We start from the raw sequence: 114165 nt of genomic DNA, 5'->3' as shown, positions 1-114165 counted from the left end.
ATCCCAAGCGCGAGATGTCGCTGATGTACTACGCCGACCGCACCGGCCTCGAGGACCGCGTCTTCCGCCTGCGCACCGGCAAGTCCGCGGCCTCGACCCCGCTGCCGCGGACCCTGCACCTGATCGACAACGTGCGCTGCGAGGAACAGGGCGACGGCATCGTCCAGGTGCGGGTCAACTGGGTGACCCACTTCCATCGCTTCGGCGAGAGCAACCACTTCTTCGGCACCGCCGACTACACCCTGCGTGGCGAGGGCGACGGCTGGAAGATCCTGCGCAAGCACACCGTGCTGCTCAACGACAGGATCGATTCCGTGCTGGATTTCTACCACGTCTGAGTTTCGCTGGAGGGCGAGTCATGCATAACACAGCCGCCATCGTCTTTCGGGACGGCACCACGCGCTTCGTCAAGGTCGACGACAACGAGCTGCTGATGGACGCCGCCCAGCGCCACGGGGTCAACCTGCCGGTGGACTGCCGGGAAGGGGTCTGCGGGACCTGCCGCTGCCTGCGCGAGGCCGGCGAGGTCGACGTCGAATACATCGACGAGGAAGCGCTGACCGAGGAGGAGATCGCCGAGGGCCATGTGCTGGCCTGCCAGACTCGCCTGCTCTCCAACCACGGCTCCTTCTACTTCGACGTGGACTCCAGCGTGTGCAGCGTGGCCACCGAGGTGCACGACGCCACCGTGAGCGACGTGATGCAGGTGTCCGATGCGGCCGCCATCCTCGAGATCACCCTCGACGACCCCGCCCAGGCGCTGCAGTACCTGCCCGGGCAGTACGCGCGCCTCGAGGTGCCGGGCACCGACGAATGGCGGGCCTACTCCTTCGCCACCTCCGCGGTGAAGGAGGGCAAGCTGCGCTTCCTGATCCGCCTGCTGCCCAGCGGGGTGATGAGCGACTACCTGCGCGAGCGTGCCGTCGTCGGCGATGCGATCTCCCTGGAGGCCCCGCTGGGCGCCTTCTACCTGCGCGAGGTGCACAACCCCCTGCTGATGGTGGCGGGCGGCACCGGGCTCTCGGCCTTCCTCGGCATGCTCGAGCAACTCGAGGAGGCGGGCGACTGCGCCCAGCCGATCCGCCTGTGTTACGGCGTGACCCAGGAGACCGACCTCAGCGAGCTCGATCGCCTGGATCGCTTCACCGACACGCTGCCGGACTTCGCCTACGAGACCGTGGTGATGAACCCCACGGAGGCCTGGCAGGGCAAGAAGGGCGTGGTCTGCGACCTCTTCGATCTCGACTTCCTGGCGCGCCCCTTCGACGCCTACCTGTGCGGCCCGCCGCCGATGATCGAGGCCTCGAAGCACTGGCTCGAGGCGCGCGAGGTCGGCGAGCACCGGCTGTTCTTCGAGAAATTCGTCTCGAGCTGACCGCCGGTGGCCGGCGCGCCCGGCCCCCCAGCGACTTTCATAACACGCGTGAGCGGCGCCCCGAGGCGAGCCGCCTGGAGACTCCGATGTCCGACATCCTGATTCACGAGGTCGAGACGCTGCTGGTCGACCTGCCGACCATCCGTCCGCACAAGTTGTCGATGACCACCATGGCCTGCCAGACGATGGTCATCATCCGCCTGCGGTTGTCCGACGGCACCGAGGGCCTGGGCGAGGCCACCACCATCGGTGGCCTGAGCTACGGTCCGGAGAGCCCCGAGGGCATCAAGCAGACCATCGACACCTACCTGGCGCCGTTGCTGGTCGGCCAGCCGTCCCACAACCTCAATGCCCTGCGGGCGCGCATGAACCGCCACGCACGCGGCAACAGCTTCGCCAAGTCGGGGCTCGAGACCGCGTTGCTCGACGCCGAGGGCAAGCGCCGCGGCCTGTCGGTGGCGGAACTGCTGGGCGGGGCCCAGTGCGATCACCTGCCGGTGCTGTGGACGCTCGCCAGCGGCGACACCCGGAAGGACATCGACGAGGCCTTCCAGCGCCTCGAGGAGCGCCGTCACTGCGACTTCAAGCTCAAGATCGGCGCCAACCCGGTGGATCAGGACGTGCGTCACGTCGGCGCCATCAAGGCGGCGCTGGGTGACCGGGCGAGTGTGCGGGTCGACGTCAACCAGGCCTGGGACGAGGCCACCGCGGCCCGCGGTATCGACGCCCTGGAGGCCGCCGGCATCGACCTCATCGAGCAGCCGATCCCGGCCCGGGAGTTCGCCGGTTTGGCGAGGCTGGCAAGCCGCTTCGTGGTGCCGATGCTGGCCGACGAGGCGGTCCATGACGCCCGTGACGGCTTCACCCTGGCCGCCTGCGGCTTCGGCGATGCCTTCGCCCTGAAGATCGCCAAGGCCGGCGGGCCGCTTAGCGTACTGGAGCTGGCCCACGTGGCCCAGGCGGCCGGCGTCAGCCTCTATGGCGGCACCATGCTCGAGGGCACCATCGGCACCGCCGCCTCCCTGCATGCCTGGTCGACCCTCGGCGAGCTGACCTGGGGCACCGAGATGTTCGGCCCGCTGCTGCTCAAGGACGACATCGTAGCCCGGCCCCTGCACTACCACGAGTTCGGCGTCGACCTGCCGGCCGGTCCCGGGCTCGGCATCAGCCTCGACGAGGACAAGCTCAACCACTACCGGCGCCGCGACTGAGCCGCGCCCTGCATCCCAAGGAGACGCCCATGCTCTTCCAGGTGGAAATGACCGTGAAGCTGCCGCCGGACATGCCGGCCGAGCAGGCCGCCGAGATCAAGGCGACCGAGAAGGCCTACGCCCAGGACCTGCAGCGCGCCGGCAAGTGGCGGCACCTGTGGCGGGTCGCCGGCAGCTATTCGAACGTCAGCATCTTCGACGTCGAGGACAACGCCGAACTGCAGGAGCTGATCGGCAACCTGCCGCTGTTCCCCTACATGGAGATCCGCGTCAAGCCGCTGTGCCGTCACCCGTCCTCGATCCGCGAGGACGATTCCTGAATCACGGAGGACGCCGGCCACCGTCGCCGGCCGTCGAACAGACGACAACAACCGAGGAAACGACCATGACCGTGAAGATCTTCGATACCCCCGACGTGCTGGACTTCCTGAAGACCGTCAGTGGCTTCGACCAGGACGGCGGCAGCGAGCGCGCCAAGCGGATCCTGCATCGCCTGCTGTCCGATCTCTACCGCCTGATCGACGATTTCGACGTCAGCCCCGAGGAGTTCTGGGGCGCCGTCAGCCAGCTCAATGCCTTGGGCAAGGAAACCCAGTTCGGCCTGCTGGCCCCGGGGCTCGGCTTCGACCACTACCTGGACATGCGTATGGACGCCGCCGATGAGCAGGCCGGCCTGACCGGCGGCACCCCGCGCACCATCGAGGGCCCGCTCTACGTGGCCGGCGCCCCCGAGGCCGAGGGCTTCGCGCGGATGGACGATGGCAGCGACACCGAAGCCGAGGTGATGTGGCTGACCGGCCAGGTCCGCGAGGTGAACGGCAACCCCGTTCCTGGCGCCAAGGTCGAGATCTGGCACGCCGACACCAAGGGCAACTACTCCTTCTTCGATCCCACCCAGTCCGAGTACAACCTGCGCCGCAGCATCATCACCGATGCCGAGGGCCGCTACACCGCGCGCAGCATCATCCCCTCCGGCTACGGCTGCCCGCCGGACAGCCCGACCCAGCAGGTGCTCGACCTGCTCGGCCGTCACGGCCAGCGTCCGGCGCACATCCACTTCTTCATCTCGGCGCCGGGTCACAAGCACCTGACCACCCAGATCAACCTGGCCGGCGACCCCTACACCTACGACGACTTCGCCTTCGCCACCCGCGAGGAACTGGTGATCGACGCCAACCGCATCGAGGACGCCGCCGAGACCGAGAAGCGTGGCCTGGAAGGGCCCTTCACCGAGGTGGTGTTCGACGTCGAGCTGGCCAGGACCGAGGACGCCGAGCTGCAGAGCCGTCACAAGCGCCCGCGCGCCCTGGAAGACGCCTGAGGCCAAGGTCCGAAGCGTTAACGGCCGGTCCCTCGGGGCCGGCTACATCAGGCAAGACTACAACAACAGAGGCAATCCGATGAACAAGCTCAAGACCCTGATGACGGCCGCCGTGGCGGCGTCGCTTTCCGTCACCGCCTTCACCGCCCAGGCCCGGGACTTCCGGCTCGGCCTGATCACCCCCCAGCCGCATATCTGGACCCAGGAGGCCGAGGGTTTCGCCGAGACCCTGGCCGAGCGCTCCGGCGGCGAGCATAGCGTCAGCATCTTCCCCGCCCAGCAGCTGGGCAACGAGGCGCAGATGGTCCAGCAGCTCCAGGCCGGTTCCCTGGACATGGCCTTCCTGACCCTCGCCGAGATCTCCAACCGTATTCCCGACTTCGGCGCCCTCTATGCGCCCTTCCTGGTGGAAGATATCGATCAAGCCGCCGCCCTGCTGCGCTCCGAGGCGGCCACCGACCTGCTGGAGGCGATGCCGGCCCAAGCTGGCCTGGTGGGTGTGGGCTACGGCATGGCCGGCATGCGCCAGATCCTCAGCCGCGCGCCCATCGAAACCGCCGAGGACCTGAGCGGCCTCAAGGTGCGTATCACCCCTTTCGATCCGATCCGCGACTTCTATGTGGCCACCGGCGCCGCTCCCACGCCGCTGCCGCTGCCCGCGGTCTATGACGCCCTGGCCAATGGTCAGGTGGACGCCATCGACATGGATTACGACTCCATCCGGCTGATCAAATTCTACGAGCAGGCCGACAACCTGGTGATCGCCAACCACATGATGTTCCCGATGGTGGCGGTGGTGTCCGGGCGCGTCTGGGCGCAGCTCGACGGCGAGGATCGCGAACTGATCCGCAGCGCCATGGCCGAGCATGCCGACAACGTCATGACCCACTTCCAGGAGCACCATGAGGCCTGGGGCGCGGAGCTGCGCCAGCAGGACATTACCGTCACCGAGATCGGGCCCGACTTCTTCGCCGATGCCATCGCGGACTGGGAGGCGATCTGGGCTCCCAAGGCCCCGTCGCTGACGCGCCTGCGCGAGACGGCCGCCGAGCTGGCCGACTAAGAGCTTCTTTCACGACCTTGCAGATGGGATGGGCTTTCCCGGCGCCCATCACCGCTTGGTGCCTGGTAAAGGAGCTCCAAGGCTCCACGGCTCCTCGTCACTGCTCATCATCCCGGCCTGTGGCCGGGTCCCCGGAGGATGTCATGCTCAAACGACTCTCGGACGGTCTCGTCCGCTGTGAGGGGGCGATCGCGGCGGGGCTGGCCGCGCTGATCAGCCTGCTGATCCTGCTCAACATCGCCACCCGCGCCCTGGGCCATGCCCTCTACTGGACCGACGAACTGGCCATCCATGCCATGATCTGGATGACCTTCTTCACCACCTCGGTGGTGCTCAAGCGTCGCGAGGGCGTCGCCGTGACCCTGCTGGTCGATGCCCTGCCGAACGGCATGCGGCAAGGGCTGCATCTGTTCGTCGACGCCATGGTGCTGTTCTTCGCGCTCTTCCTGGCCGTGCTGTGCTGGCGCTGGTACGACCCGGCGACCCTGTGGGCTACCGGTTTCGATATCCAGGCCTTCCAGGGGGAGACCTTCAATTTCATGTATTCCGAAACCTCGCGCACGCTGGGCATTCCCAAGTTCTGGGTCTGGCTGTGCCTGCCGATCTTCGCCGTCTCGCTGAGCCTGCATGCTGTCGTCAACCTGATCGACGGCCTGAAGGGCCTGGTGAGCGCGGAAAGGAGGCTCGCATGACTCTCGTCGTCTTCGCCGTGCTGCTGCTGGGCGCGGTGCCCATCGCCCTGGTGCTGGCGCTCACCGCCGCCTGGTACATCGCCGATTCGGGCAACACCCTGCTGTTTGCCTCCTATCCCCAGCAGCTCTACGGCGCCATCGAGAACTATGGCCTGCTGGCCATCCCCCTGTTCATGCTCGCCGGCGAGCTGATGAACGAGGGCGGCCTGACCCGGCGGCTGATCGACCTGGCGCGTATCCTGGTCGGCGGCTTCCGCGGCGGGCTGGTCTATATCAACCTGGTGGCCAATATGATGATGGCGGCCATCGTCGGCTCGGCGGCCTCGCAGATCGCCATCATGTCCCGGGCCATGGTCCCGGCCATGGAGAAGGACGGCTACGACAAGTCCTTCGCCGCGGCCATCACCGCCGCCGGCGGCCTGCTGTCGCCGATCATCCCACCGTCGATGCTCTTCGTGCTCTATGGCGTCATGGCCCAGGTGCCCATCGCCGACATGTTTATCGCCGGCATCATCCCGGGGCTGATGATGGGCGGACTGTTCTTCCTGGCCATCGCCGCGGTGGGCCTGGTCCAGCAGTATCCCGAGGGCCAGTGGCCGACCCGCGCGCAGGCCAAGCGCTTCCTGCTGATGGGCCTGCCGGCCATGACCATCCCGCTGATCATCATCGGCGGCATCCTGGCCGGCCTGGCCACGCCCACCGAGTCGGCGGCCCTGGCGTCCCTGGCGGCGCTGCTGATCGGCCGCTATGTCTACCGCGACCTGACCTTCGCCCGACTGCCGGAGATCCTCAGGCGCACCGCCTTCAATGCCGGCCTGGTGATCATGCTGATCGGTGCCGCCGGGGTGTTCGGCTGGGTGGTGGTCTACGAGCAGCTGCCACAGATGGCCGCGGCCTGGATCGCCGAGGTGACCGAGAGCCCCTTCGCCTTCCTGATGCTGGTGGTGGGCATCCTGCTGCTGGTGGGGATGATCGTCGACGGCATCGCCGCCCTGATCCTGGTGGTGCCGATCCTGCTGCCCATTGCCCAGAACCAGTTCGATATCACCGCCTTCCAGTTCGGCGTGGTGGTTTGCCTGACCCTGGTGCTGGGGCTGCTGACGCCGCCGGTGGGGGCGGGGCTTTTCATCAGCTCGTCCATGACCGGGGTGCCGCCGATGCGCATCTTCCGGGCGCTGCTGCCCTTCCTTCTGATGAGCCTGCTGGCCCTGGTGCTGCTGGCCTGGCAGCCCTGGCTGACCCTGGCGCTGCTGTGACGCGGACGGCTCGTGATGTCCGGGTGGCGAACTAGCGCCCCGCGCTGTGCGGCAGCTCTGCGCGACCGAGAGTGCGTTGAGCCGAGGACCATGGCATGACGACCGGGCTTCGCGCACCATGGAGGTGACTCGGAAGCCGGGGAGGGCAAGCGATGGCCAAGCAGGACGAGAAGAGGAGGGCTGGGACGACGGTGGACCTGGACGGCGAGAATGTCCATTGGGATCAGGAGATGAGCTACGGCCAGTACCTGAACCTGGAGCCGCTGCTGGCCTGTCAGCGGCCCCAGTCCGATGAGCATGACGAGATGCTGTTCATCGTCATACACCAGGTCTCCGAGCTATGGCTCAAGCAGTGCCTCCACGAGGCCCATGCCGCCGCCGCGCATATCGCCGAGGACCGGCTCCGGCCCGCCTTCAAGATGCTCTCGCGGGTGGCCCGCATCCAGGAGCAGATGATCAAGGCCTGGGAGGTGCTGATCACCATGACCCCGGCGGACTATGTCAGCTTCCGCGACAGCCTGGGGCAGAGCTCCGGCTTCCAGTCCTACCAGTATCGTGAGCTGGAGTTCCTGCTCGGCAACAAGAATGCCGCCATGGTCGAGGTGCACCGCGGTCATCCACGGCACTACGAGCGGCTGACCGAGGTACTTCAGGCCCCGAGCATCTACGACATCAGCCTGCAGCTGCTGGCCCGGCACGGCTTCGCGATTCCCGCCACCACCCTGCAACGCGACTGGTCGCTGCCTTATCGGGCCAGCAGCGAGGTAGAGCAGGCCTGGGCCCATATCTATCGCCATACCGACGAGCACTGGGAGCTCTATGAGCTGGCGGAAAAGCTGGTCGACCTGGAGTACAACTTCCACAAGTGGCGCTTCATCCACATGAAGACCGTGGAGCGGATCATCGGCCACAAGCGCGGCACCGGCGGTACGGCGGGGGTCTCCTACCTGGCCAGGGCGCTGGAGCTGCAGTTCTTCCCCGAGCTCTGGTCGGTCAGAACGGCGATGTAGCCCGATCCCTCGACCCGGGCCTTCAGGGGACCACCTTCAGCGGGCCATTGACCTTGAGGGTATCCATGGCCACCTGGGTGGCGATATCGCGGATGCCCGCCATGGGGCTGATGGTGGTGGAGAGGAAGCGGGAGAGCTCGGCGAGATCCGCCACCACCACCCGCAGGATGAAGTCGTGGCTGCCGGTGACGGTATGGCAGTCGATCACCTCGTCCCGGGCCAGCAGCTCGGCGACCGCCTCCCGGGGCGCGGCCATGCGCCCCTTGTCCACCGAGAGAAAGATGAAGGCGGTGACCTTGAGCCCCAGGGCCTCGGGGTTCAGGCGCAGGGCATGGCCCTCGATGATGCCCTCCTTCTCGAGCCGGGCGATGCGCCGGGAGCACTGGCTGGGGGAGAGGCTGACGGCCTCCGCCAGGGCACCCAGGGTCAGGCGCCCGTCCCGCTGCAGGGCCTGCAGGATCCTGCTGTCGAAGCGGTCGATGTTGATCATTTGCACGAATCCTGGTGATTTCGCAATTATCTTGCACCATTGGCCGGAATCCTGCCAGACAACGCAACCCCATCCCGCGCCGGGCCTCCTAGAATCATGGTCATGCAGTCGCTGCCCATCTTCTCCGGAGGTACTCCATGCCCGTGACCCTCGACACCGCGCGTGAACTCGATCGCCGTGATCCCCTGGCGCCGTTCAAGGCCCGCTTCGCCCTGCCCGAGGGCCTGCTCTACCTGGACGGCAACTCCCTCGGGGCCCAGCCCCTGGCCGCCCGGGAGGCGCTGGCCACCACCCGCGACCAGTGGCGGGACGAGCTGATCAAGGGCTGGAACCAGGGCTGGTTCGATGCCCCCGAGCGCCTGGGCAACCTGATGGCGCCACTGATCGGGGCGGGACAGGGGGAGGTGATCGTCACCGACAACATCACCCTCAATCTCTTCAAGCTGCTGGGCTATATCACCGAGTCCCGGGGCCGGGGGCGCCCGGTGATCCTCAGCGAGGGCGGCAACTTCCCCACCGATGGCTATATCGCCCAGGGCTTCTGCCGGTTCGGTGACTACGAGCATCGCTTCCTGCCCGAGGGGGCCGACCTGGCCGAGCACCTGGACGGCGTGGCCGTGGTAGTGCTCAGCGAGGTCCACTACCGCACCGGCCGTCGCCGCGACATGGCCGCCACCACCCGCCTGGTGCACGAGCATGGCGCCGAGGTCATCTGGGACCTGGCCCACTCCGCCGGCGCCCTGCCGGTGGACCTGCATGGCAGTGGTGCCCGCTATGCGGTGGGCTGCACCTACAAGTACCTCAACGGCGGCCCCGGGGCCCCGGCCTTCCTGTACGTCCATCGTGACCACCAGGGGGGCGGCTGGCAGCCGCTCTCCGGCTGGCACGGCCATGCCGCGCCCTTCGCCTTCGATGCCGACTATACCCCGGCGCCGGACATCACCCGCTTCCGCACCGGCACCCACTCGGCGCTGATCTATGCCCCCCTGGAGGCCTCCCTCGAACTGTGGCAGGAGGTGGACATGGCGGCGCTGCGCGACAAGAGCCTGGCGCTGAGCGAGCTGTTCCGCGACTGCCTGGCCGATGTGGTCGAGGCTCACGGCATCGATGACATCACCCCGGCGGTGGAGGAGCGCGGCAGCCAGGTGGCGCTGATCGAGCGCGAGCACGGCTATGCCATCGTCCAGGCGCTGATCGCCCGCGGCGTGATCGGCGACTACCGGGAGCCGGGCCTGATGCGCTTCGGCTTCACGCCGCTCTACCTGAGCTACGAGGACGTCTGGCAGGCGGCCCGCCACTTCCGCGAGGTGGTAGAAAACCGCGAGTACCTGGAGGCTCGCTTCCAGGTGCGTTCGGAGGTCACCTGATGGGGCCCTTCGGGGATCGGGCCGAACGCGAGCACGCCTTTTCGCCGAGCCGCTGGGCCCGGGACTTCGAGGCCAGCCTGGCCCGCCAGGCCGAGCTGGGGCGGCGACTGAGAGAACGCCTTCCGCCGCGACGCCTTGGCTATGGGCCGGGCGAGCGGGAGGGCGTGAACCTCTTCCTGCCCGAGAGCCCCGGCCCCTGGCCGCTGATGGCCTTCCTGCACGGCGGCTACTGGCAGCAGCTGGATGCCGCGGCCACCGATTTCCTGGCCGCTCCCTGGCTCGAGCGGGGCTGGGCCTTCGCCTCCCTGGACTACCCCTTGGCGCCGGGGGCTTCCATCGAGGCCATGGTGGCGGCCTGTCGGCGCGGGGTCACGACGCTGCGGGCAGCGGCCGCGAGCCTGTGCCTGGAGGGCCGGATCCGCCTGGGCGGCCATAGCGCCGGGGCCCAGCTGGCGCTGATGGCCTGCCTCGGCGAGGAGCGCCTGGCCGGCATCGAGGCGCTCTGGCTGATCAGCGGCATCTACGACCTGCGCCCCCTGGTGGGCACCTATATCGATGCGCCCCTGGGGCTGGATAACGAGCGGGCCGAGCGGCTCAGCCCCCTGTGCCAGTCCTTGAGGGGCCTGCCACCGCTGACCCTGGTGCATGGCGAGTTCGACCCACCGGCCTTCCGGGAACAGGGCGAGGCGCTGCACGCCCGGGCCCGGCTGGCCGGGGTCTCGGCCGACCTCCGGTCGCTTCCCGATTGCGACCACTTCGACATTCTCGAACGACTCGGCGAGCCGACCGGCTGAGTCCTCCATCCACAGCACGACCTGGTGAGTACACTCCAATGACAATATCGCAAGCCAAGAGCGCCTCAGGCGAGGCAATCCCTGCGGGCAAGGCGCCGGGACGCGCCCAGTTCTCCAGCCGTTTCGGCTTCCTGATGGCCGCCGCCGGAGCGGCGGTGGGCCTGGGCAATGTGTGGAGCTTTCCCTCCATGGCCGCCAACAACGGCGGCGGGGCCTTCCTGCTGGTCTATGTGGTGATGGCCTTTATCCTCGCCTATCCGGCGCTCATGGCGGAGCTGACCCTGGGGCGTTATGCCCAGAGCGGCATCATCAATGCCATGGGGCAGGTGGGCGGGCGTGGCCTGCCGCGGTGCCTCGGCCAGGGCGTGGGGGGCGTGGCGCTCGCGGCCGCCTGCCTGGGACAGGCCTTCTACGCCATCGTCACCGGCTGGCTGGTGGGCTATGCCCTGTTGGCCCTGGCCCGGCTGCTGGGCCTCGATGGGGCCGCAGCCTGGCTCGCCGAGGGGAGCTTCTGGCGCGACTGGAGCCTGACCCTGGTGGCCATGGTGATCACCGCGGCGGTGGTGCTGGCCGGGGTGAACCAGGGCATCGAGCGCTGGACCAAGCGGCTGATGCCGCTGCTGCTGGTGATGATGCTGGTGCTGATCGCGGTGATGCTGAGCTTCCCCGGCGCCGGCGAGGGGGTGAAGACCTACCTGGTACCCGACCTGTCGCGGATCGATGGGCAGCTGGTGCTGGACGCCATGGGCCAGGCCTTCTTCTCGCTCTCCATCGGCGTCGGCGCCATGGTGGTCTACGGCTCCTACCTGAGCCGCGAGGCCAACCTGCCCAGGGCCGGCGCCCAGGTGATGCTGATCGATATGGGCGTGGCCTTCGTCGCCGGCCTGCTGATCATTCCGGCCATGTTCGTGGCCCATGGCCTGGGGGTGGAGGTATTCAACGAGGCCGGCGAGCTGCAGAGCTCGGCGACCCTGCTGTTCATGGTGATGCCCGCCCTGTTCGAGGCCATGGGGTCGCTGGGGCTGGGCCTGGAGCTGATCTTCTTCGTGCTGCTGGCCATCGCCGCCCTGACCTCCATGTTCCCGGTGCTGGAGGTGCCCGTCTCCACCCTGGAGGAGACCGGCATGATCCGCCGGCGCCCGGCCACCTGGCTGATGGCGGGGGTGACCTTCGCCATCGCCAGCCTGATCCTGGCCTACTTCGAGCCGCTGTTCGACTGGGCCATCACCCTGACCATCAGCTACAGCATGCCGCTGGTGGGGGCCCTGGTCTGCCTCTATGTGGGCTGGCTGCTGTCCCGCAACGCCAAGCTCCGGGAGCTGCGCCGGGGGGCGCCGGAGATCGAGCACACCCTGTTCTGGAAGATCTGGCCCTGGTATATCCGCGTGGTCTGCCCGCTGCTGGTCCTGGTGGTGATGCTGCGCGCCTGAGCCGACAAGAAAGCCGCGCCCGAAGGGGCGCGGCTTTATTTCCAGGGGGAGGGCGCCGTGGCATCCGACTGACCTTAGGCCAGATCGAAGCGGTCGGCGTTCATCACCTTGGTCCAGGCCGCCACGAAGTCCTTGACGAACTTCTCCTTGGCATCGTCCTGGGCATAAACCTCGGCCAGGGCGCGCAGCTGGGAGTTGGCCCCGAAGACCAGGTCCACCCGGGTACCGGTCCACTTCACCTCACCGGTCTTGCTGTCGCGGCCCTCGAACAGGTCCTCATCGGCCGCGGTCGGCGTCCACTCGGTGTTCATGTCGACCAGATTGACGAAGAAGTCATTGGTGAGGGTGCCGGGCTTGTCGGTGAACACGCCGTGCTGCGACTGGCCGTGGTTGGCGTCCAGCGCACGCATGCCGCCGACGAGCACCGTCATCTCGGGCGCACTCAGCTTGAGAAGCTGTGCCCGATCCAGCAGCAGTTCCTCGGCCGAGACGGTGTAGCGCTGCTTGAGGTAGTTGCGGAAGCCATCGGCGAGCGGCTCGAGGTACTCGAAGGATTCCGCATCGGTCTGCTCTTCCGTGGCGTCGGTGCGGCCCGGATGGAAGGGCACCTCGATGTCGTGTCCGGCCTGCTTCGCGGCCTGTTCGATGGCGGCATTGCCACCGAGCACGATCAGGTCCGCGAGTGACACCCGCTTGTTGCCGGACTGGGCATCGTTGAAGGCCTGGTGGATCTTCTCCAGGGTGTCGAGCACCTTCTTCAGCTGGCCCGGCTCGTTCGCTTCCCAGTCCTTCTGCGGGGCCAGGCGGATGCGCGCGCCATTGGCGCCGCCGCGCTTGTCCGAGTCGCGGAAGATGGAGGCGGAGCCCCAGGCGGTCTTGACCAGCTCCGAGGTAGACAGGCCGGAGTCCAGGATCTGCTGCTTGAGCGCGGCGATGTCCTTGTCGTCGATCAGCTCATGATCGACAGGCGGAACCGGGTCCTGCCAGATAAGGTCTTCCTCCGGCACCTCGGGGCCGAGGTAACGGGCCTTGGGTCCCATGTCGCGATGCAGCAGCTTGAACCAGGCGCGGGCAAAGGCGTCCGCGAACTCCTCCGGGTTCTTGTGGAAGTGCTCGGTGATCTTGCGGTAGTCCGGGTCCAGCTTCAGGGAGAGGTCCGTGGTGAGCATCATCGGCTCGACCTTCTTCGACGGGTCATGCGCCATGGGCACCTTGTCTTCTTCCCTGACGTCCCTGGGCCGCCACTGGTTCTTGCCGCCCGGGCCCTTGGTGAGCTCCCAGTCATAGCGGAACAGGAGGTCCAGATAGCCCATGTCCCACCGCGTGGGGTTGGGGGTCCAGGCGCCTTCCAGGCCACTGGTGCTGGCGTCGTCGCCCATGCCGGTGCCGTGGGTGCCCTTCCACCCCAGGCCCATCCGTTCGAGCGGCGCGGCCTCGGGCTCCGGGCCGAGGGTGCTGTCGGGAGCGGCGCCGTGGGTCTTGCCGAAGGTGTGGCCGCCGGCGATCAGCGCCACCGTCTCGTAGTCGCTCATCGCCATGCGCGAAAAGGTCGCGCGTATGTCCTTGACGGCCTTGATCGGGTCGGGCTCGCCATCCGGGCCTTCCGGGTTCACGTAGATGAGGCCCATCTGGACGTTGGCGAAGGGCTGGTCGAGCTCGCGGTCCCCGTGATAGCGCTCACTCGCCAGCCACTCCTTCTCGGCGCCCCAGTAGATGTCCTCTTCGGGTTCCCAGATGTCCTCGCGGCCGCCGCCGAAGCCGAAGGTCTTGAAGCCCATGGACTCCATGGCGACGTTGCCGGCCAGGATGATCAGGTCGGCCCAGGACAGCTTGTTGCCGTACTTCTGCTTGATCGGCCACAGCAGGCGACGGGCCTTGTCCAGGTTGGCGTTGTCCGGCCAGCTGTTGATCGGGGCGAAGCGCTGGTTGCCGGTGCCGCCACCGCCACGGCCGTCGGCGGCCCGGTAGGTGCCGGCGGCGTGCCAGGTCATGCGGATGAAGAGCCCGCCGTAGTGGCCGTAGTCCGCCGGCCACCACTCCTGGGAGTCGGTCATCAGGTCGGTCAGGTCCTTCTTGACCGCCGCCAGGTCGAGTTTCTTGAACGCTTCGGCGTAGTCGAAATCGGCCCCCATGGGGTCAGCCTTGGGGCTGTGCTGGTGAAGAATGCTAAGGTTCAGCTGATTGGGCCACCAGTCCTTGTTCATGGGGCCATGGCCACCCATTCTGGTATTGGACCCGTGCATCACCGGGCACTTGCCTGCAGTGTTGCTGTGTTGCTCGCCCATATCACTCTCCAATCGTTGCTGCGTTGCTGGATCTGCTCCATAGGAATAGACGAAAGATGCCCTCCTGAACAATGCGGGTCTTCAACCCTGGCCGACGGCAGGTGGGCAGAAACAGCGGGGCTCCTTCTCTATCTACTACCTACAACGTAGCGTGCCCTGCCTCATGGGCTCCAAGTGCCTTTTCTGACCATGTCGATAGTTATTTCTCATCGTGCATGCCTGCTGCGCCGCGCCCGGGGCTGAGCCTCAGGCCTCGATAGCCGGCACCATCAGCTCCCTGGCCTCGCCCATCAGGAAGGTGCGGTTGGCCTCCAGCGCCTCGCGCAGGAAATCCCACAGCAGCCGCACCCGGGCCAGGCGGCGCTGCTCCTGGCGGGCGGTGATCCAGAACTGGCGCATCACCTCGACCTCGTCGTCCAGCACCTTGACCAGCGACTCGCTGGTCTCCGCCATGAAGCAGGGCAGCACGGCCAGCCCTGCCCCATGCAGGGCGGCGGCGTGCTGGGTGGTCACGCTGGTGCTGCGCATGGCGAAGTGGGGTCCCGGGTGGCCGACCACCGCCGGGTCGAGCAGCGGTTCCAGGTAGCTGAGCTGCTCGCTGAAGATCAGGTCGTCGACATAGCCGATCAAGCGGTGCCGACCCAGTTCGGGCAGATGCTGCGGGGTGCCGTGGCGGGCCAGGTAGTCGCGGCTGCCGTAGAGCCGCAGGCGGTAGTCGCAGAGCCGCGAGATCACCAGCCCCGGGCTCACCGGGCGCTCCACGGTGATCGCCAGGTCCGCCTCGTGGCGGCTGAGGTTGACCACCCGGGGCAGGGCGAGCAGGTCGAGGGTCACCCCGGGGTGGCGCGCGCAGAAAGCCGAGAGCAGCGGGGCGATCACCCAGGTACCGAAGCCCTCGGTCACCCCCAGGCGGATCTGCCCGCCGATCTGGTGGTTCTTGTCGGTGAGGCTCTCGCCGGCCTCGATGGCGTGGCGGGCCATCTCCTCGGCGTGGGCGAGCAGCTGCTGACCGGCCTCGGTCAGGTAGTAGCCGTGGGTGCTGCGCTCGAAGAGCTGGGTATTGAGCTTCTGCTCGAAGCGGCGGGTGCGCCGCGACAGCGTGGAGTGGTCCAGCCCCAGGCGCCGGGCGGCGTCGGTGAGGCGCTGGCTGCGCGCCACCTCCAGGAAGATCTGGATATCCTGCCAGTCCAGCATCGGTGCCTCCCTGATCGGCCTGCTTGTGCATGGATGCACAAGAAATGTGCCCGAGTGCTCGTTGTCATGCCATCGAGCGTCTGGATAGACTCGATGACATCACATTCCGTGCTGATATGCACATAAAGTCGAATGTCGACTTCCAGTGTCGAACAACAAGACAACGAGAGAGGAGCACGCCACCATGTCCATTCGCGAGATCCCCATGTACATCGACGGCCAGGCCGTCCCGTCCCAGAGCCAGGAGTGGCGCGACGTGGTCAACCCGGCCACCCAGGAGGTGGTCGCGCGGGTGCCGTTCTGCAGCGCCGAGGAAGTCGACCGCGCCGTGGCCAGCGCCAAGGAGGCCTTCAAGACCTGGCGCAAGGTGCCGCTGGGCAAGCGCATGCGCATCATGCTCAAGCTCCAGGCGCTGATCCGCGAGCACACCGGTGAGCTCGCCGCGCTGATCACCGAGGAGCACGGCAAGACCCTGCCCGACGCCGAGGGCGAGGTGGGCCGCGGCCTGGAAGTGGTCGAGCACGCCTGCTCGATCACCTCGCTGCAGCTGGGCGAACTGGCCGAGAACGCCGCCAACGAGGTCGACGTCTACACCCTGAACCAGCCGCTGGGCGTGGGCGCCGGCATCACCGCCTTCAACTTCCCGGTCATGCTGCCCTGCTTCATGTTCCCGCTGGCCATCGCCACCGGCAACACCTTCGTGCTCAAGCCCTCCGAGCAGGACCCCAGCTCCACCCTGCGGCTGGTCGAGCTGGCCCACGAGGCCGGCGTGCCGGCGGGCGTGCTCAACGTGGTGCACGGCGGCCCGGACGTGGCCAACCAGATCGCCGACCACCCGGACATCAAGGCGCTCTCCTTCATCGGCTCGACCCATGTCGGCACGCAGCTCTACCGTCGTGCCAGCGAGGCCGGCAAGCGCATGCAGTCGATGATGGGCGCCAAGAACCACTGCGTGGTGATGCCCGACGCCAACCGCAGCCAGGCCATCAACAACCTGCTGGGCTCCGCCTTCGGTGCCGCCGGCCAGCGCTGCATGGCCAACTCCGTGGTGGTGCTGGTGGGCGAGGCCCAGGCGTGGCTCGAGGACATCGTCGAAGGCGCGCGGGCCATGAAGGTCGGCCCGGGCACCCAGCGCGATGCCGACCTCGGCCCGCTGGTCTCTTCGGCCGCCCGCGATCGCGTGGTACGCCTGATCGGCGCTGGCGAGCAGGAGGGCGCCAAGCTGCTGGTCGACGGCCGCGGCTGCCAGGTGGAGGGCTATCCGGACGGCAACTTCGTCGGCCCTACCGTCTTCGCCGACGTCAAGGCCGACATGACCATCTACCGCGAGGAGGTCTTCGGCCCCGTGCTGTGCGTGGTCAGCGTCGACACCCTGGATGAGGCGATCGAGTTCATCAACGCCAACCCCAACGGCAATGGCACCTCGATCTTCACCAACTCCGGCTGGGTGGCGCGGCGCTTCGAGACCGAGATCGACGTCGGCCAGGTGGGCATCAACGTGCCGATCCCGGTGCCGGTAGCCTACTTCAGCTTCACCGGCTCGCGCGGCTCCAAGCTGGGTGACCTGGGCCCCAACGGCAAGCAGGCGATCCAGTTCTGGACCCAGACCAAGACCGTCACCGCGCGCTGGTTCGAGCCCGAGAACGTCTCCAGCGGCATCAACAGCACCATCTCGCTGCACTGATACCGGCAAGGGCGTGAAACGCGGCCCCGTCTCGTGAGAGGCGGGGCCGTTTTTTATCTCAAGGGATGGCGCTAAGGGAAGCTTTCCCTAACGCTCGGGCACCCCGAGGGTGGCGAACAGCTCCGCGAGTTCCGGGGCCTCTCGTCTGGCCCGCAGGATGGTGGGGTCCACCACCGAGAAGCGGCCTGCCGAGGCTTGCAGGTACACCTTTCCGGTCGCCTCATCGACAAAGCGGACCTCCGGCACCTTGGCGATGCATTGCTTGAGGAAGGCACAGTTCCTGCCGATCGCCAGGGTGTCATCGTCGGGATAGACCTCCGCCGGGCATGTCGCGAGGGTGTTGATCTTCTTGTAGCGGTCGATGTTGACCATGCCCAGGGGAGCCAGGATGTGGAGCTCTTCGCGGGTGCCATGGGCGATGGTCGTCGGCGGGGTGTGCTTGGGAACGCTGTTGTCCAGGAAGACGTACTGGAGCCGGGGATGCCGGCTGTCCAGCCACTTGAAGAGCAGCCTGGGCATACCGTCATAGGCCTCCACGCAGTGCCCCAGAAAGTCCTCCACCGCCTTGTAACGCCCCCGCGTCAGCCCACGCTCCCAGCCGCGTTCCACCGTCGCCTCCGGCGGGGTGACGATGAAATAGAAGTACATGGTGGCGACATGTTTCGCATAGGTGGCATCCAGGAGTCGCGGTACCCTTTCCTGGGAGAAGCTGTCGAAGCGAAACCGGTCGATCAGCAGGTTCGGGATGGAGCGGTCGCGCTGGGCCTTGTCGCGGATGTAGCGGTCCAGCTTGGCATCAATGAGCTTGACCTCCTTGCCGGCCAGGCGGCCGGCATACTTGTAGGCTTCGCCCAGTGCGTCATAGTCGAGCAGGAGGCGGCGCCAGATGTCGGGGGAAATGGTGCCGTACTGGTCCGGTCGGATGCCCAGGTCCCGCAGGGTGTCCTTCAGGAAGGGGCGCAGGGAGCTCTTGCCTGCCGCCGAGGCCCCCTTGAGGCTGATCAGGATCGGCTCTCTGGCACAGGGGAGCCGGCCGTAGCCCTCGACGTTCATGGCCCGCGCGACATGGGGCGCGATCTGCTCACCGAGGTGGCGGCTGCCGAAGTCGTTACACACATGCTGGGTGATCAACCTCGCCAGCAGCTCCCGGTCCACCCCGATATGGCCCTGGGTGCCGCCGATCGAAGTCAGGACACGATAAGTGCTCTTGTAGATGGCCCTCTCCAGTTCGCCCCGGGCCGCCAGACCCTTGTCCTTGATGCCCTGGATCACGTCATGATGCCGTTCCTCGATGGACCGATGGTCCGTCTGCTGTGGCGGGGTACGGCGTTTGCCAAACCATCTGGACAGGAAGGAGTCTGGCTCGGGATCGACCTCCGTCGGTTCGGGAGCGAAGGCCGTGGCGAGGATGTTGCCCACCCTGCCGTGTATCTCGTCATACAGTCGGTCATAGACCTGGTGGAACGCCGGCAGATGGGGAGTCAGGTAGTCGGACAAGATCTTGAGCGTGATGCGGCGAAAGTGCTGCCCCAGCAGCTCCTCCTCTTCACCTTCGAGGACCACGACATCGGCCGTCACCTGCGCGATCAGCTCGTGCAGCACCAGGCGCTCTGCCCGGAACGCGACCAACTCCTCTTCCGGGAGCCCGGTGAGGGCCCTCAACTCAGGGATGTCGGACAGGCGAGAATAGACGTTGGCCGGTCGATGAATCGTCTCCAGGGGCTTGTAGCGCCTGGGCAGGTCGGCCTCGAGGCCGGGATTCCACGCCGAAAACTCGGCACCATCTCGATCAGCCATACCGGGAGTCCATGCATGCTGCGTCGTGTCGGGGCTTGACGAGGGCCTCGTCGGGCACCGCTTCGTGAGCCTTGCGACCTACAGGGATGTGGGAAGTGCGCCAGGCACGTCAGGAACGGGCCTCGCCGACCCTCCCGGCCGGGAAGGATGGCCGGCCCCCATGGAGCGATAGTGGCCGACCTCGCATCGTGGGGCAATCCCCGCGGGAGCTTGGTCGCCGGGGAAAGGAGGCGGGCCGCTTCATATGCGACTGGACAAGGTGGTTGACGTTGACGTTAGCTGTAGCTCTCGCCTGATCACAAGACCCACAACCCCAGGAGCGCCCCATGACCCAGCCCATCAGCCGATTTCCCGTTCCCGAGTCGATCCACGACCTGCCCGACGACATCCGCGACGCCATGCTGGCGGTGCAGGAGAAGGCCGGCTTCGTGCCCAATGTCTTCCTGATGCTGGCCCATCGCCCGGCCGAGTTCCGCGCCTTCTTCGCCTATCACGATGCCCTGATGGAGCGCGAGTCGGACACCCTGACCCAGGCCGAGAAGGAGATGATCGTGGTGGCCACCAGTGGGCGCAACCGCTGTCTCTACTGCGTGGTGGCCCACGGCGCCCTGGTGCGCATCTACAGCCAGGACCCGCTGCTCGCCGACCAGGTGGCCGTCAACCACCGCGTCGCCGACCTGAGCGAGCGCCACCGGGTGATGCTCGACTTCGCCTTCCACACGGGCCTGGAGGTGGGCGAACTCACCGACGCGTGGCAGACCCGCCTGCTCGAGGCCGGCTTCACCCTGGACGACATCTGGGACATCGGCGCCATCGCCGCCTTCTTCGGCATGTCCAACCGCCTGGTCACCCTCGCCGGTACCCCGCCCAACGAGGAGTTCTACCTGATGGGGCGGGTGCCGCGGCAGAAGTAGGTCTCGTTTACGTGGCCGGCTGAATACAAACCCCGTGCAGTCAGCAGTGGGAGATAGTCTGACACTCCTCCAGCAGTTGCAGCACCGGCATGAGCTGGCTCTCGTGCAAGCGTCACGAGGCCGGACGCCGGTCATGACGCCTCAAGGGAGGCTGGCCCTTCGGTAGCCGATGCCATCGAGGAAGATGTCGATCGCCTCGTCGGACAGCGCCCGCAGTTTCTCCTTGTCCGGCTCATCGACGAGGCCCAACAGGCATCGCAGCTGGATATCCCCGGTGAGGGAGTCGAGGAACAGCCGCGCACGGTTGTAGGGACTGCCTGGCTTGATCAGGCCCTCGTTCTCGGCCCAGGCGAAGTAGTCCGAGAGGCAGCGGTACGAGATGGAGGGGGCGGCGGAGAAGAAGGCCCGGCCCGCGTCCGGGAAATGCGGGCTCTCGGCCACCACCAGTCGATGGAGCTCCAGGGTGTTCGGGGCCAGCAGCACGTCGAAGAAGGCGTCGGCCATCTTGCGCAGTGCCCGATCCGGCGCCAACCCGATGAGATCGAGCGACACCATGGGGGTGACGATCTTCTGACACAGGTGGGAAATCAGCGCCGAGAAGAGCCCATCCTTGTCGCCGAAATAGGCATAGATGGTGCGCTTCGATCCTCCCACCTTGGCGACGATGGCGTCGACGCTGACGCGTGAGTAACCGCTTTCCAGGAAGAGCTCGGTTGCGGCATCGAGAATGGCTTCACGCTTCTTCGCTTGTGATGGGCGTGCCATGCGCTCCCTCGGCGATACGGAAAAGATACCTGAAAGTACCATACTACCCGGGGCCGTCGGATAGCAAACCGACGGCCCAGCCGCGTCGGTCGATGACGGGTCAGGGGCTTGAGGTAGGCAGCATGGCTCGAGCACGGGCTCGAGGCCCCGCCCGGCGCGTCCCGCCGATGTGGCCGCCCTGCAGGTGCCGCCTTCGACGAAGGTAGGGCATCCCGATCGAGAAATCGTTTGACAGCGAGGAGTCCGTGGGCGATCTTTGATCCAGATTGGTACGGTACAGTACCGTACCGAAGTTAAAACAAATCCAGCCAGCAGGAGGAAGACATGCGATTCGTGACCTTCGAACAGGATGGGCATCAGGGCCTGGCGATCGAGGAGCAGGAGGGGCTGCGAGGGCTGACAGTGAACGACGCCGGCTATCCAGGGGACCTTGCGCAGTTGCTGAAAGAGGGCGAAGCGACGCTGCAGAAGGCGCATCGACGGCTCGGTGGGGGCCGCTCCCTCGAGGGCGAGTCGATCCGTTTTCTGCCCCCTTTGCCGCGACCCGCGAAGATCATCTGCGTGGGACTTAACTATGCCGATCATACCAAGGAGAGCCCCTATGACCAGCCCGACTACCCGACGGTCTTCACGCGCTTCGCGTCCAGCTTGATCGGCCACAATGCGCCGATCATCCGTCCTGCAGGCTCAGAGCAGCTCGACTACGAAGGCGAGATGGCCGTCATCATCGGCACCGGTGGGCGCAACATATCGCGGGGCCGAGCGCTGGATCATGTCGCCGGCTATTCGATCTTCAACGATGCCTCGGTGCGGGATTACCAGTTCAAGTCACCCCAATGGACCATGGGCAAGAACTTCGATGCCACGGGCGCCTTCGGTCCCGCCTTCGTCACCGCCGAGGAGTTGCCACTGGGTGGGAAGGGTCTGCAGCTCAGGACCCTGCTCAACGGGGAGGTCGTCCAGCAGGCCAATACCGATGACCTGATCTTCGATGTGGCAGACTTGATCTCCATCATCAGTGAAGTGCTGACCCTGGAGCCCGGCGACGTGCTGGTCACTGGCACGCCCGCCGGCGTCGGTTTCGCCAGGACCCCGCCGCTCTACATGCAGGAAGGTGATGTCTGCAGCGTCGAAGTCGAGGGGCTGGGGACCCTGATAAACCCGGTGTCCAGATAATCCTCTGACCGCGCACCAGCGATCTCGAAGCCGTGGAGGGAAGGGAGAGCGGAATCCAGGGAGATAGATCAGGACATGGGCCGAAGGGGAGTCGCTCCTCCTCGGCGGGAAGCAAGACAAGAATCCGTGTTTCCTTGGCTGTACCTCCTAGCGGTGAATAACGACAACAGCGAAGAAATGGAGCGAATATGCTTAGGGTCAAAGATATCCATCATGTGGTGTATCGCCACGCCGACCTGGAAGCGCTCGAAGCCTTCCTCGGCGACTTCGGCATGGTGGTGGCGTCCAGGGACGACGATCGGGTGTTCTTCCGGGGCGCCTGCTCGGCCCCCTACATCTATATCGCCGAGCGTGCCGAGACGCCATCCTTCGGCAGCATTGCCTTCGAGGTCGAGAGTCGCGACGACCTGCTGAAAGCCGCCGCCCTGGAGGGCGCCTCCGAGGTGCAGGCGCTCGACAGGCCAGGCGGCGGGGAGCGGGTGATACTCCACGACCCTGCCGGCCGTCAGGTCGATATCGTCCATGGCATCTCGACAGTGGAGCCGCTGCCGATGCGACCCGCCCTGACCTACAACACCGCCGACAGCAAGCAGCGGTTCGGTGATACGCAACGACCAGAACCGGGCCCCGCCCAGATCCTCCGGCTCGGGCATATCGCCTTGGGCGTCCAGGATCTCCACGCGAACCTCCAGTGGTATACGACCGTCCTGGGCATGTTGCCGTCCGACATGGTGGTCGAAGAACAGCGGGATAACCCCCATGCCGTCTTCCTGCGGATCGACCGCGGCGATGACTGGACGGACCATCACACCGTCGCCCTCTTCGGTGCCCCCAGAGATCACGTCCATCACTCCTCGTTCGAGGTTCAGGATGTGGACTCCCAGTATCTCGGCAACCAGTGGTTGACGCAGCGGGCATGGACACCCTTCTGGGGGGTAGGCCGACACCTGCTCGGCAGTCAGGTGTTCGACTACTGGTACGACACCTCGGGCAACATCGTCGAGCACTTCACCGACGGCGACCTTTACAACCGCGAGTCGCGAACCGGCTACGTGGAGGGAGGAAGCAACACCCTCTACCAATGGGGACCCGACATGGCGATCGAGGACTTCCTCGGTCATGAGTGACGGTGAGCCCGCTCGCAGCCTGACCAGGACGAGAAAGGGGCGTGGGCGATAACCCTCGACGACAACAGCCCCGTCCCCCTCCGCTCGACACTCCAACAATACACAACAAGTTCAGGAGTCAGATGATGAACCTCAAGCTGATTTCCCCCCTTGCCCTGGCACTCCCCCTGGCACTCCCCCTGGTACTCTCCGGCTGCGGCGAAGAATCCGCCCAGGCCATGGAGACGATCAATCTCAGGGTCGGGGCCAGCCATCCGGAATCCCTGCCATGGGTGGGCGCCATTTCCGATCACTTCATCCCCGAGGTCGACCGCCGCATCGCCGAGCTGGATCTGGACTACCGGATCAACTGGCAGGAGTCCTACGGGGGCAAGCTGTACAAGGCCAACGCGACCCTCAGCTCGGTGTCGCAGGGCATCGTGGATATCGGCTGGGTGTTCAGCACCCTGGAGGGTTCCCGACAGCCCTTGACGCAGGTCACCGCCTATACGCCGGGCGTTACGGATGACCCGGCGATCATGATGGATGTCTTCAACGAGCTGAATCGCTCCGTGCCGGCGTTGAAGGCCGAATGGGAAGGCAATAACACGGTCTTCCTCGGCGCAACTGCCAGCGATCCCTTCCAGATCTTCACGGCCTTCCCCCTCGACTCCCTGGATGACCTGCAGGGCCAGAAGATCTCGGCGGCGGGGGTGCTGTCTTCCTGGCTGCGCGGGACGGGCGCCGTGGGGGTGCAAGGGGCCTTGCCCGATTTCTACATGCAGGTTCAGACGGGCGTCTCCAATGGCAGCCTGGTGCTGCCGTCCGGTGCCTTCAGCATCAAGCTCCACGAGGTGGCGCCTTACCTGACGAAGGTGAACCTGGGTTCCACCTATTTCGGTGGGCTGGCCATCAACAAGGATACCTTCGAGGGTCTGCCTGCCGAGATCCAGAAGATCCTGCTGGAGGCCGGGGATGTCTACTCCGAGAACGTCGGGACAGGGGCGATGGGCCTCTACGACGAGGGCATGGCGGCGATGGAGGAGAACCCCGAGGTCACCATCCTCACCTGGTCGGACGAGCAGACCCGGGAGTGGATCGACACCCTGCCGAACCTGGCGAAGGAATGGGTCGAGGACAATCGCGCCAAAGGTCTGCCTGCCGGGGAAGTCCTCCAGGCCTATATGGACGCCATGCGCAAGCGGGGCATCGAGCCCATGCGTGCCTGGGACCAGGAAATCTAGTGGTGGAAACCTCGGTGAAGAGGCTGCCCGGGAATGGGCATCGATGGATCACGCACAGGGACGTTCATCGACGACGCGACGTCTTCGGGTATCGCCGGCGGAAACGCCTTCATCGAGCCCCTTGCATCCATGACGTCTCCCTGTTCCTGGCCGCGCTCGGTTCGGCAGGGCGCCAGGACAGCGAAAGGAGGTCGGAAAATGAGCAATACAAGAATGATCAATGAATGGTTCGGCCGTGTCGTCGATGGGCTCAATGCCGTGGGGTCGCTGCTGATATTCGCGATGATGGTCCTGGTGTGCGCGGATGTGGCGTCCAGGTCTCTGCTCAATCAACCCATCTATGGCGTCACGGAGCTGATGTCGCTGTCCATCGTGGCGATCGTCTTCCTGCAGATGGCCAGCACGTTGAGGCATCGGCGCATGGCGAAGGCGGATATCTTCATCGAGAAGTTCATCACGACGTCCCCCGTGGCGGGACATGTCCTGAGTGCCGTGTACAGCCTGGGCGGCATCCTGGCCTGTGTCCTGATCGTCTACGGCACCTACCCGCTATGGGCGCAGGCATGGCACGCCAATGAGTACATCGGCGTCCAGGGCCTGCTCACCGTGCCCACCTGGCCGGTGAAGACCGTCATCCTGATCGGTGGCAGTGCCACCGGAATCCAGTACCTCATCGATGCGCTGCAGGACCTGGCTTCCGCAAGCGACCACTACAAAGAACGGAAGGGGGGCTGAGCCATGTCCGCCATAATCATTGGGCTGATCGCGATCGCCGCGATGCTGATTGCCATCTATCTGGGCGTGCACATCGCCATCGCCCTGATCCTGATCTCCTTCGTCAGCCTCTGGCTGATGCTGGACCCGTCCCTCGCCCTGCGGATGGTGGCTTCTGCCGCCAATGACGCGATCCAGGACAGCCTCTATGGCGTGGTCCCGCTCTTCGTGTTGATGGGGCTCTTCGTCTCTGTCTGTGGCGTCGGGCGGGACACCTTCGATGTGGCCGGCTGGTTGCTGAGGAAAATCCGGGGAGGGCTCGGCATGGCCACCGTCGGTTCGAATGCCGCCTTCGCCGCCATCACGGGCGTCAGCATCGCCTCCGCCGCCGTCTTCAGCAAGATCGCCGTACCCGAGATGATGCGTCACGGGCATACCAGCCGCTTCTCGGTGGGCGTCGTCGCCGCCAGTTCGGTGCTCGGGATGCTGATTCCCCCCAGCCTGCTGCTGATCATCTACGGGGTGCTAGCCGAGGAGTCGATCGGCCGGCTCTTCATCGCGGGGGTCATTCCGGGGCTGCTGCTGGCGGGCTGCTTCTGCCTGCTGATCGTGGTGCTGGCCAGGTTCTTCCCCGACTTCGTGGGCAATGCCGACAGTCTGCAGCAGCACCCCGATGAGGAAAGGGCGGAAACCCTGGCGTCCCTGCTCAAGAAGGGCGTCCCCATCCTGGCCCTGATCGTCCTGGTGCTGGGCGGCATCTACTCGGGCATCTTCACGCCGATGGAGGCCGGCGCCGTGGGGGCCCTGGGCGCCTTCATCATGACGCTGCTGCGGGGGAAGTTGACGCCGAGCAGGTTCTGGAAGGTGCTGGTGGAAACCGGGCATGTCTCGGTCTCCGTCCTCTTTCTCATCATCGCCGCGAGTCTCTACAGCAGGATGTTGGCGATGAGCGGCGTGCCCGAGCAGATCACCCACCTGATGATCGGCTCCGGGCTGGGGGCGGTCGGGTTCGTCCTCATGTACCTGCTGGTCATCCTGCTCCTCGGCTGCGTGCTCGACTCGGTCTCCATCCTGTTGATCATGGTGCCCATCGCGCTGCCCATCTCCGCTAGCTTCGGGATGGACCCGACCTGGTTCGGCATCATCACCGTGGTGGCCGTGGAGATCGGCTTGATCACCCCACCCTTCGGGTTGTCCGTCTATACGGTCAAGGCCTCGCTGGATGATCAGAGCGTGGCCCTGAAGGAAGTCTTCGTGGGCGTGATCCCCTTCGTCCTTTGCATGTTGTGCGTGCTGCTGATTCTGGCGGCATTTCCCTGGCTGAGCCTGGTGCTGGCTCGCTGATTATCGACCATTACAAGAACCGGAGTCGATCATGAGTAACGATACCCTGACCAAGGATTTCATCGTCGGTGTCTGCAAGGAGAAGGGCTTTCTCGCCAAGCAGATGTATGTCGTCTCGACCACCTCCGCGGGGGACATGGACAGGATTCTGGCGAACCTCGAGGAGCATCTCGCCTATCAGGTAGAGCTGGAAAGGCGAGGCATCATGTTTTCCGCGGGACCCGTGTTCTCGGAAGATGGCCAGTCATGGCATGGCGAAGGGATGGTCGTCATTCGGGCGGATTCTCTGGATGAGGCCCGTGACATCGCCGGCGCCGACCCGATGCATCGCAGCGGGGCACGCAACTTCACTGTTCGCCCCTGGCTGATGAATGAAGGCACGATCCAGATCCGGGTGAACTATTCCGACGGTAGCGTTGAGGTGGTTTAAACAACCTGGCGTCGCTCCCATGGATGGGGCGGCCGGATGACTCGATGCGCGACTAACAACGACAACACTTCAAATTAAAAGTGATACATAATGAATAAAAAATATATGTTTTGGCTCTCTGTCGCCATGCTTGGCAGCATGATCCTGACCGAAGCGCAAGCCGCAAGCTGGAGTGACACCTTCCTCGGCTACCGCTATGGCACTCAGTTTCACGAGCCTGGCATCGAGGAAGAGATTGAACAGCATATCGTGCAGTTTTCCCATGTCAGTGGCTATAAGTACGGATCCAATTACTTCAATGTGGATTTCATTCAGTCCGACCGGAATGATGCAGTCAACGGTGGTGGTTCCGGGGCCATTAATGTTTACTCGGTCTATCGTCATCAATTGCATTACGGAAAGCTGTTCGGAGAGCCGTTGAGTTTCGGCCCCGTCAGGGATGTGGCCTTGACGGCTGGATTCGACCTGAGTCACAAGAACAGTAGCTTTGCATCCCGTAAACGGATGCTGTTATTGGGGCCAACGCTCAAGTTCGATCTGCCAAGAGGGTTTGTCGATCTGAGTGTCTTGCTAGCTCGTGAATGGAATCACTGTGGTCTCGATATCTGTCGTCTCGAAGGTAACCAGGACAGCATCGATTTTGATCCCTACTATCAGTTCAGCCTGGCATGGGGGGTTCCTTTCGAAGCCGGCAGCCTTCCGATGAAATTTCAGGGTTTTTTTAATTACAACACCGAAAAGGGGGGCGATTACTTTGGTGTGGCGACGAAGCCGGAGCAACTTTCCCGCACCTCGCTCATGCTCGATGCAGGTGAGCTCGCCTGGGGAAGCAGCAATAACCTATGGGTAGGTGTCGGGTATGAGTTATGGAGGAACAAATTCGGAAACCACGGCAAGCCAGGCGTCGATGTTGATGCCATCACCTTCAATGCCGAGTGGCACTTCTAGAGCCTGATGATTTTCTGGTTCGTTGGTCCTGTCAATTGCGTAGCAATTCGCGGGGGAAGTTGGTGGGATGTCAGGCCAGCTTTCTCGGGGGCTTTCTGAGATCTAAACACTACTTCGAGGTGAATATGAATAATACCTTGCATCACTATGTTGACGGCGAAAGGCTCGCCGGCCAGGGGAATCGCTTTCACGATGTGTACGATCCGGCGACCGGCCAGGTGACGGCACGCCTGCCCCTGGCCGATGAAGCCGAGGTGGCCCAGGCCGTCGCCGCGGCGAAGCGTGCCTTCCCGTCCTGGTCCGCCATGACCCCCTTGCGCCGTGCCCGGGTCATGAGCCGCTTCAAGGCGCTGCTGGACGAGCATGCCGATGAGCTCGCCCGCATCATCTCCATGGAGCATGGCAAGGTGCATTCGGATGCCATGGGCGAGGTGCGGCGAGGGATCGAGGTGGTGGAATTCGCCTGCGGGGGGCCTCATCTGCTCAAGGGGGAGGTCACCGAGAACATCGGCACGGACATCGACTCCCTCTCGCTGCGCCAGCCCCTGGGAGTCGTTGCCGGTATCACACCGTTCAACTTCCCCGCCATGGTGTCGCTGTGGATGTTCCCCGTCGCCCTGGTGTGCGGCAACACCTTCGTGCTCAAGCCTTCGGAGCGCGATCCGTCGGCCGCCCTCTTCCTGGCGGAGCTGCTGGAGCGAGCGGGGCTGCCCGATGGCGTCTTCAACGTCATCAACGGCGACAAGGAGGCGGTGGATGCGCTCCTCGCGCATCCCGACGTCCAGGCGGTGAGCTTCGTCGGCTCCACGCCGATCGCCCGCTACGTCTATGCCACCGGCTGTGCCAACGGCAAGCGAGTGCAGGCCCTGGGTGGCGCCAAGAACCACATGGTCGTCATGCCCGACGCCGACCTGGACAAGGCGGCGGATGCACTGATGGGCGCCGCCTACGGCTCGGCCGGCGAGCGTTGCATGGCGATCTCGGTGGCGGTGGTCGTGGGGGACGAGGTCGCCGATGCCCTGGTCGAGCGCCTGGCGCCTCGCGTTCGCACCCTCAAGGTGGGGCCCAGCAGCGACGAGACCGCCGAGATGGGGCCGTTGATCACCGCGGCGCACCGGGACAAGGTGGCCTCCTACATCGGCATCGGCGTGGAGGAGGGGGCCGGGCTGGTGGTCGATGGGCGCGACGTCGCCATCGCCTCGCCCGGTCACGAGGAAGGCTTCTTCCTCGGGGGGAGCCTGTTCGACCATGTCACCCCCCAGATGCGCATCTACCGGGAAGAGATCTTCGGCCCCGTGCTGGGCATCGTGCGCGTCGACAGCTGGGAAGAGGCGCTCGACCTGATCAATGCCCATGAGTATGCCAACGGGACGGCCATCTTCACTCGCGATGGTGATGCGGCCCGGCGCTTCGCCCACCGGATCGAGGTGGGCATGGTCGGCGTCAACGTACCCATTCCCGTGCCGATGGCCTTCCATAGCTTCGGTGGCTGGCGCAACTCGCTGTTCGGCGATCACCATCTGCATGGCCCCGAAGGCATGCGCTTCTATACCCGCCTGAAGACCATCACCTCCCGCTGGCCCACCGGCATCCGGGCCGGCGCCGACTACGTCATGCCGACCATGGAGTAGCCGGCGCCGGATTCCCCCGCCCGGCCATGGCGTCACCGGCGGCGGGATCCGGCCTCATGCGAGGCGGTGGGGCAGGACCCTGCCGCCAGTCGAGTCAAGGGCGCCCGCTGCGTCGAGCGCCCCAGTCAAGGAGTCATCTCATGGCTGCCATCGATGCCCGAGCCGTCGAAACGCTCTTCACGGAAGCCCGTACCCACAATGTCTGGTACGACTTGGACATCCGCGAGGAGACGCTTCGCGAGCTCTATCACCTCATGCAGCACTGTCCCACTTCCATGAACTGTCAGCCGCTGAGGATTCTCTTTCTCAGGAGTCCGGCGGCCAAGCAACGCCTCAAGCCGGCGCTGTTGCCCGGCAACGTGGAGAAGGCCATGACGGCGCCGGTGGTCGCGGTGCTGGGCTACGATACCGCCTTCTATGAGCACCTGCCGCGGACGTTCGCCCACAGCCCCGGGGCCAAGGCGATGTTCGAGGAGGACCCGGCGTTCGCCGATGTCACGGCCTTCCGGAACAGCTCCATCCAGGGCGGTTACTTCATCCTGGCGGCTCGTGCCCTGGGGCTGGACGTGGGGCCCATGTCCGGTTTCGACCATCGCCTCGTCGACCAGGAGTTCTGGCCGGACGGCAGGGTGAAGAGCAACTTCCTGTGCAACCTGGGGTTCGGGGATGCCTCGGCGCTCTTCCCCCGAGGCGAGCGCTTCGCCTTCGACGAGGCCTGCGGGTGCCTGTAGGCCACGGTCGCCCGTTCTTCCCGGGCGGTCAGTCATCCAGGGAGGCGCTGGTCCGTTCGGTCGCCAGGATGACGTCCCGGGTCGCTACGTCTTCCTCCGCGATTTCCTCGGTGAGGAAGTCCAGCAGGGCCCGGACCGAAGGCAGCAGGCAGCGCCGGGAAGGGAAGACGGCATGCAGGATCCCGCCGCGTGGCACCCAGCCCGGCAGCACATCGACCAACCAGCCGGCCTGGAGGTCGCGCCCGGCGACCAGTAGGGCCAGCTTGACCACGCCCATCCCGGCCAGGGCCGCCTCATGCAGCGTTTCGGCGCTGTCCGTCACCAGGCGGGGGCGATGAGGGATCTGGGCGGTGACCCCGTCGGGGCCGACCAGATCCCAGCGATGCTGCTTGTCGGGCTGGTCGAAATCCAGGCTGGGTAGCTGGCACAGGTCGGCGGGCGTGCGGGGCAGCGAGTGGTTCTCGAACAGGCCGGGGGCCGCCACTAGCCGCTGGGGGCTGCGCGACAGGATCTTCATGGTCAGGTCGCTGTCTTCCAGGGGCGGGAAGCGGATCCGGATCGCCATGTCGAAGCCTTCCTTGACCACGTCCACCCGGCGACTGGTGGCCTCCACCTGGATATCGACCTTGGGGTACCGGGCCATGAAGCGGACCAGCAGGGGGGTGATCAGGTAATGCAGCACGCTCGGCGAACAGCTCAGTCGTATCACGCCCCGGGGCTCGGCGCGATTAAGCTGGATCAGTTCATCAGCCGCTTCCGCCTCCACCAGCATCGCCACGCAATGCCGGTAATAGGCCTGGCCGATCTCGGTCACCGAAAAATGGCGCGTCGAGCGATTCACCAGCCGAGTTTCCAGGCGCTCCTCCAGTTGGCCGATGCGACGACTCAGCTTCGACTTGGGGATCCCCAGGGCGCGACCGGCCGGTGCGAACCCCCCGTGATCCACTACCTGCACGAAGTAATAGAGGTCATTGAGGTCCTGCATTCTATTGTCCTGTTAATGCAACGGTCTGTGCCGGATGTGCCGTCTAGTGGGTTCGTCGTTCATTTAATAGGCTTCTTGTCATCGAGGCTACCGGCCTCCCTACAACACTCAGGAGCCGACGATGAAGAAGATCCAAGCGGTATACGGCGCCCCCCGCGGTCACTGGGTCGGTGACGGCTTTCCCGTGCGTTCCCTGTTCACCTATGAGCGCATGGGGGCCGAGCACATCAGCCCCTTCCTGATGCTGGATCACGCCGGTCCCTACACCTTCAAGCCGGCCAAGCGGCCTCGCGGCGTGGGACAGCACCCCCACCGCGGCTTCGAGACCGTGACCCTGGTCTACGAAGGGGAGCTGGAGCACCGCGATTCCACCGGCAGCGGCGGCAAGATCGGCGAGGGGGACGTGCAGTGGATGACTGCCGGTGCCGGCATCATCCACGAGGAGTACCACTCCCGGGCCTTCACGGAGCGCGGTGGCAAGCTGGAGATGGTGCAGCTCTGGGTCAACCTGCCCGCTCGCGACAAGGATACCCCGGCAGCCTACCAGACGCTGCTCGATGCCGACATTCCCAGCGTGCCGCTGGACGACGAGGCCGGCCGGGTACGGGTGGTGGCAGGTAGCTATCTTGGACATGAGGGACCGGCCAGTACCTTCACGCCGATCAACATGTGGGACGTGCGGCTGGCCTCTGGCAGGCATGCCACCCTGCCGGTGCCGGAGGATCACACCACCCTGTTGGTGGTGCTGGGGGGCACCGTCCAGGTCAATGGCGAGACCATCGTGCGCGACGAGGCCGTGGTGAGCTTCGAGCGTCGCGGCGAGGAGCTGCACCTGGAGGCCAACAACGACGCCAAGTTGCTGCTGCTGAGCGGCGAGCCCATCGAGGAGCCGGTCGTCGGCCACGGGCCCTTCGTGATGAACAGCGTGGAGGAGATCCACCAAGCCTTCGCCGACTTCCAACGCGGGAAGTACGGCGCCCTGAACGACTAGCGGGGGGATTTCCGCTGGCGTGCTTGCCCGGCAGCCGGGCTGCCGGGCCATTCCAACCTGACGAAAGGAGACCCACCATGTCCTTTACCTACAACCGCCTGGACAAGGATGACGTGGCCCTGTTGATGGTCGACCATCAGGCCGGCCTGCTGTCCCTGGTGCGCGACTACAGCCCGGACGACTTCAAGAACAACGTGCTGGCACTGGCGGATATCGCCAAGTTCTTCGATATCCCCACCATCCTCACCACCAGCTTCGAGACCGGCCCCAACGGCCCCATTGTGCCGGAACTCAAGGAGATGTTCCCCCAGGCGCCCTACCTCGCCCGTCCGGGCCAGATCAACGCCTGGGACAACGAGGAGTTCGTCGCCGCCATCAAGGCCACCGGCAAGAAGCAGCTGCTGGTCGCTGGCGTGGTCACCGAGGTCTGCGTGGCCTTCCCGGTGCTCTCCGCCCTGGAGGAGGGCTATGAGGTGTTCGTGGTCACCGACGCCTCCGGTACCTTCAACCAGACCACCCGGGAGGCCGCCTGGGATCGCATGTCCCAGGCCGGTGCCCAGCTGATGACCTGGTTCGGTGTCGGCTGCGAGCTGCACCGTGACTGGCGCAACGACATCGAAGGCTTCGGCGGCCTGCTGGCCGGCCACCTACCGGCCTACGCCAACCTGATTCAAAGCTACAACCAGCAGACTCAGGGCTAAGTGCGGTCGGCTCGGTCCCGAGCGATGGTTCAGGGGGGCGCCTATTCTGAAGGCGGCCCCCTCGAGGGCCGAGCCCCATTCGCCAGTTTCGGAAGGATACCCCCATGAGCACTCTCGTCGATGATCGCGACCTGGCCTCGTCCCGCGACTGCCCGGTCGTCGAGGGCAAACGCCAGGTCCAGCATGTCGCTCCCCGTACCGCCGATGTGGGCGGGATTCCCGTCAATCGGGTCTTGCCCTCCCGCCACCGTCGCCTGGTGGGCGCCTGGTGCTTCCTCGACCATGCCGGACCGGCCATCTTCAAGGGCGATTCCCGTGGGCTGCGCGTCGGCCCGCATCCGCATATCGGCCTGCAGACCTTCACCTGGATGATCGAGGGCGAAGTGCTGCACCGTGACAGCCTGGGCAACCAGCAGGTGATCCGTCCCGGGCAGGTCAACCTGATGACCGCCGGACGCGGCATCAGCCATACCGAGGAGTCGGTGACTGGCGAGACGCACCTGCATGCCGCCCAACTGTGGATCGCCCTGCCGGAGGCCGACCGCCGCACCGACCCGCGCTTCGACCACTACCCGGAGCTGCCGCGCTGGCAGGAGGCGGGGGTGGACTTCACCCTGTTGACCGGCGAATTCGCGGGACGGCGGGCACCGACCCTGGCCTTCTCGCCGCTGGTGGGCCTGGATCTCTTCAGCCGGGAGGCGAGCGCCCTGCGGCTGACGCTGCGGGAAGACTTCGAGTACGGCGTGCTGCCCCTGGAGGGCGAGCTGGACATCGAGGGCGACACTTTCCTGCCCAACGAGCTGGCCTATCTGGGTTGCGGGCGCGAGGCCGTCACCCTGTCCCTCCCGGCGGGTGGCCGGGCCATCCTGGTGGGGGGCGAGCCGCTGGACGAGGAGATCCTGATCTGGTGGAACTTCGTCGGCCACAGCAAGGCCGAGATCGCCGAGGCGCAGCGGGACTGGGAAGTCGGCAGCGCGCGCTTCGGCAGCATCCCCGGCTACGACGGTGAACCGCTGATGCCGCCGCCACTGCCCTGGCAGGCATAGCGAGACGCCAAGGTTTCCCCGACCGCGAAGGACATCGCATGACCGAACTCCAATCCGCAGCGCCATTGTCGGGCGGCGATGGCGTCACCATCCGCATCCATCACCGGGTCCGCCCCGATGCCAAGGACCGTTACGAGACCTGGCTGCGCCAGATCATCGAGGCCGCCTCTCGTTATGCCGGTCACCAGGGCGTGCATATCCTGAGACCCCACGAGGGCGGCCAGGACTACGAGATCGCGGTGCGCTTCGCCTCCGAGGCCCAGGCCGAGCGCTGGCGCTCGTCCGACGACCGCCGCGAGCTGATGGACGACATCCGCGACGCCCTGCAGCAGGATGAAGCGGTCGAGATCCTCAGCGGCATCGACTACTGGTTCACGCCGCCGACTGCCACCAGCAAGCAGCCCGTACGCTGGAAGCAGTGGCTGGTCACCACGGGCGTCATCTGGCCGCTGACCCTCGTGGTGCCGCTGCTCTGGCAGCCGCTGTTCTCCCTCTTTCCGCTGCTCGATACCTGGGGGCTGCGGCACGGGATCATCGCCGCCACCATCGTGGCGTTGGTGGTGTATGTGGTCATGCCGCGAGTGGTACGGCTGGTGGCAAGCTGGATGTTCAAGTAGTGCTCGAGCGGGCGCCCCTCCATCAGTCGGTGACTAACGCTGGATGGGCGAGCGCAGGCAATGGTCAGGCAAGGGGGGCTGGGGCCTCCCCGCGACTTTCGAGAAGATGGCGGCGTGATGGGCGACGATCGGCACGAAGCAGGCTCCGCCGGCGCCGACAACCAACCACCAGTCAGTGCAGGTAGCCATAGGCACCGGTCAGCCCTGGCAGCAGCATTCGGCCGCCCCGGCGTTGCTGGGAATGGGGAGGGTATCCGCTGGCGTTCCCGTCGAAGGCCGGCTTCACCCTCGACGACATCTGGGACATCTGGGACATCGGCGCCACCGGCGCCATCGCCGCCTTCTTCGGCATGTCCAACCGCCTGGTCACCCTCGCCGCCACCCCGCCCAACGAGGAGTTCTACCTGAGGGAGCGGGTGCCGCGGGAAAAGTGAGGCACCCTACTTCATGAGGAACTGATGGTAATGCAGCTCAAGGGCTTCTCTGTTGGGCCTTTGCTCCGGGCTACGGGGGAGTGAGATTTTCTGGCCATTGAGCTGCTTCATGCTTTCAAGTAGTGGGCCATCTTTGGTTGCCAGCAGCTCCTCATTGAGATGGATTTTATAGTCTGTATCGATACCGACCAAGCCGGCATCATAGGCCCGGTGGTGAAGGCGAGTAAGCGAAATCCCGTTACTGACCTCGACAGTACTGGCCTGATGGTTGTCGGGAATGATATGGGCAGCCTCAAGCAACTGAGGTACGGGTAACCCCGTCATGGCACAGCGATTGGAGTAAGCTTGCATGACTCTGGCACGAAATTCCGCTTGGTGTACTCGAGTCTTAACCTCACGGATGATGTAACGTTTCTCAAGGTCATCGACCTGGTAGCCTGCTGTTGGCTCAGCTACATTTCGCATGACGCCGATTTGGTCATGCATGCTGATGTGACACATTTCCTGACCTGTGTCGACGTTATCTATATAGCAAGGCCACAAAGGAAAATATCGGCCAGGTGCGACTCCCATAAGGTAAATGATTGGATCTTTTCGTTCGTAGCTGATCACCAGCTGACGATTCGCTGGTTTCGCGAGTCCTCCTGATTCAAGCGAATACCAGAAGCCGCCATCATCACTCGCTCCATCGGAATAGATGTTGATGCGTCCTTGTTTTGGCACCACGGTCTTTATGCTCAAGATCCCATCCGGCATCTGCTTAGGCTTGAAGATGCCGATGGCACGGCTGGCGAGGAAGAAGGCTCCACCGTCGAAGGGGACCGGTTTGGCAATTACATCCCAGGGTACGTCGCTAGAGTATTCTTGCAAGATTGCCTTCAGGCGCTGGAAGGCCGCTTGTCGAATACGGGTATCGATATTCAGCAAAGCTGACTCCTTGGAGAATGCCTTCCGTATTCAGCCATCCTAATCAAGATGGCTGGCTTTTACACTCCTCCAATAGCTGCAGCACCGGCGCCAGCTGGCTCTCGTGCAGCAGCAGCACGCTGTTGCCGGCCTCGCCCTCGGGGGGGGCGATCACGGCGAACTCGCCTTCCTCCAGGTGGAATTCGTGGATCTCGCGGGAGCCGTCGGGCGTCTCGCAGTGGATGGCGCGGTAGGCGTCGTCCTCGCCGTAGGTGAGGCGGTGGTAGACCTTGAAGAAGGTGTAGAGCATGAGCCCCCGCTCGAAGGCCGGCCAGCGGGCGGGGCTGGTGCGGGTCTCGTCGTCCAGCGCCTGGCCGGCGGCCTCGGCGGCGGCGATGGCGGCGGCCAGCGGCCCGGCCAGCAGCGAGGCGGTGTCGCGGGGCAGGGGCGCCTGGGCCTCGAAGGCCCGGTGATAGTGGGTGGCAACATCGCGCAGGTCGTCCAGCGAACCGGTCCGGTGGTCGCTGTGCTTGAGGTCGGCGGGTTCGAAGTAGCCGTTCTCCCAGCCATGGATCACGCGCAGGAGCAGCCGGCCATCGGCCATGGGCTGGCCGACCAGTGCCTCGATGGCCACGCGCAGGTGCAGGTGGCGCTCGGGTACCAGGTTGTCGAAGGCGGAGTAAGGGGCGGCGAAGATGGCATGCAGGCGCCCGGGGGCGTGTTCCTTGGCTTCAGTAAACGGCATGAGCGGGTTCCCAGCGAGGATGGTCGTTCGAAATCCGGCGTTGTTGTGTCATGCTATCGGATCGAACGTTATGTCGGCCCCTGTGGCCGTAACTTGAGGTTCGTTCACAATATTACATCCACTGTCGCCAGGGGAGTCCCGCCGCACCTTGCCGCGCGGGCTGAGAGGGCCATGAGCGCCGACCCTGGAACCTGATCCGGTTCACACCGGCGGAGGAAGCGCGACATGCCCTACCTGACGTCTGCCGTGCTCGGCGCGGCGCTGCTCTGTTTTGCCGTTCTCGGCCTCAGGGCCCGCCGTGCCGGCGGCCCCCTCGACGACTATGTCACCGCCCGCAACTCCCAGACCGCCTCGACCCTGGGGCTGTCGTTCCTGGCCTCGAGCATGGGGGCCTGGATTCTCTTCGCACCGCCGGAGATCGGTGCCTTCGTCGGCCCGGTGGCGCTGGCCGGCTACGCCATCGGCTCGTCGTTGCCGTTCCTCGTGCTGGGGCTCTACGGCCCGGCGATCCGCCGTCACCTTCCGGAAGGGCGCAGCATCGGCGAGTTTGCCGAGGCCTGCTACGGACCCGGGGTGCGCCGTTGGGTATCGCTGGTCTCGATCCTCTACATGGCCTGCTTCCTGGCGGCGGAACTGACCGCCATCGGCGCCATCGCCGCGCTGCTCTCCGAGGTGCCGCCGGCGCTGGTGGTGATGGGCGTGGCGGTGGTCACCCTGGTCTATACGGTGCTGGGGGGGCTGCGCGCCAGCCTGGCCACCGACCGCTGGCAGGCGTGGCTGCTGCTGGCCCTGCTGGCACTGGTCGGTGGGGTGGCGGTATGGCGGCTGCCGGAGATGCCGGTGGGGGCGGTGATGCCCTCGATTCCGGTGGGCAGTGCCCTGAGCGTGGCGCTGACGCTGGTGATCGCGGTGACCGCGGCCAACCTCTTCCATCAGGGTTACTGGCAGCGCATCTGGTCGGCCGAGAATGATCGGGCGCTGGGTCGTGGCGCCCTGCTGGGCGGGGTCAGCACCCTGCTGGTGATCCTGGCGATCGGTGCCCTGGGCATGCTGGCGGCCATGAGCGGGCTGCCGCTGGGCGAGCCGCCGATTCCCTTCTTCGCGCTGCTGTCCGCCGCGCCGGCGTGGCTGGGCCTGCCGGCACTGGTGCTGGCGGTGACCCTGGTGGCCTCCAGCGTGGATACCCTGCAGAACGCCATCGCCTCGCTGGCGGTGGCCAGCGCCGGCCGGCGCGGGCTCTCCGTCGGGGCGGCGCGTCTGGCCACGGTGGTGCTGATGGTCCCGGTGGTGTGGGTGGCGCTGCAGGGGCTCTCGGTGCTGCGCCTGTTCCTGATCGCCGACCTGCTGTGTGCCGCCATCGTGGTGCCGGTGCTGCTGGGCCTGTGGCGGCGCATGAGCCCGCTGGCGGCGGTGGCCGGCGGCGTGGCGGGTCTGCTCGGCGCCATCCTGCCCGGCTGGGTGGCCCAGGGCAGCCTGGCGGGCGGAGTGCTGGTGGCCAGCTTCCCGGACAGCATCCCGACCCTGCCGCCGTTCCTCGGCGCCCTGCTGGCGTCCACCCTCGTCAGCCTGTTGATCGCCTGGCGCCGGCCGGCTTCCCGATTCCCCCTGGCACGCGAAGGAGACGCCCGATGACCACCCGCTCGACCTGGAACGCCTGGGCCGCCGGCCGCGAATCGGCACGCATCACCGACTGGCTGCGTGAGATCAGCGAGCCCGACTGGTCGGCCACGGTGAACCATCCGCTGTTCGATGCCCTGGCCGAGGGGCGGCTCTCCGGCGAGGCCTTCGCCGCCTACATGGTGCAGGACTACGGCTTCGTCGACCCCTTCACCGCGCTGATCGGCCATGCCATCGGCCACGCGCCGACCATGGCCGACCGCGTGGTGCTGGGCCAGTTCATGGGCATGCTGACCAGCGACGAGGACAGCGTCTTCCAGCGCACCTTCGAGGCCTTCGGGGTGCCGGAGCAGGCTCGCGTGGCGCCCGACTACCTGGCGCCGACTCGAGACTTCCGCCGACTGCTGCACGACACCGGCATGCACGGCAGCTATGCCGAGATGCTGGCGGTGCTGGTGGTCACCGAGTGGCTCTACCTGGAATGGGCCCGGCGGGTCACCCGCGCCGAAGGGCTGCCCCCCCTGATGGGGGAGTGGATCGACCTGCACGACAACCCGGCCTTCCAGGACTTCGTCGCCTGGCTGCGCCGGCGCCTGGACGAGGAGGCGGCACGGCTGGACGAGGCCGGCTTCGCGCGCATGGCCGAGCGCTTCCGCGAGACGGTGGCCAAGGAGCGGGCCTTCCACGACGCGGTGCATTCCCGCTGAGGCCATCGCCGACAGGGCAGCGGGGGCGGGGCCGTCGCCCCGGGCGGGTTGCCAGGCCGGCCTGCGCCAGCCACCCTCTGAAGGTCAATCCCAATCGACCAGAGGAGTCCGCCCCATGAGCGATACGCCACAGGATCCCCGCCGACGCCACTCCGCCCCGGTGGTGGATGGCCCCGGCAAGGCCGCCAGCCGTGCCATGCTGCGGGCGGTGGGCTTCACCGACGAGGATTTCGTGAAGCCCCAGGTGGGCATCGCCTCGACCTGGAGCAACCTCACCCCCTGCAACAGCCATATCGACGAGCTGGCCGAACGCGCCAGTGCCGGTGCCGACGGTGCCGGGGGCAAGGGCGTGATCTTCAACACCATCACCATCTCCGACGGCATCGCCAACGGCACCGAGGGCATGAAGTACTCGCTGGTGTCGCGGGAGGTGATCGCCGATTCCATCGAGACGGTGGCGGGCTGCGAGGGCTTCGACGGCCTGGTGGCGATCGGCGGCTGCGACAAGAACATGCCGGGCTGCCTGATGGGCCTGGCGCGGCTGAACCGGCCCAGCGTCTTCGTCTACGGTGGCACCATCCTGCCTGGTGCCGGGCACACCGATATCGTCTCGGTGTTCGAGGCCATGGGCGCCTACAGCCGCGGCGATCTCGACCTGATCGAGGTGAAGCAGATCGAGGAGACGGCAATCCCCGGCCCCGGCTCCTGCGGCGGCATGTACACCGCCAACACCATGGCCTCGGCCATCGAGGCGCTGGGCATGAGCCTGCCGGGCAGCTCGGCCCAGAACGCGGTATCGCAGGCGAAACGCGACGACTGCGAAGCCGCTGGTGCCGCGGTGCTCGAACTGCTCGAGCGCGACATCAAGCCGTCGGACATCATGACCCGCGAGGCCTTCGAGAACGCCATCACCGTGGTGATCGCCCTGGGCGGCTCGACCAATGCGGTGCTGCACTTGATCGCCATGGCCCGCACCATGGGGGTCGAGCTCTCCCTCGAGGACTTCACCGCCCTCGGCAAGCGGGTGCCGGTGCTCGCCGACCTGCGCCCCAGCGGCCACTACATGATGAGCGAGCTGGTCGAGATCGGCGGCATCCAGCCGCTGATGAAGACGCTGCTCGACGCCGGGCTGCTGCACGGCGACTGCCTGACGGTCACCTGCCGGACGCTCGCCGAAAACCTGGCGGACGTGGCGCCCTATCCCGAGGGGCAGGCGATCATCGCCCCGCTGGAGGCGCCGCTCAAGGCCGAGAGCCACCTGCGGATCCTCTACGGCAACCTGGCGCCGGAAGGGGCGGTGGCCAAGATCACCGGCAAGGAGGGCACCCGGTTCTCGGGCACGGCCCGGGTCTTCGGCTCCGAGGAGGAGGCCCAGGCGCGCATCAACGACGGCAGCGTGGTGGCCGGCGACGTGGTGGTGATCCGCTACGAGGGGCCGAAGGGCGGGCCGGGCATGCGCGAGATGCTCACCCCGACCTCGGCGATCATGGGCCGGGGGCTCGGCAACGATGTGGCGCTGATCACCGACGGGCGCTTCTCCGGCGGCAGCCACGGCTTCGTGGTCGGCCATGTGACCCCCGAGGCCTTCGACGGGGGGCCGCTGGCGCTGGTGGAGGACGGTGACACCATCACCATCGACGCCGAGGCCGACACCATCGAGGTGGGGCTTTCCGACGATGAGCTGATGCGCCGTCGCGCCGCCTGGCGCCAGCCGGCACCGCGCTACACCCGCGGCGTGCTGGCCAAGTACGCCAGGGCGGTGAGTTCGGCTTCCACCGGTGCGGTGACCGATCTGCCGGACTGACCCTGTCTCGATTCCCATATGGAAACGCCCTTGCCGGTTCCGGCAGGGGCGTTCGTCTCTCGGGGCGGCAGGCCTGTCACGGCTCGCTCTGGGCGGTGTGGCTCAGGCGCAGGCGGGCGCGCAGCCGGCGGGCGAGAATATCCACGCCGATGTTGAGCAGGGCGGTGATCACGATGAGCACCATGGCGCGGTCGAAGCGCAGCTCCTGGATGGCGCTGTCGACGTGGAAGCCCAGGGTGGCGATGCCGAGAATGCCCAGTATCGCCGTCTCGCGCATGATGATCTCCCAGCGGTAGAAGAGCAGCGCCAGGAAGGGGCCGTAGACGCGCGGCGCCACCTCGTAGGCGTAGCGGTTCATGCCACCGGGGGCGTCCTGGCGCAGCTGGATCTCGTTGCTGCGGCGCCCGATCAGGTGGCCGATGATGCCGCCGTTGTGCAGCGCCAGGGCGACCACCGCCGGCAGCATCGAGGGTCCCCACAGCTGCAGCAGGATGAAGGCCAGCAGGTACTCCGGGGTGGAGCGCATCACCACCAATACCCCATGCCCCAGGGCGCCGCGCACCCGGCCGGTGAAATGCCGCCCCGTGAAATGATGAGAGATCAGCGGGAACAGCGTCATCGCCAGCGCGCCGGTGAGCACCATGGCGATCTGGGTCAGCAGCAGGGTATTCCAGATGCCGGGCAGGGCCTGGTGGGCGAGGAGGTCACCCAGCCAGGGCAGGAGGCCGCCAAGCCCCTCGCCGTTGCGCAGCGGGGCGGGCACGATGTCCTCGGTGAAGAAGCGCGCGACGTTGCTCCACATGATCGGCAGCCCGGTGCCCAGCAGGAAGGGGGAGGCCAGCAGGTAGAGGGGCAGCAGCCGTGGCCGTGCCCACAGCCGCAGGGAGGCGATGAGGGCGTAGAACAGCAGCAGCAGTGCACCGACGGTAGCGTAGTGACCCTGGGCGAAGGCGCCCGCGAGGTGAAACCCCAGGGTCGGCATGCCGACGAAGCCGATCACCGCGCTGGAGCGCAGGCCGCACTCGAGCCGGTAGGCCGTATAGCTGACCAGGTGCGGCCAGGCCTGACTGATGCGGGTGTAGACCAGCGCCGAGAGTCGCCCGGCGCGCCGCGGCAGGGTGCGTTCCGGCTGCGGGTCGCACTCGTCGAGGATCTCGGCATAGACCTTGGCGAAGGTGCCGGCGTAGGGGATGGCAATGGCCAGTACCCCGGTGATCGGGTGCAGGCCGAAGCTCTGCAGGAAGATTAGCGCCCAGAACAGCTCATGGATGGCGCGGATGAAGGCGCAGAAGGTGCGCACCCAGACATGCCCGAAGAGCAGGGCCAGCAGCATGCCCGCCGCCGCGCCGAGCCCCACGCCGGTGAAGGCGAAGGCCACCGTCCGCAGCAGGGCCTCGCCGAGGAAGTCGACGCGGGAGAAGTCGGGCTGGAGCAGCCCCATGAACAGGCGGCCCAGCGCCTGCCAGGGGGCGTGGGTACTGATCTCGAAGTCGCCGAACAGCAGGCACACCCCGGCCAGCAGGATCAGTCCCAGGGTGACGCGACGGGTGGCGGTCAGCGGCATGATCAGTAGAGCGGCAGGAGGTCGGTGGCGGCCAGCCGCTGGCTGGGCTGGTCGATGGCGATGGCGCCATCGCGGATGCCGATCACCCGGGTGCAGTAGCGCAGCGCCAGTTCCACGTCGTGCATGGCCAGCACCGCGGTCGGATAGGCATCGGTCAGGGCGGTCAGGGTCACCTCGGACAGGGGGCCATCCAGCGCCGAGACCGGCTCGTCGGCGAGCAGCATCCCGCCGCCCTGATGGACGACCCGCGCCACGGCGACGCGCTGGCGTTGCCCGCCGGAGAGTTCGCCGCAAGGGGTCCAGAGCCTGTCGTCGAGGCCGAGCCGGGTGAGCAGGGCGCCGATCTCCGCCACGTCACCTGGCCGCGGGCGCACCAGGGTCAGCAGGTTGCGCCACCAGGGGTGCCGGTCGAGCCGGCCCATGTAGACGTTGTGGAATACCGAGAGCGTGGCCACCAGGCCGAGGTCCTGGGGCATCAGGGCGGCCCCCTGGTCGCGCCAGCGGTCATACATCACCGACAGCAGCGTCGACTTGCCGGCACCGCTCCTGCCGACCAGCGCCACGCGCTCGCCACGCGTGAGCGTCAGGCTCAGCGGGCCGAGCACGCGGATCTCGCCATAGGCGGCGACGGCGTCATGCAGCGCCAGCATGGTCATTCGTCGATCAGCCCCAGGGACTGCGCGACCTCGAGGATTTCCCGGTAGTCGTCGTTCTCGGCCGGGATGAAGCCCGAGCGCGGGAAGCTGGCCAGCAGGTCGGGGTCATCCATGTCGAGCAGCGCCTGTTGCAGGCGCTCGGTGAAGCCATCGCCGAAGCGCTCGTCGACATCGCCGCGGACCGTCCACTGGTAGTCGGGATAGGGCGGCGATTCCCAGATCACCTGGACGCGCTCGGCATCGACGCTGCCGCTTGCCACCTCGTTCTCCCAGGCCTTGTAGCTGACCACCCCGGCCTGGTAGGCACCGGACTGCACCACCGCGATGGTGCGGCTGTGGTTGCCGCTGAAGCCGACCCGGTCGAACAGCTCGTCGGGCGACGCGCCGAGGTCCCGGCGCAGGTAGTGCTCCGGCATCAGGCGCCCGGAGGTCGAGCTCCGGGAGCCGAAGCTGAAGGTCAGGCCGCGCAGCCCCTCGGGGGCGCTGTCGCCGTCGTGGGGCGCGAGGCCGATGGCCCGGTTGACGATGAAGTAGCTGCGGTATTCGGGGTCCTCCACGCCCTGGGCGATGGCCCGGGAGCCCGGCACCAGCTGGCGTGCCTGCACGCCGGTGAAGCCGCCGAACCAGGCCAGCTGCACCTGGTTGTTGCGAAAGGCGGTGACCGAGGCGGCGTAGGAAGTGACCGGGATGAAGCGCACCTCGACATCGAGCGCCTCGGCGAGGTAGTCGGCCACGGCCTGGAAGCGTTGCTGCAGGCGCGTCTCGTCCTCGTCGGGAATGGCGGTGAAGACCAGGGGCTGGCCAGCGGCCAGGGCCGGGGTGAAGAGAGTGACGAGCAGGAGGGCCAGGGCAAGGGGCAGGCATCTGGGCATGGAGAGCAACCCTTATGGGACGTTGTAAGTGGCAAGTGGGCAGTGGAACCTGGGTCAGCGGAAAGGCCATGATACCGAAAATTGCCGAGGCATCCCGTCTCAGAGGGCGCAGGTGCGAAAGCCGGCCAGGGTGTCGTTACGGCCCGGGGTGAAGAAGTTGCGGTAGCCGTTGTGGATCAGCCGTGCCCGCGTGGCCCAGGCGCCGCCGCGCAGCACGTAGCGGCCCTCCTGGAACCAGGGCGCCGAATAGTCGCGGTAGAGCTCGGGGCGGAACCCCGGGAAGGGGCCGAAGGGCGAGGCTGTCCATTCCCAGACGTTGCCCAGCATCTGTCGGCAACCGAAGGCGCTGTCGCCGTCGGGAAGCGCCGCCACATCGAGGCGTCCCAGGCGCCAGCCATCCAGGTTGGCCAGGCCGGCATCCGGCGGCGTATCGCCCCAGGGGTGGCGGCGCTTGCCCGGCGCCAGGGAGCGACCGTCGGAGCTCGGCTCCCGGCTGGCGGCGACCTCCCATTCGGCCTCGCTGGGCAGGCGGCGGCCGGCCCAGCGGCACCAGGCCTCGGCCTCGTACCAGCTGACATGCACGACCGGCTGATGGGGGGGCAGCGGCAGCCATTGATCGAAGGCGCGCTCCTCCCAGCCTCGGTTGGCACCCTGGCGCCAGTAGACGGGCGCCTGCAGGTCCTGCTGCTGGCGCCATTGCCAGCCGGCCTCGCTCCACAGCTCGCGTCGCCAATAGCCCCCGTCGTCGACGAAGGTGGCGAAGTCGGCGTTGGTGACCGGCGCCCGGGCGATCGAGAAGGGCGTCACCTCGACCTCCATGGGCGGCTTCTCGTTGTCGAAGCGGAAGGGCTGGGTCTCGTCGGAACCCAGGAGATGGCGCCCGCCCGGGATGTCGACATCCCCGGGCAGCGCACCGGCGGGGAGCTCGGCGGCGGACGCAGTGGTGGGATAGCCCCGGGGTGGCGTGCCCAGTGCGGGGGGCGGGTCGCCCAGGGTCTGGCGCGTATAGAGGAAGGCCTCGCCGTGCATGTCCTCGTGCAGGGTGGTGAGCTGGTAGACATAGCTCTGGGCGGCACTGGCGTCGCCGTCGGGCAGGCGCTCGAGCATGGCCTGCTGCACCCGTGACAGGTAGTCCAGGGTCTCCTCGCGAGACGGCAGCGGTAGCGACCAACGGTCATCATGGGCGATGCTGCTGGAATCGAACAGCCGGTCGGCATCGGCGAGTCGGTAGTCGGGCAGACCATAGAGGCCGCGCAGGGCGAAATGGTCGTGGAAGTAGCCCAGGTGGCCGAGCTCCCACAGCGGGGGATTGACGATCGCCAGCCGCGGGCCGAGTTCGCGGGCCTCGAGGATGTCCCGCATCAGCGCCAGGCTGCGCTCGCGGGCATCGGTGAGCATCGCCGCCAGCGCGTCAGCGGGTTGCGGGGGTGTCGAAGGCGTCTGGATCATGCCGACCTCGTCGAGGGGTGGGGCGGTGAGGGAGTGTGAATAGTGTTGAAGGTAGCCCTGATCACACCGGCGCGTCGAGGGTCTCGCGCCGGCAACCGGGCCACGGCGACCCGCTGGGCGGGGCTGCTGCACGAACTGGGCTGCCGGGTGCGCATCGCGGGATCCGAAGAGGGTGCCGAGGGCTGCCGCCTGGCCGGCCAGCCACCGGAGCTGGTGCTGGCGCTGCATGCCACGCGAAGCCACGCCGCCATTCGCGCCTGTCGCGCCGCCTTTTCGGGGTGTCCGATGGTGGTGGTGCTGACGGGGACCGACGTCTACCGCTTCCAGCACAGCCACCCCGAGGCGTTTCTCGACAGCCTCGCCGCCAGCGATGCCCTGATCGGCCTGCATGATTGCCTGGCCGAGGACCTCCCGCCGCGCTTCCTGTCGCGCCTGCATGTCGTCCACCAGTCGGCGCGGCCCCTGCCGCCCCAGGCGCCTCGCCCTGTCCGACGCTGGTTCGAGGTGCTGGTCGCCGGCCATCTGCGCGAGGAGAAGGACTCGTTGCGCGCGGCCCTGGCGATGCGCGAGCTGCCGTCGACGTCGCGGCTGCAGGTGGTGCAGCTCGGCGGCGCCCACAGCCCGGAGTGGGCCGACGCCGCCCGCGATGAGATGGCGCACAACGGGCGTTACCGCTGGCTCGGCGACCTGCCCCGCTGGCGGGTGCGCCAGTGGATGGCCCGGGCACGGCTGATGGTGATCAGCTCGCGCATGGAAGGGGGCGCCAATGTGGTCAGCGAGGCCTGCGTGGCCGGCCTGCCGGTACTGGCCTCGGCGATACCCGGCAATCGCGGCCTGCTGGGCGATGACTACGCCGGTTACTTCCCGGTGGCCGACACCGCGGCCCTGAGGGACCTGCTGCGCCGCGCCGAGGCCGAGCCGGCCTTCGTCGACCGGCTCCGCCGGCAGGTGCTGGCGCGCGCGCCGCTGTTTCGCCCCGAGGCCGAACGGGAGGGGCTGGCACGGGTGATCGCCGCCTGCGGGCTCACTCCCTGAGATTGCCATCCCTCAGGTGGATGGGCTCCAGCGCTTCGCCGGGCTCGAGGACGCGGCCGATCACGGCGGCCCGGGCGTAGCCCAGGGCGTGCAGGGCCTCCAGGCACGCCGCCGCGTGCTCGGCGGGCACGCTGGCCAGCAGGCCGCCGGCGGTCTGGGGGTCGAACAGCAGCGGGTAGCGGGGGTGCTCGACCCAGGCCGCCTGGTCGCGGATGGCTCGGCGCAGGCGCACGTTGGCGGGCTGCAGTGAACTCAGGATCCCGGCGGCGATGGTCTCCTCGGCGCCCTCGAGCAGCGGCAGTGCCGCCAGGTCGAGCTCGGCATCCACCTCCGAGGGACGCGTCATCTCGACCAGGTGGCCCAGCAGGCCGAAGCCGGTGAGATCGGTGCAGGCGGTGGCGTCGTGCTCGCGCAGGCAGGCCGCGGCCCGGCGGCTGGACTGGCACATGCTCTCGAGGGCGGCGTCGATCCAGCGGCCCCGGGCGCCCAGCCGGGCGTGGGCGGCGAACAGCGTGCCGGTGCCGATGGGCTTGGTCAGGATCAGCACCTGGCCCGGGCGCAGGCCGCCTTTCGTCAGGACGCTGTCGCTCAGGGCACCGTCGCCGTCGGCGTCGATCAGGCCGTTGACGGCGAAGCCCAGGGCCAGTTCCATGCCCTCGCCGGTGTGCCCGCCGACCAGGGCGCAGTCGGCGGCGTTGAGCACCTCGAGTGCACCGCTCATCATCTGGAAGACGGTGTCCTCGACCTTGGCCTCGAGCCCCTGGGGGACCGTGGCCACGGCGGTGGCGGTCTGCGCCTCGGCGCCCATGGCGAAGATGTCGCCCAGGGCGTGGTTGGCGGCGACCTTGCCGAACACATAGGGGTCGTCGATGAAGGCGCGGAAGAAGTCCACGGTATGCACCATGGCCTTGCCCGGCGGCACCCGCACCACGGCGGCATCATCCGGGGCGTGAAGGCCCACCAGCACTTCGTCCCGGTCCACCGGCCGAAGGGTCGAGAGGGCCCGGGACAGCACCGAGGCGCCGACCTTGGCCCCGCAACCGCCGCAGCGCATGGCGATGGCCGAGATCGCCTGTGCGTTTTCTTCCTCGTCGAGGGCCACCCGGCTGGTCCGGGTCGCCTTCAACGCGTCGCCTTCCATCGGCGGCAGGTCGTTGAATTTGGCCATGAAGCGCTGATCGATCCAGTCTTTCCAGCGCCACACCCAGTCGCCGGCCAGGCAGAGCCCGCCGCGTGATGCCACGGCGTGACGGTCGCCGGTGCTGATCAGGGCCAGCCACTTCGCCTGGGGGCGGTAGGGCTTCAGGGGGCGGCCGGTCACGGCGGCGCGCAGATTGTCGGCCAGCGGACGTCCCTGGCGCACGGCGAAGACCCCGGCCTTCTCGCGGGGGTGATTGACCTGGCTGGCGATATCGCCGGCGGCGAAGACCCGCGGATCCGACAGCGACTGCAGGGTGTCGCCGACCCTGATGAAGCCGTCGTCGTCGAGCGCCAGGCGGGTATCGCGCAGCCAGGCGGCGCCGCCGGCGTCGGTGACCCAGACGATCTCGTCGGCAGCGTGCCAGGTGCCGTCGGCACCCTGCAGCCGCCCCCCCGCGACGTCGACGATGTCGGTGGCGGTGTGGACCTCGACACGGCGCCTGGCCAGCGTGGAAAGGAAGTGCGCGCGCACGCGGGCATTGTGGGTGGGCAGGATCCGTTCGCCGCGGGTGAACAGGGCAAAGGTCAGCTCGCCGGGGTCGCGCTCCAGGGCCACCAGCTCCCTGCTCAGCCGGTACTGCATGGCGAGCAGCAGTTCGACCCCGCCGGCGCCGCCGCCGACAACCGCCACCCGGGTGCGGCCCGCATGGTGCTTGACGCGCTCCAGCAGCGTCTGCCAACGGTCGTTGAAGCGATGGATGGGCTTGACCGGCACGGCGTGATCGCCGGCGCCGTTGACCGAGTCCACGCGGGGCGTCGAGCCGATATTGATCGACATCTGGTCATAGGGCACCGGCGGCCGCGTGCGGCAGAGCACCTGCCGGGCGTCGTGGTCGATGCCGACGACCTCGTCGCCGAAGAAGCGCGCCCCGGCGTATTCCGCCAGTCGGCGCAGGTCGATATGCACCTCGTCGTAGCGGTAATGCCCGGCGACATACCCCGGCAGCATGCCCGAATAGGGGGTGTGCGTATCGCGGCAGATCAGGGTGAGCCTGACGCCGGGTTCCGGGCGCATGGCGAAACGCTTGAGGACGCCGACGTGAGTGTGGCCGCCGCCGACCAGCACGATATCCCGTAACACCGGTTGCTGCGGTTGCTGCATGGTCAGGCTCGCTCTAGATTGATGAGACGTTGGCGTTGCCGCCACAGTCTAAAGGTAAATCGATAACGCGACGCCATCCCGGCGTCGGCGTATTGTCGAATCCTGCCCCAGAACCTTTCGCCAGCGAGGGTCCTTGATGTCCACTGCCGTGCATTTCCATGACCAGCACCTCGACGAAGCGGGACTGTCGTTTCGCGATGAGGTGATCGCCGGGCTTGGCGACTCTCCCAAGGCCTTGTCGCCCAAGTACTTCTATGATGAACGGGGCTCCCTGCTCTTCGAGGCCATCTGCCGCCAGCCCGAGTACTACCTGACCCGGACCGAGGAGGGCATCCTGGCCGAGGCCGCCGAGGAGATCGCGGCGCTCGTCGGGCCGGAGTCGCTGCTGGTCGAGCTGGGCAGCGGGGCCAGTCGCAAGGTGCGACTGCTGCTGGAGGCGATGCGCCCGAGTCGTTACCTGGGGGTGGATATCTCCCGCGACTTCCTGCTGCAGAGCACCCGTCGCCTGGCGGCCGACTACCCCTGGCTCGAGGTGCACGCGGCCTGGGCGGATTTCTCGGAGCGACTGCACTTGCCCGCGGGTATCGAGGGGCGGCGGGTGGTGGCCTTCTTTCCCGGCTCGAGCATCGGCAACTTCGCGCCGGCCGAGGCCGAGGCCTTTCTCGGCCGGCTGCGCCAGGCCCTGCCCCCGGGCAGTGGGGTGCTGATCGGCGTCGACCTGGTCAAGGACCGGCGCCTTCTCGAGGCGGCTTACAACGATGCCGCCGGGGTCACGGCGGCGTTCAATCTCAACCTGCTGGAGCGCATGCGCCGGCAACTGGGTGCCTCGGTGGAGCCCGCCAACTTCCGGCATCGGGCGTTCTTCGATGCAGCGGCATCGCGCATCGAGATGCACCTGGTCAGTCAGTGCCCGCAGACCATTATCCTCGATGAGCACCGCTTCGAGTTCGCCCGGGGCGAGACGCTGCATACCGAAAACTCCTGCAAGTACAGTCGCGAGGGGTTTCAGGCGTTGGCCAGGCGAGCCGGGTATCGGTCGAGCGCAGTCTGGAGTGACGCCGAGGGGCTGTTCAGCGTGCACTATCTCTCGAGTGACTGACACTCGAGTGGCCGCTGCGGCGCGGCTCGAAGATCCGTTCGGGTGACCGGCCAATGGCTTGGCAGAGACGCTGAGCGAGGGTGGCTCCCTCTGCGCGAGCACGAGGGGAGCGCCCTTGCCGGTTGGGCGGAAGAGGCGCCCTGACGGAAACGTCCCGCCGGATGGCGGGACGTTCGGCGTTCGGGAAGAAGCGCGGCGACTAGTGTGGCGAGGCCTGGGAATCGATGGTGCGATAGAGCTGGCGCAACTCGTCGATCGAGAGGTGCTCGAGGCGGCCGGCCAGCAGGTCGCTGATCTTCTGCATCGGCAAACCGGCGCGGCGGGCGATCTCGCGGCTACCGAGATCGGACACGGCGATCAGCCGGGTGATGATGCGCATGAGGCGTGTACGGTGTTCCAGGTCCCTGACGTCAAGGTCAGGGCTGCTTCGCGGAGGGTCGATCAGTTCCGCGTGGGCGGTATGACGTGCCGTGCTCATGATGCTCCAGGTAACGATGGCGACGAGTACATCATGGGGGCTTTGCGCGCTTTTTGCCAGTGTCGATTCGTTGATGTTCTGGCGGCAGGGAAACGGGGGCCTCGGGAACGCAGGGGCGGTTCGGTCGTGCAAGATAACGAACGCTTCGCCCGGTCGGTCGATGCGCCGGCTCGATGCCCCCTGTCTTCGGGTATTCGTTGTTAACTGTTTGATATAGAAGTTATCTTATTGATTTATTGACCGAGACAAAGGGGCCGCGCGAGGCCCGGAGCCGGATGCGGTTGCGACGAAAGTTTGGCGATATTTTACAAAGGTATCTTGCCGGGGCTGACCGCCATGTACCTGTCGGGCAGCCCCTCGGCGCTGGCGCCGGTGGAGTGGGCGATGTTCGCCGGCTGGATGCGGCTGGGCCTGGCACGGGAGCCCAATATCACCTACCGCCGAGACAAGGCGTTCGCTCCCTGGCCTGGCGGGGGAGCAAAGCGCTTCAGGATATGGTTGGCCATCCCCTTCGCCAGCTCATCATCACCGAAGAAGACGCGATCGACCGCTTCTTTGGCCAGCAGCCTGGCGTCGTCTTCGCTCTGGGCACGCACCGCCACTTCGATGTCGGGGTTCAGCGTTCTCGCCGTCTCGGTCATCTTGTGCACGTCGAGGGTATCGGGGATGGCGACGACCAGCATGGCAGCACGGGCGATGTGTGCCTGTATCAGCACGGATGGCTCGGCGGCGTTTCCCGAGACGGCCGCGATATCCTGCTTGCGCAGCGATTCCACCAGCTCCCGGTTGTGTTCGACCACGACGAAGGGGATAGCGTGTCCGCGCAGCGCTTCACCGATCTGCTGTCCGACGCGGCCATAACCGACCAGGACCACTTGCCCCTCGAGGTAGCGCTCTTCGGTCGACGCGGGGAGCTCGGCGAAGGGATCCCGGCGTCGATCCAGTTGGCGGGCAAGGCTGGAGTTCTCCAGCACCTTGCTACGCAACGGCTCGATCAGGCCGAAAATCATGGGGTTGAGTGCGATCGAAATCAGGGCTCCGGCCAGGATCAGGCTCTGCCCTTCCGCCGAGAGCAGACCCAGTGACATGCCGAGACCGGCCAGGATGAAGGAAAACTCCCCGATCTGGGCGAGGCTCGCCGCCACCGTGAAGGCCGTGCTCAGCGGATAGTGAAAGGCGGTGACGAGTACGGCAGCAGCGACGGACTTGCCGATGATGATGATGGCCACTACAGCGATCAGTCTGAGTGGGTGCTCGATGAGCACGCCAGGTTCGAACAGCATGCCCACGGAGACGAAGAACAGCACCGCGAAAGCGTCCCGCAGAGGCAAGGATTCTTCAGCCGCCCGGTGGCTGAACGTCGACTCTCGCATGACCATGCCGGCGAAGAAGGCGCCGAGCGCAAAGGAAACGCCGAACAGTTCGGCGGCACCGAACGCGATGGTGATCGCCGCCGCAATGACCGCAAGCGTAAACAGCTCCCGTGATCCTGTCCGGGCCACCTGCCACAGCATCCAGGGCATGACGCGGCGCCCCACGATCAACATCAATGCCACGAAGGCGCCGACCTGCAGGAGCGTCAGGCCCAGTGTCCGCCAGAGGGGAGGATGGAAGGTGCCGTCTGTCTCGGCCCCGCCGAGCATCCCGGCCAGGGGAGGCAGCAGCACCAGCACCACCACCATGGCCAGGTCTTCCACGACCAGCCAGCCGACCGCGATGTATCCATTCATCGACTCGAGGATCCCTCGGGCTTCCAGCGCCTTGAGCAGCACCACCGTACTGGCTACCGACAGCGACAGGCCGAACACCAGGCTGCTGCCGAGACTCCAGCCCCACGTCCCCGCGATGGCCATGCCCAGGAGCGTCGCCACCGTCATCTGGGCAATGGCGCCAGGCAGCGCAACACGCTTGACCGAGAGCAGATTATCCAGAGAGAAGCGCAGGCCCACGCCGAACATCAGCAGCATGACCCCCAACTCGGCCAGTTGGGTCGCGGCCCCCATGTCGGCCACGTAACCCGGCGTGGCCGGCCCGATGGCGATGCCCGCCAGGAGATAACCCACGAGAGCGGGAAGCTTCAATTTTTCGGCGAGGATGCCGAAAACCAGGGCGAGGCCGAAGCCTGCGGCTACCGTTGTGATGAGTGTCGTGTCGTGCGGCATGGACCTTGTATCGCTGTGATAGCTATTGGCTGGACGTCAATTCAAACCATGTCTTCAAATGCCCAGGCTGGACCCAGTATATGACCCAACCTCCGGCGACGCCGTCGACGACGAGTCGCTCCGAGGCTCGCCCTACAAGCAGGGTTCTCCGACATCGCGATCGCGCGCGAGTACTGTCCGAGCCTGACCCTGGACGATGGTGGCGATCCCCATCGGCGCCCATATCGTCGACAGGGTGAAGGCGCAGGTCGCGGGGTAGGGCGGTGCCTGGCCGCCGGTCGACCATCGGGGAGTTGCCGAAAATCCCTGAAAACGTAGAAATAGTGCCATTGGCCTCCCACGCGGGGGGGTGCTAGCTTTCCGACAGGCGCCCAGTCCTCCCGAGCGCCGTCGACCATCACACCACAACCTGGTTCCAAGGACCGGAGGAGTTCCATGCACATCTTCAAGTACGCCGTTGCTGCCTCGCTGATCGCCACGGCCCCGCTGGCCGCGGCCCAGCAGCTCTCCATCGCCACCGGCGGCACCGGCGGTGTCTACTATCCCTACGGCGGCGGTCTGGCGGAACTGATCAACAACCATATCGAGGGCGCCAGCGCGGTGGCCGAGGTGACCGGCGCCTCCGTCGAGAACATGGGCCTGGTATGGCGCGGCGATTCCGACCTGGCCCTGGCCCTGGCCGACACCGTCTACCAGGCCTACTCCGGCACCGGGGACTTCGAGGGCCGCCAGCTCGACAACATCCGTGCCCTGGCCTCCATCTATCCCAATGCCGTGCAGCTGGTCACCCTGGCGGATTCCGACATCGAGTCGCTCGCCGACCTGGAGGGCAAGCGCGTCTCGGTGGGCGCGCCGGGCAGTGGCACCGAGCTCAATGCCCGCGCCCTGCTGGAAGCCAACGGCATCAGCTACGATGACTTCATGCCCCAGCGCCTCAACTTCAACGAGACCGCCGATGCCATCCGCGACGGCGACATCGATGCCGGCTTCTGGAGCGTGGGGCCCCCCACCAGCTCGATCCTCAACCTGGCCACCACCCGCGACATTCGCCTGATCGGTTTCTCCGACGAGGAGGTCGCCAAGGCGCGGGAGAACGAGCCGGTCTTCGCGCCCTATGAGCTGCGTGCCGGCATCTATGATGGTGTCGAGGAACCGGTCCAGACCATCAGCATTCCCAATGTGCTGGCGGTGAGCAGCGAGATGGACGAGGAACTGGCCTACCAGATCACCCGGATCCTGTTCGAGCACACCGACGAGCTGATCGCCATCCACCCGGCGGCCAACGACACCACCGTGGAGTTCAGCATCGACTCCACGCCGATCGCCTTCCACCCGGGCGCCCTGCGCTACTACGAGGAGGTGGGCGTCGAGGTGGCGGACCACCAGCGGCCGGAATGATCCACTCCCTCGGGCACTGAAGATGGGTGCCACGATGACCCCCCGGCGTCGCCGTGCCTTCGCGCCGGCGACTTGGCGTGCGCTGGCCCTGGGATTGATGCTGGCCGTCTCCCCGGTCGGGGCCGACGACGCGGGGCGGCTGGAGGTGCGCGGTGACGACGACCGCCTGATCCTCGCCCTGCCCATGCCGGAGGGCGAGCGCTGGTGCCTGGAGTGGAACCACTCCGTGACCGGTATCCGGGTCCAGGACTGTTACCGCCACCGCGCGGGGCGTATGGTGCTCGAGCGCAGCCATCAGCCCGATTTCGCCGCGGGGCTGGGCCATGTGCCGGGGCGCGGCCGCCAGGTCTCCGATGGCCGGGGCGGCTACTGGATCGAGGAGATCGACGAGCCCGTCCCCGGCAACCGCTACTACCTCCGGGTCGGCTCCCCGGAGGTCGATCACCGACTGCTGCATGCGGGGCGCCGGCTGAGCATCAGCGAGCGGGCCGCCGGCGAGCGGGTGACGATCCACCTGCGATCTCCATCAACCACTCCCCCTTGAGGCGTGCATGAGCGACTCCCCGACTCCGCCCGTCACCGTGCCCGGTGGCAATGCCATCCAGCCCCGGCCGATCCTCTGGTTGATCACCCTGGTGGCCGTGGGGCTTTCCCTGTTCCAGCTCTATGCCGCCGGCATCCAGCCGCTGGGACTCTTCTACCAGCGCAGCATCCACCTGATGCTGATCATGATGCTGGCCTTCCTGATCTTTCCGGTGTTCGGCACGAAGCGTGCCCGTGGCGCGCTGGGCGGGGCCCTCGATGCGGTCTTCTTCGCCGGGGCACTAATCACCGGGGGCTACCTGGTGATCTACCTCGACGAGATCATCGGCCGGGCCGGCTTCTGGAGCCAGACCGATATCGTCGTCGGCTGCATCGCCACCGTGACGGTGCTGGAAGCCAGCCGCCGGGCGGTGGGCCTGGGCATGACCCTCATCGGCGCCGTGGCCATCCTCTACGCCTTCGCCGGCCCGCGGGGCGAGCTGCCCTGGCTGGGCCAGTTTCTTCCCGGCATCCTCGAGCATCGCGGCTACAATATCGACCGCGTGGTCGGCCAGCTCTACCTGGGGCAGGAGGGCATCTTCGGCCTGCCGCTGGGCGTGGCCGCCACCTTCATCTTCGTCTTCGTGCTGTTCGGCGCCTTTCTCGAGAGCACCGGTGCCGGCAAGTTCTTCATCGACATGGCCTACGCGGCCACCGGGCGCCAGCGCGGGGGGCCGGCCAAGGCGGCGGTGCTGGCCTCCGCCGGCATGGGCTCCATCTCCGGCAGCGCCATCGCCAACGTGGTGACCACCGGCGCCTTCACCATCCCCCTGATGAAGCGCCTGGGCTACAAGCCCCACCAGGCCGGCGGCATCGAGGCGGCGGCCTCCACCGGTGGGCAGATCATGCCGCCACTGATGGGCGCCGGGGCCTTCCTGATCGCCGAGTACACCGGGGTGCCCTACCTGGAGGTGGTCAAGGTCAGCATCCTGCCCGCGATCATGTACTTCGCCACCGTCTACCTGTTCGTGCACATCATCGCGCTGAAGCAGGGCATGCAGGGCATGGCCCGCAGCGAGCTGCCCCAGATGCGCCAGGTAATGCGCGATGGCTGGCACTTCCTGCTGCCGCTGGGGGTGCTGGTCTGGCTGCTGGCGATGCACATGTCGCCGATGCGGGTGGGCTTCTATGCGGTGATCACCATGGTCGTCGTGGCGGTCCTGCGCTACACCGTCTGGTTCCTGTTCGTCGCCCCCACCCAGGGCCAGCCGGTGACCCCGGCCGCCATTGGACGGGTGGTCCGGGCCGGCATCGTCAAGCTGGTCGAGGGGCTCGAGCTCGGTGCGCGCAACGCCGTGGCGGTCTCCATGGCCTGTGCCGTGGCGGGGATCATCGTCGGCGTGGTGGGCCTGACCGGCCTGGGCCTGAAGTTCTCGGCGATGATGATGGCCTTCTCGGGCGGCAACATCATCCTGGCGCTGGTCATGGTCCTGCTGGCCAGCCTGGTGCTGGGCATGGGCCTGCCGGTGACCGCCAGCTACATCGTGCTGATCGTGCTGGTCGGGCCGGCACTGACCGCCGAGTTCGGCATCCCGCTGCTGATCGCCCACCTGGTGGTGTTCTGGTACTCCCAGGACTCCAATGTCACGCCACCGATCGCCCTGGCGGGCTTCGCCGGGGCGGCCATCGCCGGCAGCAAGCCCATGGAGACCGGCTTCCAGGCGTGGAAATTCGCCAAGGGGCTCTACCTGATCCCGGTGTTCATGGTCTTCAACCCCGAGATCATCATGGGCGGCCCCTGGCCGGTAGTGATCTGGAACGGGGTGATCGCGCTCCTGGCACTGGGCGCCTTCGCCGCAGCCCTGGAGGGGTATCTCTTCATGCGGATGTCCTGGTTGCCGCGGATCGCCATCTCGGGGGCCATCATCGCCGTCTTCTATCCGGACCTGCTGGTTGAGGTCGCCGGGGTGGTGGTGATGGCGCTGGCCCTTGGCGGCAACTGGCTGGCCAGCCGTCGCCGGGCGCTGACCGCCGGCTGAGCGCGGTCCCCGAACAGCAGGAAGCCCAGCAAGCATGGCCTGCTGGGCTTCGCGGTCAGGCTGACCATCTCACCAGGCCCCGTCCGAGTCGGCCCGGACGGGGCCCTTGCGGTCGGCGCGGCCCTTACTGGTAGTCGTAGCCGTCGTCCTCGGTCGTTTCCGCCTCCTCTGCGGAGGTTTCCGCGTCGTCTGCCATGGGCTCGTCCTCCGCGTCCATGGCGTCGCCCTCTTCGGGCATCTCGTCGGTCTCCGTGGCCTCGGTCTCGACGGCGGTGTCGGAGGCTTCGGTGCCCGCTTCGGTCTCTTCCTCCAGCATGGCCTCCTGGGAGTCCTGGAGGTCCTCGTCCGGCTCGTTCGCGGCCGCTTCGTCGTCGGCCATCACCTCGTCGTCGCCGGCCGTGGTGGCCGGCTCGTCGGCCGCGGTCTCGGTGCTCTGGTCGGTGGTGTCCGTCGCCTCTTCGTCGGCGTTGTCGCAGCCGGCCAGCGCCAGGGTGCCGGCGAGTGCGGCGATCAGGATCATGGAACGCTTCATGGTGTTGTCTCCTTCCCGGGATAAGGCCCGTGAGGTTTCACGAGCGGTGTTTCATTGCCCAAGACTAATGGTTAATCGTCCTGACAAGGCGCAACAAGGGTGCAATCGTTGTCGCCTGTCAACGACAGCAGCAGGCGGCGAGGCTTTCCACGACCCGCGGGAGACGGTATGCTGCGCGGTTTTCGGGCGGCTACGCTTGTGTTGTCGGGCCGTCGTTGCGTGTTCGCGGGGGCCGCGACATCATCATCGAGGGAGTTGTCCATGCAGTCGTCGCACCAGGCGCCACGGGTTGGCGTGATCATGGGATCGAAATCCGACTGGCCGGTCATGGAGCATTCCGTGGCGATGCTCGAGCGTCTCGGGGTCTCCTGCGAGACCCGCGTGGTCTCGGCCCATCGCACTCCGGACCTGCTGTTCGACTACGCCAAGTCGGCGGCCGAGCGCGGCCTGCAGGTGATCATCGCCGGGGCCGGCGGGGCGGCGCACCTGCCGGGCATGGTCGCCGCCCAGACACCGCTGCCGGTGCTCGGCGTGCCGGTAGAGTCCAAGGCGCTGAAGGGCCTCGATTCGCTGCTCTCCATCGTGCAGATGCCCGGCGGCATTGCCGTGGGCACCCTGGCCATCGGCAAGGCCGGGGCCACCAATGCCGGCCTGCTGGCGGCCCAGATCGTCGGCCTGCAGGACGCCACCGTGCGCGCCGCCGTCGAGGCCTTCCGCACCGAGCAGACGCAGACGGTGCTCGACAATCCCGACCCGCGGGCCGAGTGAGGAGACAGGCATGAACATCGGAGTCCTGGGTGCCGGCCAGCTCGGCCGCATGCTGGCCCTGGCGGGCTATCCGCTGGCCAACCGCTTCACCTTCCTCGATACCACCGGTCACCCCAGCGCGGGCATCGGTGACGTCATGGTGTATACGGATCAGCACCATCTCGACGACTTCCTGGCCAAGGTCGACCTGGTCACCTACGAATTCGAGCACCTGCCGGTGGCGCTGGTCCGGGCCATCGAGGAGGTCAAGCCCGTCTTTCCCTCCAGCGAGGCGATCCGCGTGTGCCAGAACCGCGCCGAGGAGAAGGCGCTGTTCGACCGCCTGGGCATCCCGACCCCGGCCTACCGGCTGGTGGAGCACGCCGATGAGCTCGAGGCCGCCGCCCGCGAGCTGGGCTGCCCGGTGGTGGCCAAGTCGGTGACCGAGGGCTACGACGGCAAGGGCCAGGCGGTGATCCGCGACCCGGCCGAGGCCGCCGAGGCCTGGCGCGCAATCAATCACCCCCGGCTGATCGTCGAGGCCTTCGTCGACTTCGTGCGCGAGGTGTCGATCATCGCCGTGCGCTGCCGCGACGGCGAGGTGGTCTTCTATCCCATGGCCGAGAACGTCCACGTCGACGGCATCCTGCGCTACTCCCTGGCGCCGATGCCGGATCTCGACGACAGCGTGCAGCTGGTCGCCGACGACTATATCCGCGCGCTGCTCGACGAGCTCGACTATGTCGGCGTGCTGACCCTGGAGCTGTTCCAGACCCGCGACGGCGGGCTGCTGGCCAACGAGATGGCCCCGCGGGTGCACAACTCCGGCCACTGGAGCATGGACGGGGCGGTGACCAGCCAGTTCGAGAACCACCTGCGCGCCATCCAGGGCCTGCCGCTGGGTGACACCGCGGCGCGGATGCCCACCTGCATGGTCAATGTCATCGGCCGCGAGGGCGATCCCGCTGCCATCCTGGCCATCGAGGACGCGCACCTGCATCGCTACGACAAGGCCGAGCGCCCCGGCCGCAAGCTGGCCCACGTCAACCTGCTGGCCCCGACCCACGAGGCGCTGCTGGAGAAGGCGCGCGCCTGTGCGGCGCTGCTGCCCGAGGCGCCGGCGCCTGTCTTCAGTTTCGAGTAGGCAGGCGCCTGCCGCCCCGCCAGGTTCGAGAAGGCCCCGCACGGCGGGGCCTTCGTCGTATTGCCGGTCAACAGTGGGTTCGCGCTCAGGCGCCGATGATGCCGCCATCCTCGCGGGTGATCACCAGGGTGGCCGAACGGGGAACGGCGCTGCCGCCTTCCGGCCAGTGGCTGGCGAAGTCACCGGCGGCGAAGGCCTCGGCGTCGGTGGTGGCGCCCGGGTGCTGGACATTGACGAACATGGTGCGCTGGTCCGGGGTGGTGATCACGCCGGTGATCTCCTGGCCCACGGGGCCGGTGAGGAAGCGCTTGATCTCGCCGCTCTCCGGGGTGGCGGCCAGCATCTGGTTGTTGCCGAATACCTCGTAGATGCCGTTGTTCATCACCGACTCGCTGATGTCGGTCTGGATCCAGACGCGGCGGTCCGGGTCGATCCACAGGCCGTCCGGGCTGGCGAAGATGGCGTCGTCGCCGAGTGGCTCGCCGGCCGGGTTGCGGCCGTTCTCCCGGTCGCCGCCCAGCATGAAGAGATCCCAGGCGAAGCGTGTGCCGGCGTGGGAGCCGTCTTCCTGCCAGCGGATGATATGACCGAAGCCGTTGTCGGACCGCGGGTTGGCGGCATCCTCCTGGCCCGGCTCGCGGCGGGTGTTGTTGGTCAGGGTGAAGTAGACCCGGCCGGTGACCGGGTCCACGGCGCCCCACTCGGGGCGGTCCATCCTGGTGGCGCCGACATGGTCGGCGGCGCTGCGGGTGTTGACCAGGATGTCGGCCAGATCGGTGAAACCGTTCTCCGGGGTCAGGCCGTTCTCGCCCGGGGCCAGGGCCAGCCACTCGCCGCTGCCGTTATCGTGGAATTTCGCCACATGGAGCGTGCCTTCATCCAGCAGCGAGCCGTCGGCCGTAGCGGCATGGAAGGGCCTGGCCGAGACGAACTTGTAGATGTATTCGAAGCGGGCGTCGTCGCCCGAGTAGCAGACCACCGGCTGGCCCTCCACGGCGGGGGCGAAGATCACCCCTTCGTGGGCGAAGCGCCCGAGGTGGGTGCGCTTGACCGGCGTCGATTGCGGGTCCATGGGGTCGATCTCGACCATGTAGCCGAAGGCGTGGGGCTCGTTGCGGTAGTCGTCCCGGGCCGAGGCGCCGCGGGAGCTGGCATCGAAACGCAGGGTCTCGTCGGCGCCGCCCGCCGCCCGGTGCCACTGGTAACGCCCCGTGTCGCGCGTCTGGATGCCGTAACGCGCCTGGCGGCGATCGATCTCGGGGTCCTCGTTGGCGAAGTAGCCGGCCCAGTTCTCCTCGGCGGCCAGGTAGGTGTTCCAGGGGGTGACGCCGCTGGAGCAGTTGTTGAGGGTGCCGCGGGTCATGCTGCCGTCGGGGCTGAACTTCGTCACCACGTGCCCGGTGCCGGCCACCGGCCCGGCCAGGCGCATCGGCGTGAGGCCGGTGATGCGACGGTTGCGGGCGTCCTCGACCACCTGCCACTGGCCGTCGGCACCCTGGCGCACGCGAACGACGGAGACGCCATGGGCGTTGAGTTCCTTGAGCACCTGGTCGGGGTCGCGGGAACCGTCCTCGTGTTGCGGAAAGCCCTCCGAGTCGAGGGCCAGGCCCTGTGCGGCGCCGTGCAGGTAGCGCGGCTCCACGTACTCGTGGTTGAGCACCAGCAGGCCGTCGCGGGAGCTGCCGTCGAGGGGGAGGAAGTGCATGCCGTCGTGGTGGCTGCCCACCTGCTGGGCCTGGTCCTCGCCGCTGGCGTCCAGCGAGAAGGCCGGCATGTCGCCGTTGATCGGCGTGCCCCAGGGAATGAAGGTCTGTACCCGGTAGCCTTCCGGCACCACCACGCTGTCGGCGGCGCTGACCGGAATCGCCTTGAAGCCGAGACTGGGGGCCGGGGCACCCGTGCCGGCGGCCAGGACGCGGCCGAAGGGCAGGGTGGTGGCCATGGCGCCGGCCACGGCGGCGGCCAGGCTGCCGCGCAGCAGCGTGCGACGGCTCAGGCGGGCGTCGAGAATGTCGCCGAAGTAGGCGTTGCGCGATACGTTGCTGGCGGGTTCGTCGCCGGCGGCGAGAACCGGGTCGGTGGTGCCGATGTACTGGGGCTGTTTCATCTTGCTGCCTCACATGACGTCACGGGAGCTTTATGGTCGGCAGGGGATATTGCATCGGCATGAACGAATAGAGTCGATGTCGTGACGGCCTGGTGTCACGTCGGGAGACGACCGAACGCCGAAGGCCCCGCGTGGGGGGCCTTCGGCGTTCTGCCGGAGCGTGCCGGCGGGGGCGTCAGCGGGCCTGGCGTCGGGTCATGATGCCCAGGGCGGCGCAGGCCAGGCCGATGAGCACCATCACGGCGATGACCCAGAGCGGGCTGTAGAAGGTGGTGTAGACCTCCCAGCCGGTGAGGCGCAGCAGATCGGAGAACCGGGTCGGCGCGCCGGCCAGGTGGCCACCCAGGGTGCCGGTGGTGGCGAACAGCAGTCCGCCGATCAGCGCCAGGATCACCAGCACCCAGCGCCGGCCCCCGTCGAAGGCGGCGTCGCCGGCGCGCCACACCAGCACGGTGAGCATGGTGTAGAGGCCCAGCGACCAGAGCGCCATGAGGACATGGTTGCGTACCATCGGGCTGGCCAGGTTGGCCTCCAGCGGCCAGACCAGGCTGCCGGTGACGATGGCGGCCAGGGCGCCGAGCAGGCTGAGCACCAGCACCGGCAGCAGGGCGGCGCGGCTGAGCTCGGCCATTCGGCCGGGCAGGAAGGCGCCGACCAGGATCAACAGGGTGGCGAGTGCCCAGAACGCCTCCGGGAAATGGACGAGCATATGGTGCATACCGGTCATGAGCGGTCTCCTCGGCGAGTCGGGCGGAAGGCGGGCAGCAGGGCGAGGGTCACGCCGAGCATGGCGATCAGGCCGGCGGCCAGGGTCATCCACCAGCGGCTGGTGATGGCGTCGTTGAACTCCCTCTCCACGCCGTAGAGGGCGAGTTGCTTCTCGCTGTGGCGGGGCCGAACCGGCGTCCCGGCGGCGATGTCCTCGGCCCCGGCGTGGGCGCGGCTGACCAGCAGCGGCCAGTCCACCTGCCCGGGGTAGAACAGGGTCATCTCGAGCCAGTCGTCGGACCAGTCGGGAGCATCGCCGTCGATGCGTTGGGCCTGAATGTCGGCATGGCGGCCGAGCCCCAGTGAGTGGGGATGCGAGACGTAATGCCAGCGACTGCCGGTGGCATTGCGATACACGGCGATGGCGATGTCGTAGACGCCCTGGTCGCGGAAGGCCTTGTCGTCCAGTGGACTGCGGGTATCCATGTCGCGCACCAGGGTCACGTCCCAGTGGCCGTCCTCCCAGCGGGCCTGGCCGTGCACCGCGATGTCGCCGCGGGAGCCGGCGGGATCGCGCAGCAGGCGGCGCGGGATCACGTCGCCGTTCTGCCAGTCGTGATCGGGATCGAAGTCGGTGCGGTTGGCCTCGGACAGGTAGTAGAGGCCGTCGAAGTCGACCTGGCCGGACGTCACGTCCTCCCAGCGCAGGGCGCGCTGGCCGGTCTGCTCGGGGTCGAGCATCCAGAGCGGGCGGTTGTTGTCGGCGTCCCAGTTGGTGGTGTAGGGCCCGCTGCCGGCGTCGCTGTTGCGATACTCGCCGATCCATTGGTCGTCGGAGGCGCCGATGGGGTTGGAGCGTCCGGCGCGCCAGTGCCAGAGGTCGAGGAAGTAGCCGGCCTCGCGCTGGGTCGCCAGGACGTCGGCATCCACCACGCTGCGCCAGTCATGCTGGTCCGTCCGCGTGCCCGGCAGGTACTTGCGCACGTCGCTATGGCCGAGCCGCTCGCCCAGGTGCGGATGGGCGGTGACGTCTGCCGGTGAGGCCGAGTCGCTGAAGAAACGCATCCGGTCGCCGACGGTGACGTAGCCGCCGTAGCGGCCGAAGTCCGGCACGCCACCGTCGTCGACCAGCATGGCCACCCGGTCCTCATAGGTACCGTCGGGATCGGGACCGGCTCGGGAGTTGCCGTGACGGATCCATTCGCCGTCCTCGAAGCGCAACATGTCGTGATAGACGTGGGCGCGTTCGGCGGGCCAGCGGTAGCGGAAGAAGATCTGCTCACCGTTGTAGGCCGCCTGCACCTGCAACGGCATGGTCAGCTCATCGGGGATATGGATATTGCGCTCGTGATCGTTGCCGACCACCCCGGTGCCCTGGGTGATCCAGGCCAGTCCGAGGGCAATCGGCAGGCCGAGGACCAGCCACGGGCCGGCGCCCTTGTCATGACGTGCCATGTGAACTCCTGAATCATGGGGTAAACGGATGTTGCCTGGTGTCAGTGTGGACCACGCACGGATGAGCGACCTGACACAGATCAAGTCAGGCGTGACAAACCACTACCTCGGCGGTGTCAGCCTGCGCGGTGTAGGCCGACGCCGGGGCCGGCACTGGAACGGCTGCTGGGCGAGCGGCAGCAGGAGCCGCCGACCCTGAGTCAGCCGATGGTGCCGCTGAGCCACAGCCATAGCGCGATCAGCGCGAAGTGGCCCGGGTACCAGGTGAGCCATAGCCGTCTCGGCATGGCGTTCGGCACCTCGGGGGTCAGGCGATGGGCGCCGGCGGCCAGCCACAGCACCGCCAGGCAGGTGGCGACGGTGAACGACTTGGCCATGTCGGAACTGTTCATCAGCCCGGCCACCACCAGCACCGGCACCGTGAAGGCCACCGCCGCCAGGCGTTCGGTCAGGGCGTCGCCGGCCTGGTGCAGCCGGTGCAGGGCGAGCATGAGCAGCGGGATCAGCAGCAGGCCGCGGTGACCGTACTCGACCCAGCCGCCGAGCAGCTGCCAGACCGCCAGCGAGACCACGATCGCGAGGACCAGCCAGGGCACCTCCAGGTCGCCGCGGTGGTGGCGGGCGAGCAGGCCGCGCAGCCAGGCGCCCCAGGCCAGCCCCGCGGCCAGGGTGAAGCAGACGTTGAGCAGGAACGCATCCGAGGCTCGCGGCATCATCATGTAGGGCCACTGGGCGACCAGGCCGATCACCAGGATGCGCCGGGCGTAGCGCAGCGGGTTACGGGTGTTGAAGAGGCCGTGCCAGGCGACCATGGCGGCGAACAGCGGGAAGGCGATGCGCCCGATCGAGGAGCCGGCCCAGTCGAGCTCCCAGCTCACCGGCAGCACGTAGCGGGTCAGGTGGTCGATGGTCATGGTGGCCAGCGCCAGCCACTGTCCCCAGCCGGTCCAGGTGGAGGAGGGGCGGGCGGCGGCAGTCGCGGCGGCCTGGGCAGTCATCGAGACCTCCATGTGGTGATGACGGGGTGGCACCATTGGCAATGGTGGCTGTTGACCGGAAAACGGCGGCGGGAGTTCCCCGTCGGCGAGCGGGGGCACGAGGGGGAACCGCCATTGCGGTTTGCGGAGCGTCTCGAAACCGCATCACACTGCAGGTATGCGCCGGGTCCCGGTGGGTGGAGGACAAAGCCTTGTGTTCCAACAACAATGAGAGACTGAGGAACGCGCGATGAGCCGAATGCAAGCGAGAGACGTCAAGACCGCGGAGGATGCCCGACGGATCGTCGAGGAGCGCGGCCTGCGCCACGTCAAGGTGGGCATGTTCGACATCGACGGCGTGATGCTCGGCAAGTACATGCACCGCGACAAGTTCTTCTCGGCCCTGGAGGACGGCTTCGCCTTCTGCGACGTGGTGCTGGGCTGGGACAGCAAGGATGAGCTCTACGACAACGTCACCTTCACCGGCTGGCATACCGGCTATCCCGATGCGCCGCTGAAGGTCATCCCCGGCAGCTGTCGCGAGCTGTCCTGCGAGGGCAACGACATGCTGCTGTTCCTGGCCGAGTTCGACGGCCCGGCCGAAGAGCTCTGCCCGCGTGGGCTGTTGAAGCGCGTACTCGAGCGCGGACGCGGGATGGGCTTCGAGGCCTTCGGGGCGCTGGAGTACGAGTTCTTCCTGTTCCAGGAGACGCCGGAGTCGGTGCGCGAGAAAGGCTTTCGCAACCTCAAGCCGCTGACGCCGGACATGATGGGCTATTCGATGCTGCGCAGCTCGGTGCACAGCGAGCTCTATCATGAGCTGCTGGCGCTGTCGGAAGCCATGGACTTCCCTATCGAGGGCCTGCACACCGAGACCGGCCCCGGCGTTCTCGAGGCGGCCATTGGCGTGGACGGCGCCCTGGCCGCCGGCGACAAGGGCGCGCTGTTCAAGGTCTTCACCAAGGTCTGGGCCCAGCGCCGTGGCCTGATGGCCACCTTCATGGCCAAGTGGTCGCCCGACTACCCGGGCCAGAGCGGGCATATCCACCTGTCGCTACGGGAGATCGACAGTGGCGCCTCGGCGTTCTTCGCTGCCGAGAAGCCCTATCAGATGAGCGATATCCAGCGTCACTTCGTGGCCGGCCAGCAGAAGCTGATGCCGGAATTCCTGGCCATGTTCGCACCGACCATCAACAGCTACACGCGCCTGATTCCCGGTTTCTGGGCGCCCACCGAGGCCACCTGGGGGGTGGAGAACCGTACCACGGCGCTACGCGTGATTCCCGGCAGCGCCAAGTCCCAGCGTGTCGAGTACCGCCTCGGCAGCGCCGATGCCAACCCCTACCTGGCGCTGGCGGCAGCCATCGGTGCCGGGCTCTACGGCATCGAGCAGCGACTCGAGCCCGACGAACCGGTCGAGGGCAATGCCTACGAGCTCGACCATCTTGAGCACCTGGCCCTGCCGCGCACCCTGTGGGAGGCCGCCCAGCGCTTGAAGGCCTCCGAGGCGGCCCGCGCGCTGTTCGGCGATGCGTTCGTGGAGCATTTCGCCGCCACCCGCGAGTGGGAGGAGCGGCAGTTCCGCCGTCATATCACGGATTGGGAGTTGGATCGGTATTTCGAGATTATCTGAGCGACGGGCGACGGGCGACGGGCGACGGGCGACGGGCGGCGCCGGGGATAGGTCGTAGCGGGGGTCTTCTTCCAGGGAAGGAAGAAGTAGCGTCCAGGGAGGGATTCACAGCGCCCCCGCGGAGACCTGTCGCCGGGTCAGCCGCGGTGACTCACCCGTGCGGCCACGATTCTTGGCAGTAACACGAGAGGACCGACAAGGTATGGCCATACAACAGACGATTTCCCCGGTCGACGGCTCGATCTACGTGGAGCGGGAACAGGCCGATGCGGCCCAGGTGGAGGCGACCCTTGAACGGGCGGTGGTGGCTCAGCGGGCCTGGCGTGAGGTGCCGCTCTGCGAGCGTACCCGGCTGTGCTCGGCGATGGTCGATACCTTCGTCGCCCGCCGCAACGAACTGGCCGAGGAACTCACCTGGCAGATGGGCCGGCCGATCGCCGCCGCCGGCGGCGAGATCAAGGGTTTCGAGGAGCGCGCTCGGGGCATGATCGGCCTGGCCGAGTCGGCGCTGGCGCCGATCGAACTTCCCGACAAGCCGGGCTTCACCCGCTATATCACCCGCGAACCGCTGGGCGTGTCCTTCATCGTCGCGCCCTGGAACTTCCCCTTCATGACCGCGGTGAACGCCATCGTGCCGGCGATCATGGCCGGCAATTCGGTGATCCTCAAGCACTCGGCCCAGACGCCGCTGTGCGCCGAGCGCCTCCAGCAGGCCTTCGACGAGGCGGGGCTGCCACCGGGTGTCTTCCAGCACCTGCACCTGTCGCACGAGGCCACCGAGGCGCTGATTCGCGATGCGCGCATCAAGCATGTCTCCTTTACCGGTTCGGTGGGCGGCGGCGCCATGGTCGAACGCAACGCGGCCGGGCGCTTCATCGCCACCGGTCTGGAGCTGGGGGGCAAGGACCCGGCCTATGTCCGCGCCGACGTCGATCTGGACACTGCCATCAAGGGGGTGATGGACGGCGCCTTCTTCAACTCCGGCCAGAGCTGCTGCGGCATCGAGCGGATCTACGTGCAGCGCGAGATCTTCGACGCCTTCGTCGCGCGTGCGGTGGCCTGGGTTCGCCGGCTCAGGCTCGGCAACCCCACCGACGCCGCGACCACCCTGGGCCCGCTGGTCAAGCCGGCGGCGGCGGACTTCGTGCGCGGCCAGGTCGAGGAGGCGGTGGCGGCCGGCGCCCAGGCCTGGATCGATCCCGGCGACTATCCGCTGTCCACGCCGGGCAGCGCCTATCTGGCGCCCCAGGTGCTGACCGGCGTCGACCACTCCATGCGGGTCATGCACGAGGAGAGCTTCGGCCCCGTGGTGGGGATCATGCCGGTGGACTCCGACGACGAGGCCGTGCGTCTGATGAACGACAGCGACTTCGGCCTGACGGCGGCGGTCTTCACCCGCGATATCGCCGCCGGTGAGGCCATCGCCCGGCGCCTCGAGGCCGGCACGGTGTTCACCAACCGCTGCGACTACCTGGACCCCGAACTGGCCTGGACCGGCGTCAAGCAATCCGGCCGTGGCTGTTCGTTGTCGCGGCTCGGCTACGAGACCCTGACGAGGCCGAAATCCTTCCATCTGAAGCATGCTTGAGCCCCTTCGGGGAGCTGTAAGCTGGAAGCCGTAAGCTGCAAGAAAACCCCTTGAGGGCTTGTGTGGCGAATCAAGGCTTGGCTTCGAGCTTCGAGCTTCGAGCTTCGAGCTTCGAGCTTCGAGCTTCGAGCTTCGAGCTTCGAGCTTCGAGCTTCGAGCTTCGAGCTTCGAGCTTCGAGCTTCGAGCTTCGAGCTTCGAGCTGACAGCTCCCGGGACGGGTATGGCTTCGAACTCCGCGACATGCCGATAGAGGATACGATGAGCCAAGACGATATGAGTCGATTCACCACCGGCTGGCACTATCCGGCCCAGATCCTGACCGGTGCCGGACGCATCCGTGAGTTGCCCGGGGCTTGCAAGGCGCTGGGCATGCGCGCGCCGCTGCTGGTCACCGACCCGGGCCTGGCGGGGCTGGCGATGGTGCGCGAGCGGGTCCAGGCCTGCGCGGATGCCGGGCTGGGCATCGCCGTGTTCAGCGAGATCAAGGGCAACCCCACCGGCAAGAATGTCATGGATGGCGTGGCGGCCTTCCGCGAAGGCGGCCACGACGGGGTGATCGCCTTCGGTGGCGGCTCCGGGCTCGACGCCGCCAAGGCCGTGGCGCTGATGGCGCGCCAGCGCGAGGAGCTGTCGCTGTGGGCGCTGGAGGATGTCGGCGACAACTGGAAGCACGCCGATGGCGAGGCCATCGTCCCCATCGTCGCCGTGCCCACCACCGCGGGCACCGGCTCCGAGGTCGGGCGTGCCTCGGTGATCACCGACGAGGTCGCGCACGTCAAGCGCATCATCTTCCACCCGGGCATGGTGCCGGCCACGGTGATCCTCGACCCCGAACTGACCCTCGGCCTGCCGCCGGCGATCACCGCCGCCACCGGCATGGATGCGCTGTCGCACTGCCTGGAGGCCTGGTGTTCGCCGCTCTATCACCCCATGGCCGAGGGCATCGCCGTGGAAGGCATGCGCCGGATCCGCGACTTCCTGCCGCGCGCCTTCAGGGACGGCGGCGATCTCGAGGCGCGGATGAACATGCTGGTGGCCTCGATGATGGGGGCCACCGCCTTCCAGCGCGGGCTCGGGGCCATGCATGCCCTGGCCCATCCGCTGGGGGCCCTGCATGACGCCCACCACGGCACCCTGAATGCCATCCTGATGCCCTATGTACTGCGCGCCAACGAGCGCGCCATCGGCGAACCCATGGTGCGGCTGGCGCGTTACCTCGACCTGCGTCAGCCCGGCACGGCGACGGTGATCGACTGGGTGCTGGAGCTGCGCGAGCGGCTGGGAATCCCGCATACCCTGGCCGAGCTCGACATCGACACCCGCCAGGCCGACAAGGTCGGGCAGATGGCGGTGGCGGATCCCTCCTCCGGTACCAATCCCGTCGCCTTCGAGGCCGGTGAGTATCGCGAGATCTTCGTCAAGGCTGTCGAAGGACGCCTCTAAGCCGCCAAGGAGATTCATCGATGCATATCGGACTTCTGCAATGCGACGACGTGGCGCCGGAGCTGCGCGAGGCGCATGGCAACTACCCCGAGATGTTCCAGCACCTGTTCACATCGGTGGATCCGACCCTGACGTTCCGCGTCTGGCGCTGCCTCGACGGCGAGATCCCCGACGACGTGAACGCCGTCGACGCCTGGCTGACCACCGGATCGAAGTTCGGTGTCAACGACGGCCTGGCCTGGGTCGACGCGCTGTGCGGCTTCGTGCGCGAGCTGTGGCATTCCGGCAAGCCGCTGGTGGGCATCTGCTTCGGCCACCAGCTGATCGCCAGGGCGCTGGGCGGGGAGGTGGTCAAGAGCCCCCGCGGCTGGGGGGTGGGGGTGTCGTTCAACCGGGTCACCGAGCGTGCCGGCTGGATGGAGCCGTGGCAGGAGGGGCTCGACCTGGTGGTCAGCCATCAGGACCAGGTGGAAGAACTGCCGCCACAGACCCGCGTGCTGGCGGAAAGCGACTTCTGTCCCGTCTATCTGATGCAGGTCGGCGAACACTTCCTCGGCGTGCAGGGCCACCCGGAATTCGCCAAACCCTACTCCCGGGACCTGATGCAGCTGCGCCGCGAGCTGGTGGGCGCCCATCGGGTGCGCGAGGGCCAGGCCTCGCTCAATGCCCCGGTGGACGATACCCTGATGGTGCGCTGGATCCTGAACTTCATGAAGCGGGCCATGGAGGGTGGCGGAGATGACGGCTGACACATCCTGGGAGTGGCCCATGGCCGAGCCCGGTACCGCGACGGCCAACCTGATCCTCCTGGGACTCATCCTCAGCCTGAGCATCTTTGCCGATGCGGTGGCCAGTCGTACCCGCCTGCCGCGCATCTCGTTGCTGGTGCTGGTGGGTGTCGGGGTGGCGGCCGCCCAGCAGTGGGGCCTGGGCCAGACCGGGGCCCGACCGCTGGATGGCCTGAGCGAGCCGCTGATCCAGGTGGCGCTGGTGATGGTGGCCTTCCTGCTGGGGGGCGAGCTGACCCTGGAGCGGCTGCGCAGCACCGGCCCCTTGATCGTAATCGTCTCGCTGGCGGTGATCGTGATGGGGGTGCTGTTCGTGGGTGCCGGCCTGCTGCTGCTCGGTTTCCCGCTGGCGGTGGCGGTGAGTCTGGCCGCCATCTCGGTGGCCACCGACCCGGCGGCGGTCAGCGAGACGGTGCACGAGAGTGGCGATACCCGCTTGCGCGCCCGCCTGCTGATGGGCATCGTGGCTATCGACGATGCCTGGGGGATTCTCGTCTTCGGGCTGGCCATGGCGCTGCTCGGCTGGCTGCTCTCCGGTAACGGCGGCCTGGCGCTGGCACAGGCCGGCTGGGAACTGGGCGGCGCGCTGGTGCTCGGCGCCGCCGTGGGGCTACCGGCGGCCTGGCTGACGGGGCGGCTGAGACCCGGCGAGCCGACCCAGGTCGAGGCGATCGCACTGATCCTGTTGCTGGCCGGGCTCGCCACCTGGCTCGAGGTCTCGGCCCTGCTCGCGGCGATGATCGCCGGTGCCCTGGTGGCCAACCTCTCCTCCCACCATACGCGCTCGTTCAACGAGATCGAGCACATCGAGTGGCCCTTCCTGGTGTTCTTCTTCGTGCTCTCCGGGGCCAGCATCGACCTGCGCCACCTGGGCGACGCCCTCTGGCTCACCCTGGCCTATATCGCGCTGCGCCTGGCGGGGCGCTACCTGGGCGGCGTGCTGGGAGGCCACCTGGCGCGGCAACGCGGTACCCGCTTGCCCCACGATATCGGCCTGGCGCTGACGCCCCAGGCCGGCATCGCCATGGGCATGGCGCTGCTGGCGGTGGAGCGTTATCCCGAGCAGGGGGCGCTGCTGCTCGCGGCGGTGGTGGCCTCCACCGTGGTCTTCGAGACGCTGGGGCCTTTGCTGGTGCGTCGCGTACTGCGCTGACCCCCGCGTCGTCATGGCCGGGCGGGCTGCGGCGCCGCTTGGCCGGTGCCGGTCGCCGCCGCACCACGGTGCCGGGCCTCGCCGGCCGTGAGCAGGCGCAGGCCGTTGGCCACCACGATCAGGCTGGCCCCCATATCGGCGAATATCGCCATCCACAGGGTGGCGTGGCCGCTGAAGGCCAGGGCCAGGAATACCACCTTGATGCCGATGGCGAAAACGATGTTCTGCATCAGCACGGCGCGTGTAGCCCTCGAGAGTCGCACGAAGGCCGGCAGCTTGCGCGGGTCGTCGTCCATCAGCGCCACGTCGGCGGTCTCGATGGCGGTGTCGCTGCCGGCGGCGCCCATGGCGAAGCCGATATCGGCGCGGGCCAGCGCCGGTGCATCGTTGATGCCGTCCCCGACCATGCCGACGACGCCGTGTCGGGCCTGTTCCTCGATGGCCGTCAGCTTGTCCTCCGGCAGCAGCTGTCCCCGCGCCTCATCGATGCCGGCCTCGGCGGCGATGGCGGCGACGCTGGCCGGGTTGTCGCCGCTGAGCATCAGCGTCGTCACGCCCTGTGCATGCAGGTCGGCGATGGCCTCGCGGCTCTCGGGCCTGAGCGGGTCGCTCACCGCGAACAGCGCCAGCGGCCGGTCCCCTTCACCGAGGATCACCAGCGTCTCGCCGCGGGCCTCGTGGGCGCCGAGTCGTGCCTCCAGGGCCTCGTCCGGGCGGGCGAAGCCTTCCAGCAGGCGGCGGTTGCCGAGCCAGACCGGGCGCCCCTCGACCATGGCGGTGACGCCGCGGCCGGGCTGCTCGTTGAGGGCCTCGACCTCGAGTGCCGCGATGCCCTCCTCCCGGGCGGCCAGGGCCAGGGCCCGGGAGACCGGATGGCCCGAGCGTTCGGCGAGTCCCGCGGCCAGTGCCCTCAGCCGGCGGCGTTCGTCATCGCCGGCGGCCTCGTCCAGCGGTTGCCAGTGGCACTGGGTGGGCGCGCCGCGGGTCAGGGTGCCGGTCTTGTCGAAGGCCAGGGTGCGCAGGCGACGCCCCTGCTCGAGGAAGGTCCCCCCCTTGATCAGGATCCCGGCCCGGGCCGCCGCGGAGAGGCCACTGACGATGGTCACCGGGGTGGAGATCACCAGGGCACAGGGACAGGCGATCACCAGCAGCACCAGGGCGCGGTAGATGCCTTCCAGCCAGGCGACGCCGAGCAGCCAGGGGGCCAGCAGGGCGGTGAGCCCGGCGAGGACGAGCACCACCGGAGTGTAGACGGCGGCGAAGCGGTCGATGAAACGCTGGGTGGGGGCGCGGCTGGCCTGGGCCTGCTCGACGGCGTGGATGATCCGCGCCAGGGTGGTGTCGGCGGCGGCCCGGGTGCTGCGGTAGGTGAACTCGCCGTCACGGTTGACGGTGCCGGCGAAGACGGTGTCGCCCGGTGCCTTGTCCACCGGCAGGCTCTCGCCGGTGATGGGCGACTCGTCCAGTGCCGGGTGGCCGGCCTCGATCTCGCCATCCAGGGCGATGCGCTCGCCGGGGCGCACCCGGACCCGGCTGCCGGGCGCGACCGCCTCGGCGGGTTGCAGCGCGAAACGGCCATCGGCCTGCTCGACCGTGGCCTGCTCCGGGGCCAGCGAGAGCAGCTCACGGATGGCGTGGCGGGCGCGGCCCAGGGAGCGCGCCTCGATACGTTCGGCCAGGGTGAAGAGCACGATCACCATGGCCGCCTCGGCCCAGTGGCCGATCAGCAGCGCTCCGGCCACCGCCACGCTCATCAGCGCATTGATGTTCAGGGTGCGGTGGCGCAGGGCGATGAAGCCCTTCTTCCAGGTCGGCAGCCCCACCATGGCGATGGCCACCAGCGCCAGCAGGGCGGGCAACCAGGGGGTGGCCAGCGCCAACCACTCGCTCACCTCGGCCGCCAGCGCCACCAGGGCGGCGATGCCCAGCTTCCACCAGTTCTCGCCCCTGCTGGCGGCCTCGGTCCGACGGCTTGGGTCGAGGGCTTCCGGTGTCATGCCGGTGGACGCGATGCGCCGGTGAATCGCGTCCTCGTCGATGTCGCGGTGGTGAACGGTCAGTACACGGCCGATCAGGTCGAACTCCAGCGTCTCGACGCCCGGCATGCCCTCGAGGGCACGGCGCAGCAGCGTCTCCTCGGTGGGGCAGTCCATGGCCTCGATATGCAGGCGCAGGGGGCGTGTTCCCTGAGGCGGCGCCTCACGGGAGGCCGGTGGGGGTGGCGCGTGACCGGTGCAGCAGCTGTCGCAGGTAGACTTCGTGGTCATGTCGGGCTCCTTGCCATCGTCTATGCTGATGACACACCCTGTAGCCACTACAGGGTCAAGCGGCAACGCTGTGCTATAGCCAGTTCTTGTGCTTGAAGTACAGGTACGGCGAGATGCCGGCAATGGCCATCAGGCCGAGGGCGAAGGGATAGCCGACGGGCCAGGACAGCTCGGGCATGACGTCGAAGTTCATGCCGTAGATGCTGGCGATCATCGTGGGCGGCAGGAAGACCACGGCGGCGATCGAGAAGGTCTTGATGATCTGGTTCTGCTGGATGTTGATGAAGCCCTGGGTGGAATCCATCAGGAAGTTGATCTTGTCGAACAGGAAGGCGGTGTGGGTCATCAGCGTATCGACGTCGCGCTTGACCTCGCGGGCCGTTTCCTGGAGCTCGGCATGGACGCGCAGGTGGCGGATCAGGAAGGACATCGAGCGCTGGGTGTCCATGAGGCACAGACGGATCTTGCCATTGCTGTCCTCGAGCTTGGCCAGTTGGTCGATGGCATCCTCGAGGTCTGAGTCGTCCTCCTCCAGCACCAGGTGGCTGACGTCCTCGAGCTTGCGGTGAACGTCCTCCAGGGTATCGGCGAGGTTTTCCACCTTCTGCTCGAAGATCGTCAGCATCAAGCTCTGCGCCGAGTCGGCTTCCACCTGGCCACTGCGGGCACGCAAGCGCAGCAGGCGGAAGTCGGCGATCTCGGTGTCCCGGAAGGTGATCAGCCGTTCGGGCTGCAGGATGAAGGCGACGGTGGTGTTGCCGTGGCGTCCCTCGCTCTGCGACAGGAACAGCGAGTGCACGTGAATGCCGTCGGCGTCGACGAAATAGCGCGCCGATGACTCGATCTCCTCGACGTCGTCGGTGGCCGGCAGTTCATCGGCCAGGAAGGCATTGAGCCGCTCGCGCTCGTCCTCGTCGGGTTCGTGAGCATCGATCCAGGTCGCCTGGGCCAGGCGCTCGGACAGTGGCCGGGTGTCCTCGGAGACTTCCTGGATGGTCTGGCGATTGAGCTGGAAGGTGCGAATCATCGTCGTCCCTGGAGCGTCTGGTTGGATTTGCCCAGATTAGGCGTTTACGACCATCAGGCCAATCACGATGGTCGAGCCGTCCTCGCGTAACGTCTGGTGGTTCACCGTTGCGGGGCACATACCCTATAGTGACTATAAGGTAGGGTGACCGGAGGCGCGAGGCATGAAGATCGGCGAGCTGGCCCGGCGCACGGGGTGCGCCGTAGAGACCATTCGCTTCTACGAGCGTGAGGAGCTGCTGCCCGAGCCGGCGCGCAGCCAGGCCAACTACCGGCTCTACGCCGAGGCGCATGCACAGCGGTTGCGTTTCATCCGCCATTGTCGCGCGCTGGACATGACGCTGGACGAGATCCGCACCCTGCTGGACTACCACGATCACCCGCGCCAGCCCTGCGATGCCGTCAACGGCCTGATCGATGACCACCTGGCGCACGTGGAGGCGCGCCTGTCGCAGCTCCAGGCGTTGCGCGAGGCACTGGTCAATCTGCGTTCGCGCTGCAGGGGCAAGGCCGACTCCGGCCACTGCGGCATCCTGCAGGAACTGTCCCAGCCGTTGCCCGCCGAGGAGTCGACCGGGCTGGTCGACAGCAGCCATGTGCCGGGCCCGCATCGCGGCGGCTGATCGGTGGCGCCATGCCCGGCAAGCCTCCTCCCCCGGCCGGGCCGGGAGAGGAGGTCGGGCGGGGATCATTCCTTGCCGTGCTTATTCTTTACCGAAATAGCGCTCGTGGATCTCGTCGTAGGTGCCGTTTTCACGCAGGGTGGCGAGTGCCTCGTTGAAGGTCTCGGCCAGTTCCTGGTCACGCTGGCGGAAGGCGATGCCGAAGCCCTCCCCGAAGTACTCCTGGGGCTCGGTGATCATCTCGCCGACCAGCTTGTAATCGCCGGCCTCGCTGTCCAGCAGGGTGGACTTGCCGATCGGGAAGTCGAGGAAGACGGCGTCGAGACGGCCGGAGTCCATGTCCAGCACCATGTCGTCGGCGGTGGCGTAGCGATTGACCTCGGCCACGTCGCCATAGAGGTCGGTCACGTAGTTGTCCTGCAGGGTGCCGCGCTGCACGCCTAGGGTCAGCCCTTCCAGGCTCTCCTCGGAGGGGGTGCCGATCTCCACGTCGGCGGGGGCGAACCAGGCGGATGGCGGGGTGATGTAGGGGTCGGAGAACAGCACCTGCTCGCGGCGCTGCTCGTTGATGGTCATCGACGACATGATGGCGTCGTACTTGCGCGCCATCAGGCCGGGAATGATCCCGTCCCAGCCCTGCACGACCCACTCGCATTCGATGCCGATCTCGGCGCACAGGGCATTGCCCAGGTCGATGTCGAACCCGGTCAACTCGCCATCGGGCGTGCGGTATTCCATGGGTTCGTAGGGCACGTCGACGCCGATGCGGATATCGCGGACCTCGGCACTGGCACTGCCGGCGATCATGGCGGCGCCGAGCACGCCGAGGCTCAGGATAGTCTGGAGCTTCATGGGTGATTTCCCCTGTTATTGGTAGTGTCGCTTCGTGAGCGATGACCCGCCCAAGATAACGGATGCCTGGGCACGTCGGAAGAGGGAACCGGCCGGATTCGAACGCTGGTTCCCAACGGTTGTTTGACGCTCCTTGTCGTCGACTGTCAGCCGCTGGCCGGCTTGAGGTGAGCCAGCAGGCGACGTTCCAGGTAGCGGAACAGGTAGAGGATGGCGAAGGTGAGGCAGAGATAGATCGCCGCGACGAACAGGAAGGCCTCGAAGGGGGCATAGAAGCGTGCATAGACGAAGCGAGCCGCCCCGGTGAGGTCCATGATGGTCACCACGCTGGCGATGGCGCTGGCGTGGAGCATGAAGATCACCTCGTTGCCGTAGGCCGGCAGGGCGCGGCGGAAGGCGCTGGGCAGCACGATGCGCCGCAGCATCAACGCCCGGGACATGCCGTAGGCGCGCGCCGCCTCGATCTCGCCCCTGGGGGTGGCCTTGATGGCGCCATGGAAGATCTCGGTGGTATAGGCCGCGGTGTTCAGGGTGAAGGCGATCAGGGCCGGCACGAAGGGCTTCTCGAGGATCACCCACAGCCAGGACTCCTGGATGCCCTCGACGAAGACCACGCCATAGTAGATCAGGTAGAGCTGGACCAGCAGCGGTGTGCCGCGGAACACATAGGTGTAGAGGAAGATGGGCATCTTCACCCAGCGCCTCCGCGAGCCACGGCCGATGGCCAGCGGCACCGCCGCCACCAGGCCGATGATCAGTGACAGGAACACCAGTTGCACCGTGGTGACCAGGCCCTCGCCGTAGTAGGAGAGGGTCTGCAGGGTGAAGATGCTGTTGTCGGCGAGCTGGGCTTCCAGCTGGGCAAGTAGTGCCTCCATCAGTCCGCCTCCCCGTAGCCGACGTTGTAGCGCTTCTGCAGGCGCGCGAAGCCCCATTCCGAGACGCTGGCGATCAGCAGGTAGATGGCGGCCACGATGATCATGAAGGTGAAGGGCTCGCGGGTGGCCTTGGACGCCTCGGCCGCGACGCGAACCATGTCGGAGAGCCCGATCACCGAGACCAGTGCGGTGGTCTTGAGCAACACCATCCAGTTGTTGGAGAGCCCGGGCAGGGCGTGGCGCATCATCTGCGGGAAGCGGATGCGCCGGAACACCAGCCAGTGGCTCATGCCGTAGGCCCGGCCGGCCTCGATCTGGCCGCTTTCCACCGCCATGAAGGCACCGCGGAAGGTCTCGCCCATGTAGGCCCCGAAGATCAGGCCGATGGTGATCACCCCGGCGACGAACTCGTTGACGTTGATGAAGGTGTCGATGCCGAACCGGTCATAGAGCCAGTCGGTGACCATGTTGATGCCGATCTGGCCACCGAAGAACATCAGCATCATCAGTACCAGGTCGGGCACGCCGCGGATGACGGTGGTGTAGAGGGTACCGGTGCGGTGCAGCAACCAGTTGCGCGACATCTTGGCGCTGGCGGTCGCGAGCCCCAGCACGATGGCCAGGATCAGCGACAGCACCGCCAGTTCGATGGTGATCAGCGCCCCTTCCAGCAGGCGCGGGCCGTAGCCATGGAGGTCGATCATGGAGTTCTCCTCATCCGGGCCGCCTCAGTGCTTGGGCGCCAGGAACTGCCTGAGACGCTCGGAGCGTGGGTTGCCCAGCACCTCGCCGGGAGGGCCGGCCTCTTCCACCCGGCCCTGATGCAGATAGATCACCTGGGAGGAAACATCGCGGGCGAAGGCCATCTCGTGGGTGACCACGATCATGGTGCGCCCCTCCTCGGCCAGGTCGCGCATGACCTTGAGCACGTCGCCGACCAGTTCCGGGTCGAGCGCCGAGGTGGGCTCATCGAACAGCATCACCTCCGGGTCCATGGCCAGCGCCCGGGCGATGGCGCCACGCTGCTGCTGGCCGCCGGACATCTGGGCGGGGTAGGCGTCGGCGCGTGCGCTCAGGCCGACGCGCTCGAGCAGCGCCCGGGCCTGCTCGACGGCCTCCTTCTTCGGCTTGCCGAGCACATGGACCGGGGCCTCGATGACGTTCTCGAGCAGGGTCATGTGGGCCCAGAGGTTGAAGCTCTGGAATACCATGGAGAGCTTGGCCCGCATGCGTACCACCTGCTTCCAGTCGGCGGGCTCGCGCCCATGCCGCGTCTGCTTGAAGTGGATCTTCTCGCCGTGGACGATCAGGTCGCCCTCGTCGGGCTGCTCGAGCAGGTTCATGCAGCGCAGGAAGGTGCTCTTGCCGGAACCCGAGGCTCCGATCAGGGTGATGACGTCCCCCTTGTGGGCCTTGAGCGACAGGCCCTTGAGGACTTCGGTGTCGCCGAAGCGCTTCTTGATGTCGTGCACTTCCAGCGGAATCGGGGTATCGGCCATGGAACGGGCTCCAGGTCAGGTAAGGTCGCCACGGGCGACGCGCCGCCAGGGGTGAGTGGCGCGAAAAGGGAGCGATTCTAACAGTCCGTCGGGCTTTCGGCAGCGGAGCGCTGAGGAACAGGTGTTCGACTTTGGTATGACTTTTGATGGATCATCATCATGATGTTGTCTCCGGTTTGTTGTAGTTTTGCCATGTTTTCGTCTGTGGATTCGTGTTTTTGCCACAGGATCCTGTGCGGCGCGATCAGGTCTCGGGTGCCGACGCGGGGCTGACCAGCAGGGCCGCCCGGGCTCCCGGCTCGACCTGGGCATTGGGAAAGACCACCCGCAGGGGCGTCGCGCCGACCCGGTAGTCGCCGGCCTTGCCATCCTCGGCCAGCAGGGTGCCGGGGGCGAACTCGGTGAAGTTGGGCGTGTCGTCGGGAAAGCAGAGCCGGAACGCCTCGGCCTCGCGCATCAACTCGTGCTCGACCTGGAAGAAGGCCATCCGCCCGGGGTCGCCGGCGGCCGGCTCGCGTCCGGCGATCAGCGACTCGAGCAGCCGCCCCATGGGGGCCAGGGCCGCCAGGTCGTTGTGGCCGAAGGGCAGGGCACGCCCGAGCTCGAGGGTGAAGGCCTGGGCGCCGTGATAGTGCTTCGAGTAGTGGGAGAAGGTCCAGCTGTGGCGGTGCTGGTGGAGCACCGCCTGGATGCCGGCGGCGGCGAACCAGCGCCACTGCTCGGGGGCCACGGCGGTCGCGGCGTAGGGGCTGACCACGAAGCATGGGTAGCGGCTGTCGCGGATCGCCGTATGCAGGTCATAGTGGAGTCGCGAGTGTGCCGGGTGGCGGGCATGGAAGCCGTCCACGGCGGCCATCAGCTCACGGGCCCGGTCGGGCTCCATCCCCACCTCATCGATATCGCGTCGGAACAGCCGGTTGAGGTTGGTGCTCACGTAGCGCTCGGCACGGCGGATCGCCTCGAGGTTGCCGAGGATCACCAGCACCGGCGCGCCCAGCCGGGTGAGACCCGCCTCGAGGCGTGCCAGGCACTCGCCGAGCAGTTCGATGGGGGCGGTCTCGTTGCCGTGGATGCCGGCCGAGAGCACGGTGGCGCGGGGCGCCTCGCCTGGCTGATCGGGGATGAGTTCGAGCAGCCCGGGGCCGAGCAGCCGGTAGCGCCCGCCGGGGATGCGACCTTCCGGACGCTCCGGGGTACGCGCCTCGAGGCTCAGCGTCAGCCACTCAGACAGCATGATCGCGGCGTACCTCGGTGATCTCGAGGCCCGGGTCGGCCTGCCGGGCGCCGTGGTGGTGGGTCATGGCGGTGTCGCGGTTCAGCAGGCGGGTGCAGTGCTGCGCGAGACTCGTGTCGAAGGGCATGGGGCCACCTTGGGGTCGGGTTGTCGGGCCGGTCGAGGAACACCTTCCATTGCCGGGTCCCGTGTCTCAAGGGGCGACGTCGGCCCGATGAAAGTGCCGGGTGCGATAGTGAAACTCGGTGGATCGCGCCGTGACCTTGGCACGATGGGCGAGCATGTGGCGCGGATCGCCGCCCGCCTCGCGGGGTGATCGACCGCCTGCCCGAACGCGCAGCGCCCCGCCCGGTTTCCCGGGCGGGGCGCTGTCGGTGACGGGGCGGGAATCAGCCGGCTGCCAGGCGCTCGGCGATGGCCCGGCCCAGGGTCTCGGTCGTTCCGTGGCCGCCGGCATCCGCGGTCAGCACCGCCGGGTCGGCCTCGGCCAGTACGGCCTCGAAGGCATCGACGATCGCCTTGCCGGCTTCCTTGTGGCCCAGGTGCTCGAGCATCATGGCGGCCGACCAGATCTGGCCGATGGGGTTGGCGATGCCCTTGCCGGCGATGTCCGGGGCGCTGCCGTGGACCGGCTCGAACAGGCTCGGGAACTTGCCCTCCGGGTTGATGTTGGCCGAGGGCGCCACGCCGATGGTGCCGGTGCAGGCCGGGCCCAGGTCGGAGAGGATGTCGCCGAACAGGTTGCTGGCCACCACCACGTCGAACCAGTCGGGGTGCATCACGAAGTTGGCGGTCAGGATATCGATATGGAACGCATCGACACTGACGTCGGGATAGTTCGTGCTCATCGCCTTCACCCGCTCGTCCCACCAGGGCATGGTGATGGCGATGCCGTTGGACTTGGTGGCCGAGGTGAGCTTTTTCCGGGGGCGGGTGGCTGCCAGGTCGAAGGCGTATTTCAGCACCCGGTCGACGCCCACCCGGGTCATCACCGTCTCCTGGATCACCACCTCGCGCTCGGTGCCCTCGAACATCCTGCCGCCGACGCTGGAGTATTCGCCTTCGGTGTTCTCGCGCACCACGTAGAAGTCGATGTCGCCGGGCCGGCGGTCGGCCAGGGGGCTCTTGATGCCCGGCAGCAGCTTGCAGGGACGCAGGTTGATGTACTGGTCGAACTGGCGGCGGAACTGCAGCAGCGAGCCCCACAACGAGATGTGGTCCGGCACCTTCTCCGGCCAGCCCACGGCGCCGTATAAGATGGCGTCGAAGTCCTTGAGCCGGTCGAACCAGTCGTCGGGGAGCATCCGGCCGTGCTCGAGGTAGTAGTCGCAGCAGGCAAAATCGAAGTGCTCGAGGGTCAGGTCGAGGTCGAAGCGCCTGGCGGCGGCCTCGAGAACCCGCAGGCCTTCCAGCATCACTTCGGTGCCGATGCCGTCGCCGGGGATGACCGCGATACGATGGGACATGAAACTCCTCCTGGGGCAGGGACATGATCGAGTCAGTCCAGTCTAGTCTGTGACCATGACGAGATAATCGGGGTACAATGCAATTCATTGTTGAGTGAAAGTGGAGAGTGCCTTGATCAGGGGGGAACGCTAATGGCCCAGTTCGACGATCTGGCCTTCTTCCAGCGCCTGGCCCATGCCGGCAGCCTCACCGCCACGGCGCGTGAGCTGGGCGTGTCGCTGTCGGCGGTGAGCAAGCGCCTCAAGCAGCTCGAGGGGCGGCTCGGGGTGGCGTTGGCCAGCCGCACCACCCGGCGCCTGACCCTGACCACCGAAGGTGAGCTCTATCTGGCTCGCGGAGCGGCGATCCTCGAGGAGCTACACGAGCTCGAGGAGACCCTGGGCGAGCATCAGGCCGAGCTCTCCGGCCCCCTGCGGATCCACTCCACCTTCGGCTTCGGTCGCCGCCATGTGGCGCCGCTGCTCTCCGCGTTCTGCCGCGAGCATCCCGGCATCGAGGGGGTACTGGAGCTCTCCAACTTCCCGCTCAGCCTGGGCGACCAGGGCTTCGATATCGGCATCCGGGTGGGCGAGCCGCCGGACTCGCGGCTGGTGGCCCGGCGGATCCTCGCCAGCCGGCGGATACTCTGCGCCTCCCCGACCCTGGCGGCGACCCTGCCCCCGCTGCGCGCGCCGACCGACCTGACCGGACATGCCTGCCTGCTGCTGCGCGAGAACGACAGCGACTTCGCCGTGTGGCGTTTCCAGCGGCGCGGTCGCCCGGCGGAGGAGCAGGCGGTGAAGGTCGCCGGCCCGCTCGCCAGCAACGATGGCGAGGTGATCGTCGGCCTGGCGCTGGACGGCCACGGTATTGCCCTGCGCTCCTGGTGGGACGTGCACCGGCACCTGGCCAGCGGTGCCCTGGTCGAGCTGCTGCCGGACTGGCAGGGGGTGCGGGCCGACTTCCATGCGGTCTACCAGCAGCGTCGCCATGTGCCGGCGCGCATCCGGGCGTTTGTCGCCTATCTTGAACAGGAGATGGTCAAGCGGGTGCCGCCTCTGCAGCCTGGCCCGCTTACCGGGAGTGGGGAGTCGCCGTGAATGTGCTGATGTTCACCAATACCTACCTGCCCATCGTCGGCGGGGTCAGCGAGTCGGTGCAGCGGTTGAAGCGCCGATTGCAGGCCGTCGGGCACCGGGTGCTGGTCGTGGCACCGAGGCTCGCAGGGCAGCCCGAGCACGAAACGGATGTGGTACGAGTGGCGGCGGTACAGCATTTCAATGGCAGCGACTTCTCGTTGCCGGTCCCGATCCCGGGACAGCTCATCGATGCCATCGAGACCTTCGCACCGGACATCGTGCACTCCCATCATCCCTTCCTGCTGGGCGATACCGCGGCCCGGGCGGCGGAGACCTACGGCCTGCCATTGGTGTTCACCCATCACACCCTCTACGAGCATTACACCCACTATGTGCCCGGCGACTCGCCGCGCATGCAGCGCTTCGCCATTGCCCTGGCCACCCAGTACACCTGGCTGTGCGACGAGGTGATCGCCCCGAGCGAAAGCATCCGCGACCTGCTTCGCGAGCGCGAGGCCAATCCGGCGCTCAGCGTGGTGCCCAGCGGGGTCGACACGCTAGGCTTCGTCCTGGGTGACGGTCGTGGCTGGCGGGAATGGCTGGGGATTCCGGCCGATGCCTATGTGGTCGGCCACCTGGGGCGCCTGGCCAGGGAGAAGAACCTGACCCTGCTGGCCGAAGCGGTCGCCAGGGCCCTGGCCGAGTTGCCCGAGGCGCATTTCCTGGTGGTTGGCGAGGGAGAGGCCCGTCACGCCATGTCGGCCATCGCCGCCGACCATGACGTGGCCGAGCGCTTCCACTTCACGGGAAGGCTGCACGGTCAGGCGCTGATCGATGCCTACCACGCCATGGACCTCTTCGCCTTCGCCTCGCACAGCGAGACCCAGGGAATGGTGATTGCGGAGGCGATGGCCGCGGGACTGCCGGTGGTGGCGATCTCCGCCCCGGGCGTACGGGAGGTGGTGCGCGATGGCTACAACGGACGCCTGCTGATCGGGGACGATGACGAGGCCATGGCCGAGGCCATCATCGAGCTGGCCCCGCCAGCGCGGCGCGAGCCGTTGCGCCGGGCGGCCCTGGCCACGGCAGAGGCCTTTGATGAGCGCCACTGCGCTGAGCGTTGCCTGGCGGTTTACCGGCGGGCGATCGCCCGGGGTGGCCCCTTCACCCACGCCGATGACGGCGGCTGGGAGTGGGTGCGGGGGCGCCTCGGTGCCGAGTGGCAGATGCTTCGCTATCGGGGACGCCTGCTGCGCCATGTGGTGCAGGAGGAGTGGGAGCAGGAGCGCCCCTCCTGGTGGCCGGGCAGTCGCCACGACGGGCCCGGGTTGCCGCCGAAGTAGGGCCGGGTCAGGGATGGGCGCGACGCCGCCGACGGTCGGCCCAGCGCTTGAGCCCGACCAGCAGCAGGACGCCGACGAGCAGTCCCCCTGCCGCCCACAGCAGTTCGCCGCGGCTCTCGGCGGTGGCCAGCTGCCCGAGCTGGCTGCCGAGCAGCGTGACCCCGGCCAGGCCCGGGGCGATCCCCAGCAACGATCCGATCATGTAGTCGCGGAAGCGCAGGTGGAAGGCGCCGGCCATCAGGTTGGTCAGGGTGAAGGGGGCCAGCGGCAGCAGGTTCACCAGGGTCATGGTGCGGATGCCGCGGCCGGCAAGGTAGCGGGACAGGCCGTGCAGGCGGTGCCCGCCATGGCGCAGCAGGGCGTCCCGCCCCAGCCGGCGTCCCACCCACCAGGTCAGCATCGAAGCCGCCAGGGTGCCGGCCAGGGCGTAGGCGAAGCCCCACCAGGGGCCGAACAGCAGGCCGGTCAGGGCCACCAGCAGGCTCAGCGGGAACATCACCAGCGATGCCCCGGCATAGAGGCCCATGACCACCAGCACCGCCCAGGGGGCATCGCGCCAGGCCACCGATCCCTTCACCAGCCTCATCAGGCTCTCCACCGTCAACAGGTCCTGCATGGCCAGCCACTGCCACAGCACGCCCAGGGCTATCAGTCCCAGGACCAGCAGGAGGGGGATCGCCAGGCGTCGGCTCATGGTGTCGGTTCGCTCCGGGCGGGCTGCCGGGCCAGCGGATCCTGCCGGAAGTAGCGCACCAGCAGCGCATGGAGCTCGGGATAGGCCCGGTGGAGCACATCGGGGGCGGTGAAGAAGTGCTCGCAACACACCGCGAAGCACTCGCCCGGGTGGCTGGCGGCGTAGTCGTCGATGGGGGTGGCCTCGCCGTGCTCGAGCCGCGCCCGGAGATCCTGCCATACGCCCATGAACACCCGGTGCCATTCCCTGGGGTCGATCTCGCGAGGCAGCGGCGGAAAGCCGTCCACGTCGAGCGAGTTGCCCAGGTCGAGCTTGTGGGCCAGCTCGTGGATCACCACGTTGAAGCCGCTCCAGTCGCCGCTCTCCATCAGGTCGGGGAAGGCGACCACCACCGGGCCCTGGGAGGAGGTCTCGCCGGCTCGCTCGTCGACGTATTCGTGCATCACGCCGAACTCGTCCATCTCCTCGACCTGGCGCTGGAAGGCGTCGGGCAGTATCAGGATCTCGTGGACCCCGACGAAGGCCTCTTCGTGTTCCGTTTCGCTCCAACCCAGGGTCAGCAGGCAGGCCTGGGCGGCCAGCGCCAGCTGCGCCGGCAGGTCGAAGGGAGTGGTCTCGACCAGCGCGGGATGCAGGCTGACCCGCTTGGCGTGCAGGAAGCGCCAGGCACGGCGCCCCAGTCGCCCCGCATCGTCGTCGCCGAGCGTCGCCAGCAGCGGCAGGCGCGAGCGGGCTTCCCGCCAGGCCTCCTCGGGGAAGGGGTGGCGGGCCTCGAAGCTCTTCGCCCGCCAGCGGCGCAGGTGGCCCAGCATGGCGTCAGCTCTCTTCCAGGTTCGCCCCGGACTTCCACGACCAGTCGCGCCAGCGCAGGTCGAAGAGGTCCTTGCGGCGATCCTTGAGGTTGGTCACCGAGCCTTCGGCACGCACCACCGTCAGCCGGGTCAGGTCCAGGTCCGAGAACATGATCATCTCGGTGTTGGGCGTGGTCTCGGAGAGCACCGCATCGTGGGGGAAGGCGAAGTCCGAGGGCGAGAAGACCGACGACTGGGCGTACTGGATGTCCAGGTTCTCGATGGACGGCACGTTGCCGACGCTGCCGCACAGCACCACGTAGCACTCGTTCTCGATGGCTCGGGCCTGGGCGCAGTGGCGCACCCGCAGGTAGCCGTTCTTGGTGTCGGTCCAGAAGGGCACGAAGAGGATGTCCATGTCCTGGTCGGCGAGCAGGCGCGAGAGTTCCGGGAACTCCACGTCGTAGCAGATCTGGATGCCCACTCGGCCGGCATCGGTCTGGAACACCAGCAGCTCGTCGCCCCCCTCGATCACCCAGTCGCGCCGCTCCTGGGGGGTGATGTGCAGCTTGGCCTGGCGCTCGATGCTGCCGTCGCGATGGCAGAGGTAGGCGATGTTGTAGAGGCGGTCGTCCTCGCCCACCTCGATCATCGAGCCGGCGACGATGTTGATGTTGTAGGAGACCGCCATGCGCGACAGCTCGGTCTTGAACTGGTCGGTGAAGCCGGCCAGGAAGCGCACGGCGGCCATCTGGTCCTGCTGGGCGGCGCGGTCCTGCAGGCCCATCAGCGGGGCGTTGAAGAGCTCGGGAAAGACTGCGAAGTCGCTCTGGTAGTCGGCCAGGGCATCGACGAAGTACTCGATCTGCTGCAGCACCGCCTCGACCGAGGCGAACTCGCGCATCTGCCACTGCACCGCGCCGACCCGCACCTGGGTGGGACGGTTCTCCAGCACCCGCTCGGCAGGCTCGAAGAGGATGTTGTTCCACTCGAGCAGGGTGGCATAGCCCTGGGACTTCTCGTCCTCCGGCAGGTACTTGCGCAGCAGGCGCTTGACCTGGAAGTCGTTGGCAAGCTGGAAGGAGAGGATGGGGTCGTGGATCTCCTTGCGCGCCACCTTGTCGAGGTATTCGGCCGGCGAGAGTTCGTGGGCGTGCTCGTGGTACTGGGGAATCCGCCCGCCGGCGAGTATCGCCCGCAGGTTCATCGAGCGGCACAGCTCCTTGCGCGCCTCGTAGAGGCGCCGGCCCAGGCGGTAGCCGCGATAGTCCGGATGGATCAGCACGTCCAAGCCGTACATGGCGTCGCCGTCCGGGTCGTTGAGGATGGTCTCGCGCTTGCCGATCAGGTCATCGTAGCGGTGCGGGTTGGAGAAGGTGTCGTAGTCGACCAGCGCCGTCAGGGCCACGCCGACGATGGTGGCGTCGTCCTCGATGACGAGCTGCCCGTCGGGGAACTCCTTGATCAGCTTGTCGATGGTGGGTCTCGGCCAGGCGCCGCCGATGTCGTCGTAGACCCGATCCATCAACGCCTGGAGCTGCGGGTAGTCGTCCGGGGTCAGGTTGCGCAGGTTCAGATGCAGATCGTCGAGGGACATGGCGCGTCGGTTCCTGGTCAAGGTGAAAGGCGAATTCTAGCATGCACGTGAACGTCACCGGCTGTCATGCCTGGCTCATGGCCCTGTCATCGCGGTGTCATCCGGCCCATGGACGATGCCCGCAAACCGGTGGATCACCGGCTACGCTGTTCAAGGGAGGACGGGACGCCCGGCGGGTCGTCCTGCCCCAGGCATTCGGGCAACGAGCACGCCATGCGCGACGACAGGAACGATCACCAGCGAATCCGGCTCGAGGCGGTGAGCAAGGTCTGGAGCGGCCAGGCGGCCGTCGACCGGATCTCCTTCGCGGTGGCGCCCGGCGAGTTCGTGATCCTGCTGGGTCCCTCGGGCTGCGGCAAGTCGACCACCCTGCGGATGATCGCCGGCCTCGAGCCGGCGAGCGAGGGCCGTATCCACATCGGCGAGCGCGACGTGACCCACCTGCCCCCGGGAGACCGCGGCATCAGCATGGTGTTCCAGTCCTATGCGCTCTTTCCCCACCTCAGCGTGGCCGACAACATCGTCTTCGGCCTGCGCAGCCGCAAGGTGCCCAGGGCCGAGCGCGAGTCGCGGCTGGCCCGGGTGGCGCAGCTCGTCGACCTCGAGGCGTACCTCGCGCGCAAGCCGGCCCAGCTCTCCGGCGGCCAGCGCCAGCGGGTGGCCCTGGCCCGGGCGATCATCTCCGAACACCCCATCTGCCTGATGGACGAGCCGCTCTCCAACCTCGACGCCCGGCTGCGCGGGGAGATGCGCCGCGAGATCAAGGCGTTGCAGCAGCGGCTCGGCATGACGGTGATCTACGTCACCCACGACCAGGTCGAGGCCATGAGCATGGGCGACCGGGTGATCCTGATGGAGGCGGGGGGCATCGTCCAGGACGGTACCCCCGGCGAGCTCTACAACCGGCCGGCCACGGCCTTCGCCGCGAGCTTCATCGGCAGCCCGGCGATGAACCTTGTGGCGCTTTCCGCCGCGGCCGATGGCGCCGTCATCGACGGCGAGCCGCACTGTTCCATCGCCTCCCACGAGGCCAAGGGCCACCTGCTGGGCGTGCGTCCCGAGGATATCGCCATCCTGCCCAGTGAGGCGCCCGGCGTGCCGGCCGAGGTGATCGACGCGGAGTATCTCGGCGCCGACAGCATCGTGCGACTCAAGGTCGGCCACCAGGAGCTGCGGGCCCGGGTCGACGGTGTGCCCGTGGTCGGAGCGGGGTCGCCCTGCCGGCTGCAATGGTCGCCCTCGGCGGCCCACTTCTTCAGTGCTGGAGACGGGCAACGCCTGGCACTCCAGGGATATGACCTCGCCGCGGGCCCCGGCCGGCTGGCGCAGCAACACCCGGTGCAGAGACACGAGGCCCGGACCTCGCCCAACCAGGTAGGGAACGACTCTCCAGGAGTGAACCGATGAACGCGCGACTTCCCCTCAAGACGAGCGGTCTGGCCGTGGCCGGGCTGCTGGCCGCCGGCTCGCCGTCCGCCCAGGCACAGACCGAACTGACCATGTACTACCCGGTGGCGGTGGGCGGCGCCCTCACCGAGGTGATCGACGGCCTGGTCGCCGACTTCGAGGCCGAGCACCCGGACATCGCGGTGGACGCCATCTACGCCGGCAACTACGACGACACCCGGGTGCGGGCCATGTCGGCGGTCGAGGCCGGCGATGCGCCGCAGCTCTCGGTGATGTTCTCCATCGACCTCTACGAACTCATCGAACAGGACGTCATCGTTCCCTTCGACGACCTGATCGAAACCGACGAGGAGCGCGAATGGCTCGACGGCTTCTATCCGGCCCTGATGGAGAACGGCCGGCTCGACGGCCAGACCTATGGCATCCCCTTCCAGCGTTCGACCATCGTCTTCTACTGGAACAAGGACGCCTTCGCCGCCGCCGGGCTCGACCCCGACACCCCGCCCGAGACCTGGGAAGAGATGGCCGAGATGGCCGCCGCCGTGCGCGAGGCCTCGGGGGGCGAGCAGTGGGGCGTGATGGTGCCCTCCACCGGCTACCCTTACTGGATGTTCCAGGCCTTCGCCTTCCAGAACGGCCACCGGCTGATGAGCGACGACGGCACCGAGGTCTACTTCGACGACCCGGCGGCCATCGAGGCGCTGGAGTACTGGGTATCGCTGGCCGCCGAGCATGACGCCATGCCCTCTGGCACCATCGAGTGGGGCACCCTGCGCCAGAACTTCATCGAGCAGTCCACGGCCATGATGTGGCACAGCACCGGCAACCTCACCGCGGTGCGAGGCGAGGCAGGCTTCGACTTCGGCGTGGCCATGCTGCCCATGAACACCCAGCGCGGCAGCCCCACCGGCGGCGGCAACTTCTACCTCTTCAAGGACGCCAGCGAGGACGAGCAGCGCGCCGCCATGACCTTCATCCGCTGGATGACCGCACCGGAACGCGCCGCGGCCTGGTCCATGGAGACCGGCTACATGGGCGTCAGCCCGGCGGCCTACGAGACCGAGGCGCTGCGGGACTACGTCGAGGCCTTCCCGCCGGCGGCGGTGGCCCGCGACCAGCTCGAGCATGCTACCGCCGAGCTTGCCACCTACCAGGGCGGCCGCGTACGCCGGGTGCTGGACAACGCCGTGCAGGCGGCCCTCACCGGCCAGATGTCGCCCGAAGAAGCGCTGGCCCAGGCCCAGGCGGAAGCCGATGCGGCCTTGCGCCGCTATGCACGCTCGCGCTGAGTTCTAGCGCAGCGTAATCAGGGCGCCGGGGGCAAGGGCGAAGAGGAGGTCATTTGCCAGGGATGGCAAATGTAGCGTCCAGGGAGGGATTCACAGCGCCTCCTCGTAGGCCTTGCCCCCGGATCAGCCCCCAGATAGGACATGTCATGGTGATCCAGAGCGCCGATCGGCGCATGCAGGTCTATGGCGCGCTGTTACTGCTGCCGGCGGCGGTACTGCTCGGTACCTTCGCCTACCTGCCGACCGTCGCCACCCTGATCAACAGCCTCTTCCTGCCCGGTTTCCGCGGCGCGCCGCCGGAGTTCGTCGGGCTCGAGAACTATGCGCTGCTGATCGAGGATCGCACCTTCTGGAAGGTCGCCCGCAACAACCTGATCTATGCGCTCGGCACCATCCCCACCTCCATCGCCCTGGCGCTGGGCATGGCGCTGTTCGTCAATGCCCGCCTGCCGGGACGCGGCCTGGTGCGCATGGCCTATTTCACGCCGACCATCCTGCCGATGATCGCCGCGGCCAATATCTGGATGTTCTTCTACGCGCCGCAGATCGGCCTGTTCAACAGCCTGCTGGGCTCGATCGGCATCAGCGGGCCGAACTGGCTGGGCGATCCGGGCGTGGCGCTCACCTCGGTGATCGTGATGACCGTCTGGAAGGAGGCCGGTTTCTTCATGATCTTCTACCTGGCGGCACTGCAGAGCATCCCGCCGGAGCTCGAGGAGGCCGCCACCCTGGAGGGCACCAGCCGCTGGAGCTTCTTCTGGCGGGTGACCTTCCCGCTACTGATGCCGACCACCCTGTTCGTGCTGATCAATGCGCTGATCAACGCGGTGCGGGTGGTTGACCACCTGTTCATCCTCACCAAGGGCGGGCCCAACAACGCCACCAATTTGCTGCTCTACTACGTCTACGAGAACGCCTTCTCGTTCTTCGACCGCACCTATGCCGCCACCATCACCGTGGTGATCCTGCTGGTGCTCGCCGTGGTGGCGACGATCAAGTTCCGCGTGCTCGATCCCCGCACGCACTACCAGTGATGATCTCGAGGAGCGGGCCATGACCACGCCAACCGCCGCCGCAGCCACGACCCCGACACGCCGACGGGTGCGTTTGCCCCGTCTGGAAACCACCGCCGCCTGGCTGCTGGCGATCATCTGGATCTTCCCGCTGCTCTATGCCTTCTGGGCGGCCTTTCATCCGCCGGCCTTCATGGTGCGCTTCGAGTTGCTGGCGCCGCTGACGCTCGACAACTTCACCGACGCCTGGGAGCAGGCGCCCTTCGCCCGCTACTACGTCAACACCTTCCTGCTGGTCACCGGCATCGTCGCCGCCCAGTTCGTGGTGTGCACCCTGGCGGGCTTCGCCTTCGCCCGCTTCCCGCTTCCCGGCAAGGACATCCTGTTCATGCTGGTGCTGATCCAGCTGTTCGTCTTCCCCGAGGTGCTGATCGTCGAGAACTACCGCATCGCCAGCGCGTTGGGGCTGGTCGACACCATCACCGGCATCGGGCTGCCCTACGTGGCCAGCGCCTTCGGTATCTTCCTGCTGCGCCAGACCTTCAAGACCATTCCCCGCGAGTTGGAGGATGCCGCCCGGGTCGAGGGCTGCGGCTGGATGGCGATCCTGCTCAAGGTGTACGTGCCGCTGGCCAGGCCCACCTACCTGGCCTATGGCCTGGTCTCCATCAGCCACCACTGGAACAACTTCCTGTGGCCGCTGGTGGTCACCAACTCGGTGGAGAGTCGCCCGCTCACCGTGGGGCTTGGCATCTTCTCGGCGCCGGAGACCGGCGTCAACTGGGCCACCGTCAGCGCCGCCACCCTGCTCAGCATCGCCCCGCTGCTGGTCGCCTTCCTGCTCTTCCAGCGCCAGTTCGTGCAGTCCTTCCTCAGGGCGGGGATACGCTAATCGGCGATACGGTCCCTGCTTGCCTGCCTTGGTGGCAGGGTCAGCGTCTTGGCCATGATCACGCCGGCCAGCACCAGCACACCGCCGATCAGGTGGAAGAGCGAAATGCGCTCGCCGAGGAAGGCCATGGCGATCAGCGCGCTGAACAGCGACATCAGGGTGATGAAGATGGCGCCGCTCTCGTGCTACCCGTGTGTCAGCGCAGCTGGCTGTCCTTGCTACCGCGTCGGTTGTAACCGCTGAAGGCGGTCCGCTGCTTGTCGCGCTCGCCCTGGCAGGCGATGCACAGCCGCACCCCCGGCACGGCCTCGCGGCGGGCCTGGGGGATCTCGTCGTCGCACTCCTCGCAGTGCTTCCGGCTCTCCCCCTGGGGCAGCTCGCTGCGCGCCCGCTGCAGCGCATCCTCGATGGTGCTGTCGATCTGCTCCTGCACGGCCCCGTCTCTCGACCAACCTCCAGCCATGATGTCGTCTCCTTCGGCTCTCGATGAGCCGTCTACCGGTCCTGAGAGTCTGGGCTATCCGGCTTGTCCTGACCAGTGGCATCGGGCCCCACGAGGGGGGCTGATGGCTGGGGCCTGCAGTCAGTAAGTTGTTGTCAAATTGAAAAGCTGGGATAGGGGCGATGGGAAGAATGGATTGAGTCTCGGATATGAAGTGGGAGGCCTTGACGCTCCTGCTTCTCCCTGTGGATCCAAGGTGCTGCAGCTATTCCATGAATCCAGGGCTTGTGAGGAAAAAGTCTATACTGCTCTACAGCTTATAACAAAAGGGAGCCTCTCATGAGCGACCCGTTGCCGCCCCCCGTGACCAGCGACATGCAAACGGACTACGTCGTTGGCCAGGACAATATCGAAGGGCGACTGGGGCCCATCGGCTTCGATATCCACAACCGGGTCTTTGTCGTATCGGCGCTCGCCTCGGTCGTCTTCATCGTCCTCACCCTGTTGTTTCCGGAAAGGGCGGGGAGCCTTTTCCAGTCCATTGTCGGTTTCTCCACCGGGACGCTGGACTGGTATTTCATGATCGTGGTGGATTTCTTCATCCTGTTCTGTATAGCGCTCGTCGTCCTGCCCTATGGATCGGTCAGGCTGGGTGGTCCCGATGCCCGACCGGAGCACAGTTACCTGTCCTGGTTTGCGATGCTGTTCACTGCCGGCATCGGAATCGGACTGCTGTTCTTCAGTGTGCTGGAGCCGGTCTATCATGCCAACGTCTCCTTGCCATTGGGCATTCCTTCACCTTTCGGGGCCGATGGTGAACTCAATCCGGAGGCCATTCCCGAAGCAACCGCCCTGGGCCTTGCCGGCACCTTTCTCCATTGGGGCATCCATGGCTGGGCCGTCTATGTGGTGATGGCGTTGGCGCTGGCCATCTTTACCTATAACAAGGGCCTGCCGTTCTCCATTCGTTCGGCGTTTTTCCCGATCCTTGGCGAGCGTGTCTGGGGCTGGTGGGGGCATGCGATCGACATCCTGGCGGTGTTTTCCACCTTGTTTGGACTGGCCACGGCGCTCGGACTCGGGGCACAGCAGGCCAATGCAGGGATGAATTTCGTCTTTGGTCTGGACATCAGCACCACCTTTCAGGTCATCGTTATCCTCCTGGTAACGGCAGTGGCACTGGTATCGGTCTGGCGCGGACTCGAGGGTGGCGTGAAGAAACTCTCCGAGATCAATATGGTCCTGGCCGTGTTCTTCTTCTTCTTCGTACTATTCGCCGGCCCGACCCTGGTGGGCCTGAACGGGTTCTGGTCGGGGCTTTCGACCTATGTGAAGGACTTCGTCCCGTTGTCGGCCCCCTTCGGTCGTGACGATGATGCCTATCGTCAAGCATGGTCAGTCTTCTACTGGGCCTGGTGGGTCAGCTGGGCACCGTTCGTCGGCATGTTCATCGCTCGGGTGTCGCGTGGGCGCACGGTTCGGGAATTCGTGCTCTGTGTGCTGGTGATTCCCAGTCTGTTCATTTTCATCTGGATGGGCGTCTTCGGTGGCATCGCGCTCGATCAGCTCTATGCCGACCCCGGTAACAGCCTGGTCAAGGAGTACGTGATCGACAATTACAGCCCCGAGCTGTCGCTGTTCGGCATGCTGAATGAACTGCCGCTGACGGGCCTGATGTCGACCCTTGGCATCACTCTGGCGTTGATTTTCTTCGTCACCTCGTCGGATTCCGGCTCCCTGGTGATCGATACCATCACTGCCGGCGGCAAGATCGATGCTCCCAGGCCCCAGCGGATGTTCTGGGCAACGGTGGAGGGCTTGATTGCCATCGTGTTGCTTCTCGGCGGCGGCCTGTCGGCGCTTCAGGCCGGAGTGACGGCGACGGCGATTCCGTTTTCCATCGTGATGCTGTTGATGTGCTACTCCATCATCAAGGCGCTGAATGGCGAGTTGCGCCGCCAATCCGCCTGAATAACGCCGAGCTGGAACGCCTGATAAGGGTACAGGCCCCACCGAGGTGGGGCCTGTCGGGCCAGGGGAGGTGCGCCAGCGCGGGCGATTAGCTACCGCGCGGGCTCGATGTCGGGAATGACTTCGCCTTCCATGACGTGGCCGGGAATGGTGTCCAGATTGCCGTCTTCACTGGCTTGGGCCAGGAAGCGCAGGTGGCGCTGGTATTCGTTCAGCACGTCATGCACGACCTGCAGGCGCGTATAGCCGTTGAGGTCTTGCCCGAGGCCGCCCTCGGCGAGATGCACGTCGAGTCGCAGATAGTAGTCGTCGTCCGCGGGCAGGAAGCTCGGTGGCTGCAGGCGTTGTGGGCGTATCCCGTAGATGAAGCTGGGGGCGCCATCGAAGTCGACTTGCAGGGTGGGGCAAAGCAACTGTGTGTCGTCCACGGCCTGTTCGGTCACGGTGGCACGTTGACCGCGCCGCGTCAGTTCCTCGGCCAGTTCGATCAGGGCCGGCCGGATGGCGTGGCGCAGCGTGGCCTCCGCGCCGTTCTGCGTGGTGCCGTCCAAGGTGCGGTCGAGTCGTTCGCGCCAGTCACTGGCGGCGACTCCGTTGGCGACCACCTGTTGGCGGGCATCGGCCTTGCCGGTCTCGACCTTCAGCGAGCGATACATGCCGATCATGGTCAGGAAGATCACCGCCGAGAAGGGCAGGGCGGTGATCACCACGGCGCTCTGCAGGGTCCTCAGGCCGCCGGCCATCAGCAGCGCCAGGGTAATCAGGCCGATGATGGCCGACCAGAAGATGCGCAGCCGCACCGGCGCGTCATGATTCACGTCGCGCAGCACATAGGTGAAGTTGGACAGCACCAGGGCGCCGGAATCGGCCGAGGTGACGAAGAACACGATGCTCAGCAGCGTCACCAGGGTGGCGGTGAGACCGACCCAGGGCAGTTGCTCGAGGAAGGTGTAGATACTGGCCTGCGGCATGTTCACGGCCTGCTCGCCGAGCACCACCAGGCCCTGTTCGACCATGTCGATGCCGCTGTTGCCGAACACGGACATCATCACCATCACGAAGATCAGCGGGATGAACAGGGCACCGGCGACGAACTCGCGGATGGTGCGGCCCCGCGAGATGCGCGCCAGGAACAGGCCGACGAACGGCGCCCAGGCGATCCACCAGCCCCAGAAGAACACCGTCCAGCCGCTGAACCAGCCCTGTGCTTCGGGCGCGTAGGCGTAGGTGTCGAAGCTCAGGCCGGGGAAGGCGGCCAGGTAGTCGCCGGTGTTCATCACCAGGGCATTGAGCAGCTTGAGGGTGTCGCCCTGGAGCAGTACGAACAGTACGAGACCGGCGATCAGCAGCAGGTTGAGCTCCGACAGCCGGCGGATGCCGCGCTTGACGCCGCTCACCACCGACAGGGTGGCCAGGGTCACCACCAGCAGGATCAGCATGATCTGCGCAGGCAGTCCTTCCGGCACGCCGAACAGGTAGGTCAGCCCGTAGTTCATCTGCATCACGCCGATCCCCAACGCGGTGGCGATGCCAAACACGGTGGCCAGCACGGCGGTGATATCCACGGCATTACCGATCGGCCCGTAGATGCGCTTGCCCAGCAATGGATAGAGCGTCGAGCGAATCGCTAGCGGCAGGCGGTGACGGTAGCTGAAGTAGGCCAGCGCCATGCCCATCAGCACGTAGAGCCCCCAGCCCGAGATCCCCCAGTGCATATAGGTCTGCACGACGGCACGGCGCTGGGCTTCGGCGGTGCCGCCTTCGCCGAGCGGTGGGTTCAGGTAGTGAGTCAATGGCTCGGAGACCACGAAGAATAGAATGGCACCACCCAGGCCGGCGGCGAACAGCATGGCCGACCAGGACAGCAGCGAGAACTCCGGTCGCGAGTGATCGGGGCCCAGGCGGATCTTGCCGAATCGCGAGAAGCCGATCATGACCACGAAGACCAGATAGGCGACGATCGCCAGCATGTAGTACCAGCCGAAGGTATTGCCGATCCAGCCAAGGCCGGCGTTGAAGAATGCCGTGGCGTGGTCGGTGAAGGCGATCGCGTAGATCAGGAAGATCAGGATACCCGCCACCGAGCCGTGAAAGACGATTGGATTCAGGCGGTTGCTCTGTTCAGGTTCGTAGTGTCTGTGTGTCATGGGGGGGTGCCTCTCATATTGTTATTGCCATGGGCTTGTCGTGGTGGTGCTCGTTGTCGACGAGACCGGCCCGTTGCAAGCGGGCCATGACGTCGGGCTTGGTCCAGGCCAGGTACAGCCGTCCGCCGCGAGCATGGCAAAGACGTGCCTGGCGCTGGAGTAGATGGATGCCGCTCAGGTCGATGAAGTTGATGCCTGCGGCCAGAATCACCAGGTTCTGCCGATCGAAGCGCTCGAGCCGTCGGGCGACCGACTCGCAGGCACCGAAGAACAACGAACCGTCGATTCTGACCACCGCACAGCACGGCGCCTCCACGGCCCGCTGGATCGCTTGGGGCGCTTGTGACAGCGTGCACTCCACCACCGGCGGGCGGGTGGTGCGGCGCAGGTAGAGGGCCAACGAGGCCAGCACGCCGAAGTAGATGGCGAATTCCAGGGCCAACAGCAGGGTGCTGAAGAAAGTGATCAGCAGTACCGCCGTTTCCGAACGGCTGGTAGCCAGCACCTCGCGGATGCTGTGTCGATCGACCAGCCTGGCGGCGACCAGCAACAGCAAGCCGGCCATAGCGGGCATCGGCACGTAGTGGAGCAGCGGCGCCGCCAGCAGCACGATCGGGATCAGGAACAGCGCGGACAGCACCGCTGCCAGCGGCGAGCGTGCCCCGGCACTGGCGTTGAGTCCCGAGCGGGTGAACGATCCCGACGAGACATAGCCGGAGAAGAAGGCACCGCCGAGATTGGACAGCCCCTGGCCGATGAACTCCTGATTGCTGTTCAGCCGCTCGCCCGAACGCGAGGCGAAGGCCCGTGAAATCGCCGCGGCTTCGACCAGGCCCAGCAGCCCCAGGGCGATGGCGCCGGGCGTCAGCATGCTCAGGGTATCGAGGGAAAGGTCCGGTGCCGAGAGTGGTGGCAGGCCGGCCGGCACCGCGGCGATGCGCAGGATCTCGACCTGCCCTGGGTCGAGCCAGGCGGCCAACAGCGAGGCGGCCACGAGCGCCAGCAGCATGCCCGGCCAGCGTGGCAGCCAGTGCCGCAGCGCCAGGCAGGCGGCGAGTGTAACTCCCGCGATCAGCAACGATCCGAGCCGGATATCCTCGAACCGCTCGAACAGTCGTGGCCAGAGTTCGAGAAAGCCACTGCTCCCCACCGGGGCGAGCCCCAGCGCATAGGGTAGCTGGCTGGTGGCGATGATCAGCGCGGCGCCGGCGGTGAAGCCCGTCACCACCGAATGCGAGACGAGATCGACCAGCGCCCCCAGCCTTGCCAGACCCAGCAATAGCTGGAAAGCGCCAGCGAGGAAGGTCAGGGTCAGCACCAGGGTGATGAACTCACTGCTTCCTGCTTCGGCGAAGGGCTGCAGGGTAGCGAACAGCGCGATCGACAGTGCCGCCGTCGGCCCGCTGACCATTTGTCGCGAAGAGCCGAATAGTGCCGCTAGCATGGCCGGGACGATGGCGGTATACAGGCCGTACTCGGGGGGCAACCCGGCCAGCAGGGCATAGGCTACCCCCTGAGGCACGACCAGCACCGCACCGGTCAACCCGGCGATGGCGTCGGCACGCAGCGAATGCGAGGTCTGCTGCGGCAGCCAGCCGAGAAACGGCAACCAGCGTTGCAGCCTGGCCGGTTGCCGGCGTATGTCGGTCGGCGACGTCATCATGGCTGGTCGGAAGAGACTACGGGGAAGCGCGCTCGCCGCTCGAGATCGTCCAGGTCGATGGTGTTGCGCATGTACTGGGTACTGGCATCGAACACCGGCTGGTGATCCCAGGGCGTGACCTTGCCCTGCATGAGGGCCCGCGAGACCAGCTTGCGGCGCCGCTGGCTGGCGATCACTTCGCCTTGCATCCGCTCGTAGTCCCAGCGGCTTGCGACCTCGTTGCGGAACTGCTTGCACAGGTCCAGGTGCGCCGGGTCCTCGGCCAGGTTGTTGAGTTCCAGCGGATCGGCCTCGAGGTCGAACAGCTGGTCCGGATCCGGTGCGGTGTGGACGAATTTGTAGCGGCCGCGGCGGATCATCAGTAGCGGCGCGATGGCGCCCTCGCCGAGGTATTCGCCGATCACCTCGTCGTGGCCGCCGCTGCCGGTCAGATGCGGCAGCAGGCTGCGGCCGTCGATGGGCACGGCATAGTCCGGCGCGGTGCCGTCATGGGCGATTTCGGCAAAGGTCGGCAGCAGGTCCATGGTCGACACCGACTCGCTGACCCGACCCGGGGCGAAGCGGTCAGGCGCGTGGACGATCATCGGCACGCGTGCCGAGTCCTCGAACCAGCTCATCTTGTACCACAGGCCACGCTCTCCCAGCATGTCGCCGTGGTCGCCGGAGAACACGATGATGGTGTCTTCGTCGAGACCGGTCGCTTTCAAGGCCTTCAGCACGGCGCCGATCTGGTCGTCGACGTAGCTGAGCGCCCCATAGTAGGCATGACGCGCGTTGCGGATCTGCTCGTCGCTGATGGTGTCCTCGTCGAGCTGATAGACATGACGCAGACGCTTGGAGTGCGGATCCATCAATTCGCGCGAGTAGGGCACGCGCGGCATGTCGATGTCGTCGTGGTCGTAGCGGTCCCAGTACTCCTGCGGAATGGTGTAAGGATCGTGCGGGTGGGTCAGCGACACGGTCAGGCAGAAGGGGCGCTGCTCGCCGTTGCGCGCATAGTCGTAGAGGAAGCGCTTGGCGCGGAAGGTGACCTCGTCGTCGAAGTCGAGCTGGTTGGAGCGCACGCAGGGGCCGGCCTGAATCACCGAGGACATGTTGTGGTAGTAGCTCGGCCGCTCGTCGAAGTTTTCCCAGTCGACGAACCAGCCATAGTCGGCCGGGTAGATGTCGGTGGTCAGGCGCTCCTCGAAGCCGTGGAGCTGATCCGGGCCGCAGAAGTGCATCTTGCCCGACAGCGCGGTGTAGTAGCCGGCATCGCGCAGATAGTGGGCGAAGGTGGGAGTGTCGGCCGGGAAATCGCCGGCATTGTCGTAGCCACCGATGCGCGACGGCAGCTGGCCGGCCATCAGCGTGAAGCGCGACGGCGCGCACAGTGGGCTGTTGCAGTAGGCCGAGTCGAAGACCACGCCCTCGGCAGCCAGGCGCGACAGGTGCGGTGTCTTGACCAGCGGATGGCCGTAGACGGGCAGGGCCGATGCCCTCATCTGATCGGCCATCAGGAACAGGATGTTGGGCTGCTTGCGGGTCATGGGGCCTCCACTTGTTGTCGATACGAGCCTGAACTGGCTGCGGATACAGTCTCTCTGCTAATCTCATGGCCTGTAAACTCGCTAAATTTTTATGGGAGGCATTAGTTAACCTAATGTCGTGGATAGCCAGGGCGGCGTCGCCCAACAGCCTGCGGGTGTTCGAGGCGGCGGCCCGCCACCTGAGCTTCACTGCCGCGGCACGCGAGCTGCGCTCGACCCAGTCGGCCGTCAGCCAGCAGATACGTACCCTGGAAGAGAACCTCGGCTTGCCGTTGTTCGAGCGTATCTATCGCGGAGTGAAGCTGACCGAGGCGGGGCAGGCGCTGTTCGCCAGTGTGCAGGAAGGGTTCGCGACCATCGATCGCACGATCGACCGCCTCCAGCACCGGCACCGCCATCCGCATGTGAACATCCTCACCGACTTCTCGTTCGCGGCTTACTGGCTGATGCCCCGGCTGCCGCGCTTCCGTGAACAGCATCCGCATATCGACGTGCGCATCGTGACCAATCAGGGCGTCCTCGACTGGCGTACCCAGGAAGTGGACATCGCGATCCTGTTCTGCGACGAGCGGACCCTGGCGGGCGGGGTGCCACAGTTGTTCCGGGAAGAGGTCTTGCCGGTCTGCAGTCCGGGCTTCCTGCAGCAGCACGGGCCGATCGAGAATCTCGAAACACTCAGCGAGGCGCCGCTTTTGACATTGACCGCCGAGCAAGGCCAGAGCTGGCTGGACTGGCCGAGCTACTTCGAGCAACGGGCAGGCATCAGCTATCTGGAATCGTCGGAGCTGACGTTCAACAACTACACTTTGCTGATCCAGGCGGCGATCGCAGGGCAGGGTATCGGGATGGGGTGGCTAGGGTTGGTCGACGACATGCTCGAGAGTGGCATGCTGGTCGGCCTGCACGAGTTGGGGCTGCGTTCGTCGCGTGGTTATGGGCTGATCGATGCGCGGCCGGACTCACCCGGGGAGGCAAAGCGGGCACTGCAGGAATGGGTATTGGCCTGTGCAGAACCTTCGAGTCGAGAATAATGTCACCTCGAGCGGCTGACCCGTGTCGGCTTGGCGTTTGCGTCGAACTCTGGGACGATTCCTAATATGACGACTGGCCGGCGAGGAGCGAATCACCGATGCCCGATGCGCGCCGCTTCACTGAATTGCAAGGTCCCGTGCCGATGTATCGCGGTGGTGAACTGCCATCCGTAACCATCGCTTATGAAACCTGGGGCGAGCTTCGCGGCCGGGGCGACAATGCGCTGTTGCTGTTTACCGGCTTGTCGCCGAGCGCGCACGCGGCGTCCTCGGCGGCCGATCCGTCGCCCGGCTGGTGGGAGTACATGATCGGACCGGGCAAGCCCATCGACACCGAGCGGTTCTTCGTCATTTCCCTCAACTCCCTCGGCAGCTGCTTCGGCTCCACCGGCCCCGCCTCGATCGACCCATCGACGGGGCAACTCTACCGGATTGACTTCCCCAAGCTCTCCGTGGAGGACATCGCCGCGGCTGCACGCGGTGCGTGTCATGCGCTTGGCATCGACCACGTGCACACCGTGGCCGGCGCCTCGCTCGGGGGCATGGATGCGCTCGCCTATGCCGTGATGTATCCGGGCACCTACCGCGATATCGTCAGCATCTCGGCGGCCGCCCAGGCGACGCCGTTCGCCATCGCCCTGCGCTCGATCCAGCGCGAGGCGGTGCGTGCCGACCCGGCCTGGGCCGGGGGTCACTATGCGCCGGGCCAGGGTCCGAAAGACGGCATGCGCGTGGCGCGCCAGCTCGGCATCCTTACCTACCGCTCCGCCCCGGAGTGGCTGCAGCGCTTCGACCGCGAGCGTATCGAAGGCTCGGACGCCAGCCCCGATCCGTTCGCCATGGCGTTCCAGGTGCAGTCCTACATGGACGCCAACGCACGCAAGTTCGCCGACCGCTTCGATGCCAACTGCTATCTCTACCTGTCGCAGGCGATGGACCTGTTCGACCTGGCCGAGCACGGCGCCGGCTCGCTGGAGTCCGCCATCCGCAAGGTCGACGCGAGGCGGGCGCTGGTCGCCGGCGTGACCACTGATTGGCTTTTCCCGTTATGGCAGCAGCGGCAGGTCGCCGAGCTGCTGGAGCATGCAGGCGCCGCCGTCAGCTATCACGAACTCGACTCGATCCAGGGCCATGACGCCTTCCTGGTCGACAGCGACCGCTTCGCGCCGATGATGGCGGCGTTCCTTGCCGGCATGCCGGAGGCCTGACAATGGCTGGGTCAGGCCGAGAGGCGGGCGGCGACGTCGCACACCAGGCGTAGCTTCGCCGCCTGCTCGTCGATGGTGAGCCTGTTGCCGACGATCGAGGTGCCGAAGCCGCACTGCGGGCTGATCGCCAGGCGCTCGCGGTCGATATGATCGCTCGCCTCCACCACGCGGGCGAGCAGTTCGTCCGGGTCCTCGAGCGTACCTCGCTTGGAGGAGACCAGGCCGAGCACCACCACCTTGCCGTCGGGAACGGCGGCCAGCGGCGCGAAGCCGCCGGAACGTTCGTCGTCGTACTCGAGCAGCAGCCGGTGGGCTGCGGTACGCTGGAAGATCGGCTTGGCGATCGGCTCGTAGCCGCCGGCGACGAGCCAGCGACTGCCCTGGTTGCCGCGGCACAGGTGCAGGCCGAAGGTGACGCCATCGATGTCCTGCATCACGACATTATCGAGGGCAACGCCAAAGTCCAGCCACTGCGCCGTGCTCCAGCCCTGGGCCTCATAGAAAGCGCGAGTCTCCGGGTCGAGCAGCAGGGGGTAGTGCGGGGCGTCGAGCTGAATGTAGCTCGCGCCGTAACCGGCGAGCTCCTCGACCTCCTCGCGCAGAATCCGGGCCACGTCCTCGAGAAACTCCCGCAGGGAGGCGTAAGCGCCCGCCGAGTGCCGCGGCGACCAGAAGTTGGCGAACAGGCCCGGGCTGGGCAGCGACACCTTCGGCGTGCGCGTCGTCCGCGCGCGCAGATAGACGAACTCCTCCGCCGACAGGGAACGTCGGCGGCGCAGCGGCGCGGTGACGGCGAGTTCGTGCGGTCGCTCCTGGTGCCAGTCGCCGATGTCGTCGTCGCCATGCCATTTGCCCCACAGGAAGGCGTCGAGATCCCAGTCTCCGAAGCCTTCGACCGCCTGCACCAGCTGGCTCTGGAAGGACAGCCGGCGCATTTCGCCATCGGTGACCACCTCGAGTCCGGCCGCTTCCTGGAGCGCAATCGCCGCGTCGACGGCGCGGTCCTCGACCCGCTTGAACGTGGCCTCACTTATGCTCCCGGCCCGCCGTCGCTCCTGAGCCTCGAGCAACCAGCCGGGGCGAAGCAGACTCCCGACAACGTCGGCGCGTGCCGCAATCATAAGGCCTCCTCACGGCAGCTTGCCGTTGCACATGACCAGGAAATCAGCCGACGGCGGCGACCCCGGCCCTGGCGATCTGTACATCCTGGTCCGGTTTGACGCCGGAGACGCCCACGGTGCCCGCGACCTGGCCGTCGACCAGGACCGGCACGCCGCCGGAGAGCAGCCCCTGCATCGGCACGGAGAGGAAGGCGTCGCGACCGCCGTTGATCATCTCCTCGAACAGCTGCGTCTCGCGGGCACCCAGCGCGGAACTGCGGGCCTTCTCGGTGGCAATGCCGGGCGTCATGGCCGGGGCGCTGTCGAGGCGGCGCAGGCCGAGCAGGTGGCCACCGTCGTCGGCCACGGCGATGGTCACCGCCCAGCCGTTGGCTTCGGCCTCCTGCTGGGCGGCATCGAGGATGGCGTTGACGTCGGCCAGGGTGAGTACGGACTTGGTTTTCATTGTGGTGCTCCTTGGTTGATATTGGCTTCGGGATAAGAGCTTCTTTCACAACTCAGCAGAGAGATGAGCTTTCCCGGCGCCAAGCCTCCGCGAGGGCGCTGTAAACCCGTCCATGGGCGCTACTTTTGCCATCCATGGCAAAAGACCCTCGCTCCGCCTTGTCCCCGGCGCTCATCTCACTCGACGTTTGGAAATGCGCTCTATGGGCTGCTCGTGGCTCGCAGCTCGTTGCTAGTAGCTGGTGTTAATGCTTCATCGACGATCTCGATCCAATGCCTGACCGGGGTGCGGTTGGCGCCGGCCAGATGCGTCTGGCAACTGAATGTATGAGCGCGGTGACGATCACTTCAGTGCCTCATCGACAACTTCGATCCAATGCCTGACTGGCGTACGCCCGGCCCCGGCAAGGTGCGTCTGGCAGCCGATATTGGCGGTGACGATCACCTCGGGGTCGCCGGCCTCCAGGTTGTCGAGCTTGTTGTCGCGCAACTGGGTCGCCAGTTCGGGCTGGGTGATGGAGTAGGTGCCCGCCGAACCGCAGCATAGGTGGGCATCCTGCACCGGGGTCAGGCTGAAACCGAGCCGGGTGAGCACATCCTCCACGGCCCCGCCGAGCTTCTGGGCGTGCTGCAGGGTGCAGGGGCAGTGGAAGGCGAGCTTGCGGCTCTGCTTGATGGTCAGGGCGTCGAGGTCCTCGTCGCGCAGGATCTCCACCAGGTCCTTGGCCAGTTCGCTGATGCGCTTGGCCTTCGCGGCGTACTGCGGGTCGCCTTCGAGCAGTTCGCCGTACTCCTTGACGAAGGCGCCGCAGCCGCTGGCGGTCTGGACTATTGCTTCAACCCCGGCCTCGCCCGCTTTCTCGATATGCGGCCACCAGGCATCGATATTGGCGCGCATGCGCGCCCGGCCGTCGTCCTGGGCGTTGAGGTGGTAGTCGATGGCGCCGCAGCAGCCGGCTTCCGGGGCCGGGGTCAGGCCGATGCCCAGCCGGTCGAGCACCCGGGCGGTGGCGGCGTTGGTGTTGGGGGAGAGACCGGGCTGTACGCAGCCCTCGAGGATCAGCATCTGGCGGGTGTGGCGCTTGCCCTCGGGGCGGGTGCCGGCATCCACCGGTGCCGGCGGCATCTTGTCACGGAGCTGACCGGGCACCAGCGGCTTGAAGGTCAGGCCCAGCCTGAGCAGGGCCTGGAAGCGCTGCGGGTCGACCAGGGCCTTGCGCAGCCCATAGCGCAACGCGCGTTCGCTGGCCTTGCGCGGCACCCGGCGCTCGATCTCGGCGCGGCCGATGTCGAGCAGCTTGTGGTACTCCACGCCCGAGGGGCAGGTGGTCTCGCAGTTGCGGCAGGTGAGGCAGCGGTCCAGGTGCAGTCGGGTCTCCTCGGTGATCCGGTCGTCGTCGTCGCGGCTCTCCAGCAGCTCCTTCATCAGGTAGATGCGTCCGCGGGGACCGTCGCGCTCGTCGCCCAACAGCTGGTAGGTGGGACAGGTGGCGTTGCAGAAGCCGCAGTGCACGCAGGTGCGCAGCACGCGGTCGGCCTCGCGGATATGCGGCTTCTTGAGGTCTTCCTCGGTGAAGTGTGTCTGCATGTCAGAGCTCCGCGTAGAGTCGGCCCGGGTTGAAGATTCCCTTCGGGTCCAGCTCGGCCTTGAGGTTGCGGTGGTACTTGGCCACCACCGGCGCCAGCGGGGTGAAGGGCTCGGCCGTTCCCCCGGTAGCGATGTGAGGGCCATAGCAGGTGGCATGACCGCCGGCACGGGTGCAGGCTTCGCGAATCGTCTTGTCGTCGAGCTCGCTGCGTAGCCAGCGCTGGGTGCCGCCCCAGTCGTAGAGCGGGTCGCTCTCCTTGACGCCCGGCAGGTCGAGCACCGGCGTGTGGTGGGGCAGCGCCAGTCGCCACAGGGGACGCGGGTCCTCCTTCGAGAAGAACGCCAGCTGCTGTTCGCGAAGCGCGGTCCAGAAGTCGTCCCTGAGCTCGTCGCCGCCCAGCCGGTCAGCGGTGGCGGCCACGGAGCTCGGCCCGCCCTCGAGGCGCAGGTGCAGGGCGCCGTCGAGCCAGGCGGCGGCGGTGATCGGTAGCGGCTGACGGCCCCACTCGGCGAGTCTCTCCAGGGCCCGGGGTAGCGGCATGTCCAGGTGCAGGCTGCGCGTGACGCCGGGGCGCGGCAGCACCTTCATGGTGACCTCGGTGAGCAGCCCCAGGGTACCCTGGGCACCGACCATCAGCCGCGACAGGTCGTAGCCGGCCACGTTCTTCATCACCTGGCCACCGAAGTGTTGCTCGCTGCCTTCGTGGTTGATCACCCGGGTGCCGAGCACGAAGTCGCGTACGCTGCCGGCCCAGGGGCGCCGCGGGCCGGAGAGCCCGGTGGCGACCATGCCGCCGACGGTGGCGTCATCGCCGAAGTGGGGCGGCTCGCAGCCCAGCATCTGGCCGTTCTCGGCCAGCGCGGCCTCGAGCTCGGCCAGCGGCGTGCCGGTGCGCACCGAGACGATCAGCTCCACCGGGTCGTAGTAGGTGATGCCGCGGTGTTCGCGGGTGGAGAGGGCGTCGGCCTCGACGGTGCGGCCCCGAACGTGAAAGCCATAGAAGGCCTTGGTGTCGCCGCCGACGATGCGCAGGGGCCTGCCCTCGGCGTCGGCCCGGCGGATGCGTTCGGCCAGTGCCTCGCTGGCATCGTGTTCCCGGGGGGAGTGCTTGGTATCCGTCATGATCGTTTCCTGATGCCTCAGAAGCGCGGCAGGTCGGGGTGCGGCAGCTGGTTGGCGTGCACGTGCATGGCGCCGAACTCGGCGCAGCGGGCCAGCGTGGGGATGTTCTTGCCCGGGTTGAGCAGCCGCTCCGGGTCGAAGGCGGCCTTCACCGCGTGGAAGGTGGTGATCTCGTCGGGGCTGAACTGGGCGCACATCTGGTTGATCTTCTCGCGGCCCACGCCATGCTCGCCGGTGATGGAGCCGCCGACCTCCACGCACAGCTCGAGGATCTTGCCGCCGAGCGCCTCGGCCTGCTCGAGCTCGCCCTCGCGGTTGGCATCGAACAGGATCAGCGGGTGCATGTTGCCGTCGCCGGCGTGGAAGACGTTGGCCACCCGCAGGCCATACGCCTCGGAGAGGTCGGCGATGCCCTTGAGCACCCGGGGCAGCTCGCGGCGGGGAATGGTGCCGTCCATGCAGTAGTAGTCCGGTGACATGCGGCCCACGGCGGGGAAGGCGTTCTTGCGCCCGGCCCAGAACTTCGCCCGTTCGGCCTCGTCGCGGGCCTGCTGGATGCCGGTGGCGCCGGCGGCCTCGAGTACCCGGCGCACCGTCTCGCAGTCGTCGTCCACGTCGGCTTCCACGCCGTCGAGCTCGCAGAGCAGGATCGCCTCGGCCTCCACCGGGTAGCCGGCGCGGATGAAGTCCTCGGCGGCGCGGATCGCCAGGTTGTCCATCATCTCCAGCCCGCCGGGGATGATGCCCGCGGCGATGATGTCGCCCACGGCCCGCCCGGCTTTCTCCACGTCGTCGAAGCTGGCCATCAGCACCTTGGCGGTCTCGGGCTTGGGCAGCAGCTTGACGGTGATCTCGGTGACCACCCCGAGCATGCCCTCGGAGCCGGTGAACAGCGCCAGCAGGTCGAAGCCCGGGGCATCCAGCGCCTCGGAACCGAGCGTCATGCGCTCGCCCTCGATGGTCAGTACCTCGACCTTGATCACGTTGTGGACGGTGAGGCCATACTTCAGGCAGTGCACGCCGCCGGCGTTCTCGGCCACGTTGCCGCCGATGGAGCAGGCGATCTGCGACGAGGGGTCCGGGGCATAGTAGAGACCGTAGGGAGCGGCCGCCTCGGAGATGGCCAGGTTGCGCACCCCGGGCTGGAGGCGGGCGGTGCGGGCGTCGGGATCGATGTCGAGGATGCGATCGAAGCGCGACATCACCAGCAGCACGCCCTGCTCGAGCGGCAGGGCGCCGCCGGAGAGGCCGGTGCCGGCGCCACGGGTGACCACCGGCACGCCCAGGGCGCGGCAGCGCTTGAGCAGGGTCGCGACCTGCTCGAGGGTCTCGGGCAGGGCGACCAGCATGGGCAACACCCGGTAGGCGGAGAGGCCATCGCACTCGAACGGGCGCAGGTCCTCCTCGCGGTGCAGCAGGGTCAGGTCGGGTACCGCCCGCTGGAGCTCGGCCAGCACCGCGGCCTTGTCGATGCGCGGCAGCTCTCCGTCGAGCCTGTCGTCATGGAGGATATTCATGGTGACTCCCCGTGCGTCTCGGTGATGAGCGTCTCGGTAATTCTGTGACCGCAGGCGACAATCTGTAGTTTTGTTGCACGCCTGTCCAGCCTATGGTTTGGTGGTCAGACCAGTAATTCGTCTATTATATGGAAAGTATTTCCAATCTATCCCCCTGCAGCGTAAACGGCCAGTCGCTGGTTTACCACTGCGATCGGGCAACCCCGGGAGCATGCGATGACTTTCCCGACCGACGACATGCGCCATGGCACGCGCACTCCCGACAGTGTCGCGGCCAAGCTCGAGCAGCTGATCCTCGATGGTGTCTTCCGTCCCGGGCAGTTGCTGCCCTCCGAGCGGCGCCTCTGCGACAAGCTGGGGGTGTCGCGCGCCTCGCTTCGCGAGGGCCTCAGGATCCTGCGCAGCAAGGGGATCATCGCGACCCGTCATGGCCATGGCTCGACGGTGGCGCACCTGCTGCCCGCGCAGGACCAGAGTCCGCTGATGCACATGTTCAAGAGCCATCCACGGACGCTGTTCGACCTGCTCGAGGTACGGGCGCTGCTCGAGGGAGAGTCCGCACGGCTGGCGGCAAGTCGCGGCACCCCGGCGGACCGGGTGCTGATCACCCGCCGCTACCAGGAGATGGCGGACTATGTGGAAGGGGCCGACACCATCGATGTCGAGCACCTGGCCCGGCTCGATCACGGCTTTCACCTGGCGATCTGCCAGGCATCACACAACCCGGTACTGGTGCACACCCTGCAGAGCCTCACGGACCTGCTGCTGAGCTCGGTCTTCGCCTCGGTGAAGAACCTCTACCATCGCCCCGGCCCCCGGGAGATGATCAACCGTCAACATGCCCGGCTGCACCGGGCCGTGGTACAGGGCAAGCCCGAGCTGGCGCGGCGCGTGGCGCTGGAGCATCTCTCCAGTATCGGCGACAACCTGCGGGAGATCGAGGCCGAGAGCGAGCGCCTCGAGCGCTCGGCCATGCGCCTGGAGGAGGCACGATGAGGCACGATGAGGGCATCACAACTTGACGTGCATTTACTTTTGAATTCATAATGAATTTAGTTAGATTCGGAACGTCATGCTTTCATGTAACCAGGATGCTCTCGCAGACTTAATCGGGCCCCAGGGGGTCAGGAACTATTTCAGATGGAAAAGATCAAGCAGAATACGCTGCACGGGGAAGTGGCTGAGCGCATTCGCGATATGATCGCTCAGGGGGCCTTGGCACCCGGAAGTCGTGTGCCAGAAAAGCAGCTTTGCGAACAGTTCGGCGTGTCCCGCACCCCCCTGCGAGAGGCCCTCAAGGTTCTCGCCTATGAGGGGTTCGTCGAGTTGTTGCCGAATCGAGGTGCTCGCGTCGCCAAGCTGACGAAGGCTACCCTCAAGAACACCTTCGAGGTGATGCAGAGTCTGGAAGCCCTCTCGGGTGAGCTTGCCTGTGAGCGGATCAGCGAGCCGGAACTGGCCAATATCGAGGCGCTTCACTACCAGATGCTGGCTCACTACAAGAGTGGCAACATGCAGGAGTACCTGTTGGCCAACCAGCAGGTTCACGAGGCGATCGTCGTCGCTTCTCAGAACGATGTGCTGATCGATGTATACAAGAACCTCAACCAGCGTGTTCGGCGTGTGCGCTTTACCGCCGAGCTGAGCAACGATTATTGGTCCCAGGCGATTCAGGATCATGAGGCGATGGTCGAGGCGTTGCGGGCCCGGGATGGCGAGGCACTGGGACGCATATTGCGTCGCCATCTGCGGGACAAGGTGGAGGTATCGGCCCTCGAGGAGATGGCGGAATAACCGTCGAACCTTCCAAGCTTGCGTATCCTTGCTGCTGACGAAAGAAAGCTAGTGCCGGTAATATGCCGGCACTATTGACTTTAAGGCTACACAGATTCAGGTGAAGCGGTATTGATAGTGTCTTCCCATGCGACAGGCGATGTCGAAGGCGTGCCGCATGGCCTCGACACTGGCCTTGCCCTGCCCGGCGATATCGAAGGCGGTGCCATGAGCGGGGGTGGTGATGGGGATCGGCAGGCCGCCCTGCACGGTGACGCCGCGCTCGAAGCCCATCAGCTTGAGGGCGATCTGGCCCTGGTCGTGGTACATCGTCACGACGCCGTCGAATTCTCCGTCGCGGGCCCGGCGGAAGACGGTGTCCGCCGGGAAAGGGCCCTGGGCGGGGTAGCCGGCGGATGTGGATTCCTGGATGGCAGGGGCAATGATATCGATCTCCTCGCGGCCACAGGTCCCGCCTTCACCGGCATGCGGGTTCAGAGCGGCCACGGCGATGCGTGGCTCGCCCACATCGGCCGCCTGCAGGGCATCATGAATCAGACGAATGGCGTTGGTGATGCGGTACAGTGTCACGAACGAGGCGGCCTCGCTCAGCGGTACATGGGACGAGATGCGCGACGTCCAGAGGTTCCCCAGCGTATTGAATTCACAGAAGTAGCCATCGACCTTGAGGTATTCGGCGAAAAAGTGCAGCTCATCCTCATGCGTCAGGCCACCCTGTTTCATCGACAGCTTGTTGAGGGGGGCAAAGCAGATGGCGTCGATCTGGCCGGCCCGAGCCGCATCCAGGCATCGCGTCAGCACATCGAGGACCGAGGCGCCGCCGGCCGCGCTGACCTGGGCATAGCGGATGGCATCCCGGGATACGCTGTCGACGGGCAGCAAGGCCGGGCCATCGGCCTGGCGGGCTTCCGCGAACGAATCGAGCTCGGGCAGGCGATGTGTGACGCCCGTGACTCGCTGGCCCTCTTCCCACAGCCAGCGATCCCCCACGACCACGATGCGGGCCTGGGTGACCGCCTCGCGGTCCGACAGCAGCCTGGCGACCAGCTCCGGGCCGATACCCGCCGGGTCGCCCAGCGTCAGGGCAATGCAGGGTCGATGATCTGGCATCGTATCTCTCCAGTGGTGGTGAAATTCATGATTCCTGCCAGGCGGCGCCGTGCGGGTACAGATGCCGTGCCAGGGAATCTGGATGCATGGTGATGCTGTAGCCCGGTGCCTGTGGCGCCTGGTAACGGCCCTGGCGGATCACCACCGGATCGACGAAATGCTCATGCAAATGGTCGACGTATTCCAGAATGCGGCCTTCCAGGGAGGCTGACACCGCGATGTAGTCGAACAGCGAGATATGCTGTACGTATTCGCACAGGCCCACGCCGCCGGCATGCGGGCAGACGGGCACGCCATACTTGGCGGCCAGCAGCAACACCAGGATGACTTCATTGAGGCCGCCGAGTCGGGCACTGTCGATCTGGCAATAATCGATCGCCTCGGCTTGCAGCAGTTGCTTGAACATCACTCGGTTGTGGCAATGTTCCCCGGTCGCAACGCCAATGGGGGCCAGGCGGCGGCGAATCTCGGCATGCCCCAGGATGTCGTCGGGGCTGGTGGGCTCCTCGATCCACAATGGGTCAAACTCGGCCAATTGACGCATATTGGCGATGGCCTCATCGACATCCCACATCTGGTTGGCGTCCATCATCAACGGGCGCTCCCAGCCGATTTCTTCGCGCAGGATCCGGGCACGACGACGGTCCTCCTCGAGGTTACCGCCGACCTTCTGCTTGAAGTGTGTCCAGCCCTCGGCCAGTGCTTCGCGAGCCAGGTGTCGTACCTTGTCGTCGGAATATCCCAGCCAGCCGGCCGAGGTGGTGTAGGCGGGGTAGCCGTGCTCGCGCATTTCCTGTTCACGAGCAGCTTTGCCGGCTTCGTTGCGCTTGAGCAGGGCGAGGGCTTCTTCTGGTGTCAGGGCATCGGTGACGAAGCGGAAGTCGAGGCAATTCACGAGCTGCTCGGGGGACATGTCGACCAGCATTTTCCATATCGGCTTCCCTTCCGTCTTGGCCCACAGGTCCCAGATGGCATTGACGATGGCCGCCGTGGCCAGGTGGATGGCGCCCTTGTCGGGACCGATCCAGCGAAGCTGACTGTCGCCGCTGGTGATATGGCGCCAGAAGCCGCCCATGTCCTCGGTGATCGAGGCCAGCGTGCGCCCTTCCACCATCGCGGCCAGTGACTTGACGGCGGCGACGCAGATTTCGTTGCCACGCCCGATGGTGAAGGTGAGGCCATGTCCCTGATGGCCTGCCGTGTGATCGGTGTGCAGCGTGACATAGGCGGCGGAATAGTCGGGAGCCGCATTCATGGCGTCCGAACCGTCAAGGGAGCGTGAGGTGGGAAAGCGAATGTCCTGTACATCCAGATGGGTGATGGTAGTCATTTCTGGCGGTTGTCCTATCCGAGGGGCCTGTCGGTCCAGCCTAGAAGGGTATTGCGATAACCTGCCAATCGATTTTTTTACCATGCCGATCGCTTCTGGTTATCATAGGGGAAGGCAATGCGGCTCCGGTGACCAGGGCTATCGCAGTTGAGCAATAATTGCCTTGCTCCGGTGACCCGCTAGGCTGCAGGACGAGATGTCGGGGAAGAGAATGGACAAACTATCATCGGCCAGCCTGTGTGGCTGGCTGCGTTTCAAGCACCTGGTATTGCTGGTCCATCTGGACAAGAGTCGCAACATGCATACCGCCGCGCGCCAGATGCACTTGAGTCAGCCGGCGGCGAGCAAGATGTTGCGTGACCTGGAAGCCTATTTCGGCTTCCAGATCTTCGAGCGACAGCCGCGTGCGATGGTCCCGACCGAACTGGGTACCCAGGTGGTGCGTCATGCCACCATCCTGCTCAACGACACGGATCGGCTGGTCGAGGATATCCAGTTCATGCACGAAGGGGGGTATGGACGCCTGATCATTGGTGCCATACCGGCCGCGGCCCCCGAGATCCTGCCCGCCGCCATCGCGGCTCTGAAGCGGCGGCGGCCTCGACTGGCAATCAGTATTGACGAGCAGAGCAGCGACCGCCTTCTACAGGCGCTGGAGTACAAGCAGCTAGACCTGGTGATTGGCCGCCTGACACACGTCAGCCAGCACAACCTGTTCGACTTCGAGCCCTTGCTCGAGGAACCATTGCGTGTGGTGGCACGCCGTGACCATCCCCTGGCAGGCGCCACGGAGGTGGGCCTGGCCGAACTGAGCCGCTGGCCATGGATCCTGCATCCATTGAGCAGCCCGATGCGCCGTGTCTTCGAAGAAGCCCTGGCGGAGGCAGGCATCGCGTCGCCTGCCGATACCATCGAAACCACCTCGACCCAGACCACGCTCCAGCTGCTGCTGAGCTCGGACATGCTGGCCGTGCTGCCACGCTCTGTGTTGAAGCGCCCCCTGGCCAGCGGCCAGTACGTGACGCTGCCGCTGATCATCGGCAAGCCATTGGATTATTACGGCATCATCACGCGCAAGCACCAGCCGCTCTCGGCGGCAACCGCCGAACTCGTGAGCGAATTGAGGCAGCAGGTTCGAATGGCTGCCCCTGTGTGAGCCGTACCGGGATCCCGGTGCGGCTCACAGTGTCCCTTCACGATCGCTTCCCATCCGCCAGGATGCTGACCAGCTCGGGCACGGGGGCTTGAGCAAAGCCCAAGGACTCGGCCTCGCCCAGCACCTGGGCGATACCCGAGGCAGTGTCCCGGGCGGCGTCCAGGTCGCTTGCCATGGCCACGTAATACCCCAGGTCCTTGTGGGCATTGGCGATACTGAAGCGGAAGCCGGAGGGATCGCGGGACAGGATATAGGGCCGCAGTCGCTCCAGCACCGTGCCTGCCCCGCCTCCCTGGGCGAGCACATCGACCAGGACCTCGGCGTCGATACCACCCCGCTCGGCGCAGGCGGCCGCTTCGGCCAGCACGGTGGAAAAGCCGACCGAGACGAAGTTGTGCAACAGCTTCAAGGTATGACCCGAGCCGACGGGACCGGCATGAGTGATATTTTCGGCATAGCTCCGCAGCAGGGGCAGGAGGGCCTCGAAGAGATCAGGGTCACCCCCCACGATCAGGTTGAGCCGCCCCTCGGCGGCTTCCTTGGGGGTGCGCGTCATCGGCGCATCGAGGAACCGTCCCCCCGCCGCTTCGACCGCCTCGGCGATCTTGACCGTCGAGCTCGGAATCGCGGTCGAACAATCGATGACTATCGTTCCCGGCTGGATCCCTTGCAATACGCCGCCTTCGCTGAAGAGGACGGCTTCCACCTGAGGCGTGCCCGTGACGCAAATGATGATGACGTCGGAGTGGCGGGCCAGATCCGCCCCCTCCGTGAACGCCACCGCCCCCTTGGCCACTAACTCATCGACCGGCTGGTTACCGGGGTGCTCGAGAAAATTCAGGGGCCACCCGGCGCGCTGGATGCTGCCGGCGATGCCGTGCCCCATCAAACCGATGCCGATCATGCCGACCCGCTGTTCCGATAACGGCTTGCTGTTCATGTCCTGGTCCTGTGCTGTGCATTGGTCATGCTTCAAAGTCCGCCCATACAGAGATACTTGATCTCGATATAGTCCTCGATGCCATATTTGGAGCCTTCCCGGCCGATGCCGGATTCCTTGACACCCCCGAAGGGAGCCAGCTCGCTGGAAATGATGCCCTCATTGATTCCCACGATGCCGCATTCCAGCGCCTCGGCGACTCGCCAGACGCGTCCCACGTCCCGGGTATAGAAGTAACTGGCCAAGCCGTACGGCGTGTCATTGGCCTGGCGAATGACGTCATCCTCGTCAGTGAAGCGCAACAGGGGGGCCACGGGACCGAAGGTCTCATCGTTCATGAGCAAGGAATCGGTGGACACATCCGTGAGGATCGTGGGTTCGAAGAAGTTCCCCTCGAGCGCGTGGCGCCTCCCGCCCAGGTAGACACGGGCTCCCTTGCGCTTGGCATCCGCGATATGCTCCTCGACCTTCTCGACTGCCGCCTGGTCGATCAAGGGGCCCAGGGTCACGCCTTCCTCGAGGCCGTTGCCGACTCGTTGAGCATCGATCGCCGTTGCCAGCCGCTCGGCGAAGGCATCGTAGACTTTGTCATGGACGAAAATCCGGTTGGCACATACGCAGGTCTGGCCGGTGTTTCGAAACTTCGAGGCCATCACGCCCGCCACCGCCTGGTCGAGGTCGGCATCCTCGAAGACGATGAAGGGCGCATTTCCCCCCAGTTCCATCGAGACCTTCTTGACGGTCCGCGCACAGGCAGTGAGCAGTACCTTGCCCACTTCCGTGGACCCGGTGAAGGAGAGCTTGCGCACCCGGGGATTCGAGGTCAGCTCTTCACCCACCACCCGTGCGCTACCGGTCACCACGTTCAGTACCCCCTTGGGGACACCGGCCCGCTCGGCGAGTTCTGCCAGGGCCAAGGCCGAGTAGGGGGTACTGGAGGCCGGCTTGACGACAACCGAACACCCCGCCGCCATGGCGGCGGACGCCTTGCGGGTGATCATGGCATTGGGAAAGTTCCACGGCGTGATGGCGGCCACCACGCCGACCGGTTCCTTGGTGACGACGATGCGGCGATCCGCCGCGTGAGCCGGGATGACATCCCCGTAGACACGCTTGGCTTCTTCTCCGAACCATTCGATGAAGGAGGCGCCGTAGGCGATTTCGGCCTTGGCTTCCTGCAGCGGCTTCCCTTGTTCCAGGGTCAGGATACGCGCCAGATCCTCCTGGTGCTCCATGCACAGGTCGAACCAGCGCCTCAGGATCGCGGCACGCTGTTTGGCGGTCCTGGACTTCCAGGCGGGAAAGGCGATGTCAGCGGCCTCGATCGCCGACCGCACTTGGCCTTGCGTCAATTGGGGCACGGTCCCCAGCAACGCGTTGTCGGCGGGGTTGGTGACCTCGATGGCCGCCTGTCCCTCGGCATCGGTCCAGCGTCCATTGATATAGCAGTGTTGCCTGAAAAGGGTGGGATCATTCAGGTTCATTGAACTTCCTAAGCAGCTGGTTCTATTGAATGAGTCGCCATCTGTCGATCAAGCCGCAGGCGTGATGTTGGCCGCGTTCGATGTCGTCCTTGGCGCCTCTCTCAGTCAACCCTTTCCCTGCAGTGGCTGACATGGCCGTGCAGGATGGTTAAGATGTCGGCTCAATATGTATTATGTATTCATTAAAATATATTGTACTTTCGTCGATACCTCCTGAATCCATATCATCAATGGGTAATCTGGCTGAGGGCTTTGTGGAA

101 protein-coding genes and 2 pseudogenes (1 of these 103 running past the window's edge) are annotated in these 114165 nt (G+C 66.6%); 55 read left to right on the top strand and 48 right to left on the bottom strand.

Annotated features, from left to right (window positions below; translation table 11 throughout):
- The 9 genes from antB to kynA all read left to right on the top strand — a co-directional run.
- A protein-coding gene (antB, locus tag MKP05_RS03625) for an anthranilate 1,2-dioxygenase small subunit (RefSeq protein WP_240567062.1) crosses the window boundary here: on the top strand, positions 1-338 show its 3' portion. The gene continues 148 nt to the left of window position 1, outside the view; only the last 338 of its 486 coding nucleotides appear in the window; its start codon lies off the left edge, out of view; the stop codon is at positions 336-338.
- 20 nt (positions 339-358) lie between these two features.
- Positions 359-1375, top strand: coding sequence for an anthranilate 1,2-dioxygenase electron transfer component AntC (gene antC / locus MKP05_RS03620; RefSeq protein WP_240567061.1), 1017 nt, complete (start codon positions 359-361; stop codon positions 1373-1375).
- A gap of 86 nt (positions 1376-1461) precedes the next feature.
- Positions 1462-2586, top strand: coding sequence for a muconate/chloromuconate family cycloisomerase (locus MKP05_RS03615; protein ID WP_240567060.1), 1125 nt, complete (start codon positions 1462-1464; stop codon positions 2584-2586).
- Positions 2587-2615: 29 nt separating this feature from the next.
- A complete protein-coding gene (gene catC / locus MKP05_RS03610; RefSeq protein WP_240567059.1) occupies positions 2616-2906 on the top strand; it encodes a muconolactone Delta-isomerase in 291 nt (96 codons plus the stop codon).
- 65 nt (positions 2907-2971) lie between these two features.
- Positions 2972-3907: a catechol 1,2-dioxygenase gene (catA, locus tag MKP05_RS03605; RefSeq protein ID WP_240567058.1), complete on the top strand. Its 936-nt coding sequence runs from the start codon at positions 2972-2974 to the stop codon at positions 3905-3907.
- A 79-nt stretch (positions 3908-3986) separates the two neighbouring features.
- Positions 3987-4970, top strand: coding sequence for a TRAP transporter substrate-binding protein (locus tag MKP05_RS03600; RefSeq protein WP_240567056.1), 984 nt, complete (start codon positions 3987-3989; stop codon positions 4968-4970).
- A 143-nt stretch (positions 4971-5113) separates the two neighbouring features.
- Positions 5114-5662 carry a TRAP transporter small permease gene (locus MKP05_RS03595; RefSeq protein ID WP_240567055.1) on the top strand — a complete coding sequence of 183 codons (549 nt, stop codon included), beginning with the start codon at positions 5114-5116 and terminating at the stop codon, positions 5660-5662.
- A complete protein-coding gene (locus MKP05_RS03590; RefSeq protein ID WP_240567054.1) occupies positions 5659-6918 on the top strand; it encodes a TRAP transporter large permease in 1260 nt (419 codons plus the stop codon). The genes MKP05_RS03595 and MKP05_RS03590 overlap by 4 nt, the downstream gene beginning before the upstream one ends.
- Before the next feature lie 152 nt (positions 6919-7070).
- Positions 7071-7928 carry a tryptophan 2,3-dioxygenase gene (gene kynA, locus MKP05_RS03585; RefSeq protein WP_240567053.1) on the top strand — a complete coding sequence of 286 codons (858 nt, stop codon included), beginning with the start codon at positions 7071-7073 and terminating at the stop codon, positions 7926-7928.
- A 22-nt stretch (positions 7929-7950) separates the two neighbouring features.
- On the opposite strand, the gene MKP05_RS03580 is transcribed toward kynA, so the two are convergent.
- Entirely contained in the window at positions 7951-8418 is a 468-nt protein-coding gene (locus tag MKP05_RS03580; protein WP_240567052.1) for an Lrp/AsnC family transcriptional regulator, read from the bottom strand.
- Positions 8419-8555: 137 nt separating this feature from the next.
- On the opposite strand from MKP05_RS03580, the gene kynU reads away from it, so the two are divergent.
- The 3 genes from kynU to MKP05_RS03565 are packed head-to-tail and all read left to right on the top strand — an operon-like array spanning position 8556 to position 12009.
- Positions 8556-9785: a kynureninase gene (gene kynU / locus MKP05_RS03575; protein ID WP_240567050.1), complete on the top strand. Its 1230-nt coding sequence runs from the start codon at positions 8556-8558 to the stop codon at positions 9783-9785.
- A complete protein-coding gene (locus tag MKP05_RS03570) occupies positions 9785-10579 on the top strand; it encodes an alpha/beta hydrolase (RefSeq protein ID WP_240567049.1) in 795 nt (264 codons plus the stop codon). Before kynU ends, MKP05_RS03570 begins: the two co-directional genes overlap by 1 nt.
- A gap of 38 nt (positions 10580-10617) precedes the next feature.
- A complete protein-coding gene (locus MKP05_RS03565) occupies positions 10618-12009 on the top strand; it encodes a sodium-dependent transporter (RefSeq protein ID WP_240567048.1) in 1392 nt (463 codons plus the stop codon).
- Positions 12010-12083: 74 nt separating this feature from the next.
- On the opposite strand, the gene katG is transcribed toward MKP05_RS03565, so the two are convergent.
- Positions 12084-14294, bottom strand: a complete 2211-nt coding sequence (gene katG, locus MKP05_RS03560) for a catalase/peroxidase HPI (RefSeq protein WP_276316503.1) — start codon at positions 14292-14294, stop codon at positions 12084-12086.
- Between the two features lie 246 nt (positions 14295-14540).
- Positions 14541-15488 (bottom strand): LysR family transcriptional regulator, encoded by a 948-nt coding sequence (locus MKP05_RS03555; RefSeq protein ID WP_240567047.1) that lies wholly within the window; start codon positions 15486-15488, stop codon positions 14541-14543.
- Between the two features lie 184 nt (positions 15489-15672).
- Here MKP05_RS03555 and MKP05_RS03550 point away from each other — a divergent pair, with 184 nt between their 5' ends.
- Positions 15673-17172, top strand: coding sequence for a CoA-acylating methylmalonate-semialdehyde dehydrogenase (locus MKP05_RS03550; protein WP_240567046.1), 1500 nt, complete (start codon positions 15673-15675; stop codon positions 17170-17172).
- A gap of 87 nt (positions 17173-17259) precedes the next feature.
- Here MKP05_RS03550 and MKP05_RS03545 read toward each other — a convergent pair whose 3' ends face one another.
- Positions 17260-18969, bottom strand: a complete 1710-nt coding sequence (locus tag MKP05_RS03545) for a DEAD/DEAH box helicase family protein (RefSeq protein ID WP_240567045.1) — start codon at positions 18967-18969, stop codon at positions 17260-17262.
- A gap of 326 nt (positions 18970-19295) precedes the next feature.
- On the opposite strand from MKP05_RS03545, the gene MKP05_RS03540 reads away from it, so the two are divergent.
- The gene (locus MKP05_RS03540) at positions 19296-19883 is read left to right on the top strand and encodes a peroxidase-related enzyme (RefSeq protein ID WP_240567044.1); all 588 of its coding nucleotides are present in this window, start codon (positions 19296-19298) and stop codon (positions 19881-19883) included.
- 141 nt (positions 19884-20024) lie between these two features.
- On the opposite strand, the gene MKP05_RS03535 is transcribed toward MKP05_RS03540, so the two are convergent.
- Positions 20025-20648, bottom strand: a complete 624-nt coding sequence (locus MKP05_RS03535; protein WP_240567043.1) for a TetR/AcrR family transcriptional regulator — start codon at positions 20646-20648, stop codon at positions 20025-20027.
- A 324-nt stretch (positions 20649-20972) separates the two neighbouring features.
- On the opposite strand from MKP05_RS03535, the gene MKP05_RS03530 reads away from it, so the two are divergent.
- The 9 genes from MKP05_RS03530 to MKP05_RS03490 all read left to right on the top strand — a co-directional run bounded on the left by MKP05_RS03530 (position 20973) and on the right by MKP05_RS03490 (position 29972).
- Positions 20973-21824 carry a fumarylacetoacetate hydrolase family protein gene (locus MKP05_RS03530; RefSeq protein WP_240567042.1) on the top strand — a complete coding sequence of 284 codons (852 nt, stop codon included), beginning with the start codon at positions 20973-20975 and terminating at the stop codon, positions 21822-21824.
- Positions 21825-22012: 188 nt separating this feature from the next.
- Positions 22013-22951 carry a 2,4,5-trihydroxytoluene oxygenase gene (locus MKP05_RS03525; protein ID WP_240567041.1) on the top strand — a complete coding sequence of 313 codons (939 nt, stop codon included), beginning with the start codon at positions 22013-22015 and terminating at the stop codon, positions 22949-22951.
- Positions 22952-23076: 125 nt separating this feature from the next.
- Entirely contained in the window at positions 23077-24174 is a 1098-nt protein-coding gene (locus tag MKP05_RS03520; protein ID WP_240567040.1) for a C4-dicarboxylate TRAP transporter substrate-binding protein, read from the top strand.
- Between the two features lie 213 nt (positions 24175-24387).
- Positions 24388-24909: a TRAP transporter small permease subunit gene (locus MKP05_RS03515; RefSeq protein WP_240567039.1), complete on the top strand. Its 522-nt coding sequence runs from the start codon at positions 24388-24390 to the stop codon at positions 24907-24909.
- Positions 24910-24912: 3 nt separating this feature from the next.
- Positions 24913-26232, top strand: coding sequence for a TRAP transporter large permease (locus MKP05_RS03510; RefSeq protein ID WP_240567038.1), 1320 nt, complete (start codon positions 24913-24915; stop codon positions 26230-26232).
- Positions 26233-26263: 31 nt separating this feature from the next.
- Positions 26264-26662 (top strand): YciI family protein, encoded by a 399-nt coding sequence (locus tag MKP05_RS03505; RefSeq protein WP_240567037.1) that lies wholly within the window; start codon positions 26264-26266, stop codon positions 26660-26662.
- A 90-nt stretch (positions 26663-26752) separates the two neighbouring features.
- Positions 26753-27610, top strand: a complete 858-nt coding sequence (locus MKP05_RS03500; RefSeq protein ID WP_240567036.1) for a hypothetical protein — start codon at positions 26753-26755, stop codon at positions 27608-27610.
- Between the two features lie 125 nt (positions 27611-27735).
- Entirely contained in the window at positions 27736-29241 is a 1506-nt protein-coding gene (locus MKP05_RS03495; protein ID WP_240567035.1) for a CoA-acylating methylmalonate-semialdehyde dehydrogenase, read from the top strand.
- Positions 29242-29381: 140 nt separating this feature from the next.
- On the top strand, positions 29382-29972 hold the full coding sequence (locus tag MKP05_RS03490) for a malonic semialdehyde reductase (RefSeq protein WP_102627177.1): 591 nt from the start codon (positions 29382-29384) through the stop codon (positions 29970-29972).
- A gap of 28 nt (positions 29973-30000) precedes the next feature.
- Here the strand turns inward: MKP05_RS03490 and MKP05_RS03485 are convergent, their stop codons facing one another.
- Entirely contained in the window at positions 30001-30957 is a 957-nt protein-coding gene (locus MKP05_RS03485; protein WP_240567034.1) for a LysR substrate-binding domain-containing protein, read from the bottom strand.
- A gap of 121 nt (positions 30958-31078) precedes the next feature.
- Here MKP05_RS03485 and MKP05_RS03480 point away from each other — a divergent pair, with 121 nt between their 5' ends.
- The 4 genes from MKP05_RS03480 (at position 31079) to MKP05_RS03465 (ending at position 34312) form a co-directional block, all read left to right on the top strand.
- Positions 31079-31948 carry a pirin family protein gene (locus MKP05_RS03480; RefSeq protein WP_240567033.1) on the top strand — a complete coding sequence of 290 codons (870 nt, stop codon included), beginning with the start codon at positions 31079-31081 and terminating at the stop codon, positions 31946-31948.
- A 77-nt stretch (positions 31949-32025) separates the two neighbouring features.
- Positions 32026-32649 (top strand): isochorismate family cysteine hydrolase YcaC, encoded by a 624-nt coding sequence (gene ycaC, locus MKP05_RS03475; protein WP_240567032.1) that lies wholly within the window; start codon positions 32026-32028, stop codon positions 32647-32649.
- 104 nt (positions 32650-32753) lie between these two features.
- Positions 32754-33695, top strand: a complete 942-nt coding sequence (locus tag MKP05_RS03470; RefSeq protein ID WP_240567031.1) for a pirin family protein — start codon at positions 32754-32756, stop codon at positions 33693-33695.
- 38 nt (positions 33696-33733) lie between these two features.
- Positions 33734-34312, top strand: a complete 579-nt coding sequence (locus MKP05_RS03465) for an antibiotic biosynthesis monooxygenase (RefSeq protein ID WP_102627182.1) — start codon at positions 33734-33736, stop codon at positions 34310-34312.
- 172 nt (positions 34313-34484) lie between these two features.
- Here the strand turns inward: MKP05_RS03465 and MKP05_RS03460 are convergent, their stop codons facing one another.
- The 3 genes from MKP05_RS03460 to MKP05_RS03450 form a co-directional block, all read right to left on the bottom strand.
- Positions 34485-34664 carry a hypothetical protein gene (locus MKP05_RS03460; protein ID WP_240567131.1) on the bottom strand — a complete coding sequence of 60 codons (180 nt, stop codon included), beginning with the start codon at positions 34662-34664 and terminating at the stop codon, positions 34485-34487.
- 88 nt (positions 34665-34752) lie between these two features.
- The gene (locus MKP05_RS03455) at positions 34753-35673 is read right to left on the bottom strand and encodes an HNH endonuclease (protein WP_240567030.1); all 921 of its coding nucleotides are present in this window, start codon (positions 35671-35673) and stop codon (positions 34753-34755) included.
- 43 nt (positions 35674-35716) lie between these two features.
- A complete protein-coding gene (locus MKP05_RS03450; RefSeq protein ID WP_240567029.1) occupies positions 35717-36397 on the bottom strand; it encodes a hypothetical protein in 681 nt (226 codons plus the stop codon).
- A 225-nt stretch (positions 36398-36622) separates the two neighbouring features.
- On the opposite strand from MKP05_RS03450, the gene MKP05_RS03445 reads away from it, so the two are divergent.
- The 3 genes from MKP05_RS03445 to ilvD all read left to right on the top strand — a co-directional run bounded on the left by MKP05_RS03445 (position 36623) and on the right by ilvD (position 40525).
- A complete protein-coding gene (locus MKP05_RS03445; protein ID WP_240567028.1) occupies positions 36623-38029 on the top strand; it encodes a sodium:solute symporter family transporter in 1407 nt (468 codons plus the stop codon).
- Complete coding sequence (locus tag MKP05_RS03440; RefSeq protein ID WP_240567027.1) at positions 38026-38721, top strand: TenA family protein; 696 nt, start codon at positions 38026-38028, stop codon at positions 38719-38721. The genes MKP05_RS03445 and MKP05_RS03440 overlap by 4 nt, the downstream gene beginning before the upstream one ends.
- 115 nt (positions 38722-38836) lie before the next feature.
- Positions 38837-40525 carry a dihydroxy-acid dehydratase gene (gene ilvD, locus MKP05_RS03435; protein WP_240567026.1) on the top strand — a complete coding sequence of 563 codons (1689 nt, stop codon included), beginning with the start codon at positions 38837-38839 and terminating at the stop codon, positions 40523-40525.
- 76 nt (positions 40526-40601) lie between these two features.
- Here ilvD and MKP05_RS03430 read toward each other — a convergent pair whose 3' ends face one another.
- From MKP05_RS03430 to senA, 4 genes are all read right to left on the bottom strand, one after another.
- Positions 40602-42089: a PhnE/PtxC family ABC transporter permease gene (locus MKP05_RS03430; RefSeq protein ID WP_240567025.1), complete on the bottom strand. Its 1488-nt coding sequence runs from the start codon at positions 42087-42089 to the stop codon at positions 40602-40604.
- A 2-nt stretch (positions 42090-42091) separates the two neighbouring features.
- Positions 42092-42739, bottom strand: a complete 648-nt coding sequence (locus MKP05_RS03425; RefSeq protein ID WP_240567024.1) for an ATP-binding cassette domain-containing protein — start codon at positions 42737-42739, stop codon at positions 42092-42094.
- 2 nt (positions 42740-42741) lie between these two features.
- Positions 42742-43617 carry a putative selenate ABC transporter substrate-binding protein gene (locus tag MKP05_RS03420; RefSeq protein ID WP_240567023.1) on the bottom strand — a complete coding sequence of 292 codons (876 nt, stop codon included), beginning with the start codon at positions 43615-43617 and terminating at the stop codon, positions 42742-42744.
- Between the two features lie 99 nt (positions 43618-43716).
- Positions 43717-45066 (bottom strand): selenoneine synthase SenA, encoded by a 1350-nt coding sequence (gene senA / locus MKP05_RS03415; protein ID WP_240567022.1) that lies wholly within the window; start codon positions 45064-45066, stop codon positions 43717-43719.
- Between the two features lie 42 nt (positions 45067-45108).
- Between senA and senB the strand changes: the two genes are divergently transcribed.
- Positions 45109-46101, top strand: a complete 993-nt coding sequence (senB, locus tag MKP05_RS03410; RefSeq protein WP_240567021.1) for a selenoneine biosynthesis selenosugar synthase SenB — start codon at positions 45109-45111, stop codon at positions 46099-46101.
- On the opposite strand, the gene selD is transcribed toward senB, so the two are convergent.
- Complete coding sequence (selD, locus tag MKP05_RS22100) at positions 46091-47155, bottom strand: selenide, water dikinase SelD (RefSeq protein WP_439108965.1); 1065 nt, start codon at positions 47153-47155, stop codon at positions 46091-46093. The two genes, senB and selD, sit on opposite strands and share 11 nt — an antisense overlap.
- Before the next feature lie 114 nt (positions 47156-47269).
- Positions 47270-48403, bottom strand: a pseudogene (locus tag MKP05_RS22095) (FAD-dependent oxidoreductase); the annotation flags it as partial.
- Positions 48404-48539: 136 nt separating this feature from the next.
- On the opposite strand from MKP05_RS22095, the gene egtD reads away from it, so the two are divergent.
- On the top strand, positions 48540-49502 hold the full coding sequence (egtD, locus tag MKP05_RS03400) for an L-histidine N(alpha)-methyltransferase (protein WP_110282468.1): 963 nt from the start codon (positions 48540-48542) through the stop codon (positions 49500-49502).
- A gap of 199 nt (positions 49503-49701) precedes the next feature.
- On the opposite strand, the gene MKP05_RS21720 is transcribed toward egtD, so the two are convergent.
- On the bottom strand, positions 49702-49980 hold the full coding sequence (locus tag MKP05_RS21720; RefSeq protein ID WP_276316502.1) for an XRE family transcriptional regulator: 279 nt from the start codon (positions 49978-49980) through the stop codon (positions 49702-49704).
- A gap of 434 nt (positions 49981-50414) precedes the next feature.
- Positions 50415-52142 (bottom strand): cation:proton antiporter domain-containing protein, encoded by a 1728-nt coding sequence (locus MKP05_RS03390; RefSeq protein WP_240567018.1) that lies wholly within the window; start codon positions 52140-52142, stop codon positions 50415-50417.
- A 435-nt stretch (positions 52143-52577) separates the two neighbouring features.
- Here MKP05_RS03390 and MKP05_RS03385 point away from each other — a divergent pair, with 435 nt between their 5' ends.
- Genes MKP05_RS03385 through MKP05_RS03375 form a run of 3 tightly spaced genes read left to right on the top strand, consistent with a single transcriptional unit; the run spans position 52578 to position 56101 of the window.
- Positions 52578-53540, top strand: a complete 963-nt coding sequence (locus tag MKP05_RS03385) for a TAXI family TRAP transporter solute-binding subunit (protein WP_110282465.1) — start codon at positions 52578-52580, stop codon at positions 53538-53540.
- Positions 53541-53574: 34 nt separating this feature from the next.
- Positions 53575-54084 carry a DUF1850 domain-containing protein gene (locus MKP05_RS03380; protein ID WP_240567017.1) on the top strand — a complete coding sequence of 170 codons (510 nt, stop codon included), beginning with the start codon at positions 53575-53577 and terminating at the stop codon, positions 54082-54084.
- A gap of 7 nt (positions 54085-54091) precedes the next feature.
- The gene (locus MKP05_RS03375) at positions 54092-56101 is read left to right on the top strand and encodes a TRAP transporter permease (protein WP_240567016.1); all 2010 of its coding nucleotides are present in this window, start codon (positions 54092-54094) and stop codon (positions 56099-56101) included.
- A gap of 124 nt (positions 56102-56225) precedes the next feature.
- Here MKP05_RS03375 and MKP05_RS03370 read toward each other — a convergent pair whose 3' ends face one another.
- The gene (locus MKP05_RS03370) at positions 56226-56633 is read right to left on the bottom strand and encodes a hypothetical protein (protein ID WP_240567015.1); all 408 of its coding nucleotides are present in this window, start codon (positions 56631-56633) and stop codon (positions 56226-56228) included.
- A gap of 261 nt (positions 56634-56894) precedes the next feature.
- Here MKP05_RS03370 and purE point away from each other — a divergent pair, with 261 nt between their 5' ends.
- Entirely contained in the window at positions 56895-57401 is a 507-nt protein-coding gene (gene purE, locus MKP05_RS03365) for a 5-(carboxyamino)imidazole ribonucleotide mutase (RefSeq protein WP_240567014.1), read from the top strand.
- A 10-nt stretch (positions 57402-57411) separates the two neighbouring features.
- A complete protein-coding gene (locus tag MKP05_RS03360; RefSeq protein WP_240567013.1) occupies positions 57412-58524 on the top strand; it encodes a 5-(carboxyamino)imidazole ribonucleotide synthase in 1113 nt (370 codons plus the stop codon).
- 85 nt (positions 58525-58609) lie between these two features.
- Here the strand turns inward: MKP05_RS03360 and MKP05_RS03355 are convergent, their stop codons facing one another.
- The 4 genes from MKP05_RS03355 to MKP05_RS03340 form a co-directional block, all read right to left on the bottom strand.
- Positions 58610-60631, bottom strand: a complete 2022-nt coding sequence (locus tag MKP05_RS03355) for a PhoX family protein (protein WP_240567012.1) — start codon at positions 60629-60631, stop codon at positions 58610-58612.
- A gap of 175 nt (positions 60632-60806) precedes the next feature.
- On the bottom strand, positions 60807-61358 hold the full coding sequence (locus MKP05_RS03350; protein ID WP_240567011.1) for a DUF2231 domain-containing protein: 552 nt from the start codon (positions 61356-61358) through the stop codon (positions 60807-60809).
- The gene (locus tag MKP05_RS03345) at positions 61355-62794 is read right to left on the bottom strand and encodes an ethylbenzene dehydrogenase-related protein (protein WP_240567010.1); all 1440 of its coding nucleotides are present in this window, start codon (positions 62792-62794) and stop codon (positions 61355-61357) included. Before MKP05_RS03345 ends, MKP05_RS03350 begins: the two co-directional genes overlap by 4 nt.
- Before the next feature lie 200 nt (positions 62795-62994).
- Positions 62995-63792, bottom strand: coding sequence for a TraX family protein (locus MKP05_RS03340; RefSeq protein WP_240567009.1), 798 nt, complete (start codon positions 63790-63792; stop codon positions 62995-62997).
- Positions 63793-64021: 229 nt separating this feature from the next.
- Between MKP05_RS03340 and MKP05_RS03335 the strand changes: the two genes are divergently transcribed.
- The 5 genes from MKP05_RS03335 to MKP05_RS03315 all read left to right on the top strand — a co-directional run bounded on the left by MKP05_RS03335 (position 64022) and on the right by MKP05_RS03315 (position 70377).
- Positions 64022-65404: a glutamine synthetase family protein gene (locus MKP05_RS03335; RefSeq protein ID WP_240567008.1), complete on the top strand. Its 1383-nt coding sequence runs from the start codon at positions 64022-64024 to the stop codon at positions 65402-65404.
- A gap of 202 nt (positions 65405-65606) precedes the next feature.
- Positions 65607-66992: an aldehyde dehydrogenase family protein gene (locus MKP05_RS03330; protein WP_240567007.1), complete on the top strand. Its 1386-nt coding sequence runs from the start codon at positions 65607-65609 to the stop codon at positions 66990-66992.
- A 259-nt stretch (positions 66993-67251) separates the two neighbouring features.
- Positions 67252-68436 (top strand): iron-containing alcohol dehydrogenase, encoded by a 1185-nt coding sequence (locus MKP05_RS03325; protein WP_240567006.1) that lies wholly within the window; start codon positions 67252-67254, stop codon positions 68434-68436.
- 20 nt (positions 68437-68456) lie between these two features.
- Positions 68457-69185 carry a glutamine amidotransferase-related protein gene (locus MKP05_RS03320; RefSeq protein ID WP_240567005.1) on the top strand — a complete coding sequence of 243 codons (729 nt, stop codon included), beginning with the start codon at positions 68457-68459 and terminating at the stop codon, positions 69183-69185.
- Complete coding sequence (locus tag MKP05_RS03315) at positions 69175-70377, top strand: cation:proton antiporter (protein WP_240567004.1); 1203 nt, start codon at positions 69175-69177, stop codon at positions 70375-70377. The genes MKP05_RS03320 and MKP05_RS03315 overlap by 11 nt, the downstream gene beginning before the upstream one ends.
- 11 nt (positions 70378-70388) lie before the next feature.
- Here the strand turns inward: MKP05_RS03315 and MKP05_RS03310 are convergent, their stop codons facing one another.
- Positions 70389-72644: a heavy metal translocating P-type ATPase gene (locus MKP05_RS03310; RefSeq protein ID WP_240567003.1), complete on the bottom strand. Its 2256-nt coding sequence runs from the start codon at positions 72642-72644 to the stop codon at positions 70389-70391.
- A gap of 73 nt (positions 72645-72717) precedes the next feature.
- Positions 72718-73671, bottom strand: coding sequence for a magnesium/cobalt transporter CorA (corA, locus tag MKP05_RS03305; RefSeq protein WP_110282427.1), 954 nt, complete (start codon positions 73669-73671; stop codon positions 72718-72720).
- 163 nt (positions 73672-73834) lie between these two features.
- Between corA and cadR the strand changes: the two genes are divergently transcribed.
- Positions 73835-74293 (top strand): Cd(II)/Pb(II)-responsive transcriptional regulator, encoded by a 459-nt coding sequence (gene cadR / locus MKP05_RS03300; protein WP_110282426.1) that lies wholly within the window; start codon positions 73835-73837, stop codon positions 74291-74293.
- A gap of 81 nt (positions 74294-74374) precedes the next feature.
- Here cadR and MKP05_RS03295 read toward each other — a convergent pair whose 3' ends face one another.
- From MKP05_RS03295 to MKP05_RS03265, 7 genes are all read right to left on the bottom strand, one after another.
- Complete coding sequence (locus MKP05_RS03295; protein WP_240567002.1) at positions 74375-75145, bottom strand: ABC transporter substrate-binding protein; 771 nt, start codon at positions 75143-75145, stop codon at positions 74375-74377.
- A 146-nt stretch (positions 75146-75291) separates the two neighbouring features.
- Positions 75292-76023: an ABC transporter permease gene (locus MKP05_RS03290; protein WP_110282424.1), complete on the bottom strand. Its 732-nt coding sequence runs from the start codon at positions 76021-76023 to the stop codon at positions 75292-75294.
- Positions 76023-76727, bottom strand: coding sequence for an ABC transporter permease (locus MKP05_RS03285; protein WP_110282423.1), 705 nt, complete (start codon positions 76725-76727; stop codon positions 76023-76025). The genes MKP05_RS03290 and MKP05_RS03285 overlap by 1 nt, the downstream gene beginning before the upstream one ends.
- 24 nt (positions 76728-76751) lie before the next feature.
- Positions 76752-77522: an ABC transporter ATP-binding protein gene (locus MKP05_RS03280; protein WP_110282422.1), complete on the bottom strand. Its 771-nt coding sequence runs from the start codon at positions 77520-77522 to the stop codon at positions 76752-76754.
- A 244-nt stretch (positions 77523-77766) separates the two neighbouring features.
- Positions 77767-78756 carry a succinylglutamate desuccinylase gene (locus tag MKP05_RS03275; protein WP_110282421.1) on the bottom strand — a complete coding sequence of 330 codons (990 nt, stop codon included), beginning with the start codon at positions 78754-78756 and terminating at the stop codon, positions 77767-77769.
- On the bottom strand, positions 78746-78883 hold the full coding sequence (locus MKP05_RS03270; protein ID WP_181421967.1) for a hypothetical protein: 138 nt from the start codon (positions 78881-78883) through the stop codon (positions 78746-78748). Before MKP05_RS03270 ends, MKP05_RS03275 begins: the two co-directional genes overlap by 11 nt.
- Positions 78884-79145: 262 nt before the next feature.
- On the bottom strand, positions 79146-80222 hold the full coding sequence (locus tag MKP05_RS03265) for a tartrate dehydrogenase (RefSeq protein ID WP_240567001.1): 1077 nt from the start codon (positions 80220-80222) through the stop codon (positions 79146-79148).
- 132 nt (positions 80223-80354) lie between these two features.
- Between MKP05_RS03265 and MKP05_RS03260 the strand changes: the two genes are divergently transcribed.
- Complete coding sequence (locus MKP05_RS03260; RefSeq protein WP_240567000.1) at positions 80355-81302, top strand: LysR family transcriptional regulator; 948 nt, start codon at positions 80355-80357, stop codon at positions 81300-81302.
- Positions 81299-82624 (top strand): glycosyltransferase, encoded by a 1326-nt coding sequence (locus MKP05_RS03255; protein WP_240566999.1) that lies wholly within the window; start codon positions 81299-81301, stop codon positions 82622-82624. The genes MKP05_RS03260 and MKP05_RS03255 overlap by 4 nt, the downstream gene beginning before the upstream one ends.
- 7 nt (positions 82625-82631) lie before the next feature.
- Here the strand turns inward: MKP05_RS03255 and MKP05_RS03250 are convergent, their stop codons facing one another.
- From MKP05_RS03250 to MKP05_RS03240, 3 genes are read right to left on the bottom strand one after another with little or no spacing between them, the layout of a single operon-like run.
- Entirely contained in the window at positions 82632-83318 is a 687-nt protein-coding gene (locus MKP05_RS03250; RefSeq protein ID WP_240566998.1) for a TVP38/TMEM64 family protein, read from the bottom strand.
- Positions 83315-84130, bottom strand: a complete 816-nt coding sequence (locus tag MKP05_RS03245) for a M90 family metallopeptidase (RefSeq protein ID WP_240566997.1) — start codon at positions 84128-84130, stop codon at positions 83315-83317. The genes MKP05_RS03250 and MKP05_RS03245 overlap by 4 nt, the downstream gene beginning before the upstream one ends.
- Before the next feature lie 4 nt (positions 84131-84134).
- Positions 84135-85706 carry a bifunctional GNAT family N-acetyltransferase/carbon-nitrogen hydrolase family protein gene (locus MKP05_RS03240; protein ID WP_110282415.1) on the bottom strand — a complete coding sequence of 524 codons (1572 nt, stop codon included), beginning with the start codon at positions 85704-85706 and terminating at the stop codon, positions 84135-84137.
- Positions 85707-85919: 213 nt separating this feature from the next.
- Between MKP05_RS03240 and MKP05_RS03235 the strand changes: the two genes are divergently transcribed.
- The 4 genes from MKP05_RS03235 to MKP05_RS03220 all read left to right on the top strand — a co-directional run bounded on the left by MKP05_RS03235 (position 85920) and on the right by MKP05_RS03220 (position 90307).
- Entirely contained in the window at positions 85920-87113 is a 1194-nt protein-coding gene (locus MKP05_RS03235; protein ID WP_240566996.1) for an ABC transporter ATP-binding protein, read from the top strand.
- Positions 87110-88402 carry an ABC transporter substrate-binding protein gene (locus tag MKP05_RS03230; RefSeq protein WP_240566995.1) on the top strand — a complete coding sequence of 431 codons (1293 nt, stop codon included), beginning with the start codon at positions 87110-87112 and terminating at the stop codon, positions 88400-88402. The genes MKP05_RS03235 and MKP05_RS03230 overlap by 4 nt, the downstream gene beginning before the upstream one ends.
- Positions 88403-88548: 146 nt before the next feature.
- Positions 88549-89436: a carbohydrate ABC transporter permease gene (locus MKP05_RS03225; RefSeq protein ID WP_110282412.1), complete on the top strand. Its 888-nt coding sequence runs from the start codon at positions 88549-88551 to the stop codon at positions 89434-89436.
- A gap of 19 nt (positions 89437-89455) precedes the next feature.
- Entirely contained in the window at positions 89456-90307 is an 852-nt protein-coding gene (locus tag MKP05_RS03220) for a carbohydrate ABC transporter permease (protein WP_240566994.1), read from the top strand.
- On the opposite strand, the pseudogene MKP05_RS03215 reads toward MKP05_RS03220, so the two are convergent.
- Together MKP05_RS03215 and MKP05_RS03210 are read right to left on the bottom strand one after the other, a co-directional pair.
- A pseudogene (locus MKP05_RS03215) lies at positions 90304-90480 on the bottom strand (EamA family transporter); the annotation flags it as partial. The gene MKP05_RS03220 and the pseudogene MKP05_RS03215 overlap by 4 nt on opposite strands.
- A 23-nt stretch (positions 90481-90503) precedes the next feature.
- Positions 90504-90770, bottom strand: coding sequence for a DksA/TraR family C4-type zinc finger protein (locus tag MKP05_RS03210; protein WP_240566993.1), 267 nt, complete (start codon positions 90768-90770; stop codon positions 90504-90506).
- Positions 90771-91088: 318 nt separating this feature from the next.
- Between MKP05_RS03210 and MKP05_RS03205 the strand changes: the two genes are divergently transcribed.
- Positions 91089-92720 (top strand): BCCT family transporter, encoded by a 1632-nt coding sequence (locus MKP05_RS03205; protein ID WP_240566992.1) that lies wholly within the window; start codon positions 91089-91091, stop codon positions 92718-92720.
- Between the two features lie 92 nt (positions 92721-92812).
- Here the strand turns inward: MKP05_RS03205 and betT are convergent, their stop codons facing one another.
- From betT to betC, 3 genes are read right to left on the bottom strand one after another with little or no spacing between them, the layout of a single operon-like run.
- The gene (gene betT / locus MKP05_RS03200; protein WP_240566991.1) at positions 92813-94867 is read right to left on the bottom strand and encodes a choline BCCT transporter BetT; all 2055 of its coding nucleotides are present in this window, start codon (positions 94865-94867) and stop codon (positions 92813-92815) included.
- Between the two features lie 13 nt (positions 94868-94880).
- On the bottom strand, positions 94881-96530 hold the full coding sequence (locus MKP05_RS03195) for a SulP family inorganic anion transporter (RefSeq protein ID WP_240566990.1): 1650 nt from the start codon (positions 96528-96530) through the stop codon (positions 94881-94883).
- On the bottom strand, positions 96527-98059 hold the full coding sequence (betC, locus tag MKP05_RS03190) for a choline-sulfatase (RefSeq protein WP_240566989.1): 1533 nt from the start codon (positions 98057-98059) through the stop codon (positions 96527-96529). The genes MKP05_RS03195 and betC overlap by 4 nt, the downstream gene beginning before the upstream one ends.
- A gap of 113 nt (positions 98060-98172) precedes the next feature.
- On the opposite strand from betC, the gene MKP05_RS03185 reads away from it, so the two are divergent.
- Positions 98173-99090: a choline sulfate utilization transcriptional regulator gene (locus MKP05_RS03185; protein WP_240566988.1), complete on the top strand. Its 918-nt coding sequence runs from the start codon at positions 98173-98175 to the stop codon at positions 99088-99090.
- A 98-nt stretch (positions 99091-99188) separates the two neighbouring features.
- The gene (metX, locus tag MKP05_RS03180) at positions 99189-100298 is read left to right on the top strand and encodes a homoserine O-acetyltransferase MetX (RefSeq protein ID WP_240566987.1); all 1110 of its coding nucleotides are present in this window, start codon (positions 99189-99191) and stop codon (positions 100296-100298) included.
- A gap of 11 nt (positions 100299-100309) precedes the next feature.
- Here the strand turns inward: metX and MKP05_RS03175 are convergent, their stop codons facing one another.
- From MKP05_RS03175 to glcD, 5 genes are all read right to left on the bottom strand, one after another.
- A complete protein-coding gene (locus MKP05_RS03175; protein WP_240566986.1) occupies positions 100310-101419 on the bottom strand; it encodes a cobalamin-independent methionine synthase II family protein in 1110 nt (369 codons plus the stop codon).
- A 43-nt stretch (positions 101420-101462) separates the two neighbouring features.
- Positions 101463-101864 carry a GlcG/HbpS family heme-binding protein gene (locus tag MKP05_RS03170; RefSeq protein ID WP_240566985.1) on the bottom strand — a complete coding sequence of 134 codons (402 nt, stop codon included), beginning with the start codon at positions 101862-101864 and terminating at the stop codon, positions 101463-101465.
- Between the two features lie 342 nt (positions 101865-102206).
- A complete protein-coding gene (glcF, locus tag MKP05_RS03165) occupies positions 102207-103451 on the bottom strand; it encodes a glycolate oxidase subunit GlcF (RefSeq protein ID WP_240566984.1) in 1245 nt (414 codons plus the stop codon).
- Position 103452: 1 nt separating this feature from the next.
- Complete coding sequence (glcE, locus tag MKP05_RS03160) at positions 103453-104574, bottom strand: glycolate oxidase subunit GlcE (protein ID WP_240566983.1); 1122 nt, start codon at positions 104572-104574, stop codon at positions 103453-103455.
- A gap of 17 nt (positions 104575-104591) precedes the next feature.
- Positions 104592-106091, bottom strand: coding sequence for a glycolate oxidase subunit GlcD (gene glcD / locus MKP05_RS03155; RefSeq protein ID WP_240566982.1), 1500 nt, complete (start codon positions 106089-106091; stop codon positions 104592-104594).
- A gap of 216 nt (positions 106092-106307) precedes the next feature.
- Here glcD and glcC point away from each other — a divergent pair, with 216 nt between their 5' ends.
- The gene (gene glcC / locus MKP05_RS03150) at positions 106308-107087 is read left to right on the top strand and encodes a transcriptional regulator GlcC (protein WP_240566981.1); all 780 of its coding nucleotides are present in this window, start codon (positions 106308-106310) and stop codon (positions 107085-107087) included.
- 144 nt (positions 107088-107231) lie between these two features.
- Positions 107232-107885, top strand: a complete 654-nt coding sequence (locus MKP05_RS03145) for a GntR family transcriptional regulator (RefSeq protein WP_240566980.1) — start codon at positions 107232-107234, stop codon at positions 107883-107885.
- A gap of 96 nt (positions 107886-107981) precedes the next feature.
- Here the strand turns inward: MKP05_RS03145 and MKP05_RS03140 are convergent, their stop codons facing one another.
- Positions 107982-108995 carry a 4-hydroxythreonine-4-phosphate dehydrogenase PdxA gene (locus MKP05_RS03140; RefSeq protein WP_240566979.1) on the bottom strand — a complete coding sequence of 338 codons (1014 nt, stop codon included), beginning with the start codon at positions 108993-108995 and terminating at the stop codon, positions 107982-107984.
- A 25-nt stretch (positions 108996-109020) separates the two neighbouring features.
- Positions 109021-110325 carry an L-fuconate dehydratase gene (locus MKP05_RS03135; RefSeq protein ID WP_240566978.1) on the bottom strand — a complete coding sequence of 435 codons (1305 nt, stop codon included), beginning with the start codon at positions 110323-110325 and terminating at the stop codon, positions 109021-109023.
- Between the two features lie 211 nt (positions 110326-110536).
- Here MKP05_RS03135 and MKP05_RS03130 point away from each other — a divergent pair, with 211 nt between their 5' ends.
- Positions 110537-111481, top strand: coding sequence for a LysR family transcriptional regulator (locus MKP05_RS03130; RefSeq protein WP_240566977.1), 945 nt, complete (start codon positions 110537-110539; stop codon positions 111479-111481).
- 37 nt (positions 111482-111518) lie between these two features.
- Here the strand turns inward: MKP05_RS03130 and MKP05_RS03125 are convergent, their stop codons facing one another.
- On the bottom strand, positions 111519-112421 hold the full coding sequence (locus tag MKP05_RS03125) for an NAD(P)-dependent oxidoreductase (protein WP_240566976.1): 903 nt from the start codon (positions 112419-112421) through the stop codon (positions 111519-111521).
- A 32-nt stretch (positions 112422-112453) separates the two neighbouring features.
- The gene (locus tag MKP05_RS03120) at positions 112454-113905 is read right to left on the bottom strand and encodes an NAD-dependent succinate-semialdehyde dehydrogenase (RefSeq protein ID WP_240566975.1); all 1452 of its coding nucleotides are present in this window, start codon (positions 113903-113905) and stop codon (positions 112454-112456) included.
- Between the last annotated feature and the right edge of the window lie 260 nt (positions 113906-114165).

Source organism: Halomonas flagellata, assembly GCF_022487945.1.
GTDB classification, from domain to species: Bacteria; Pseudomonadota; Gammaproteobacteria; order Pseudomonadales; family Halomonadaceae; genus Halomonas; species Halomonas flagellata.
Note: the sequence above shows the minus strand (reverse complement) of the source record. Positions and strands in the feature narration are given on the sequence as shown.

Coding starts and splice junctions, on each gene's coding strand:
- antC (WP_240567061.1), top strand. CDS start 359: ATGCATAACACAGCCGCCATCGTCTTTCGGGACGGCACCACGCGCTTC.
- MKP05_RS03615 (WP_240567060.1), top strand. CDS start 1,462: ATGTCCGACATCCTGATTCACGAGGTCGAGACGCTGCTGGTCGACCTG.
- catC (WP_240567059.1), top strand. CDS start 2,616: ATGCTCTTCCAGGTGGAAATGACCGTGAAGCTGCCGCCGGACATGCCG.
- catA (WP_240567058.1), top strand. CDS start 2,972: ATGACCGTGAAGATCTTCGATACCCCCGACGTGCTGGACTTCCTGAAG.
- MKP05_RS03600 (WP_240567056.1), top strand. CDS start 3,987: ATGAACAAGCTCAAGACCCTGATGACGGCCGCCGTGGCGGCGTCGCTT.
- MKP05_RS03595 (WP_240567055.1), top strand. CDS start 5,114: ATGCTCAAACGACTCTCGGACGGTCTCGTCCGCTGTGAGGGGGCGATC.
- MKP05_RS03590 (WP_240567054.1), top strand. CDS start 5,659: ATGACTCTCGTCGTCTTCGCCGTGCTGCTGCTGGGCGCGGTGCCCATC.
- kynA (WP_240567053.1), top strand. CDS start 7,071: ATGGCCAAGCAGGACGAGAAGAGGAGGGCTGGGACGACGGTGGACCTG.
- MKP05_RS03580 (WP_240567052.1), bottom strand. CDS start 8,418: ATGATCAACATCGACCGCTTCGACAGCAGGATCCTGCAGGCCCTGCAG.
- kynU (WP_240567050.1), top strand. CDS start 8,556: ATGCCCGTGACCCTCGACACCGCGCGTGAACTCGATCGCCGTGATCCC.
- MKP05_RS03570 (WP_240567049.1), top strand. CDS start 9,785: ATGGGGCCCTTCGGGGATCGGGCCGAACGCGAGCACGCCTTTTCGCCG.
- MKP05_RS03565 (WP_240567048.1), top strand. CDS start 10,618: ATGACAATATCGCAAGCCAAGAGCGCCTCAGGCGAGGCAATCCCTGCG.
- katG (WP_276316503.1), bottom strand. CDS start 14,294: ATGGGCGAGCAACACAGCAACACTGCAGGCAAGTGCCCGGTGATGCAC.
- MKP05_RS03555 (WP_240567047.1), bottom strand. CDS start 15,488: ATGCTGGACTGGCAGGATATCCAGATCTTCCTGGAGGTGGCGCGCAGC.
- MKP05_RS03550 (WP_240567046.1), top strand. CDS start 15,673: ATGTCCATTCGCGAGATCCCCATGTACATCGACGGCCAGGCCGTCCCG.
- MKP05_RS03545 (WP_240567045.1), bottom strand. CDS start 18,969: ATGGCTGATCGAGATGGTGCCGAGTTTTCGGCGTGGAATCCCGGCCTC.
- MKP05_RS03540 (WP_240567044.1), top strand. CDS start 19,296: ATGACCCAGCCCATCAGCCGATTTCCCGTTCCCGAGTCGATCCACGAC.
- MKP05_RS03535 (WP_240567043.1), bottom strand. CDS start 20,648: ATGGCACGCCCATCACAAGCGAAGAAGCGTGAAGCCATTCTCGATGCC.
- MKP05_RS03530 (WP_240567042.1), top strand. CDS start 20,973: ATGCGATTCGTGACCTTCGAACAGGATGGGCATCAGGGCCTGGCGATC.
- MKP05_RS03525 (WP_240567041.1), top strand. CDS start 22,013: ATGCTTAGGGTCAAAGATATCCATCATGTGGTGTATCGCCACGCCGAC.
- MKP05_RS03520 (WP_240567040.1), top strand. CDS start 23,077: ATGAACCTCAAGCTGATTTCCCCCCTTGCCCTGGCACTCCCCCTGGCA.
- MKP05_RS03515 (WP_240567039.1), top strand. CDS start 24,388: ATGATCAATGAATGGTTCGGCCGTGTCGTCGATGGGCTCAATGCCGTG.
- MKP05_RS03510 (WP_240567038.1), top strand. CDS start 24,913: ATGTCCGCCATAATCATTGGGCTGATCGCGATCGCCGCGATGCTGATT.
- MKP05_RS03505 (WP_240567037.1), top strand. CDS start 26,264: ATGAGTAACGATACCCTGACCAAGGATTTCATCGTCGGTGTCTGCAAG.
- MKP05_RS03500 (WP_240567036.1), top strand. CDS start 26,753: ATGAATAAAAAATATATGTTTTGGCTCTCTGTCGCCATGCTTGGCAGC.
- MKP05_RS03495 (WP_240567035.1), top strand. CDS start 27,736: ATGAATAATACCTTGCATCACTATGTTGACGGCGAAAGGCTCGCCGGC.
- MKP05_RS03490 (WP_102627177.1), top strand. CDS start 29,382: ATGGCTGCCATCGATGCCCGAGCCGTCGAAACGCTCTTCACGGAAGCC.
- MKP05_RS03485 (WP_240567034.1), bottom strand. CDS start 30,957: ATGCAGGACCTCAATGACCTCTATTACTTCGTGCAGGTAGTGGATCAC.
- MKP05_RS03480 (WP_240567033.1), top strand. CDS start 31,079: ATGAAGAAGATCCAAGCGGTATACGGCGCCCCCCGCGGTCACTGGGTC.
- ycaC (WP_240567032.1), top strand. CDS start 32,026: ATGTCCTTTACCTACAACCGCCTGGACAAGGATGACGTGGCCCTGTTG.
- MKP05_RS03470 (WP_240567031.1), top strand. CDS start 32,754: ATGAGCACTCTCGTCGATGATCGCGACCTGGCCTCGTCCCGCGACTGC.
- MKP05_RS03465 (WP_102627182.1), top strand. CDS start 33,734: ATGACCGAACTCCAATCCGCAGCGCCATTGTCGGGCGGCGATGGCGTC.
- MKP05_RS03460 (WP_240567131.1), bottom strand. CDS start 34,664: ATGCCGAAGAAGGCGGCGATGGCGCCGGTGGCGCCGATGTCCCAGATG.
- MKP05_RS03450 (WP_240567029.1), bottom strand. CDS start 36,397: ATGCCGTTTACTGAAGCCAAGGAACACGCCCCCGGGCGCCTGCATGCC.
- MKP05_RS03445 (WP_240567028.1), top strand. CDS start 36,623: ATGCCCTACCTGACGTCTGCCGTGCTCGGCGCGGCGCTGCTCTGTTTT.
- MKP05_RS03440 (WP_240567027.1), top strand. CDS start 38,026: ATGACCACCCGCTCGACCTGGAACGCCTGGGCCGCCGGCCGCGAATCG.
- ilvD (WP_240567026.1), top strand. CDS start 38,837: ATGAGCGATACGCCACAGGATCCCCGCCGACGCCACTCCGCCCCGGTG.
- MKP05_RS03430 (WP_240567025.1), bottom strand. CDS start 42,089: ATGCCGCTGACCGCCACCCGTCGCGTCACCCTGGGACTGATCCTGCTG.
- MKP05_RS03425 (WP_240567024.1), bottom strand. CDS start 42,739: ATGCTGGCGCTGCATGACGCCGTCGCCGCCTATGGCGAGATCCGCGTG.
- MKP05_RS03420 (WP_240567023.1), bottom strand. CDS start 43,617: ATGCCCAGATGCCTGCCCCTTGCCCTGGCCCTCCTGCTCGTCACTCTC.
- senA (WP_240567022.1), bottom strand. CDS start 45,066: ATGATCCAGACGCCTTCGACACCCCCGCAACCCGCTGACGCGCTGGCG.
- selD (WP_439108965.1), bottom strand. CDS start 47,155: ATGCGCTGCGGCGGTTGCGGGGCCAAGGTCGGCGCCTCGGTGCTGTCC.
- egtD (WP_110282468.1), top strand. CDS start 48,540: ATGTCCACTGCCGTGCATTTCCATGACCAGCACCTCGACGAAGCGGGA.
- MKP05_RS21720 (WP_276316502.1), bottom strand. CDS start 49,980: ATGAGCACGGCACGTCATACCGCCCACGCGGAACTGATCGACCCTCCG.
- MKP05_RS03390 (WP_240567018.1), bottom strand. CDS start 52,142: ATGCCGCACGACACGACACTCATCACAACGGTAGCCGCAGGCTTCGGC.
- MKP05_RS03385 (WP_110282465.1), top strand. CDS start 52,578: ATGCACATCTTCAAGTACGCCGTTGCTGCCTCGCTGATCGCCACGGCC.
- MKP05_RS03380 (WP_240567017.1), top strand. CDS start 53,575: ATGACCCCCCGGCGTCGCCGTGCCTTCGCGCCGGCGACTTGGCGTGCG.
- MKP05_RS03375 (WP_240567016.1), top strand. CDS start 54,092: ATGAGCGACTCCCCGACTCCGCCCGTCACCGTGCCCGGTGGCAATGCC.
- MKP05_RS03370 (WP_240567015.1), bottom strand. CDS start 56,633: ATGAAGCGTTCCATGATCCTGATCGCCGCACTCGCCGGCACCCTGGCG.
- purE (WP_240567014.1), top strand. CDS start 56,895: ATGCAGTCGTCGCACCAGGCGCCACGGGTTGGCGTGATCATGGGATCG.
- MKP05_RS03360 (WP_240567013.1), top strand. CDS start 57,412: ATGAACATCGGAGTCCTGGGTGCCGGCCAGCTCGGCCGCATGCTGGCC.
- MKP05_RS03355 (WP_240567012.1), bottom strand. CDS start 60,631: ATGAAACAGCCCCAGTACATCGGCACCACCGACCCGGTTCTCGCCGCC.
- MKP05_RS03350 (WP_240567011.1), bottom strand. CDS start 61,358: ATGACCGGTATGCACCATATGCTCGTCCATTTCCCGGAGGCGTTCTGG.
- MKP05_RS03345 (WP_240567010.1), bottom strand. CDS start 62,794: ATGGCACGTCATGACAAGGGCGCCGGCCCGTGGCTGGTCCTCGGCCTG.
- MKP05_RS03340 (WP_240567009.1), bottom strand. CDS start 63,792: ATGACTGCCCAGGCCGCCGCGACTGCCGCCGCCCGCCCCTCCTCCACC.
- MKP05_RS03335 (WP_240567008.1), top strand. CDS start 64,022: ATGAGCCGAATGCAAGCGAGAGACGTCAAGACCGCGGAGGATGCCCGA.
- MKP05_RS03330 (WP_240567007.1), top strand. CDS start 65,607: ATGGCCATACAACAGACGATTTCCCCGGTCGACGGCTCGATCTACGTG.
- MKP05_RS03325 (WP_240567006.1), top strand. CDS start 67,252: ATGAGCCAAGACGATATGAGTCGATTCACCACCGGCTGGCACTATCCG.
- MKP05_RS03320 (WP_240567005.1), top strand. CDS start 68,457: ATGCATATCGGACTTCTGCAATGCGACGACGTGGCGCCGGAGCTGCGC.
- MKP05_RS03315 (WP_240567004.1), top strand. CDS start 69,175: ATGACGGCTGACACATCCTGGGAGTGGCCCATGGCCGAGCCCGGTACC.
- MKP05_RS03310 (WP_240567003.1), bottom strand. CDS start 72,644: ATGACCACGAAGTCTACCTGCGACAGCTGCTGCACCGGTCACGCGCCA.
- corA (WP_110282427.1), bottom strand. CDS start 73,671: ATGATTCGCACCTTCCAGCTCAATCGCCAGACCATCCAGGAAGTCTCC.
- cadR (WP_110282426.1), top strand. CDS start 73,835: ATGAAGATCGGCGAGCTGGCCCGGCGCACGGGGTGCGCCGTAGAGACC.
- MKP05_RS03295 (WP_240567002.1), bottom strand. CDS start 75,145: ATGAAGCTCCAGACTATCCTGAGCCTCGGCGTGCTCGGCGCCGCCATG.
- MKP05_RS03290 (WP_110282424.1), bottom strand. CDS start 76,023: ATGGAGGCACTACTTGCCCAGCTGGAAGCCCAGCTCGCCGACAACAGC.
- MKP05_RS03285 (WP_110282423.1), bottom strand. CDS start 76,727: ATGATCGACCTCCATGGCTACGGCCCGCGCCTGCTGGAAGGGGCGCTG.
- MKP05_RS03280 (WP_110282422.1), bottom strand. CDS start 77,522: ATGGCCGATACCCCGATTCCGCTGGAAGTGCACGACATCAAGAAGCGC.
- MKP05_RS03275 (WP_110282421.1), bottom strand. CDS start 78,756: ATGCTGTCTGAGTGGCTGACGCTGAGCCTCGAGGCGCGTACCCCGGAG.
- MKP05_RS03270 (WP_181421967.1), bottom strand. CDS start 78,883: ATGCCCTTCGACACGAGTCTCGCGCAGCACTGCACCCGCCTGCTGAAC.
- MKP05_RS03265 (WP_240567001.1), bottom strand. CDS start 80,222: ATGTCCCATCGTATCGCGGTCATCCCCGGCGACGGCATCGGCACCGAA.
- MKP05_RS03260 (WP_240567000.1), top strand. CDS start 80,355: ATGGCCCAGTTCGACGATCTGGCCTTCTTCCAGCGCCTGGCCCATGCC.
- MKP05_RS03250 (WP_240566998.1), bottom strand. CDS start 83,318: ATGAGCCGACGCCTGGCGATCCCCCTCCTGCTGGTCCTGGGACTGATA.
- MKP05_RS03245 (WP_240566997.1), bottom strand. CDS start 84,130: ATGCTGGGCCACCTGCGCCGCTGGCGGGCGAAGAGCTTCGAGGCCCGC.
- MKP05_RS03240 (WP_110282415.1), bottom strand. CDS start 85,706: ATGTCCCTCGACGATCTGCATCTGAACCTGCGCAACCTGACCCCGGAC.
- MKP05_RS03235 (WP_240566996.1), top strand. CDS start 85,920: ATGCGCGACGACAGGAACGATCACCAGCGAATCCGGCTCGAGGCGGTG.
- MKP05_RS03230 (WP_240566995.1), top strand. CDS start 87,110: ATGAACGCGCGACTTCCCCTCAAGACGAGCGGTCTGGCCGTGGCCGGG.
- MKP05_RS03225 (WP_110282412.1), top strand. CDS start 88,549: ATGGTGATCCAGAGCGCCGATCGGCGCATGCAGGTCTATGGCGCGCTG.
- MKP05_RS03220 (WP_240566994.1), top strand. CDS start 89,456: ATGACCACGCCAACCGCCGCCGCAGCCACGACCCCGACACGCCGACGG.
- MKP05_RS03210 (WP_240566993.1), bottom strand. CDS start 90,770: ATGGCTGGAGGTTGGTCGAGAGACGGGGCCGTGCAGGAGCAGATCGAC.
- MKP05_RS03205 (WP_240566992.1), top strand. CDS start 91,089: ATGAGCGACCCGTTGCCGCCCCCCGTGACCAGCGACATGCAAACGGAC.
- betT (WP_240566991.1), bottom strand. CDS start 94,867: ATGACACACAGACACTACGAACCTGAACAGAGCAACCGCCTGAATCCA.
- MKP05_RS03195 (WP_240566990.1), bottom strand. CDS start 96,530: ATGATGACGTCGCCGACCGACATACGCCGGCAACCGGCCAGGCTGCAA.
- betC (WP_240566989.1), bottom strand. CDS start 98,059: ATGACCCGCAAGCAGCCCAACATCCTGTTCCTGATGGCCGATCAGATG.
- MKP05_RS03185 (WP_240566988.1), top strand. CDS start 98,173: ATGTCGTGGATAGCCAGGGCGGCGTCGCCCAACAGCCTGCGGGTGTTC.
- metX (WP_240566987.1), top strand. CDS start 99,189: ATGCCCGATGCGCGCCGCTTCACTGAATTGCAAGGTCCCGTGCCGATG.
- MKP05_RS03175 (WP_240566986.1), bottom strand. CDS start 101,419: ATGATTGCGGCACGCGCCGACGTTGTCGGGAGTCTGCTTCGCCCCGGC.
- MKP05_RS03170 (WP_240566985.1), bottom strand. CDS start 101,864: ATGAAAACCAAGTCCGTACTCACCCTGGCCGACGTCAACGCCATCCTC.
- glcF (WP_240566984.1), bottom strand. CDS start 103,451: ATGCAGACACACTTCACCGAGGAAGACCTCAAGAAGCCGCATATCCGC.
- glcE (WP_240566983.1), bottom strand. CDS start 104,574: ATGACGGATACCAAGCACTCCCCCCGGGAACACGATGCCAGCGAGGCA.
- glcD (WP_240566982.1), bottom strand. CDS start 106,091: ATGAATATCCTCCATGACGACAGGCTCGACGGAGAGCTGCCGCGCATC.
- glcC (WP_240566981.1), top strand. CDS start 106,308: ATGACTTTCCCGACCGACGACATGCGCCATGGCACGCGCACTCCCGAC.
- MKP05_RS03145 (WP_240566980.1), top strand. CDS start 107,232: ATGGAAAAGATCAAGCAGAATACGCTGCACGGGGAAGTGGCTGAGCGC.
- MKP05_RS03140 (WP_240566979.1), bottom strand. CDS start 108,995: ATGCCAGATCATCGACCCTGCATTGCCCTGACGCTGGGCGACCCGGCG.
- MKP05_RS03135 (WP_240566978.1), bottom strand. CDS start 110,325: ATGACTACCATCACCCATCTGGATGTACAGGACATTCGCTTTCCCACC.
- MKP05_RS03130 (WP_240566977.1), top strand. CDS start 110,537: ATGGACAAACTATCATCGGCCAGCCTGTGTGGCTGGCTGCGTTTCAAG.
- MKP05_RS03125 (WP_240566976.1), bottom strand. CDS start 112,421: ATGAACAGCAAGCCGTTATCGGAACAGCGGGTCGGCATGATCGGCATC.
- MKP05_RS03120 (WP_240566975.1), bottom strand. CDS start 113,905: ATGAACCTGAATGATCCCACCCTTTTCAGGCAACACTGCTATATCAAT.